This is a genomic window from Haliscomenobacter sp., from assembly GCF_041740695.1.
Lineage (GTDB): Bacteria > Bacteroidota > Bacteroidia > Chitinophagales > Saprospiraceae > Haliscomenobacter.
In genome coordinates this window covers 115343-230685 of record NZ_JBGSLK010000113.1, presented here as the reverse complement: position 1 = coordinate 230685, position 115343 = coordinate 115343, and the positions used below count along the sequence as shown (strand labels likewise).

The window sequence follows — 115343 nt, the reverse complement described above, 5'->3', positions numbered from 1 at the left end:
GCGTCGTCGTTGACGTTGAGGGCGTTTTCACTATCCGCTATCAGGGCGCGACAAAAATCGGATGAGACAATTTCGGTTGGTTGAAAATGTTGCCGGGCAAAGGTCGATTTGCCGGAGCTGCTCGCCCCGATGAGCACAACGAGGGCGAGTTCAGGTATGTCGAGTTGGCCGGGAATGGGCCTTGGTTTTTGTAGTTGATCGGGGTTTTTCATGATTTCATTTTATTTCATTTCCATTCCTAATCCACACTATTGGGCATTTTGCTCGGTGGAAACGTTCAAAACACTTCCAAAAGTTCCCTAAAAAACCGAACATCGTCAAAATTCTCCGCGTTCGGCGTGCAGGCTAAACGGACTACCACCAGATTTTTAGAAGGCACAATCAAAACCCGCTGCCCCTCAAATCCATCCGCGTAGTATAAGTCCTGCGGCATGCCCTCCTTGCGGTAACCAATCCAGAACTGGGCGGCGTAAAACCCGTCTGAATGAGGAGTTTCTTTTCCAGAATATGCTGCCCAGCCTTTGGGTAAAATCTGTTCGCCATTCCACTGCCCATCTTGCAGGTACAATTGCCCAAACTTGGCCCAGTCCCGCGCTGAAGCAAACATGTACGAAGAACCCACGTACAGGCCCGAAGGATCAGGTTCCATAGTGGCCGTACTCATGCCCAGTTTTTGGAATAAACGCTGATGTGGGAAAGCCAGGTAAGCAGGTAAGGTTTTGAACTGCCGCCGGATCAATTCCTGCAAAATATTAGTGGTGCCGCTGGAATAATACCATTCTGTACCCGGTTTGGCTTTGAGCGGCGATTGGATGGCATATTTTCCGGCATTCGGCATGCGGAAGAGCATGTTGGTGGCGTCGCTGACTTTGCCGTAGTTTTCTTCAAAATCCAGGCCGCTGCTCATGCGCAGGAGGTTGTCGAGGGTGATGGCGGCGCGTTCATCGTTTTTCCATTCTTTGATGGGGGCGGGAGCGTTGACTTTGAGTTTACCATCTTTTACCAGCAGGCCAATCATGGCATTGGTCACACTTTTGGTCATCGACCAGCCGATCAGCGGGGTATTGCGGTTGATGCCTTCAGCGTAGCGCTCGGCTACCACTTTGCCATTGTGCAGGACAACCACGGCACGGGATTGTATGGGGCGCGTGCTGTCAGGCTCGGCAAAAGCCCAGTCAAGGGTTTTTTCAATGCTTTTTTTAGTGGAATCAGCCAGGCTAGAATCCGGCAATTCCTGTGCAGCTATTTTGGGGAGTTTTAGCCGGGCTTGTTTGCGCAAGTCGCCCGGAGTGGTTTCATTCAAAAGGGTACAACCAAGGCCAGGGCGGTAAAAAGCCGTTTTGGACACCAGTCCAAAGATGCTGGAAGTCACTGTATGTGCCCTGCGGTCGATGGTTTGGGTGGTAAAGGGGATGGCGTACAAGTCCTCTTTTTCAATCGAACTCAGGCTACGCCCGGAAACAAACACACAAGAGCAGGTCATTTTGGCATTGTAGGCGGCACCCACCTGGGCGTACTTGTAGTAGTAGGGGCCGTTCCAGGCGATGGTGACGACGAGGAGGAGTAAAATGCCAAGGAGGATTTTTTTGCGCAGAGTCATTGGGCTGTGGTTTATATGGTTTGGTGATCTGATATATCGACAAACTTAAGAACGATCAACTTGAAAATACAATGGTTAACTTCCGGGTAATTGCCAGAATCAACCGACCAGCGGCATAGCCGCACAACGTCGATAGCATCTAGGCATCCCACGGCATTTAAGGTGCGTAGCACCGGAACAACGCTAGACAAGTTCCGGTGCTACGCACCTTAAAAACCCATCTCCGTTCCTTTGGCTATCGACGTTGCGCGGCTACGCCGCTGGTCGTTAGCGTGAAATCCTGCGATGCGGCACAAATTTTTGCCTGAATATGACCTTGCCGGATTGATCCCATCAACCCAACAAAATTAAACCTTTCCACCGGATCTATTTCTGCTCTTTTTTCAAAGTGCCATAATACCGCCGATTGGCAGTTTCCATGTAGCTTTCAATCGTTCCCAGCCCCATTTTTTCCCGGCGCGCATTGAGGTTTGCTGGGTCTACGACCGGTTTCGGGGTAAATGAACTACGCTCTGCATTCAAATCAAACTGGGTGCCATACACCTGAAGTTCTCTAGTATTGACTTTCACCCGATCCACCAGATAAGCGTAATCGACAGCCGAGACTTTGCCTTTTAGCCATTTTTGCTCCATCAACTGAAGCACCTCCTTTTGAAACTCGACCTGGGAATCCTGGTGTTGTACCAAAAGCCAGAATTTATTTGCACCAGATTTCCCGACGCAATCCCAAGCAGGAAAACCAAACGTGTTGATGATTTTCCGCAAGACAAAATAATTGGCGCTGTCTACCTTATTGTACATTTTAACTGCCCATTTTACCTGAATGGAGTCTGTTGGAGCCGTATTTTCCAGGCTGGTGACGCGGTTGCGCCATTTCTGATCTTCAGCCGCCATGCTGTCAATGAGTTGATACAGGTTTGGATTCCAGAGTGAATCAACGATACCGTGTAGTCTTCTGACCTGAGTAATCAATGGTTCCCATCGCGTATTGGTATGCAATGAAACCAAATTCGAATCAGCTAGTATGCGGAAATATTCATCAAATTTGCCTTTCCACACAATTTTTTCCAGTTGAAAAAAAGCACTATCTGCCAAACCTGTTCTTGCCCAGGCACAAGCCGCCTGATACCGATCAGACATAAATCCTTTTCCTTCAAAACTTTTAAAAGCCTGGCTATAATGCTGTGCAGCGAGGGGATAGTTCGGGATTTTAAAAAGGCTATCTGCACTTTTTATCCAAACATAATAAGCATCAGGAGCTTTGACTTGAGCCCAAAGCTGGACTGAAAAGGTAAGGGAGAAAAGAAGTAGAAAAGACCAGCGTAGACACATGACGGGGGATTTTCACCCCAAAATAAAACAAATACCAGATTCCCCAAAACCCCAGGTTGGGACAAACGCCTCTGCTTGTCCCTAACCCTCCTGGGCCAAATTGCAACGAGATTAGTATAAAAAAACAGTCAGCGAATTACTTACAAGGAGCAGCCAAGAGGACTGCATTATGTTTTAGATGCCGGGGCTTAAAAAATAGTTGGGTAGATGGACAAAAAATTAGCGCAGTAAATTGCAAATTCGGCGTGTAGCTCCACACATTTGCAACTTTAGAGCTTGTTTAAGTTTTTGTGCGGAAGCGAAAACGAGGCCATTTTTGCCTAAATGAGGCACGAAAAGCGGAGTTTAGCAGGGCTAAATGAGCATTTTCGGAACGAAATTTAGGCAAAAATGGGCCGTTTGTAGCCCGCCCAAAAAATTTAAACAAGCTCTAAGTCGAAGCATGCACCGTTTTTTGCACATTACTCGTATTTTGCAGCCTGGTCATGTGATACCAACTTATGCAAGTGGACCGTTTACACCTACAGCAACAATTACTGCATCGCCTGCGCACAGACGACAAAGGCGCGCTTCAGGAAATCTTTCAGGACAACTACCAGAAAGTATGTGGCGCTATTTTTCGCCTGATCAAAGATTCAGTGATCGTGGAAGACCTCGCCCAAGAAGTGTTTTTTCGTTTTTGGCAAAAACGCCACCAAATTGAAATCAACTCTTCCCTGGATGCTTACCTGCGGCGCATGGCGGTCAATGAAGGATTGGCCTATTTGCGCAGTCGCAAGTATTTTACCGAAGAAATTGAGCCCCATTCTGGAAAAATCAGCGATTTAAGTACAGCTGAAGACAGTTACTTGCATTCTGAATTGGAGCAAAACATCCGCAGCGCCATCGATGGCCTACCACCCAAATGCCGAATGGTGTTTCAATTGAGTCGCTACGAAGAAATGAGCTACCAGGAAATCGCGAACCAAATGGGCATTTCGATCAAAACAGTGGAGAATCAAATGGGCAAAGCCTTAAAAATACTACGGCAAGAACTGCATGGTTACTTGCATATTTTGCTGTTAATCTGGCTATTTGGAAGCTAGGGCAAAAAAAAATCATAAATTTTTCATAAAATTGCAGAGTGGAATAGGGGTGCTGCTGCGTTTTTTACATCCCTACCATTGACCATAATTCTGTTTACAATGGAGCATACTTTACAAGAGGATCTGATTGGCAAATACCTCTCGGGCGAATTGAGCGCCAGAGAAGAAGGCGAGCTTATGGCCTGGGTAGAAGCCAGTGCTCAAAACCGCGAGGTTTTTGAGGAGACGGTCCAACTGTGGAGTCTTACCGAAACCAGCACTCAATCAGAATTTCCAGTCAATTTGCCTAAAGCCTGGGCTGCCTTAGATAGTCGCATTGACTTGGGGGAGGATACCTTGGTGGCTGAGCCAGTGGTCAGTATCGCAAAACCAGCGCTGCAAGTTCTTTCCCAGCCCAGAGTGCGTAGCTTGAATTGGGCCTGGTCGGCAGCTGCCGCAGTTGCAGTATTGTTAGTGGCATCCTGGTGGGTCTTTATGCGGGACACAACGCCAGAGACCTTGGCTTTTAGCACTCCTGACAACGAAAGCCGCAGCATTACGCTACCTGACCATAGCCAAATTGAACTCAACGAAAATTCCAGCCTTTCCTATACTTTTGATGGCGATACCCGCAAGGTAACCTTGAGCGGTGAAGCCTTTTTTGATGTCGAAAAAGACCCTCAGCACCCTTTTGTGATTGAAACTGGCGAAGTACAAACCAAAGTATTGGGCACCAGCTTCAACATCCGTGCTTATCCTGATGAGAAAAAAGTGAAGGTGAGTGTCAAAACAGGACGGGTAGAAATGCGCAAAGTCGAAGAAACGCCGCAAAAAGCAACTCCAGCACTGGAGTTACGGCCTGGAAATACGGGAGTATATGCCAATGAAAGCGCTACTTTGGAAAAAGCGCAAGATGTGGCTATCGAAGATGTTGACTCCTGGCAGCAAGGTGCAATCGTGTTCCCAACTGGAACGACCTTAGCTGAGGTGATTCCCGCCGTGGAAAAATTCTACAATATTAAGATCAAAGCTGACGAGACCATTCTAAACGCCACTATTTCTGGTGCCCGTTTTTCCCGTGACATGAGTGTACAAGATGCACTGAACCTCATTAAAGATCCGATTGGAGGCAAATTGACTGCTGAAGGCGATGTCTTTGTAATCTCTAGAGGCGGTCAATAAGGAAGCCCTATTTTGCCCATTACACGAAGCTTACACATGAAACTGTTTTCCTTTACCCTAATCTTCTATTGTTGTGTAGCGTCATTGTACGGGCAAAATCTCGCGCGCAAGGTTAGTTTCTCCTATAATAGGTTGGCCTTAAAACTGGTTCTTGAGGATATTTCTGCCGATCACGATGTATATTTTGTTTATAGCCCGGATTACATTCCGACAACCCAACCGATTACCATTACCGTCAGCAATGTTGCGCTTTCAGAGGCACTGGATAAATTGTTCGATCCCTTGCCTGTTGCCTACAAACCGATCGGTGGGCAAATTGTATTGCGTCCCGTAGAAAAAAATCCACCACCTCGGATTACCAATAAAACCATCCCGAAAGAGGTAGATCAACAAAGCCCTCTTTATGCCGATCCACGGATGGAAGAAATCATTGCGGAGCGCAAAAAACGTTGGGCCGAAAGTTCTCCTACCATTTCTGGCCGTCCTACGCCTCAACAACTTCCCTCGAACTCGGAAAGCAAAAGAGTAGAAAACCTCACAGCGACTCGCTTCGATCCCTTGGTGATCGATTCCGCTTTGTTGGTGGAAGAGGAAGTGGCTTCGGCTCTTGTCCCAAATACAGATCCCAGTGCAGATAGTATCAGCCTTGTGATTAATCCAAAGAAAAACCTCCCACGTTTGGCGCAAATCTCCTTGCTGCCTTTCCTGGGGTCCAATTTTGTACAAAGTGCCCGCACGACCAACCGGGTCTCGGTGAATTTACTGTGGGGCCACAATGGTGGGGTAGAAGGCCTGGAAATCGGAGGCCTGATGAATTCAATCCGCAATGACGTGCAGGGCATTCAAATCGCGGGCCTAGGGAATACCGTGGGCGATGACGTTTTAGGGACCCAGGCGGCGGGTTTATTCAACATCGCCAGCGATATGGTAGGAGTGCAAGGGGCAGGTTTGTTCAATATCCTGGGGAGGGGCTCAGCCTTACAAGGTGCGGGTTTATTCAACATCGCTAGGCATGATTTTGCAGGAGTTCAGGTAGCGGGGCTATTTAACGTTGCAGGCAAAAATTCACGTGCGGTGCAATTGGGCGGTTTGTTCAACGTCAGTGGAGGGAGAACCCGTTTGCAGGTGAGCCCCTTATTTAACATTGCGAAGGATGTGAACAATGGCCAATTGAGCTCCATCATCAACGTGGCCCGCCAGGTAAAAGGGGTACAAATCGGACTGATCAACGTAGCGGATACCGTAAGTGGCGTCACCATTGGCCTACTCAACCTCGTGCGCAAAGGGTACAATCGGGTTGAACTTTCGACCAGCGAATCTTTTTCAGGAAATTTAGCTTTTAAAATAGGGGTAAAGCCATTTTACAACATCTTCTATCTGGGAGCGCGGATCAGCGAGGCGCAAAACCCGGGTAACAACGCCGAAGAAAGCATCAAAGAGTTGACCTGGGGTTTGGGCTACGGAATTGGCACCGCCTTCAGCCTGGGTAAACGAACCCTGAGCAATTTGGAACTGATCAGCATCAAAGTAAACGAGCGTGAAGGTTGGACCCGACCGCTGCACCAACTGCACCAATTCCGCCTGCTCTTTGACTGGCGCTTGGGCAAACGCATGAGTGTGTACGCGGGACCAACGGCCAACTTGCTGGTGTCCAGTCGCAAGGATCCTGAACTGGGCATTGGAGGCAGCGAACTCGTCCCCAAAACTACTTTGTACGACAAGATGGATGCGAACAAACGCAGCCAGGGCTGGATCGGTTTCAATGCAGGTATTCGCCTATAGGTGATTAACCTCGTTTCCTGAAATTTTCCTAAAATTTTATCATCAAATTGAATTGCTGCGTGGAGTTGTCTGTGCTGCAAAGAGGGCTTTTTTTGCCTCCGCAATTCAGTTTTTATTGTCTCATTCATTGACCTTAAAAGCTCAAACATTATGAAAAGCTTCATCATCACCACGTTTATGCTCCTTTTTTGTGGAGCCATTTTTGCCCAGGAACAAACCCTATTTGGTCGTAGCCATGTAACGGGTGGCTTTGGGAGTATGATTTTTGAATACGGTTTGAACGACAAAAAAATTGGCACCTCCATAGGCGGTGGTGGCGGAATCGTTTTTAAAAACTTTTTCCTGGGTGGTTATGGAGTAGGTAGCGTGGATTTTAACTACTTGCTCGACAACAACGACTTGGAGAAAATCGACATTGGCCATGGTGGCTTGTGGTTGGGCATCACTGTGCCTACCAATAAATTGATCCACTTGTACGCCAGTGGCCGTTTTGGCTGGGGAGCAGTTGACATTCCAGTAGATGATCCGAATTTCCAATTCCGCGATGCCGATCAAGTTTTTGTGATGACCCCCGAAGCGGGTGTGGAGTTGAACATTGCCCGCTGGTTTCGGGTAGCAGGCACGGTAGGGTATCGCTTCTTGCGTGGGGCCAACGAAAACCGTGGCTACACCAACGATGATTTTAGTGGCTCACACTGGGGCTTGACCCTGCGTTTTGGAGGATTTTAAATCCAAGAGCTTGTCTAATTTTTGGGATCGGGCTGCAAACGGCCCATTTTAGCCCAAATTTCGTTCCGAAAATGCTCATTTAGCGCTGCTAAACTCCGCTTTTCGTGCCTTATTTGGGCTAAAATGGCCTCGTTTTCGCCTTCGTCCCAAAATTTAGACAAGCTCTAAAACCCTTATTTTTTTCCGACTGACTCTTGTAAGAAATCAAACCCGTTTTTTTCTTTTATCAAACACCTGACTGTTATGAAAAGGATCTTGTTTTTAACCATCGGCCTGGCGCTGACTTTAATGCAGTTTTCCTGCGACTTTGATTTTGATGACGGCATTGGCCCCTGCGTTCGTGGCAACGGCAATAACGTATCGCGAGAGCTCAACTTGCCCAACTTCACGGGCGTCGACCTCGATATTTCGGCAGAAGTCATCATTACCCAAGGTGACAGCTTCAAAGTTACCGTAGAAGGAGAATCGAACATCATTGCTGAACTGGAAACAGACGTACGGAATGGAATTTGGGAAATCGACTTCGACCGCTGCGTGCGGGATCAGGATGAATTGACCATCTTCATCACCATGCCTAGAGTGCGCTCCTTGAGCATCAGTGGCTCGGGCATCATTACCAGCACCAACATCATGGAGGTCGACGACATCGATTTGAACATTTCAGGCTCCGGTAAAATCGACGTAGGCCTTGATGCCGATGATATCTCCAGCCGAATTAGTGGCTCGGGCAGAGTTGTACTGGAAGGTGAGGCCAACAGTGTGGAGCATACCGTGAGTGGTTCTGGCGATTTATTCGCCTTCTTGCTGCAAACCCGTGATGCGGATATACGGGTAAGTGGCAGTGGAAACTCCGAAGTAAAGGTAAGTGAGAACCTGAATGTAAGAATTTCTGGCTCTGGCGACGTATACTACCGCGGCAAACCTCAGGTTGAGGTGAGTATATCGGGGTCTGGGAAGTTGGTGAACGCGAATTGAACAAACACCGTAGGGGCATCCCTATGTGGATGCCCTCATTGTATATCCGGGGCATCCACATAGGGATGCCGGGGCATCCACATAGGGATGCCCCTACAGTTATATCGCATTCGCATTCGCCTCATCAATCACCTCCTGCGGAATACTGGTTGGGCAGGCGAAATCGGTTTTGGCAATGTTTGCTTCAGCTTCGATGGCTTTCCAGCCACCTTTGATGTCGATCAGATTTTCAAAACCACGAGCACGCAAGATGGATGCAAAAACCATCGAGCGATACCCGCCACCGCAATGCAGGTAATAAGTGTGCTGGGGATTCAGCTTGTGCATGTTGTTGTTGATGTAATCCAGCGGAATGTTTTCAGCAACCAGCGCGTGTTGGGAGATGAATTCCGTTGGTTTGCGTACATCCAACAAGTGTTCAACCTGATCCGCTTCCATCCGTTTGGCCAATTCAGCCGCATCGATGGATTCGATCGTATCCAATTCTTTACCCGCAGCTTTCCAGGCTTCGATGCCGCCTTTGAGGTAGCCTAAAGTATTGTCGTAACCTACCCGGGCCAAACGGGTAACCACTTCTTCTTCCCGGCCTTCGGGAGTGACCAGCACAATCGCCTGCTTCAAATCGGGAATCAGCGCGCCGACCCAAGGGGCAAAACTGCCGTCAATGCCGATAAATATGGAGTTGGGGATGAAGCCATCTTTGAATTCCTGCTCATTGCGTACATCCAGTACCAAGGCACCTTCAGCTTCGACCACCATTTCCAGTTCATCTGCACTGAATGGGGTAGCGCCACGTTCCAAAACCTCGTCGATGCTATCGTAGCCCGACTTGTTCATTTTGGCGTTTTTGGCAAAGTATTGTGGTGGAGGCGTCAAACCTGCGGTGACTTCGCGGATGAATTCGGCCTTGCTCATGTCTGTCCGCAAAGCGTAGTTGTTTTGCTTTTGGCGGCCCAGCGTGTCCCAGGTTTCTTTGCTCATGTTTTTGCCACAAGCCGAACCTGCCCCGTGTCCGGGATAAACGATCACCTCATCGGATAGGGTCATGATTTTTTCCCGCAAACTATCGTACAACCAACCAGCCAGGTCTTCCTGAGTGACTTCGCCAGATTTTTGCGCCAGGTCGGGACGGCCTACATCACCGATGAACAAGGTATCTCCCGTGAAGATGGCAAAATCTTCACCGTCCTCATCCTTCAACAGATAGGTGGTACTTTCAGGCGTGTGGCCGGGAGTATGCAATACTTTGAAACTTACGTTACCCAATAGCAGTACTTCAGCGTCTTTGGCCTGGTGAATGTCAAAAGTTGTCTTGGCAGTAGGGCCGTATACAATGGTAGCGCCGGTTTTTTCAGCCAGGTCAATGTGCCCCGAAACGAAGTCAGCATGGAAATGCGTTTCAAAGATGTACTTGAGCTTGCTGCCGTTTTCAGCTAGTTTTTCGAGGTAAGGTTGGGTTTCCCGCAGTGGATCGATGATGACCGCTTCGCCTTCACTTTCGATATAATACGCTGCCTCAGCTAGGCAACCTGTATAGATTTGCTCTACTTTCATAGTATAGTGACTTTAGAGATGATGCGAAAATATGAAAGTTCGGTCATGTATCCCTGAAACAACTCAAACTTTCTTTAGGTTGCATGAACAGAACGGGTACAAAAGTAGCGCCACTCGTTCTTCAGCACAGTGATCTACTTCACATTGCCTGGGTTTTTCTGATTTTCTTTAATTGTTCGGCAAACTACACTTTGCTCATCAAGGCAGCATCTTCAAACCAAATCCTCTCTATCTTGCGTTAGAGACTGCGAAATTGCTTAAGTTTCATGAGGGAGGGGAGCATTATTCTGAGCCTGCTGGTATTTGTTTTGCTGAGCGCATTGCCCGGTTATGCGCAGCAATCGCCCCAAAGCAACTGGCGTCGGATTCAGATTTTGCAGTGCAAAAACGATCGCCCACTCGATACCCTACTCATTTTGCCCCATAGTGTGCAAATTCGGGAAAAAAATACCCAGCGCCTGCTGGATACCTCCTGGTACCGGGTACAGTTCAACTTGTTGATTTGGCGGGTAGATACTGCACAGTTGAGCCCACCTTTTGAAGTGACTTACCGCGTTTTACCCGCTTCCCTTTCGCAAAGCTTTCGTTTGTTGGACACCAGCCAACTGCGCCAACCCAGCATCCTGGGTGGCACCCGCATCGCCATTCGCAACGAAGGCCCACTGGTTGATTTTCGCCAATTGAACTATAGCGGTAACTTTTCCAGAGGCGTTTCACTCGGCAACCGCCAGGATTTGGTGCTCAACTCCAATTTTAACTTGCAATTGGCCGGCGATCTGGGTGACGGGGTACAAATCCTCGCAGCCATTTCCGACGAAAGTATCCCCCTTCAACCCGAAGGCAATACCGTACAGCTCCAGGAACTCGACCGCGTATTTGTACAATTGCGCAAAAAAGACACCCAACTCACCGCAGGCGACTATGAAATCAATCGACCCGAGAGTTATTTTATGAATTATTATAAAAAACTACAAGGCGCGACTTTTGGGCAAAAACAAAAACTGGGTGAAAAAAGCAGCCTGCAAAATAGTGCCAGTATTGCCGTATCACGGGGCAAATTTGCCCGCAACATCATCACTTCCAGTGAAGGCAATCAAGGCCCTTACAAGTTGCGCGGCCCCAACAACGAGCGCTTCATCATCATCCTGTCTGGTACGGAAAAAGTTTGGCTCAACGGCCAACGCCTGCAACGCGGCCAAGACCAGGATTACATCGTAGACTACAATCGGGGAGAAATCACTTTCACTTCCCGCCACCTGATCAGCCGCGAAAGCCGGATCATTGCCGAGTTTGAATACGCCGATCAGAACTACCTGCGCACCCTGGTGGCAGCGGGTGTGCAGTACCAGGCTCCAACCCTGCGGGCTTATGTCAATTTGTACCAGGAACAGGACAGTCGCAGTTCTACTGGCGGGCTGTCCATCGGCGAGTCGGAGCGCATGGCCCTGCAACTGGCGGGCGACGATCCGGCCAAGGCAGTAGCTTCGGGATTGCGGGAACAGAATGAATTTGTGGCCAGTCGGGTTTTTTACGAGCTGCGAGATACCCTATTGGCTTGCGGGCAACGCGATTCCATTCTGGTGTTTAGCAACAATCCTCAAAAGGCCAAGTACACGGCCAGCTTCTCTTACCTCGGCCCCAGTCAAGGAAATTACCAACTGGCGCCCGCCCAAACGGCCAACGAGCGCGTATACGTCTGGGTGCCGCCCGATCCCATCACCTGTGCGCCCATGGGCGACTATGCCCCAGTGATTGCCCTGGGCACGCCGCAAAAACAACGGATGGTGACCATAGGCCAAAACTGGACGCCCAACCAAAACACCAGTTTACAAACCGAGGTGGCGCTCTCTCACTACGACCGCAATCGTTTTTCAACCCTGGATCAGCAGGACGACGCGGGTTGGGCGGCTTTTACGCAGTTTAGACAACGACTTTTGTTGGGAAAAAAACTGGCCGCCCCGGAGATGAACCTGCGGCTGAGTTACGAGGCGGTGCAACGCAATTTCCGCAGTTTGAACCCCTATCGCAACCCCGAATTTTTGCGCGATTGGAGTTTGGCGGACTTCCAAGGGCAGGGCACCGTGGCTGCCGCCAATGAACAAGTTGCTCGGGCTGAATGGAGCTTGAGTAAAACCGGAGTAGGGGCGCTAAACTATGGCTTTAGTACTTTTTTGCGAGAAAAACAGTACCAGGGTACCCGGCACGAACTGAGTGGCGAAAGTACCTGGAAAGGTTGGCAACTCAAGGGTTTTGCCAGTAGCCTGCAAGCCGATGCCAATGGTGAAGAACGCCGCTTTTTTCGTCCCCAACTGAGTCTGGATAAAACCTTTAAAAAACTAAAAAACTGGTCATTAGGCTGGGCCGCGGAGGGGGAACAAAACGATCGTTTTGCGCTCGCGCAGGATTCTCTCACAGGTAGCAGTTTCCGTTTTTTTAGCCAACGCTTTTACCTCAAAAGCCCCGAAAGCCGCAAGTGGGAAGGCGGGTTGGAATACGTCAATCGACAAGACACCCGCCCCATCGAGGGCATTTACCAGCCGCTCAGCAAGGCCAGCGAATGGCGCTGGAACAGCAAACTGCAACTGAAACAAGCCTTTGGCCTCATTGGCAACCTGACTTATCGGCAACTGGAAACTTTCCAAAGCCAATCGAATGCCAATACGGGCAATACCCTGCTGGGTCGGATTGATGTCAACGCGGCCTTGTGGAAGGGCCTGGCGCGGGCCAATACTACTTATGAATTGGGTTCGGGCCAGGAACCCCGCCTCGAATTCACTTACATTCGGGTATCGCCTGGTGAGGGTTTGTACATTTGGCAAGACTCACTTTACAATAGCGACGGCGTGATACAGCCGAACGAAATGGAAATTTCGCCCTTCCCGGATCAAGCGAACTACATCCGGGTGGCCACCATCACCGATCAGTACATCCGCAACAATTACGTGAATTGGAACCAAAGCATCAACATCGATCCCCGGGCGCGTTGGTTCAATGCCAAAACTGGCCTTAAAAGTTTTCTCAAAACCCTGGCCTTACAATCTTCCTGGCGCATCAGCCGCAAGGTACAAGACCGGGAGCAGGGCTTCAATTGGAATCCCCTGGCGCTCAACCTGAGTGATACCAATCTGGTGGCGGCGAGTGCCAATGGTCGTCACATCCTGTTCATCAACCGCGCCAGCCCCAAGTGGGAAATCCAAATCGGCAATACCGATACGCGCAGTAAACTGGTGCAAACTACGGGTTTTGAAAGCCGCGCCCTGCAAGAACATTTCATCCAGGGCCGCTGGAACCTCAACAAAGTGCTCAGTCTGAAGCTGAATGTGGCCCGCGGCCTGCGCAGCGCTGATTCGGAATCTTTCAACAACAAGGACTATCGCTTGCAATTCCAAAAGTATGAACCCCAATTGACCTGGCAACCTGCCTCCGATTTTCGCACGATCTTCCAATACCGCTACCAAAGGGATCAAAATACCTTGGAGCAAACGCCCACGGGTGCGCAGCAGCACGACCTGAGTGCGGATTTTACCTTTTCCAAGGCGAGCAAATCGGCCCTGCGCGGCAAGGTCTCCTGGGTGAACATCGATTTTCAAGGGGTAGCGAATTCACCAACGGGTTTTGCAATTTTGAATGGCTTGCAACCGGGCACGAATTGGTTGTGGAATGTGAGCCTGGATCGGCAGATTGCGAAGAATTTGCAATTGCGGTTTAGTTATGAAGGCCGAAAAACGGGAGAGAGTAGGGTCGTGAATGTGGGACGGGTGCAGGTTGGGGCGGTGTTTTGAGGGGTTAATAATCTGCTTTTTTTAATTCGACTATATTGCTGTCAACTTTTAGAATGCTTTTTTCAAATCGGCCATTGGTTAGAGTGATTTTGCCAACTGTTTTGGTATAGGTTATGGTGTCGATTGGACTTGTAAGAGCTCGGTAGCCGTGTTTTTTAATGAAAAAATAATTAAAAAAGTCTTGATGTTTTATTTCGACAAAAACAAAATCTCCTCCATCCCCATGGGTAGAACAATAGGACTCTATATCAATAATTTTATGGTTTTCGTCTACAGATACGAGCACAAGGCTCTTTCCCCAAGCTTCAATGTAGTCGAGAAAAATCAATACATCTGGTTGACCCGGCATTTTTTTTAAATTGCCCATTATAAATTGATACTCACCTAAATGAAAAGGAGTCGATTTGTCTTTCAATTGAATTTTGTTATTAGAAAATATAACAGTACATAAACTGTCTAAATAGTATTTTTTAACCCGTTTGCACAACATATCTAGCCGCTCTACATCTGGATATTTAAAAAATGGCTTCAAACTATCAATGTAAAGCAAGTTATTCGTGAGTCGAATGATGTGTGGATTATTCGTAAAGGGTGTTTCGTCTACATCAGTTTGATATTTTGGAGGTACAGTGGAATCCTTGGGTATTGATACCGCTTCGACAGACTTAGTATTTGTATGCTCCTGATTATTGGAACAGTGGAATGAAAAGAGGAAAGTTATTATTCCTAGAATTAGAGGAATAAAATGATTTTTTAACTGCATATGGTTTGTTTTCATTTTGAGTGGATAATCTCACACCATGCATTTAAGACCCGCAAACCGTAATTCCTGCAAAGTCTAAAGTGTTTCAGGTGATTTCGAGAGCATAATTTAATGTGAGTTCGGGGATTTAAGTGACTTTGTCATCGTCAATTAAAGCTAATAATGGGGCCGCTGGAAATAGTCAGAAGCTTATCGACTAATTCCGAAGGAATTTTATGTTTATAGGAAAATGTAAAAGGCTATTCCAAGTCCTGAAGGGACTTTATGTTGAAATCATCGACATACAATCCCTTCAGGATTGATCAATACCCCTCTTTTGACCTGCTATAAACATAAATTCCCTTCGGGAATCTCCAAATTCACGTTAATTTAACAGAAAAAAGGCAGAGCAACAATCTAAAACACCAATTTCCTCTCCTTCACCAGCCCCAATTTCTTCCCCTTCATCCGAAACCAATACACTCCTTTGGGCAGTCGATTGGTCTTATAAGAAAAAGTAAAGGTATAAATGCCGGAAGTGTACAGTTTATCCGTCATCAGGACATCCACCTGTTGGCCTTCGGCGTTAAAAACGGCCAGGGTCAGGGAGTCATTTTCGGGTAGGGTGAACTCCCAATCCGCTTCAATCATCATCATGGGGCGTTTGGCCATTTGGGGGCCGGGAGCAGCTTTGGCGTATTCGGAGCGGTACCAGGGCACGGGGCGGTTGGTCAATTGAGCTAGGAACTCAATGAGTTTTTTCGATTTTTCGGGCTGATTGCGGTCCCAAACTGCGGAGAGGTCGGCATTGTCGCTTACACTCCAAATGGCTTGTTGGGTCATGGGGTTTTTGTCCAAAAAATTGCGGTACAGGTAGGTGGCTACCTGGCTGAGTTTTTCATTGCTTTGGTTGACCAGTTGAAATACGGCGCCTGTACCGGGGCCGCTGCGGTGCATTTCGCAACAATAGCCGACCAATTTAAAACTGCGCTTTTGGTTGGCGGCCAGGACGTATTCTTCATTGTCAACGACCAATAAATCTTGCAAGGCGGTATCCTGGGATTGAAACACCATGCCCGGCCCCAGCACGATGCGCAGCGCACGTTTGCCGACATTGGTAACCGTGGCCTGCAAAGATTCACCATTGTACCCTCCCAAACCTTCGGCTTGCAAGGTGACCAAACCTTCTGAGAGGGCTTGAGACAAACTTTTACTTTGAGCGGTAAGGAATAAAGGACTGATTAAGAGGAGAAAAATGATGGGTTGGCGCAGCATGTCTTATTTTTTTCCTGAAACGTCCACCAAAATCGCTTTATTTTACCTCCAACAAATAAACCTAAAGACCATGCTTAAATCTGCTCTGCCTTTTGTGCCCGAGTACTTTGACCGCTACATCAATCAAACCGACGATGCCAGCTTGCTCGCCATGCTGGAGCGTGCTCAGGATGAATTACAAAACTTTGCCTGGGACAAACTGGAAGCCCTTGGGGATCGGGTATATGCGCCAGGAAAATGGACGGGTGCTGATGTATTGCAGCACATGATTGATACGGAGCGCATTTTGACTTACCGGGCGCTGTGTATTACTCGTGGTGAACTGGCCAATTTGCCCAGTTTTGAAGAAGACGATTACGCCGCGCATGCGCAGGGCAATCAACGCAGTTGGGAGGAACTGAAGGCTGAATTTTTGGCCTTGCGTACCTCTACACTGTACCTCTTCCGCAGTTTTAGTGATTCGATGCTGTTGCGGATCGGTACCACCAGTGGGAAATCCATGTCGACTTTGGCGCTGGGTTTTATTGTGGCGGGGCATCAGCGGCATCATTTCCGGATTTTGGAGGAGCGTTACTGGCCGATACTATAGGGCATCTCTATTTTTTACGTATTCCCAAAGCGGCATTTTTTATCACAAAGGACGCAAAGGCAACACAAAGAACACAAAGTTAGACGTTGACGACGCTTTGTGTCCTTTGTGCCGCTTTGTGTTTTCTTTGTGATAAAAATGCCGCTTTGGTTTTTTCTAAAGATTTGGGAGAATGTCTTTATCAGTCTCCACCTCTTTGGTAATAATTTTCACTTCGTGGGTTAGCAAACGGTGGACTGGGCATTTATCGGCGATCTCCAATAAGCGTTGGGTTTGTTCGGCATCCAGATTGCCATAAAATTGGATTTCGCGCTGAATATGAGTGATTTGGGTGCCGCTGAGTTTTTCAACTTGCAGGGACAAGTTCAAATCTATTTTTTCCAAATCCCAGGCTTTTCGATCTGCGTACATGCGCACTGTTGCTGCCGTGCAGGTCGCTAGCCCGGCCAGGATGAATTCGTAAGGGTCGGGCCCCAGGTTGGTGCCACCGGATGAGGGCGGCTCGTCACCGATCAGTTGATGGTCATCGGTTTGTAAGATGGTTTTGTAGGTGTCGCGGCCAATGGTGGCGTGGAGAATGGTGGGTTTTGACATAAATGCTGGATTTGGTAGCTTATTCCAATCAGAACATTTGCTGAAGAACAAAAGATGCCGAATAGCCCACTTGGATCTCATTTTGATTTGATCCTGAACAACAAAGATGCATCTAATTGAAAGCGTTGAAAATAGAAGGCCATGATCCTTTCTGGATAAATGCTCAAATTGGTATCGAGTGTATTGCTAAATAAGGCTCTTTGAGCCATGATCCGAATTGATTTGTTCTCGTCCAAACGCCATTCAGCACCGGCACCAAAGCTAAAGCCAAAGCCTAGTCCTGTAAATTTAGTGTCGAATGGGCGATAAGGTGACTGGGCATCTCCATCCAAGGAAATGCCATAAAAATCTCGGTGCAAGGGCAATAGAGTATGCACGCTACCCTGAACCAAAAGGTCAATTTTTTTATTTTTCAGAAGATAGAATTGAAGGATTAAAGGCAATTCCAGGTAGCTTAGTTTGACCTTTAAAGTTTGAAAGAGGGGATTGGTTTGCAGCCCAAAATTAAAAGTATCATTGGTGATGGTTCATGGCAACGCTCCTGGGCGGTATTTTGGGTACAGTGGGTAATGTAGCGCAAGGTCTCACCAAATCGTACTTCCTGGATGTCACTAAATTCCAGGTATTCAGACTTGGTAACTTCATCCGGTTTGAAGTAGACTCCTTTGGGTGCTTCGAGGTGGAACTGGCCCAGGACGTAGCCTGTTTTTTGGACTCCGTTTTTGAGTAAAATTTCGCCCGCTTGGAATTTGTTGCTTTGGGCAAAAGTTGAGGTCAGCAATAGCAAGTTAAAAAGGGTGTAGAAAACGTAGCGCATGTTGTTTTGTTCTAATAAACGCCTTATCTCATTTCATGTTTTTATGCTGCTATATTATATTTTTCAGCGCAACAATTTCACTTCCCCCTTAAACTGTTTCCTCGCTCCATCGGGAAATTCAATCTCTATTTCATACAAAAAAGTGCCTGCTGCACAACGTTGCCCACGAAAAGTGCCATCCCAGCCCTGGCTTGGATCATTGATGGGACTGTCTTTTTTTTCAAATATGAGATTGCCCCAACGGTCTTTGATGTGCCACTTTACGATTTGTCCGCCATCCCGCCCTTGTACATAAAATTGGTCGTTGAGCTGGTCGCCATTGGGGCTGAATGCATTCGGGATGTATACTTTGCGTACGGGGATCACTTCGATGTAGGCGCTGTCGAGGGCAGTACAGCCCTGGGCATTGCGCACTTGGAGGTAGACTGTTCCAGAGCTGAGGGCGCTTAGACCAGGGCTGGCGCAATCTTTACAGCTCAACTCAAGCCCGGCAGATGTTGACCAACTTTCTACAAATGGACCTTTGCCCGTAGCGTTGTAAGCCAGCATAATCTGATCGCCAGATTGGAGGCGGTCTGGCGATTGAATGGCTGCCTTCAAAGGGGCAGGACGCTCGCCAATGTCGATGGTATCTACGTAATCCAGGCAGGGTGTTTTGGCCAATAAGGAATAGCGGCCATTGCGGGTAGTGACCAGGGTTTTGCCGGTGCTGCCATCGCTCCATTGGTAATTGAGGGCCTCGAGTGGTGCTTCAACGTAGGCCGTATCCCCGTTGCAGGAAAAACGCAAATTGCTGCTCAGTTTTAAGGATTTGGGCTCGATCACGTTGAAAAAAGCGGAATCACGCGCCTGGATGCTCAACAAATTGTCCGATACGAGGGGGGCACCGTACAAAGCGGGCAAAAACTGCAAGGCGGCCTGGGCACTGTATTTGCCGGGGGGCAAGTCATCCACCCAGGCTTTCAGGCGGATGGTATTGTTTTCCAAAATCAGGTTCATGTTGATCAGCCGAAAAACACTACTACCTACCCCACCGATGATGGTGCTCAGGTTGGCTGAGTTTTTTTCAATGGCTTTGATGGTCACGCCAGCCGGGAATGAATCGCGGAAAACCAAATCCTGCCAATTGGCACCAGTGGCATTAAAAAAGGTGTACTCAATGGTGATTTCTGAGCAAGGTAGGACCTGGGTCGGGGTGATTTTCATCCCAAAATCGAGGGAATAAGGGCAAGAACAGCCGTCACTTTCCCGACCTTGATAACCTTTGCCCAAGGAACGCATTTTGCCAGTACGGCGATCGACATAAAAATGGGTTTGAGCGTCATCTTCAGCAATAGGGTTACCATAAGCGTACAGATTTCCAGCTTTGTCAAAGTACAGCGCGGATAAATATTCGCTGGTAACGGGGTAATTAAAGGTGCTGACCAAGCCTCCACCCACGTCAACCAAACGTTTTCCTTTGGCATCAAAACTATAGGTAACACCCAATGAAGGGTGGGTAGCCAAATCATTGAGCCGAACGGGCAAAGCACTGATCAAAGCCTGACTGGAAGCAAAATAAGGAGGGCCTTGGAGATTGATGTTGTAAATGATTTTATCAAACTGCGTAGCCGGATCTCGGCCAATGATGCTTAAACTACGGCCCAAGGGAGGTACGTGACCAGCGTGATATTTCAGCTTGGTATCCAAATTGGCCGGGACTCCTAGCACTTGAATTTGCCCTTTGCTGTCAATCCGCAGCAAGTCATAGGTATCGAAATCAAGGGCGTAGAGGTATTGATCGCTTACGCTGTAGCCCAGGCAGGTGATTTTTCGCCGGGGCTCACTGAGTGGAATGGTTGTTGCAATCAATTTTCCGGTGCTGGCATCAGGAATAAGGCGCTCCAACTGGCTGCCCCCACTGGTAAAGTTAACGAGGTAGAAGGATCCATCGCAGGGTAGGGTGTTTTGGCCTCCCACTAACCTTGGAAGATAAAGAATAATAATGGCCAGAAGCCTTGCCGCCAAAGTATGTATGTTTGTTTTCATGGCGGAACGGTTTGGTTATGGATTCCATTCAAACAATTGCAAAGGCTCATTGTTCCTGGCTACGAGTAGCACTTCTTTTCCTTTAACTTTAATGATTTGAAAATCGCGTACTTCTCCCTCCAAGCGGAAGCCTGATTGGCGGGTTGGGATGGGCGAAAAGCCACCCTTGCCATCACCCTTCAAAAAGAGTCCGTAGCTGGCATCAAATCTACCAATTTCTGGCTTTACCCCATAAAAGTTGCCACCAAGGATGATGTCTAGCTTCTGGTCGCCGTCAAAATCCTTAATCATTATGCCGAAGTTAGGCGAAAGTTGGGCTTCTACGGGCAATGGTTTTAAGCTGAATTTGCCCTTCCCCTCATTCATCAGCACGCAGGTATGCATTTCTTTTGCTTCATACTTCAAGGTGTTTTGCAGTTGCATGGGGGTGAAAATGTTCTCGACCTTTTGCTCTGCATAGTCCTTGTATTTGAGGTAGCGCTTTTTGAGTTGTGGGATTTGTCCAACCAGATCGTGGCGCAAAAGCATCGGGTAAGTATCCTTCCCACTGAATACACTCATAATTTGTTCCACGGTTCCATTTTGGTCAAAATCATTGACCTGCATGACCACCGGATGCTCGGCATTGCCCCGAAAACGGGAATTTAACCCATGATTGCCCAGGACATAATCCATATCTCCGTCGCCATCCAAATCTGCTGATTCGATACAATTCCACCAACCTTGAGTATTCGCCAAACCAGCTTGTTCACTAATGTCTGTAAAGGTACCTCGATCGTTGCGCAGGAGTTTTATCGGCATCCATTCCCCCACGATGATCAAATCGGGGTCTTGATCGCCGTCAAAATCCGTCCACTGCACGTCTTTGATCATCCCGATTTTTTGCAAAAAGGGTGCCACCTGTGGCGTGACGTCCCGAAAATTCCCTTTGCCATCATTGTTGAGGATATAGCCGTTCATGGGCACGCCGTAAACCATTGGGGCCAAACGGGCACCTACAAAAAGATCGAGATCCCCATCGCGGTCGTAATCCGCCGCGTCTACACAGGAAGTAGGGTCAAAGCGGAAGGTAGGTAAAATTTGGGGCGACTTGCTGAAGGTGCCACTGCCGTTGTTGAGGTACAAACGGTCAATCAAGGCCGTGGAACTGGAGGGAAATTCGTTGCCACCACTACACACGTACAAATCCTGATCACCATCGCGGTCGGCGTCAAAAAACAAAGCTTCCTGGTCTTCGCAGATGGCATCGACCTGGAACAAAGCTTCATTGGTTGAAACAAAAGAGCCATCGGGCTTTTGTACAAACAATTTACCCGCTTGATCTTTGGCTCCGCCTACATAAAAATCCTCGCGCCCATCGCCGTTGGCATCCCCTTTGGCGATTTTCGGCCCTTCGGTGGACAGCATCAGGTACAACAAACGATCGCGGTCGAAGTCGATAAAGTCGTTTTCGATGTGGCGGTAGTTCACCCCATTGAGCACATTAAGTTCGCGGAACAATTTGGGGCTGGGAACAGGCTTAGCGGGGGTGGAAAGTGTCGCTTCTGCTTGTTTGAGCTTCAACGTTTGGTCGGCTTTGACTTGGGTCAAGAGGGTCCGTTTGCCATTGGGCCAATCGACCAATACGGTGTCTACGGTTTTGATTTTCCCCAAACCAAAATTCGGGCGTGGATCCATCGTCGACTCAAAGCCCCGCATCGGCATTTGCTCTAGGTATTGTAGCTGACCAGCGTATCTCAGGGTGATTTTGGTACCCAGGGCATAGGTGTTTTTCCCTTGGCCACTCAATTCAAACTTGAGGTAATGGTGATCCCGGTGGATTTTTTCAGCGTTGTTGCGGTAAATGAAGGCGGTCATGTTGACATTGTTGGTCACCAAATCCAGGTCGCCATCGTTGTCCAAATCCCCATAGGCCGAGCCATTGGAGTGGCTGGGTTTAGCTAATCCCCAAGCTTCGGCCTGGTTTTCAAATTTTAGCCCTCCCTTATTTTGGAATGCATAACTGGGAATGGGCTCCACTGGAATAGAATCCACTAGCGCTTTAAAATTCACCCCACGCCGGGAAATGATGGACAGTTTGGTTTGTTCATCGGCAATAAAAGAAACGTAATCCTGATCGGTCAAATCCTGATAGATGCCATTGGCCACAAAAATGTCCTTTAAACCATCGTTGTCCATGTCCATAAACAAGGCACCCCAACTCCAGTCGGTTGCTTCTACGCCCGCCAAACGACCAACATCACTAAAGGTGCCGTCGCCGTTGTTGATTTGCAGCATGTTGCGGGTGAATTGGTGCCAATAGCCATTTTCAACATTGGAGCGGTAGTGATCCCAGTTGTCGAATGTTGTTTTGGTTTTGAGCCGCCGATCGGTGCCTGGGAGCATATCCGTCACAAAAATATCGGGTAGTGCATCGTTGTTGATGTCGGCCATATCCGCACCCATGGAAGCAGCACTGATGGAGCGCATGGATTGCTCCAATACTTCGCTAAAGCCACCCTGCTGGTTGTTGATGTACAGGTAATCGCGCTCAAAAAAATCGTTAGACACATAAATATCCTGCCAGCCATCTTGGTTCACATCGCCTACAGTTACGCCCAGGCCAAAACCAATGATGCTTCCATAAATGCCAGCCTTTTCGCTGATGTCGACAAATTTTTCCCCGTCGTTGCGGAAAAACTTGTGTCCACCCAAGGGGTCACGGGTGTTGCGCACCTGCTTGCGCAAGTTGAAACTGCCAATGGCTTGGAAGGAGTTGTTCAGCAAATACAGGTCGAGGTCGCCGTCTTTGTCGTAATCAAAAAAGGCAGCGTGGGTGGAATAACCAGGATCGGCGACGCCGTATGCCTTAGCCATTTCTTTAAAAGTGCCGTCCTTTTGGTTGATAAAGAGTTCGTTTTCCCGGTTGTCCCCTTTGATGTCGCCAGAATTGCACACGTAGATATCCAGCCAGCCATCCCCATCGATGTCGGCCATACTCACACCAGTCGACCAGGCCTTACGGCCATTCACACCTGCCTTTTGGGTAACATCCTCGAATTGCCAGTTGCCTTTGTTGAGGTAGAGGCGATCCTCTTCCATGTTGGCGGTAAAATAGATGTCAATCAAACCGTCGTTGTTGACGTCCCCCAGGGCTACCCCGCCGCCATTGTAATAATTGCGGTAGGTATAGATGTTGAAATCGTTGTCAAAATGCAGTTGATTGACAAAATCTATACCCGTTACGGTACTAGGCATTTCGGAGAACAGGGTATCGGTTTTGACTTCCGAAGCCTGTTGCAATTCTTTTTTACACGCGCTCATCCCCAACAATAGGATGCAGCCCAAAAGGATTATTTGTTTCATGTTATCGCGCAGTTTGCGAAGTCGTTTTTGGTCTGGCCGGAACGTTTTCAATTTCTTCAGCTTCAATTGGATTGGTCAGGTCGGTAAAGTTAGCTTTAACAAACTGATCGTCTTTGGCCCCAATCACAATTTGTCGATTTCCGTCAATTTTTACGTAGATGACCCCACGTTCTTCGTCTTCCATTTTGATAAAACCCTTGCCATACCAACGTTCCAAAATGGTGACCATTTTGGGGAGTAGCTTTTCTGCCCAAAGCTGTTTGTTCCAGGGCGACCAACTGGCATAATGAAAATCCACGGGCATTTCCCGGATTTGATTTTCTTTAAAATTGGGGTAAAAATTCATGATGATCTGCGGGTCTTCTCCCTTGATGAAGCACTGCACCCGACGGCCATCGCTATTGTTGGTCAAAATGCGCTGGCGATTCAAAGACAGACAGCGGGCAAAAAAATCCTCGCTGGGCATGCCCATGTAAATGCCAAAAAACAAACTATCCTGGCGCACTCCACTAGCCAGCTCTCGGCGGCGCATCTTGTCGTATTCGGATTGGCAGCTGCTCATGATCAACATCGATCCTGCTAACATCAAACTCCAAAGCATCAATCCACGCTTTTTCATAACTATTGATTTGTGTAGGTTTTCAACAAAAAACATTGGTTTATGATCAATATACAAAGGTTTCTACCCAATCATCGTTTTTAGCCACAACCAAAATTTTGCGTTGGCCCGATTTTACCAACTCCACATCCCGAACTGCGCCCTTGAGCAAAAGTCCGGATTGTTTGGAGTTCAAAGGAGCAAATTTCCCCTTACCCAATCCCTTCAATACCAAACCATAACTCCCAGCATTGATGCCTAGTTCTGGTTTGGCCTGAAAAAAATTGCCAGCCAGCAAAATATCTACTATTCCGTCCCGATCCAAATCATCGGCCATTAGGCCATAGGTAGAGGAAATTTGCGCTTCAGTAGGCAAGGGCAATAATGTGAATTTCCCTTTGCCGTCGTTAATGGCCACTGAAGTTTGAGTTGTGTACACTTCCCATTTTACAGCACTGGACAATGCCTCTGCGGGGAAAATATCCTGCATGGTTTGCCCTTGGTATTGGACGTGTTTCAGGTATTTTTTGCGCAGCGAAGGGATTTGTTTGACCACATCAGGCAACAAAGCAAAAGGATAAGCTTTTTCGCCTTCAAAAATGGTGATGAACTGCTCGACCGCACCATTGCCATCAAAGTCGTTGACGTACATGTTCAGGGGGTGTTTGGCGTCTGCTTTGAGTCGGGTATTGCTGCCGAGGTTACCCAACAACAAATCCAAATCGCCATCGCCATCTACGTCCGCAGGTTCAATGCAGGTCCAAAAACCATTACTTTGAGCCAAACCCAGTTCCTTGGTCATTTCTTTCAATTGGCCTCGGTTGTTCTGGAATACCCGCACGGGCATCCAGGTGCCAGAAACAACCAAGTCGGGATCCCGATCGCCATCAATGTCGACCCAGCGCCCATCGGTGTATAAGCCTGAATTGAGCAGTTGAGGAGCGATTTGCTGGGTGGCGTCGCTGAAATTTCCCTGGCCATCATTGCGCAACACGTAGCCATTCACGGGAGCTCCGTATTCAAAGGGGCGCAAACGTACACCCACAAACAAATCCAGATCACCATCTGCATCCACATCGGCCGCATCCACACAAGAAGTGCTTTCAAACTGGAAGGTGGGCAGAATTTGATTGGATTTGGTGAAATTGCCGCGCCCATCGTTGAAGTATAAACGATCGATTAATGAGGTAGAACTATTGGGAAATTCGTAGCCGCCGCTACACACGTATAAATCCAGGTCGCGATCGCCATCGGCATCAAAAAAGATGGCGTCCATGTCTTCAGAAACTTTATCGGCCTCCAGGGCGGGTTGGGTGCTGCGGCGGAATTTTCCACCCGTTTGTTGGACAAAAATCGCCCCAGCCTGATCCTTCGCTCCACCGATAAAGAGGTCTTCCAAACCATCGCCGTTGATGTCCCCTTTGGCCATACGTGGGCCTTCGTAAGACATCATTTGGTAAATGAGCCGATCGCGGTCGAAGTCGGAAAATTCATTTTCCTGATGCTTAAAACTTAAAGCATCCGCCACTTTGGAGATAAAAGGTTGGTAATGGGGTTCAGCGAGCGGGAACTGATCCAAAGTTGCATCCGCCTGCTTGAATTTGAGGCGTTGATTGGTTTTGACTTGAGTCTGCAAACTGTAGCGTCCATTGGGCCAGGAAATGACCAAGGTATCCACGCTAGTCCAGGCACCCAGGCCAAAATTGAGTCGATAATCCACCGAAGATTGGAAGCCACGCATGGGAAAAAGCTCCTGAAACAAGGTCTGACCTTGGTGGCGAATGCTCACCTGTGCGCCAATGGCAAAGCGGTTTTTACCTTCTCCCTCTAGTTCCAGATTGAGGAAATTGGCTTTTTGCTTGCGTTGCACTTCGGCATTGTTGCGGAAGATCGAAGCGGGTTGGTTGATGTTGTTCACAACGAGGTCCAAATCCCCATCGTTGTCCAGGTCGCCGTAAGCGGAGCCATTGGAAAAACTGGGCTCGCCCAGGCCCCATTCTGCGGCTTTGTTTTGAAAAATAAAATTGCCCTGGTTGGCAAAAGCGTAGTTCGGTACCGCTTCTGAAGGCATGGCATCCACCATTTTGGTGATGACCCCTTTCTTTTTTTGCATGAGCCCCTGCACATTGGAAGGGTCGGAATAAAAATTGATGTAATCCTGATCGGTCAAATCGCGCAAGAGGCCATTGGCTACGAAGATGTCTTTTTGGCCATCGTTGTCGAGGTCGGTCATTAGTGCGCCCCAGCTCCAGTCGGTGGCAAAAACCCCGCTCATACGTCCAATTTCGCTAAAGGTACCGTCGCCGTTGTTGCGCTGGAAAACATTGCGGGTGAATTGGCGGTGGTAACCATTGAGGACATTGCGCTGGTATTTGTTCCAGTCTTCAAAGTTGGTTTTGGTTTTCATACGTGCTTCCGTTTCGGGAAGCATGTCGGTCACAAAGATTTCGGGGTAGCCGTCGTTGTTGACGTCGGCCATGTCTGCTCCCATGGAACTAAAGCTCAATTCCTGGATGCAATTTTCCAGGTCTTCTTTAAAAGTGCCGTTTTTTTGGTTGAGGTAGAGGTAGTCGCGCTCAAAAAAATCGTTGGACACATAGATGTCTGGCCAGCCATCGCGGTTTACATCGCCAATGGTTACGCCCAGGCCAAACCCGATCCTGCTGCCGTAGATGCCTGCTTCGGCACTTACATCTACGAATTTGTTGTTGTCGTTGCGGTACAATTTATTGCCCCCTTTGTTGTCCCGCACATTGCGCTGGCCTTTGACCAGGTCGTATCCACCTACTGATTTCATGGAGTTGTTGAGCAGGTAACAGTCCAGGTCTCCGTCGCGGTCGTAGTCGAAAAAAGCAGCGTGGGAGGAAAGGCCCATATCGGCGAGGTTGTATTCAGCCGCTTTTTCCGTAAAAGTCAGGTCGCCATTGTTGATGAAGAGCTCGTTGTAGCGGCGGTTTCCACCGGGTTTGCCCGATTTACAAACATAGATGTCCAGCAAGCCATCACCATTCACATCGGCCATGGCTACGCCGGAAGACCAGACATTTTTGGTACTAAGCCCGGCTTTGCGGGTAATGTCTTCAAACTGGAAATTGCCCTTGTTCAGGTACAGGCGATTGCTTTCAAAATTGGCACAAAAGAATATGTCAACCAGACCATCATTGTTGATGTCGCCCAGGCCTACACCGCCGCCATTGAAAAAATTGCGAAAGGTATATGGGTTGTACTCTTCAGTATACTGGATTTGGTTGATAAAGTCGATGCCAGTGACACTGGCAGGCAAGGTCGAAAAAAGGGTTTTGGCCGGGATTGTACTCGAATCCTCGGCAGATTGATTACACCCACTGGCCAAGAGCAAAATTATGGCAGTTATTGTGACGGCTATCTGTTTCATACTGGGTGGCAAAGTTGGGAATTTTTTTTGGAAAAGGAGAGGAAATGGGGTTTGAGTTTGGGGGACGTTTGGACGGCCTGTTGGGGCAGCCCTATGTGGCTGCCCTTTCCCAGAGACTAAAAGGGGTTTTAAAAGTGGGAATTTGGGGTGGTCGAGAAGTGGAGAAAGTGACTTGATTGGGGTGGGGGAGGGTGGTAGTTTTGTAATAGAAATCGGAGAAGATGTAAATCGACTGATTTCCAAAAGACCAAGTTGCTTGGAGTTGAAAATTGTCGTTGCAGGACGAAGTGCGCAATTCGAGCTGGGACGTTGGCGGGGATCCCGAAACCGTCTGGAAAAGAAGTAGGGACGATTAATAAAATTATTGATTTAAAGCTATGAAAAAAATCGTGTTATTTACTGTGGCATCTTTGATCGCCTTCATTTTTGCCTGTGAAAAAGATTTGCAGCCACTGAAAAGTAAGCAGAAAGTTGATGTGACAAAGTTCAACTACATTGGCGAAATGCACAACGAGGCTTTAAAATTTGTTTTAGAGAACACTACTCAGTTACCAACGAATAAAGAAATACCAGAACATGTTCATCGTTTGGTGAAAGAATTTTTGCCTCGAGACTATAGCATCTTTGAGAACAATAGAAAACAAATGAGTGAAGAAGTTGAGCTAATGATTACAGCTCAAAAAAAAGTAAACGCATTTGAATACATTAAAACTTTAAAGATTAGTAAGGAGCTTAAACATCTACTGAACCAAATGATGAATACTATCAACCAAGGGATGCCACTAAATTCATTACAAGAAGAGCTAAGTAAGCTAGAAAACAGTGGTATACAAACCCTCAATGATGGTGAACTTACCATTCTGTTAAGTTCTACCTCGGTGGCTAAGTATTCCGCTAAATTCTGGTACCCAGCTTCTTTAGGTGGCGAGGGCGGTATTAAATACCTAAAAATTCAACCCAAACAATCGTTTGGTGACTATGACTATGGTGTTGAGACTGACCCAGAAGAAACGCTTGAAGAGAGAAGAATTCGACTGAACTGGGCCAAAATAATTGGAGTCGACGCCATCAGTGTGGTAGGTGCGGCAGCAATGTCAATCGTAGAATCAGGTGGAGCTTCAGCTATTCCAAATCCTTTGCTCGGCGGAATGCCTACAGCTGGAGCCATTGGTCTAATTGGAGGGGCTCTTGGTTCTGCCTCTGAAGTTATCAGCCAATGGTAGTGTGTGATTGATTAGAAATAATTACTTAGACTATGATTTTGCCGTTTTAGTCTGAAATGTTTTGTTACAATTCCTCAATCGGAAGTATTTACAAAATTCTTTTTGACTAAAATTGCAATTATGGTCTAAGTAATTTACTTAGTATTTTAGAGTAATTTTTTCACTAATCTGATTATCAGACCGTAAAAATCAAAACTATGAAAAATCTATTGTTTGTCTCTAAGGTTTTGGGCTACGCGATTCCTTTAACGTTTATCGTCGCTTATTTTAGTTTTGACATTCCTGTCAAGACTCTCCTAACTACCTTGATGTATAAGTTTTTATTTATGGCCCCTGCTTCAGTTTTAATGGTAGTTTTTCAAAAGTGGGCTTTAAAAAGCATAAAAAATAACCCTTAACCAGAGACAACTTATTTCGCCCAATCCCCGACCTCCCCTGTTACCGTTACTGGAAAAGTGAAGTCGCCGTCGCCATCGTTGACGTCTTTGATTGTTTGGACTCACCTCCAAACTTATTGGACTCTATGTCCTGTTTTGGCGCTTTTCTTGATCGTCTAGTTGCTGCTAATCATGTATTTACGGATTGTATGAAACAATACGAAATTGATTAACCCAAAAAGTATAAGGCTGTGAAAATCAAATTTATCCTTTTAGCCTTATTCTGTAACCAGATCTTTCCTCCCACTTATTTGCAGGAGATTGCCTGGATATTTTACACCTGTGAAGAATAAAAACAACCGACGCCAGCCAGTCCTCACATCTATCCCAACTGGCGTCGGCATATTTCTTTTACTTCTTATCCACTTCCACCACAACACCTACAACCGCACCACTATCCTTCACATCCGCCTCAAAAGCGATCGTATTCCCCGCTTTAAAGTTGGTGGTCCGCATCCGTTGATTGCCTAGGGCGGCTTTGAGTTGATCGGCATAGGTACTGCCTGAAGCCCCATTAATTGCTTTATTCAGCGCCTTGTAGTCCAGTTTGGTTTTGCTGATCACGATGGCGATGTAATCCCGTTGCCCTTTGGCATCTGGCACCATTGAGTGGTCTTTGGGGAATAGGCGGGTGCCCACGATGCCGCAGTAGGGATCATGTTTGTCCGTATACGGAAACAGCACATAGCTGGAGCCATCCGTTTCCTGGCCAAAGATGTACACGTAACAATCTACCGAATTGGCGATCAGGGCTTTGAATTTTTGGCCTTTGCTCAGGGTGCTATTGGTCCGAAATACAACGTCGCTCACTTGTTTAACGGGGATAACAGCTTGTTTGTCGTTGTCGTACAAACCAAATTCCACGGCCAGTTTACCAGGATTCACCTGCTTGTCCTGCGCTGAACCCATGGGGTACAAGCCATAAGCCTCCTTGGTGAAATACTCAAAATCTTCGTAGCTGATCCAGAAGATACCCCGGTCACCCCAATCTTCACCCCAGGAATTCATGATTTGTAAAGCGCCTCCTTCAAATGCGTCATCGTAGCCAATGACACACATGGCATGGCCACCAAAGCCGCCCATGTTGTAGTCGCGTTGGGTAGGTTGCCACACTTTGCGGCCCATCATGTTGCTCATGAAGGTTCCGCCCACCATCATACCAATGACGACAGGAGCCCCTTGAGCCAGGTTTTGTTTGATGGCCTCAATGTCGGGCGCTTGTTCTTCTGCGCTTACCGTGAGGCGGTTGTAACCTTTGATGCGGTACTGTTTGGCTTCGCGAATGTCGGTTTGGTCAGGGTAATTTTCACAAGTGGATTCGTCGTATCCAAAAGATTGGAAAGGCATGGCCCCGTTTTGTGACATCGACTTCATGGCTTCAATCATGTAGGCACCCTGGCAGCCATCCAGGTGAATCTGGTTGTAGAGGTAGGCCGGGCTAAAAGTCACCTGATTGGGGTTGCGCCCGGTCGCCCGAGCTTCCAGGATACTTCGCGCAGCATAAGCACTGGCCCAACCTACACAAGAACCTTGGCCGCCTTGGTGCATCCGGCGGGGTGCAAAGGGTAGCAAGCTAACTTTGCTGGGAATGCGATTCAACTGCCCGTTTTGTCCATAGGCCAGGGGTTCAAATACCTGTGCTTTGTCAAAACGTTCGGGACTCAGGGAAGCGCCCAATGAAAACTGCACTGGAGCATTTTCGTCCTCAATTTCTTCATACGCGCTGGGGTCGCTGCCGCCACCGCTGAGCATTTCCTGGCCACCCAGGAAAAAATACCAAACACCTCCCACCAGTAGAAGTGGAATCAGGAGTTTGGGGCGTTTGAACAAAAACAAAATGGCCAGAGGCAAGAGCTGAATCAACCAGCCCATTCCGCCTCCGCCGCCTCGATTGTTGTTGTTTGGATTCGGGTTTTGTCCTCCCCCGCCTTTGGGGTCATCTTCTTCCATTCTGATTGGCATGGTTCAATGGTTTTTTGGTTAAAAAAGCACAGCTAATTTAATGGCTGAAATTATAAAAAAAAACTCCCCTTCCTTGTAACCTTTTAGCTGTGGATTCGTAAAAGAGTGTTAACGTCTATTTTGACAATTGTCTTTGCGTAAGAAACACAGAAACACACCATGAACACTAGCATTAAAAACCGCTTTTTCGCCCAGGGTGAAAAAGTAAGTAAGGCCATTGGTATTTTGGAGCTACTATGTCAGCCAGAAACCTCCGCCATTTTGGACTGTTTACGTGAATGGCCCGAAGCGGCCTGGGTAGATTTGCTGATCCACACACAATTGGATGCAGATTTTCTTAACGATCACCTCAAGCTGATGCAAGAAGCAGGCTTGATTCAAAATCAAATGGATGGTTACAACTCTACATTTAGCGTCAGCCGGAATAAACTGAGAAAAGTTTCGGATTTGGTTCGATAAACCATAAATTATAGCCGCTATACCCAAAACCGTTTTGGAGATAGCGGCTATATTATTGCCTACTTGAAGGTCAGACTTCGAGGTAGGAAGTAATTTTTTTGCAGTTGTGGGACTAATGAGTATCGTTGTTTTCCAAATTGATGCCCCCGTAAAAATCCGTTTGTTTGTCCAGTCTCGCCTTGACGATGTAAGCCATTTGGCCCACGTGGTACGAAAAATGTTCCACGACGTGGATGAGGATACTCAGGCCCGTTTCATCAAAACTTTGCACCACAATGGGGCGCTCCAAATCATCTGGCGTCAACCGATCGAGCACGCCATCAATTTCAGTCATCACATCATGCACCTTCTGGATCAATTCAGCTCGAGAAATTGGACCGCGCTCATCAAACTCGGCTTGCCTGCTTCGCTGATCCATTGCGCCACCCAAACCCGCCAAAATCCACTGCCGGGCATTGCCACACAGGTGCAACACCAGATTGCCGACACTATTGGAGTTCTCATTGGGGCGCCACCAGATGTCGCTTTCGCTGAGTTCATACAAACAGCATTCTATCCGCACTTGAGATTCTTCAAAAAGGCGGCGTTTGATCTCGGAGGTGAATAATTGGAGGAAGGATTGGTCCAGCATAAGTTTTTATTAGTAACGAATTTTTCGAATGACGAATGACGAATACCCGGTCACAGCTAAGATTTTCCGGAAGCATAAGACTTGGATTCCATTTATGTCCACTTGCCAACAAATATTGAGTGCAATGCCCCAAATTCGTCATTCGTCACTCGAAAAATTCGTCCTTCCTATTTAGGTATGCAGTGCCCCACAAACCGAAATCGTCTGCCCCGACACGTAAGTAGACAAATCAGAGCCCAGGAACACACAAAGGTCCGCTACCTCGTTGGCTTTCCCGAAACGTTTGAGTGGAATGTTCGCCAAGTAAGCATCTCTGGTTTTGTCATCCAGTGCCTCGGTCATATCCGTTTCGATGAAACCAGGTGCTACCGTATTGCAACGAATGGCGCGAGAACCCATTTCTTTCGCCAGTGACTTGCTAAAACCGATGATCCCGGCTTTGGAAGCGGCGTAATTGGCCTGGCCTGCATTGCCCGTGATGCCCACGATGGAGCCCATATTGATGATGGAACCACCTCCCGCTTTCATCATGGGGCGGAGTGCGAATTTGGAAAGGTTGAACACCGATTTGAGGTTGGTTGTGATGACCTTATCCCATTGTTCTTCTGTCATGCGGAGCATGAGGGTATCCTGAGTAATCCCGGCATTGTTGACGAGAATGTCCAGTTTACCAAAATCGGCCACAACCGAGTTGATCAGGGCTTCGGCTTCCGCAAAATTGCCAGCGTCAGAGGCATATGCCTTGGCTTTTACGCCGAGCGCTTCCAATTCGGCGACGATGGCTTCGGCTTGAGCAGCCGAAGAACGATAGGTAAAGGCAACATGTGCACCCTGTTCCGCAAATCTTTTCACAATGGCCGCTCCAATTCCACGGGAACCCCCGGTTATCAGAGCGACTTTGTCCTGCAATAGTTTCATCAGGCCTTGGTTTTTTGTTTTGTGGGGACAAAGGTAAGGAACGAGGTGGAATTTTCTCCATATAAACAAATAGGGATGTACAACAACTGCACATCCCTACTTTAGGGTCGTTTTAAACCGGATCGATTATACCAGAACCAAAATATAGAGCAGTAACCCTACTGCAAATCCAATCCAGGCAGCTTTGATGGTACTTCTTTCGCCCTGAAAAGCCACATAAGTAATCAACACCCCAATGAGGCTCAACAACAGCCCAAGCAGAAAGCCGATGATGTTATTGGTGCTGGTAGCGGGTTTTTCTGGATGTCTTTCCGCTTTGGTGGCTTTACTCTTGAGCACTTTGATGGCCAACTTTTGCTTCCAGGTTAGGTCATGACCAATTTTTGCTTCAATTTCTTTTACCGAAAGGTTTCTTAAATCGTCGATGCCCAATTTGGCATCCTCGGTTACATTCGCTACTGCCGCGTCGTTTGCCGCAGGCAAATTTGAAATTCCGGCGTAGCTGCTGGTTGCCAATAGAAGACCCAGCCCTAGGAATAGGGAAGTGAAGAATTTTTTCATTGTAGAATGTATTTGGTTTTGAGAATCAGAAAATTAATCTATCAATGTAGGCATTAATTTTGAGGAAAACAAATCTTGTCACTTATTCAAAAATACGCTGCAATCTTAGTGTGGAAGTTTCTCGTGCAAATATTGCCCAGTGTACGATGCTTCAATTTGGGTCAAACCCTCCGGCACCCCCTGATAAACCAAACTCCCACCACCTTTGCCACCATCCGGGCCTAAATCGATGACCCAATCTGCGGATTTGATCACTTCCAGGTTGTGCTCCACTACAATTACGGTATGTCCTTTTTCTACCAGCGCATTGAGTGCATCCAACAACTTGCGGATGTCGTGAAAATGCAAGCCGGTGGTAGGCTCATCGAAGATGAATAAAACGTGTTGGTTGGAATGTTCTTGCGTCAAAAACGAGGCCAACTTCACCCTTTGGGCTTCACCGCCGGATAAGGTACTGGAGGATTGCCCCAGGTGTACATATCCCAGGCCTACATCTTGCAGGGGTTTGATTTTGGTAATGATGTCCTTGTGCCCGGCAAAAAACTCCATGGCCTCGTCGATGCTCATTTCCAGGATTTGGTGGATGTTTTTGCCTTTGTATTCTACCTCTAGCACTTCGGGCTTGAAACGTTTGCCGTTACATACGTCGCATTCCAGGCGCACATCGGCGAGGAATTGCATTTCGATGATTTGTTCACCCTCACCTTTACAAGCGTCGCAACGACCACCATCTACATTGAAAGAGAAATGTTTGGGTTTGAAGCCCCGGATTTTGGACAATTGCTGGTTGGTAAACAAGTCCCGGATGGCATCGTAAGCCTTGACATAGGTTACGGGGTTGGAACGGGAAGATTTGCCGATTGGACTTTGGTTTACCATTTCCACCGCCTTGATTTTTTGGAACGGCCCTTCGATGGCGGAATGTAAACCAGGGGCTTTAGGGGTAGCTTCGCCCAATTCTTTTTTGAGGGCCGGGAAAAGGATTTGTTTCACCAAAGTGGTTTTGCCCGAACCCGATACCCCACTCACCGCCGTCATGGCGTGGAGTGGAAAGGCCACATCAATGTTGCGCAGGTTGTTTTCTCGGGCGCCTTTTACCCAAATAAAATCACTGGATTTGCGGCGAAAGGCGGGCACCGGGATCTGCATGGTGCCATTCATGTATAAGGTAGTCAAGCTGGTGGCCGCATCCGTGTAAATGTCGGCATAAGGCCCGGCAAAAACCACCTCGCCTCCGTGGATACCCGCAGCAGGCCCAATGTCGATGAGGTAATCGGCATTTTTGATCAGGTCTTCTTCGTGTTCCACCACGATGACGGTATTGCCCAGGTCGCGCAAGGACTTGAGTACCTTGACCAAACGATCGGTATCGCGGGGGTGCAGGCCAACACTGGGCTCGTCCAGAATGTACATCGAGCTGGTGAGGTTGCTCCCCAAGAGACGGGTCAGGTTGATGCGTTGGGTTTCGCCTCCACTCAGGGTGGCTGAAACCCGATTTAGATTGAGGTAACCCAGCCCCAGGTCGCACATAAACTGCAAGCGCGAGGTGATTTCCTGAATCAAGCGGTTGGCTACTTTTTGATCAAACTCACTCAGGTCAACGCTTTGGAAGAAGGGCAACAGTTCATCTACTGGCTCATCGATTAATTCATGGATGCCCCGACCAGCAATTTTAATGTAGCGGGCTTCTTTGCGCAGGCGTGAACCCTCACAGGTGGGGCATTGGGTACGCCCGCGGTAACGCGCCAGCATGACCCGGTTTTGAACTTTGTAGGATTTTTCCTCCAATTCCTTAAAAAAGGCATGGATGCCCCCGAAACTAGCGGTGCCTTTCCAAAGCATATTGCGTTGCTCTTTGCTCAAATCCTGATAAGGCGTATGGACCGGGAAATCGTATTTGTGGGCATGTTCCAACACTTCTTCCAACCATAGCCCCAACTTTTCACCTTTCCAGCAGGCAATCGCACCCTCGTACACAGAAAGTCCCTTGTTGGGCACCACTTTGTTTTCATCAATGCCCATGACCATACTAAACCCTTCACAACTAGGGCAGGCACCAAAGGGATTGTTGAAATTGAACAATTGGGGGGTGGGTTCAACAAAGCTCAGTCCATCCAGCTCAAAACGATTGTTGAAGCCTTTCATGGCCTCGGTACCCACTACATCTACCCAACATTCGCCCTCACTCTCGTAAAAGGAGGTTTGAATGGAGTCGGCAATGCGACGGATGTTGTCTTCTTCACTGCTGACCGCAAAACGGTCAATGAGGATATACAGGGTGTCTTCTGGAACCTCTTCAATTTTTAACTTTAGGATGGCGTCTTTGCTGTCCAAAAAATCCTGGATGTCCATCAATTCGCCTTGATTGCGCAAACGGGTGTAGCCTTTTTGCAGTAGCAGGCTCAATTCTCGTTCCAATAAACGGTCTTTGTACTTATAAGGTAGGGGGATGAACAATTGCACCCGGGTACCTTCCGGAAAAGTGTGGATGTAGTCGTTGACATCTGCGACTTCGTGTTTTTTGACGACTTGGCCGGAAATAGGGGAGTAGGTTTTGCCCAGGCGAGCATAAAACAGACGCAGGTAATCATACAACTCGGTGAGGGTACCCACCGTGGAGCGGGCATTGCTGGTACTGACCTTTTGTTCGATGGCAATGGCAGGACAAATGCCTTTGATGTAATCTATTTCCGGTTTTTTCATCCGCCCCAAAAACTGCCGGGCGTAGGAAGACAAACTTTCGACGTAGCGACGCTGCCCTTCAGCGTACAAGGTATCCATGGTAATGGAGGACTTGCCCGAGCCCGAAACCCCGGTAACGACGACCAATTGGTTCTTAGGAATGTTTAAATCGATGTTTTTCAGGTTGTTTCCCCGGGCGCCTTTGATGTAGATCCAATTGTCGGCGTCGGGGGTAGGGAGGGTGGTTTCCGTGGTAGCCTGCTGTTTCATATGGTAATGGCAGTTAGAGCGCGCAAGATACAAAAAGTTGCACAACACACGAGCCTTTGTTAAATATACTCACAAAAAGTTTTACACAGTCCTGAATACCTTTTGTGTGCTAGGGGAAACCCTAAAAAACCGTTAATCTTTGGTTAATTTGAAAAAAAATCGCCTAAACTGTTTTTTCATTAAATTATTGCGTTTATCTTTGACTCATTACCAATTTTTCTTCCAGTACTTTATTACTTCACTAAAACGTAGGCGCATATAAGCTGAAACTTCTACACTAAAAGTTTTTAACGGATTTGATCCCATTGCCTTAAACTATTTAGTTATGCAAGTTACTCAGCTTAACGACCAGCAGCTCATCGCCTGCTACTTGGAAGGAAACGAAAGAGCGTTCGAAGAATTGCTCAATCGCCACCAACAAAAAATTTATACCTCTATTTACTTGTTTGTTAAGGAGCAAAGCCTTGCTGAAGACATCTTTCAAGAAGTGTTCATCAAGATCATTGACACCCTCCGCCGCGGCAAGTACAACCACGAGGGTAAGTTCCTTCAATGGGCCATGCGTATCTCGTATAACATGTGTGTGGATTATTTCCGCCGCACCAAACGCCGCCCCAAAGTTTCGCCAACCGATACTTTCGATATTTTCGACGTTCTACAAACGCCGGATTTCAATTCTGAACAAACCATGATTCGCAGCCAGACCCACGACAAAGTTCGTCACCTGGTCGACATGCTCCCACCTGAGCAACGCGAAGTGGTTATCCTGCGCCATTATGCCGATATGAGCTTCAAAGAAATTGCCAAGCTGACCCGGGTAAGCATCAATACTGCACTGGGCCGGATGCGCTACGCCTTGATCAACATTCGGAAGATGGTGGAAGAGAAAGAAGTGATTCTGCAGTGAAAGAAAGTTGAGGAGTTGAGGGTCGGCTACCATTGGAATTGATGGTAGCCGACCCTTTGTGTTTTTAACATATCTGTTTGTACGTGGCTTGTGCAAGCGGCAATCCTTGTCTGGCGAAGTATCAATAGTAAGGATTTGAATTTGTTTAGCAATAAAACATTCTGTATCTTTGGTGAACACAAAAGCGGAGAAAGCCATGGAAAAAATAGTCAGAATAGTCAAAATTGGTCACGACGACAGCAACCTGATCTATTGGCTTAGCCGCTCCTTTACTCAACGCCTGGAAGAACTTGAAAAGCTTCGTACCGAAGTAAACCAACGCATGTATGGTAATCAACAAGGATTTCAAAGAGTTTATCGAGTTGTTAAACGCGAACAGTGTTAAAAATTAGTGCTGGTCGCCCGCAAGACTTGGCAGATGCTACTCAACTATCCAAATTGAAGGATAAAAAATAGGCTTTCGATAGCGCTACTAGCTAGCTGAAGTCTTCCCCATTAACTTCCAAGGCACAACGCTGGTTCAATGTCTCACGACTTGAACCAATATCCGTGCGCCTTCAGACGCATGAGTATGCAGAATGTTTAACGAAAACAACAGGCTTCTTGTTGGAATGGGTTTATTCTTCATCGGGATATGAGGTGATGGTTACTTTTTCAATTTGTGGGATATCGTTTAGTGCCTCTAGTATTTGTTTGAGGAGCTTTTCGTGGGCGCTGCCAAAGTCAATATAGAATCGTAAATAATTATCTTCTAAAATTTGTGCACTACAATTGTGCACAATTCCCAGATTGCGATTTTTAGCCAAGCTATGATCATTCCATGTGTTGCAAGTTTCATTGAGAAGCTTAGCTGCGGATTCTACTATGCTTTGATCTTTATTTTTGAAAGAAACGAGGAGATAAAAATGCTCGTTGAAGTGGTCAACAAGCACTTTGTAATGGAGTGACTGTAAGGTAAAGCCAAGTCTAGGTGGAGCAGAATAAAGCTTCCATTCTCGTTTAGCTGCCTCAACATTTAAACAATCAAACCAAAATTCAATATTTTTTTCATCCACATGATCATTCGGACTAATGATAGAACCATCATTAGTTTTCCATTTAACTGCTTCTCCTATTTGCAAATAAAAGCATATAAGGTGGCCTTCTAACCTACCAATATTTTCGTCAATACTAAATCCTAAACTAGAAATAGTACCAGGGACGAAACCAATTTTTCCTTTGCTTTTGCTCATATCTATTCCTGTTTTTTCTAAAAAGTATTTACAAAGTTGACTAATCATCACTTCTGTAAATGAATGTGAAATTGAGTCATCGCCAAACTTTTGTTTAAAGTTCCAGATATAAGCCTCAAAGCTCTTAAAATAGATTTTTTTACTCATACTCATTGCGTTTAAGGTGCAGGGCCAATTTGATATACACCCTTTACGTTTTAAACCACCCTAAAAAATTAAGGGGCTGATTACCAATTCCTGGCAATCAACCCCTCAATTTTTTCAACTACTCAACTTAAATCTTGTAGTCTTTGATAAAAGCCGGCATACTCGTACGCTTACTGCGCGCATGCGTTTTAGGCTCTTTGTGTTCTTCTGGTAAGTGACCCTGTTTCATCAGGCGAGCGTAATGCTTGGTAAAGTAGGTGATGATCACATCCGAGCCAGCCCGGCGCAAACACAGGAGGGTTTCTTGAACCGCTTGATCCAAATCCAACCAACCCTTTTCGGCTGCGGCAATGAGCATGGCACATTCCCCACTCACGTGGTAGGAAGCAACCGGAGTTTCGGTATTGTTTTTCAACAAGCTGATCACATCCAAATAGTTCAAGGCAGGTTTCACCATAATGAAATCTGCACCTTCATCGATATCCAAAGCCGCCTCAATCAGTGCTTCTCTTTGGTTAGCGGGATCCATCTGGTAGGTTTTTTTGTCGCCTCCACGTGGAGCTGAATCTAAGGCATGGCGGAAAGGACCATAAAAGGCACTGGCATATTTGGCCGTATAAGCCATAATACCTGTATCCATATAGCCAGCCGCGTCAAGTGCTTCGCGCATGTAACCTACTCTTCCATCCATCATATCGGATGGACCAAGCAGGTCAAAACCAGCAGCAGCTTGTGCAACCGCCATTTTTGCGAGAATCGGTAAGGTTTCGTCGTTGATGATCTTGCCATCGCGTACCAGGCCATCGTGGCCATCAGTGCTGTACGGATCCATGGCAACATCACTAATCAGGCAGGTTTCAGGAAAACGGCGTTTGACTTCCGCAGCAATTTTGAGGTAAAAATTGTCCTCATCGTAGCCGTAGGTAGCAAACTTGTCTTTGTACTGGTCTGGCACCACCGGAAACAGGATGAAGTTGGTAATTCCCAGGTTCAAGGAATCTTCCACTTCTTTCAATGTCTCTTTAATGCCAAGTCGGTAGGTGTTAGGCAAAGCTTTCACGGGTTCACGCGAGTTTTCTTTGCTAACCAGAAACAGGGGCTGCACGAGGTGTTCCGTGGAAAGGTGTGTTTCCTGAATCATTCCTCGGATGGCAGCGTTTCTTCGATTACGTCTAGGTCTTTTAAGCATAAGTGTCCTATTAAAAACAAAACAATCAATGGTTTTGGGAGTCACATTTTTTTGGTACCGGATCAAATCCGAAACCACCCCAAGGATGACAGCGGCCGATGCGTTTAAGCCCCATCCATACTCCCCGAATGCCCCACTCCTCGATGGCATCTACCATGTAAGCGGAACAACTTGGGCCATATGCACAATGCGGCCTAAACAAGGGCCAGATGGCAACCTTGTAGAATCGAATAGGAAGAATAAGTAAAAATTTGACTAAGCGTTTCCAATTTTGGCTAAAAACCATGTTTTTGCACCAATTAAATGCAATATAACGTCATATCCCGAAGAAAACAAGTCATTCATCGAAAAATGACATTAATTTAGCAAAATTACTATGTAAATGGATTTCTCTCCAGCATCATAACAAGTGATAAACCAGCAGCAGCTCCAGAGACAAATAAATTGTACTCTCTTTGTTTGATGCGAAACACATTGAATGCCAGAAAAGAAGACAGTAGAATTACAGTGACGATGGCGAGTTGACCCAATTCAACTCCTACGTTAAAGGCTAGGAGTTGTAATAATAAATCATTTTCTCCACCTGACAAAGTCAAGGCCCGAAAAAAATTCGAAAAGCCCATTCCGTGAATCAATCCGAAGATCAGGGCAAAAGCGTAGTTGACATTTAAGTTACGCGTAAAAGTATCGCTGCGGATTTCCTTTTGATCAAATTTATGAAAAATTACATTGTAAATCGAGGTAACGAAAATGGTCAAAGGAATCAAAAATTCAATTAACTTGGTGTTTACGCCAATGATGTTCATCGCCGCCAAGCCCAGGGTAAGCGAATGCCCCAGGGTAAATGCGGTTACCAAAATGGCGACTTTTCGCCACTCTTCTAAACGGTAGATTGCACATAAGACAACGATAAAGAGAATGTGGTCGTATCCGGCCAGGTCGGCAATGTGGGCAAAACCCAGTTCAAGGTAAGTTTGAAAAACTGATTGCATAACATGAGAATTGAGGTGCAAAGATAGGCTTTGCTCCTCAATCTGTTCGCCAAGCGGGCGACGAATGCCAAAAATCATCTCGTCTCACTTCGATTTACATAGCTAACTGATTTTAGCGAAAGGGGTGAATGGTGGAAACTACAGGGTAAATGGTGGATTGATTTACTGATTTTAAAAAAGTGTGAACAAAAAACCTTTGTCAACCTGTTCTTTTTGGAGTAAAAGGCGATTGGGTGGGATAAAACCGCTACTTTTGCCCTCAAATTTCACAACCTTATGAAATACGATGTAACTGTGATCGGCTCTGGCCCCGGGGGGTATGTAGCCGCCATTCGTTGCGCCCAGTTGGGACTAAAAACTGCCATCATCGAGCGTTACAACGCCCTAGGGGGCACTTGCCTGAACGTGGGTTGTATCCCTTCCAAAGCATTGCTGGACTCTTCGGAGCACTATCACGCTGCTCATGAAAAATTCACTGAGCACGGCATTGAGCTGGAAAACCTGAAAGTGAACATGCCCCAAATGGTGAAGCGCAAAAACGACGTGGTGAGCCAGACGGTCAAAGGGGTGGAGTTTTTGATGAAAAAAAATAAAATCGACGTCTATTACGGTTTTGGTTCTTTTGTCAATGCCAACTTGATCAAAGTGACCAAAGAGGATGGTACTACCCAAGACCTTGAAACGGACAAAACCATCATCGCTACGGGCTCTAAGCCCATCGTGCCTGCGAGCTTCAATTACGATAAAAAACGGGTTATCACCTCCACCGAGGCACTAAATATTCAGGAAGTGCCAACCCGCATGGTCATCATTGGTGGCGGGGTGATTGGCCTGGAATTGGGTTCGGTGTACGCTCGCCTGGGTACAAAGGTGGACGTAGTCGAATACCTCGACCGCATCATCCCCGGCATGGATGGGGATTGCAGCAAGGAATTGCAACGCTCTTTGGGTAAAATTGGCATCAAATTCCACCTCAAGCACATGGTGACTGCGGTAACTCCCTCAGCTGACAAGGTGGTGGTGGAATACCAAAAACGCGATACTGAGGAAAAACTGAGCATCGAAGCGGATTACTGCCTCGTAGCCATTGGTCGTCGACCTTTTACGGACAAACTGGGGCTGGAAAACGCTGGCGTACAGTTGGATGAAAAAGGTCGGGTGATCGTGGATGACCACCTACAAACCAACATACCGGGCATCTACGCCATTGGCGACGTGATCAAAGGGGCCATGTTGGCGCATAAAGCGGAAGAAGAAGGGGTTTTTGTAGCCGAAACCATCGTCGGGCAAAAACCACACATCGATTACAACCTCATCCCTGGGGTAGTTTACACCTGGCCGGAAGTGGCTGGAGTGGGCCAAACCGAAGAACAACTCAAAGAAGCGGGCGTGCCTTACAAAGTGGGTAAATTCCCTTTCAAAGCCTTGGGCCGCGCCCGGGCGAGTATGGATACAGATGGAATGGTGAAAATTTTGGCTCACCAGGAAAGTGACGAAATTCTGGGCGTACACATGGTCGGCCCACGTACAGCGGATATGATTGCGGAAGCAGTGGCCTTGATGGAATTCCGGGCTTCGGCAGAGGATGCGGCGCGGATGAGCCACGCGCACCCGACGTATACGGAGGCGTTTAAGGAAGCGGCGTTGGCGGCGACGGGAAACCGGGCGCTGCATATGTAAATTGGTTCGCTGCTCTACCCACCCGAAGGTTTGGAACCTTCGGGTGCGGTTTCCAGATCTATAGGTAGTGCTTTAAAAGGGTTCAATTTTTTCTAAAAACTGTTTTGAATTCGACTAATACGAGGGCGATGATCACCAGCATTTCCAGCAAAAAATACAACAATCCCCACTTCGTCAGTTCTTGACGAAAGTAGACCACCAAGGCGGCAGTTAAACCACAGTACAACAGATTTACTATCGCAATTCCTTGCAGATAAGGTCGCCAATTCTCCTTGAATCGGACATGGTTCCAAAACGAGTAGATGGCAAATAAGCAGGCCAGCGCAGCCAGACCAAAGAGGACGTTGCGGGGCATTCCGAAGATGGGTTCGAAGCTGGTCAGGACTACGCCTAAAAGGATGGCGGAGAGGAGGGCGCCGAGGCAGTCGATGAGGAAGAGTTGTTTGGGATTTGAGGTCATGTTTTTTAGCATTTGTGGAGGTATTTAGTCAAGGTTTGTGTTTTACTTCCAATCTCAACTCCAAGCCCAATACTTCGATCAATTTGTTCAAGACGGCCAGCGAAGGATTGCTTTGCCCTCTTTCCAGTTTGTATAAGGTGTTGGTGCTGATTTGCGCCAGTTCGGCCAAGTGTGGTTGGGTAATGCCTAGTGCTTTGCGCCGATTTTTGAGGTACTCGCCGAGGTGCTGGATTGACATTATAATGTGATTTTAGGATGAAGATAGGTGAATTAAATGGAAAATACAATCAAAATCACAATTTGGTGTGATTTTTCTCTTCTTACAAAAGAACTTTTTTAGTCAATTATGATCAAGGTAGTCTGTTAAGAGATTCTGTCTAAAGGCAAAATTTGAATCCTAAAAAGACTTTCCAGTTTTGCTGTTCTGCGTCCATCAAGATAAGCCAAACCAAATTCTTGCCCGAAGTCAAATTCTCTGAAAAGTACAAATCGCTTTTTGGCACCTAGATGCTCCAACACGTTATTCAGGACTTTAAAAACTAAGGGTGTGTCAATGTAATCTGACTTGTTGTATAACTTGAATTCAAAAACTTCGTCTTTGACATGCCATAAAAAGTACAAACAATCGGTGTTTGAAACAGGCTCAAGCTTGTCGTATCGCAAATCATTTTGAGATAAAGTAATAAAGATGTTATCGATAAGACCACGATACAATTCGAAGTTAATCGTGAATCCCAGTTCTGCATCAAAAATAATGTACTCTTCCTTGTTTAGGAGTTTATTGTAGGGCAACAATTGTGATTTTGAAAGTTTTCGCTTGTGCGCTGGGAAGTCATCTTGGGGATTGGTGACTTGAACTTCTTTTAAAGTGGATTCAAAATCAAAGAATTCACTCAAACTTTGACCAATGTAAATGAATTCGTCTATCCTATTCAGGCAATGGCAGAAAATCCCTTTGTAGACACCTTCTTCATCATATACATAGCACAGCCCAGTGTCTTTTTCAACCGTTTTTTTTGACCAGGCCAATAGTTCAATGGCGCCAATGGACATTTTGTCTGACCAACAGTGTTTCATCGACTGTTCCATGTGAGTCTGAATTAGTTGGTAAGGGGAAACATGGACAATTTCTTTTTTGGCATAATCATAATGATGGAAACAGGTTTCGCTGAATAATCTTTCTACTGAGAAGCTTTCTCTTACAAAAAAATATTCATAATCGACCAGCCAATGCCTGTTGGTACGAGTCATGTCAAAGGTGAGTGTTTTATCAGAGGGCAAAAAACTCGTTATTTGTTCTAGAAGATTTATTTCTTCGCGCATGATGTGCTTGTTTTTTAAACACAAATTAATTTATCTTATCAAGAAATAAAATTTTAAAAACAAAAAATGCCACGCATTTTACTTACTCTCCTAAATTAAACTCCTTAATCTCAAAATAACAATCTTCACAAACCAGTTTTATCGCCGCAAATTCCATGGATTCATCATTCCAACCATCTGTACGTAGCCTTTCCAACTCACATTGATCACACCAGGCTTGTAAATCATCATCTTCTCCTAATTCCATGCCTTGGTAGCTTGGAAATGCTTCTTCGAACCCCGTTTGGGTTTCCGTGTTCAAATGTTGGCAGACGAAGGCCATCCGATTTGAACCGTGCCGTTCACAAGTGATGGTTTGTTCTTTTATTTTGGCGGCAACATCATTGTCGATCTGCTCCATCACCAACATGTATATTTCAAGGTGTTCAGACTTGACGTTATACCCACCAATTCCACCTAGAATTTGATGGGCAACGGCGATGAACTCCCAACCAGAGTACTCATCGCTTTTAAAATATCCTTCAATCAGCTTGTCATATCCTTTTTCAGCTCCAAATGCTTTGATGCGTAAAGTTTGATCTTTACTTTTTTCAATCGAGTTGGAATTGTGCCAGGTCCATAACCAAGTTTCAGTATTGGTTGAGTAGGTACCAATGGGAATGTATTTGAAATTAATCTCTGTGTTGTCAGTCGACAAGGTCAGTAACTCGGTGGCTTGATCGTAAAACCAATTGGTGTAATCGTCAAGTTGAAAATGCGAACGGAAACGATCCTGGGTATCATGAAACGCTTCGAATGCATTGCCTAAGAATTCAATGTAGTCTATTGATTGCATGTTTTATAGTTATTTGCACTACTCTTCGGCCTTAAAGTTTTTGGCAATTATTTGCTCAGTCTTCTTTTATTTTCAAAATAGGTATCCCATTGTTTTGAAGTCAATTCTACATAATCCACAAAACTCTCCACACCTTTAATGTTATGCATCGTGTATTCAGGTTGCCCTTGTATAAAATCGACGAATTTGAAAGCATGATCATGAGAGAATAATGTTATTTTTTTTGTTTTTCTATCGTAAAATGTTCTTGCGCCATTGGCTTCTTGTGTGAAGAATACAGAGTCTGACAAATCCATAGAAAGGAATCCTTCGCTTTTACATCTATCCTTGTAATAATCCTCCCAGTCCATTTTTGCATCACACATTGAACCTACATACATGAAATTCTGATTCAGTGTTAAGGCATAATTGTACGTTATTCCATTCACATCAATACCTTCCGGTCCATTAAATGATTCAATTATCCCTCCAATGTTGTCAATCAAGATTTTGTGCTCTTCAATTATTTCAATTCTCGGATTATCAAATTGACACATCCACCCACTTATTTCTTGCCCAATTTCCCAGGTGAAAAGTATTAATGATTTTTCATTGAATACTACTCCTGTTTTTGTGCTTTGATCGATCAGATTTGCTGTTACAGGAAATATCTCTTGAAATTTTTTGGTCAACTTGAATTGCTGGATTTCAGAAACTTCAACTGGATCCTTTTTAAAATTGAACCAACTTATTGCATCTTGGAACGCGTTGTAGTATTTATTCATATTTGTTAATTGAATAGTAATCGACACATCAAAAATACGTTGTTTTTGCTACAAAACTCATAATGATAGCGGAACTAAAATTGCTCAAAAGGCAAGAAACATTCCCCGCATCAACTCCCCCCAAACAACTCCCCCAACCCCAATTCCCGATCCACCACGCCCCGGCTATGCTCATTCTCCAGCACTCCATACGTGCTGATAAATGTCAAAAACACCTGCTTTTTCGTCTTCGAGTAGTGCTTAAACAGGGCCACTTTTTTCCGCAAATCCGCTGCGTAGGCCTTGCTAAGGATGTATTCCGAGTTCGCCCATTTGATCTCACACAAGTTGATCACCTTATCATCCCGGTCAATCAAGAGATCAATTTGACAGCCATCCATACCTTCGGAGCCTTTGCGGTAAAAAGCCGAAGCGGTAGCGAATACCCCGGAAATACCCAGGGCTTTTTTGATTTCAGGTACGTGTTTGAGACAAATGCTTTCAAAAGCGTAACCACTCCAGGCATAGAAAGCTGGGCTGGCGTGAAAACTCTGCCAAATACCCGCACCTTCTTTTTTTAAGGTTTCGATGAATTTGAGGTAGAAAAGGGAATATTCATCACTCAAGCGAAAAAGTGAATCCCTTTTGACCCGTCCAAAGGGCAGGAATTCCGCAATAAAGCCAGAATGTTGCAGTTCTTCCAAGGTTTTGCTCAAGCCGCCCCCATTGGAGATTCCACTAATTTGACCAATTTCCAACCTGCTCAAGCCCGAAGGTTTAGCTGCCAAAGCCCGAACGACCGCCATATGGCTTTCCGCATGTTCAAAAAGGGAAGGATAAAGTTGTTCAAATTCATCGTACAGCGTGCCGCCTTTGGCAAAACAGATTCGATCAATGTTTTGCGCCACACTTTCACCCTTTTGGATTTCCTTGAGATAGTGGGGAATCCCTCCCATTGCCATGTACAATTCGGTGATTTGGTAGCGGTTGAGGTTCAAGCCTTTTTTTTGCAGGTACAATTCGGTTTCCCGCAAAGAGAAGGGCTGGAGATGCAGGCGTTTGGTAATGCGGTTGTACAGCCCACCTTTATTGTGCACCACTTTTTGAATCATCCAGGAAGCAGCCGAGCCACAAATGACCACGACGATGTTTTTTTTCACCGCCCAACTGTTCCAAAAAAAGCCAAAAGCATTGAGAAAGCCCGAACGGTGGGTATCCAACCAGGGAAGTTCGTCAAAAAAGACCACCTTTTTTCCCCCTTCAATCACACTTTCCAGGTATAAAATCAACAAATGAAATGCTTCTAGCCAGGTTTTGGGTTTTTGCAGGGGCAGGGGGGATTTGCTTTGCAAACTCAGCGCAACGACAAAATTTTCCAGTTGCTCGCTGTTTTTAGCGTGCTGAATCCCGGTTATTTCAAACGCAATGCGCTCGCTGTATACAGACTGTACCAAAAAGGTTTTGCCTACCCGCCTACGGCCAATGACCGATACCAGTTCGGCTTCATCGGTAGTGAGTAAATTTTTGAGTACACTAACCTCTTTTTCCCTTCCAATCAACTCTTTTGACATAATTGCTCGCTTTAAGTCTTAAAAATACAGACTTAAAGCGAGCATTCCAACCCTATTGCTCGCTCAAAGTCCAAAAAAAATAGAGATAGAGCGAGCAATACCGTTTTATTGCTCGCTTAAAGTCCCTAAAAAAATGAGATTCCGCGAGCAATAATGACTTATTTCCTAATTCCCGCTCTTTTTATACCTTTAAAGATTACAATCACTTCAATCATCTGACATGAAAAGCCTTACACTCGTTGCTTTTTTGCTGCTCTCTTACATCAACGTATGGGCACAAAACAACCAAACCATGAACACCACCCTTCCCTACCGTGAAATCCCCGCCTATCCCGAAACGTACAGCGCCGAAAGTGTAGTAGCGCGGATGATCGACGGGCTCGGCTTCCGTTTTTACTGGGCAACCGAAGGTTTACGCCCCGAAGATCTGGCATTTCGCCCCACCCCTGAAGCACGCAGCAGTGAAGAGACCATCGATCACATCCTGGGCCTTTCAACCATTGTGCTCAATGCCTTGAAAAACCAGCCCAATGTGCGGAGTGGAGAGGAAACTTCACCGCTCACTTTTGAGGTAAAAAGGAAAAAGACCCTGGAGATTTTGCAAGAGGCCAGCGAACTGCTCAAAAAGGCCGACACCAAATTGGACAACCACAGTATGGTTTTTCAAAATGGGGCCAACAAAACCGAGTTCCCCTTTTGGAACCTGATCAACGGGCCCATCTCCGATGCTTTGTGGCATGTAGGGCAAGTGGTGACGTTTCGGCGCTCCTCGGGAAATCCATTTAATGGCAAGGCGAGTGTGTTGACTGGAAAAGTGCGGGAGTAGACACTCAAAGATTTCTGGCAGTATTGCGCAATACTGCCAGAAATTCAATACATTAGTAGCTATTCAATACTATAACACAAACAAAAATGAAGCTTAACATTTTTCAGTCCTTAATCCTGGGGATGCTGCTGAGCGCATGCGGTTCCCCCGAAAAACAACCTGAACAAGCAGAAGTCTTTAAAGCAAATCCCAAGCCCGTAGCCGAACAAACGGTTACAACCCTGGAAATCGGCGCTGCTGCGCCTGACTTCAAACTCCCAGGAGTAGATGGCAAATGGCATAGTCTCGACGATTTTAAAGCAGCCAAAGCCTTGGCCATCGTGTTTACCTGCAACCATTGCCCCACGGCCCAGGCTTACGAAGCTCGGCTAAAAGCGGTGGAGAAAGATTACCGCAGCAAAGGATTGAGTGTGGTCGCCATTTCACCCAATAGTCCATTGGGCTTGCAATACGAAGAACTGGGCTATACCGACCTCAACGACGATTTTGAAGAAATGAAAATCCGGGCAAAAAACCAGCAATTCGATTTTCCCTACCTGTATGATGGCGACAACGAAGCAGTTTCCCTGAAGTATGGCCCAGTAGCCACGCCGCACGTTTTCCTCTTTGACGCCCAACGTAAATTGGCCTATACGGGCCGCTTCGATGCCATCGAAAAACCTGGAGCAGCCAATTCTGAAGATCTCCGAGCCGCTATCGATGCAGTGCTGGCGGGCAAGCCAGTGGCTACCCCGGTAACCAAAACCTTTGGTTGTTCTACCAAATGGGGCTGGAAATTGGATTACAAGGACAAAGTCCAGAAGGAATGGGAAGCCAAACCAGTATCCGTTGCCAAATTGGATGAGGCAGGGGTGAAAAAATTGCTTAAAAACGATGGCTCCGAAAAACTCCGGCTCATCAATGTTTGGGCGACCTGGTGTGGGCCTTGCATCTTGGAATATCCAGATTTTATCGTTTTGCAGCGCATGTTCGGTGCCCGGGACTTTGAATTTGTCTCCTTGTCAGCCGACAAACCGGATCAGGAGGCCAAGGCGCTGAAGTTTTTGAAAGAAAAATTTTCGGCGGTTCCCAATTATTTGTTTTCAGAGGAGGATAAATACGCGCTGATCGAAGCGGTGGATCCGAACTGGAATGGGGCGCTGCCTTATACGATTTTGGTCGAGCCCGGAGGTAAGGTGGTTTGGAGTCACCAGGGGGAAGTGGATTTTTATGCGCTAAAACAGGCGATTGTAGAGCATCCGAAGATTGGGCGGTATTTTTGAATGGGTCGTTGCGTCTAAGGTGTTTCTATAGTGTCTTGGGTTTCTTAGGTGGTAAAACAATGCCTGCTGCGCAGGTTTTTCTTTTTCACCACCTAAGAAACTTAAGACACCTAAGGGGCACCTTAGAAAAACATTGCTTGTGCGGCCACGGTATGAGCAATCCAGGCTGCCCGAAGAGTTTCATGTTGACCACTCCAGGGCAGCTCTCGTTGTGAGGTGTTATCACCAGATTTTTAGCAAAGTCAATTCAAAATAAAAGGGTAGGGTGGGGTTGTCCCGGAAATTTTGGGCATAAACTTTACCCAGGCGCAGCGATGCAAGCTGTGTTCCAAAGGAATACCCTAAATGTCCGCCAAACTTGAAATTTCCACCCGTAGAGCCAATCCAGCCTTCGTAGATGCCGGGATAATTTTCCTTTAAAGAACCTTGTTTGAGTTTGCTGGCGAGGCTATGATCTACTCCAGCTTCGGCAGCAATAAACCATTTGGGGCGGTAATAACCCAAAGCAGTATTTAGGTCAATGCCAACATTCAAGACCTTGGCAATATTAGAGTCATACTTGCGCAGGATCAGCCCAGGTTTCAGGCTTAGGCCGAGCTTACCTCCCTGCCATACCCGGAGTTGGTAAGCCAAGCGTAGCTTCCAGTCATCGAGCAAATCGCGGCCAAAAGGGCTGGATAGTTCTGCACTGACAAAGCTGAGATTTTTTCCGGGTAAACGATACCCATAAGACAAACCTAAGACTGTGGCATAATCGGCACCAAACTTGGCGGCCACAAAGTGCTGCTGTTCTTTTTGTACCTGTGCCCAATTCAAATCCTGAGCAAAGGTCATACTGTGCATCCAGCACAAAGCGAATACAAGGACAAAAAGTCGAGATTTCATTTCAATGCATTTAAATAGCTTAAAGATTTTTCCATGATGCCAGGCCAGGCAAAATGGAACATTTCATGGCCGCAGCCTTTGATTTCTTCCAGTTGGGCTTGAGCGTAGGGAGAAGACACCTGCTGCGCCCAGGGTAATTGATAGGCTCGATTGAGCTCGCTGTAAAGGAACAACACCTTGGGCTTGAATTCTTTTAAATGGGTGGTGAAGTCGAGCCCCCGGCGCTCGGCATTGTCAATCAGGGCATTAAAAACTACCGCTCCATTGCGCCAAAAAGGGTAGGGACCGGCGTTGCCAATGGTATTGCCTGGTGCATTTTCAAAACTTGCAAAGAAAGAAGCCTTGTAATCCAGGATTTCGTGTTCGGCTCTGCCGGAAAAAATTTGCTCGGGGTACACAGCGTCATTCAAGGCTTCCGAAAACAGTTTGATTTTGTTGGAGCGACTCAGGTATTCGGTAGTCTGTGTCCAGGTAAAACCGCCAGGTTCGGCCAAAACGGCACCGCTGATCGCTTGCGGATTTTGGTTGAGGTAAGCCGTAGCCAACATGGCCCCCCAGGAATGGCCCATGAGAAAAACCTTCTGGCTAGGGCTCTTTTTGAAATGGCCAATGAGTTGATCCAAGTCATCGATCATGAGCTGGATGGCATCAGCTCCTTCAAACTGGCTGCGCGACACCCGTTGGGAAAGTCCGGTGCCCCGTTGATCGTAAAAAATCACAAAAAAACCTTCCGGTGCCATTGCTTTGGCTGGGATTAGGGAGCGGTAATCGCCACCGGGCCCGCCATGGATCAAAACCAACAATGGATCGCTGGGTTTGCCGTAAGTTTCTACGTGCAAAAGGGTGCCATTGATGGCTAAGGAGGGTAGGGTAGGATCCTGGTCTACGGTTCTGGGAACCAGCAGACCGGGTGTGCTGGGGTCTTCCAGATCGCAGGAAAAAGCCACCAGCGCAATTACAAAAAGCAACAGTAGCGGCATCCCTTGTGGATGCCCAAAAAACAGTGATCGTGTCATGTTGAAAGTAGTTTTGTGCAAAGAAAAACTACTTCCGATCCTGGAGCGTCGCTGTGGGTAAGGGCGTACCTGAATGGCGTTCGCGCTTACAAGGCCGAACTGTCAAGGATTTAAAAATCAAGACTTTATCAAAGAAAAATATTCAGATGGTGTTTCGCCCATTACCGTTTTGAAATACTTGTTAAAGGTCGACTTGGAGTTGAACCCGCATTCAAAAGCCATCGCTAGTAGGGAATAATGTTGCTTGTGGGGCATTGCGGCCACTTGCAAAAATGCTTCTACCCGTAGCTGGTTGATGTACTGGTAAAAATTTTTCTCCGTTTTTTCGTTGATCACTTGCGAGAGGTAATTGGAATGAACGCTCAATAGTTCAGCCAGTTCACCCAAACTGAGTTCAGGATTTTTGTACACTTCCTGCTTTTGCATCAATTGTGTCAACTGTTCAAAAATGGCATCGGATTGGCTGGCACTCAGGCCAGATTTGGCGTAGCGGGGCAGGCTACTTACAGGAGCAGGAGCCAATGGGTCGGACATAAAATTGCCTACAAAAACAGGTACCTGGTTGATGCCCAAAATGCCAATCAAACAGACCAGCGTAGTAACCCCGCCAAAAATGACCTGATCATCAAAAAAGAGCACCAAAACCCAAATCCCCGCCAGCCCCAATGACAGGTACTTCAGCCATAGCAAATGTTGAAATGTGACGGCATCTGGCTTTTGTGAAGGTTTTTTTTGACTAGTATGTATCAATCGGAAAGACCACAGCACATAAACAAAGCCGGAAACCACAATGAGGCAGAGCTGAGTTAGCATGAACCACTCGTATCCAGCCCCTTGATGGAGAAATACCTGGATTTTTTCAGCCGCAGGCAGTCGATAAAAAGGCATCGCCAATGCCGTTAACACAACAAAGGGTACGAAGTGCGGCAGCACATACCCCCAACTCAACTTCTTTTGCCCCAGCAAAGCCAGCACATAAAAATGCAGCATAAGCCCATGCAAAAGGGGAAGGGCAAAACCTATGCCTAACAAATGAGGATAAGTGTAGGAAATTTTGCTCACATCCAGATGATTACTGCCTTGGTGCAAAGCCATGATGAACATCCAAATGCATAAAATCCGGTCAGCGGTAGCTTTATCTTTTTTCAACAAAAGCAGCAGGGCAAGAAAACAGGAGAGGATGATTCCAGTGAGGTACAACATGGTTGTTGGTGTTTTTGAGCTTTCCCTTACTTGATGCTGCTCATTGGGTTTTACCCTCATGGCTAAACACCATTAATTGTGGCCTAGAATCAAAACTCAATACCCAAACTCTGTTTTAGTGCTTTTTGTCCTTTGGCAGTACACAGCAATGCTCTGGAGTTTTTAACTTTTCGCACCCAGTCTTTTTCTAACATGGTTTGTAAAATGGCCGCACCTAGTGCCCCTGCCAGATGAGGACGCCGCTCACTCCAGTCCAAACAAGGGTGGGCAAAGAGGCGTTTTTGGCAATGCAATGCAGCCACATCAATCTCCAAATCATTGAACCAGCCTAGGCCCAAAGTTGTGACTTCATATTGTTGATGTGCCAAGGTAAGGAAGCCCTTTTGGAGCATAGCTTCGGACATTTCAACCCCTAATTTTCCTGCTAAATGGTCATAACAAGTACGTGCCAACCTTAAACCTGGCTGCGGTAAGGTTCTTTTTACCTCTCTTTGTTCATTGCCCAATGACAATAAGCCCGCCATAGATTCTATTACGGCGGCGACTTCAGGATTGCTAAAAGAGTAATACCGATGCTTGCCTTGATTTTTTACCTGGAGGATATTGGCCTGAATCAATTTGGACAAATGATTGCTAGCCGATTGTGCAGAAACATCCGCACAAATGGCAAGTTCTGTGGCAGTATAAGCCCGGCCATCCAAAAGGTTCCAAAGCATGACTGCACGGGCTTTTTCACCGATTAAGCCCGCCAAAGTGCTAAACTCCCGTTCCAGGTTTTCCATCGTTAGAATTATTCAAGGTCTTTTTTCCAGTTTTCAGATACGATTCGTCCTTTTTCCAGATCATCGACTACCAGAATCAATTGGTTGTAATGATCACTGTACAACACTTCGATGTTGACACCAGCCAATTGCATTTGGCGGGTGATTTTGCCCAATTGCCCTGGCGTATCCTGTTTCAGCCGCTGGATCAGCACTTCATTTTCACGGAGCACTTCTATGCCATATGCTTCCAAGGCCATCCGGGCTTTGCTGCCATCTTCAAATAAAAAATGAGCAATTCCTTCACTGCTAGCTGTCCAGGCGCCACCGCCTTCAATACTGACTCCGGCACTGGCCAGCGCTTCTCCCATTGCCGCCAATGCTCCAGGTTGGTTCTTTAAACGGATCGCTAAGTCTTTCATAAAAATAGCATTTATTTGGTGATGATGTTGATTTTGGTCTTGAGGGAATTGGCAATGAAACAACGTTGATGCGCTTCCTCATGCATTTCATCAATTGTGCTTGCATTGGGTATCGCATTACCGCCCCAGCTGATGGCAGGCCGTAAAAAAATGTCCAGCATCGCTGTTTTCCCCATTTCATTTTTTCCCATTTTGCCCTCGGCCCGGTCTTCGTACCGATTGACGATGAGTTTTTTGCTTGCGGCAATGGACAAAAAAAACAACATATGGCAACTGGATACCGCAGCAACTAGGGCTTCTTCAGGATCGATTGCTGCTTCGTCGGACATCGGAACTGCAACTACCTGTGGCGAAGAAGAAGCTGGAATACTGAGCCCTCCATCAAAAGACCAGGTGTGAGAACGGCTATATTTTCCATCATGAAAGGGTGCGTCGTTCAGTTTTTTCCAAATCACGGTCGCTAAATATTGCATAGTGGATAATTTAAGGTGGAGCAAAGGTGCATTTGCTTTTTTAAAAACACTTCATCCTGAAATGAACCATGAAATTTGATAAAGGCTCTGCTTGGCTATGAATGGTATTCAAAGCAAAAAATCCACTCAGCTTGTCTATTTTTGTCACCATACATCTCAAAAAACCCATCCTGGCATGATCATTACCAGAACTGCAAACGTAGCCGATTTAGACACCTTGCTCCATTTTGAACAAGGCATTGTAGCTGCCGAACGGCCCTTCGACCCGACTTTAAAAGCCGGAGAAATTCACTATTATGACCTGAAAGCTTTAATTTTATCTCCTGAGGCGGAGGTAGTCGTTGCAGTGGCAGGTGACGAAATTGTAGCTTCGGGTTATGCCCAAATCAGGGAAGCCAAGGATTACCTGCAACACAGTCGCTATGCCTATTTGGGCTTCATGTACGTAAAACCTGCTTTTCGAGGGCAAAGTATCAATCAAAAAGTACTGGATGCTTTGACCGATTGGATCAGACAGCAAAGCATTGCGGAGATCAGACTGGAGGTATATGCAGAAAATGCAGTAGCCATAAGGGCTTATGAAAAAGCAGGATTTACCCCCAATATGCTGGAGATGCGGATGAATTTGGAGGAAATGGATCGCTAGAAGATCATCCTCCCAAAGGTTCATCCAAGCGATTGACCCAAGGACTGGTTTCTACCAAAAGTATTATTTTTGCCTAGTTTTTATCCTCAAACGATCCACGGTCTCGCCAATACGGGATGTGGGTAAAATCACTTAAACAAATGGCAAACCCGACAAAAGTAGGCAAAATTCAGGACGCAATGTTCCAGGAAATTCAAGATCGGCAGATCTTCAAAAGCGCCCAAACTTATGCCTTCCAATACCTAAACGAGGCCTTCGACCGGAATGTTTACCCCAGCCCCGAAGCGCTGAATAACCTGCAACACTTTGAAGAAAGTATGCCAGACAAGTCGGGCGATGTAAACAATATTCTCCAACAATTGCATCAATACGGCTCGCCCGCTACAGTGACTAGCCTTGGAGGCAGGTACTTTGGGTTTGTTACAGGCAGCTCTATTCCTGCGTCCTTGGCGGCCAAAAGCTTGAGTGATTTTTGGGATCAAAACACTGGAATGGAGGTATTGTCCCCCGTTTCTGCTAAACTGGAAACAGTGGTGGAAGGCTGGTTAAACGAACTTTTGGGTCTACCTCAATACACCGTAGCAGGTTTTGTCAGTGGTTCTTCGATGGCCATCTATTGTGGTTTGGCCGCAGCCCGCTGGCGACTCTTTCAAAAAAACGGCTGGGATGTCAATGAGCAAGGCATGAATGGCGCGCCTAAAGTGCGGGTAGTTACGGGCAAGCACACGCACTCCACGGTACTGAAAGCTATTCAGTTGCTCGGATTTGGCAAAGCCAATATCGAATGGGCCGAAGTGGACGAACAGGGTCGGATTATTTCCGAAACCATGCCCTCTCTGGATTCCAATACTCTAGTCATTTTGCAAGCAGGCAATGTCAACTCGGGTTCATTTGACCCCATTGAAAGCATTTGCCAAAAAGCGTATGAAGCAGGAGCTTGGGTACACATCGATGGCGCTTTTGGCTTATGGGCAGCAGCCGCCACACGGTTTAAACACTTGACAAAAGGGATGGAACTGGCCCAATCCTGGTCGGCAGATGGGCACAAAACCCTGAACACGCCTTACGATTGTGGAATCATTCTCTGTCAGGATCAGGAAGCGCTGGTTTCGGCCCTGCACATGAGCGGTGCCTACATTGTGGAAGGCAAGCGAGATGGCATGTACTACACACCCGAAATGAGTCGTCGGGCCAGGGTGATTGAGCTTTGGGCAACGCTGAAATACCTGGGAAAAAGTGGAGTGGATGAATTGGTCACAAATTTGCACGAGCGTGCTGTACAGTTTGCCCAGGACTTGGGCGATCAAGGTTTTGAAGTGCTCAACGAAGTAGTTTTTAATCAGGTTTTGATTGCCTGTGGCGAGGATGAAATGACGGAAAAGGTTTTGAAAAACCTGCAAGAACTTCGGGTGTGCTGGTGCGGAGGCTCCATGTGGCATGGCAGGAAAGTGATTCGTATCAGCGTTTGTTCCTGGGCGACTACGGTGGCGGACGTGGAATTCTGTGTGGCCAGCTTTGTAAAAGCAAGAGCGCTGGCCACCTCTCCGGAACTTATCGAGATGTAAACTAAATCCAATCCTGTTCGTATTTCGTCATTTCATGATCAATGTTGCCAGTATGTTTGGTCGCCTTGGGTTCAAATAAAAGCAACCAAACTTCTTCGTCACCTTCGGTGCGGGGGCAATGCTCCACTCCTTTGGGCACAATCAATACTTCCCCCGGCCCTACCTTGGCGGTATGGTCGCGAAACTCCATCACAAAGTTGCCTTTAAAAATCATAAACAACTCGTCTTCATCATCGTGGCTGTGCCAGATCATCTCACCTTTGGCTTTGACCAGTTTGACGTATTGCCCATTGAGTTCTCCGGCGATTTTAGGTGACCAGTACTCGGTGACTTTTTGGAATTTTTCTTGAATGTTGAACAGTTGAATCATTGGATTGGGCATTTGGACGGGGCTAAAATACAGTGAAATCCGGCAATAAATCTTGCAAAAACACGTATTTTTGACAACATTTACCTAAATACCGACATGAAAGCATTCTCACTTGCTATTTTAGGACTTGCCTTACTTTCTGGCTGTGCCACTCAAAAACTACCAGAATATAACCATAAAAGCCTAAAAATTAAGGCACTCACGCCCAAAACCCTGGTACATGTCACCTACCTCAATACCAATCAATGGGGTAAAGTACCTTGCAATGGCATGATTTATTGCAACAATGGTGAAGCGGTAGTTTTTGACACACCGCCCCACGACAGCGTTTCGGTGCAACTGATCAACTGGATTGAAACCAAGCTAAAAGCCAAAGTAAAAGCCATCGTGGTCAACCATTTTCACGGCGACTGCCTGGGCGGACTTAGTGCTTTTCACCAAAGAGGTATCCCCTCATATGCCAATCAACTGACCATTGAATTGGCCAAGGCCAATGGTTATGCGGTGCCCCAAAATGGCTTTAGTGGAGTGCTGAATTTGAAAATTGGTGGTGAAACTGTAGAAAACCGCTTCCTGGGTGAAGGCCATTCTAAAGACAACATCGTTTCATACGTACCCAGCGAGCAGGTGTTGTTTGGAGGCTGTATGCTCAAAGAATCCAACGCAGGAAAAGGGAATCTGGCCGATGCAAATGTTGGCGATTGGCCAAAAACGGTGGCCAAAGTGAAGGCACAATACCCGGATGTCAGGTTTGTGATTCCTGGGCATGGAAAATGGGGAGGCAAGGAGTTGTTGGATTATACGATGGAGTTGTTTAAGGCTCAACCCGAGTAATTTAACGTGCTTTTATAATCACCTTCAATTCATCATTAAAAAGTCCCGGTATGCTTTCCAATACCATTCACTTCCTCGCCGCCCTGCTGAGCGCATTACTGGCGGGTATTTTTTATGCTTATTCCTGTTCAGTGAATCCGGGTTTGCAGCGCTTACCCGATAGTTCCTATCTGGCGGCCATGCAACACATCAATCGAGTGATCCAAAATCCCGCTTTTTTCCTTTGTTTTTTTGGTCCAGTGCTTTTATTACCACTGAGTACTTTCCTCCATTATGGGAAATCAACTGCTGGATTCTGGTGCCTTTTATTGGCAGCTGTCTGTTATATCATTGGCGTATTTGGAGTGACCATAGCTGGCAATGTTCCGCTCAACAATCAATTGGATGTTTTTGACCTGTCCAAAGCTTCTACCGATGGCTTAGCGGGGATGCGCGCCAAATTTGAAGGGCCCTGGAACCGTTGGCATAACCTTCGCACTTTTTTGTCGGTACTTGCCGCAGGTTTGGCCATTGCCGGAATTTTTTTGAAAAAAGGATAGTTGGGTGTGATCCTCAAAAGCTTTGAAATACCGTCTAAAAACACAAAAACTAGCTTATTGAGACAAGGCTTTGGTATTCGTTTAAATAGATTTAAGGGGTCAAAAAAAATTCAACAATCGCAGACGGCCCACACATCTTTCGTACCTTGCGCCCAATATTCTTTCCATGCGCAAACTACTCGAAACCGAACAAAAGGCACTTGAAATCAACCTCGACCCACTCATTTACGGCACTTTTGCTGAAATTGGGGCCGGACAGGAGGTAGCCCGCTACTTTTTCCAGGTTGGAGCGGCAGCTGGCACCATCGCCAAAACCATGTCGGCTTATGACAAGGTGTACTCCGACCATATTTACGGCCCGGAGCCCAGTGGTCGTTATGTGTGCGAGTCACGCCTGTACAAAATGCTCGACCACGAGTACGAATTGATGAACACCCGCTTGCGGCAAGAGCGGCCGGAATGCGGCTTTTTTGTCTTCGCCGACACTATTGCTGCCATCAATTACAGCAAAACCATCCAGGGTGACGGCTGGTTGGGCATTCGTTTTCAGCTCACACCGGAAGGAGAACCCAACGACCTGGTTTTGCACGTGCGCATGCTCGACAACGACAACAAACTCCAACAACAAGCCATTGGCATCCTGGGCGTGAACCTGCTCTACGCCTGCTACCGCCACGATGACGATCCCGAAGAGTTGCTGGAATCCTTGATCGACAGCCTCCGCGGCCGGGTCAACATCGACATGGTGCGCCTCACTGGGCCCGATTTTGACCATGTGGACAATCGCTTGCTCAGCCTTTACCTCGTCAAACATGGCTTGTCGAATGTCGCCATGTTTGGCCCGGATGGACGCAACTTGCAGGCTTCTGAGTTTTTGTACAAAAAAGATGTTTTGGTAGTTCGGGGCAGTTTTCGCCCTCCCACCCTGGTCAATATGGACATGCTCAAAACGGGCTACCAGCAGTTCCGCAACGAGCCCGATGTAGACACCAAAAAGACCTACTTGCTCACCGAAATTACCCTTTCCAACCTGAGATCGGATGGCGAACTGGACGAAAAAGACTTCCTGGATCGGGCAGAACTGCTGAACGCCCTGGGGCAAACGGTGATCATTTCCAATTGTGAAGAGCACGCCCAATTGATCAATTACCTGGCTGACTACCGCATCAACAAAATTGGTTTGGTATTGGGGGTACAGTTTTTACTGGAATTGGTCAACCGCAAATACTATGAAAACATGGACGGGCGTTTGTTGGCTGCCTTTGGTGAGTTGTTCACCAAAAATGTCAAAATCTACGTGTATCCGGCCATGCAAGAAGGCAATGAAGAATTGATGACTGCCCAGAATACCCCGGTACCCGAAGGTGCCAAGTTTTTGTACCGCCACCTGATCGACAACCAGCAGATTGTCGACATTGAAGGGTACGATCACAACATCCTGCACATTTTTTCCAAAGAAGTACTCTCGCTGGTGCGCAATGGCAATGCTGGTTTTGAAATGATGGTGCCCAGCAAAGTGGCCGCGCTCATCAAGGAGAAGTTTCTCTTTGGATACCCTTACGAACAAAAAGAATTTGAATACTGATGATTAAAAACTTGATCCCCGTTTTGTTGTTTGGCCTCTGGAGTGCCAGTTGTAGCGATAATGGAAGCTCATCCACTAAATTGAGCGAACAAAAGCCCCAGCCAAAAGCACAGATGGCAGCGCAAAATGAGGCAGCCGAGCGTGCAGATTTTGACTTGGATTACCTGATGGGGCATTTCGACCCCGCGCAGCATCCCGATTTCGCCAAAATTAGCAGTCCTTTTTCGGATCGTACCGATATGTATTTGCGCAAAGACGCTTACGAAGCCTTTAAATCCATGCACGCCGCTGCCCTCAAAGATGGAATTTCTTTAAAAATTATCTCTGCTGCCCGCAATTTTGAGGTTCAAAAAGGCATTTGGGAGGCCAAATGGAACGGAAGTCGCATTTTATCCAATGGCGAAAATGCTGCCAAAGCCTACCCTGTTGCCAAAAACCGCGCCATCAAAATTATGGAATACAGTGCCATGCCTGGCGCATCCCGCCACCATTGGGGCACCGACATTGACCTGAATAACCTTTCCGACAAATGGTTTCTACAAGGGGATGGGCAAAAAATCTATACCTGGTTACTCAAAAATGCGGGTAGTTTTGGGTTTTGCCAGCCTTATTCCGTCAAAAATGACGAGCGCCCTCATGGCTACAACGAGGAGAAGTGGCACTGGTCTTATATGCCCATCTCACAAAAATTGACTACTTTCGCACGCAATCAAATGAAAGACAAGCTAATTACTGGCTTTTCCGGTGCCGAAACAGCAGTGGAAATTGGAGTGGTGGAAAAATATGTTTTAGGCATCAACCAGCAATGCCAGTAGTTCAATAGACATAGTGTCAATAGGGAAAACCAACACGTGAATCCAAAGGTATACGCATCCATCGAGCAGTCGCGCGCAGCGGGACGTAAGCAATTAGCGGTTCTCATCGACCCCGACCGACTGCGGACCCAATCGGTAGATGCCCTCATTGCCTTGGCTGAACGGGGGATCGACTTTTTTTTCATCGGTGGCAGTTTGCTGATGGATGAAAAAATGGAGGAATGCCTCCAGTTGCTGCGCCAAAACGTGCGCCAACCCCTGGTCATTTTCCCGGGTAGCCCCTTACAAATTTCTACCCGTGCTGATGCGATTCTTCTACTTTCGCTCATCTCGGGGCGCAATCCAGATTTGCTCATTGGCCAACACGTGATTGCAGCGCCTTACCTGAAAGCCTCGGGTTTGGAAATCATTCCTACTGGCTATATGCTGATCGATGGTGGCGTGAGTACGACGGCTGCATACATGAGCAATACCCAACCGATTCCACCTGAAAAAATTGAAATTGCCGTTTGTACCGCCATGGCGGGAACCATGCTAGGATTAAAGCTGTTGTACCTTGACGCTGGCAGTGGTGCACAACGCCCGGTAAGTGCAGAGATGATCCAGGCAGTACGAAGAGCTGTAGACGTTCCTCTCTTTACGGGCGGTGGAATCAGTACCCCTGAGCTGGCTTATACGAACCTGAAGGCAGGTGCAGATCTGCTGGTGGTTGGAAATGCGCTGGAAAAAGATCCAGGATTATTGATTGAAATTGCTGCGGCAGTACGCGCAGCTGGTAACGAATAACAAATGCAAGGAACAGTCATAAAGTCGACGGGGAGTTGGTACAATGTGCGGATGGAAGATGGACAAGTGTTGGAATGTCGCACAGTAGGTAAAATGCGTTTGAACGATTTGCCACTCACCAATCCCATCGCAGTAGGAGATGTAGTACTGGTTGAAATGGAAAATGAATCGGGGAATGGTCTGATCAAGGGGGTAATGCCCCGCCGCAATTACGTGGTGCGCCAATCTCCTCGCCGCAAACATGATCTGCACCTTTTGGCCAGTAACATCGATCAGGCCCTCTTGGTTACCACCATCACCCACCCAAAGCTCAAACAAGGGTTCATCGATCGTTTTTTGCTCATGGTAGAACCTTATGAAATCCCTACCATCATTGTGTTCAATAAAGCGGATTTATACACCGATGAAGACCTGGAAGTATACGCCTATTTGGAAGACCTTTACCAGGGCTTGGGCTATACCGTTATTTTGGCCTCGGCCATGACCGGCGACGGTGTTGCCGAACTGAAGGCCCAACTGAAAGACAAAGTCACCATGCTGAGTGGCCAGTCGGGCGTGGGTAAGTCGAGTTTGCTCAATCAAATCCAATCCAATTTGGAATTGCGCGTGGGTGACATCTCCGACTACTCTGGCAAAGGCCAGCACACCACTACTTTTGCTGAAATGCACCCGCTGGATATGGGTGGTCAAATCATCGATACGCCAGGCATCAAAACCCTGAGTTTTATCCATTTGGAACCCAATCAGGTGGCGCACAATTTCCGCGAAATTTTTGCCCTCTCCCCCCAATGCCGCTTTGGTGGCGCTTGTTTACACCGCAATGAACCAAAATGTGCGGTGAAAGCAGCCGTGGAAAGGGATGAAATCAGCTCCCTGCGGTATGAGAACTATTTGTACATTTTGCAGGAAATTGAGGATTTGAATCATTGGGAGCGGAAGAAGGAGATGTAAAATAAAAAATTAAACCTGCCGCCCACTGAGCCAATAAAACCGCCACGTGAACCACAGCGCCTGTGTACTCAAGGCGATTAAAAACCCGACCCATACGCCCTTTACCCCCCATCCCAATTGGAAGGTCAGCCAATACGCCACCGGCATACCCAGCATCCAATACGCCACAAAGGAGATAATTGAGGGCATCCGCGTGTCTTCCATGCCTCGCAAGAGCGAGATTCCTACGGATTGCATGGCATCCGATACCTGAAACAAACCCGCAATGACAATCAAAGCGGATGCAGTGTCCCAAACTTTGGGGTCATCAATGAAAGCTCTGGCGATGCTATCCGACCCCAACATAAAACACAAGGCTGGAATCAGCACCAAACCCACTGCTAAAAACATCGCTGAAAAACCCGACAAGCGAATTTGGCCATGATTTTTTTGTCCAAAAGCCTGACCAATTCGAATCGACCCAGCAGTCCCAATGGCCATCAAGACCACAAATGTTGTACTCGCCAAAGTCATGGCTACTTGATGACCCGCGAGTGGGTACTTTCCCAGGTTCCCTACCCAAATGGCCCCCAAGGAATAAGCTGAATACTCAATCAAAGCCTGACCACTAACGGGCAAGGCCAATCCGATGAATTCTTTGGTTTTGCGCCAGATTTCATCATTATGAATTACCGTATTGATCATCGTTTTGAACCGAGCACTGCGCCGCAAATAGATGATTATGCCGAGCAATTGAGCGACAATAGTGATGAAGAATGAACAGCCCAGGCCGACTACGCCCATTTGGGGAATGCCTCCAATGCCAAAAACAAAAATCCAGTTCAGTGTACCACCCAAAAGGGCTCCGGCTAGCGAAAAAACCAAACCAACTTTAGTCATTGAGAGGCCATCGATAAAGTAGATGAGGTTGAAATACAAAGACATCATGGGCAACTGGGCAATCAATATCCAGAGATAGGGCTGGGCCAACCTGGCCACATCCTGCTCATGTCCCAATAATTGAAAATTAAGTGCAATTGCAATCAACACAATCCCCTCCAACAGTGCAAACAACAATGAGGTAATTCCACTCGCGTATAAAATTCGTTTGACTTCGGCAGGATCATTTCTTTCGTCTGCTGCGGCCACCAGGGGCGAGGTCATCGACAGTCCTCCAATACCAATCAGTGCCACCAGCCAAAAGATGGGATTGGTCGCTCCCACTGCTGCGACATCGGTCACATTCACTTGTCCAACCATAAACGTGCCCAAAGTAGCAAGCAGCATGCTACTCAATTCGGCCAGGGCAATCGGCAAACCTAGATGGAAGAGAATGCGGAGTTCGGTACGGAAAGGCTGTAGGTTCATATACACAGGTTAGCGGAGGCCAGGGTTTGTCGAATGAAACTAAAGATTTGATCTCTTTAACAACCAAAGATCGATATAAAGTTGCATTGAGCTGATAAATCTTAGTTTCACTCGATAAATTCCGGAACCCCGAACCTTGGAACCCCGGAACCCTTTACCTGACCCTCGCCACCGCATGATCCGTAGCTGGCACCGTACGCAGAAAGGCATAAATGGCGCTGATCTCCTCATCGGTCATGACCGTAAACTTCGGCATGGCCGCACTCAGTGAGCCCCCGCCCCGGCGTTTGCCAAAACGTACTGCCTCTGCAAATTCTGACTCCGTCCATTTGCCAATGCCATGTTCGGGATGTGGAGTGAGGTTGGCCGAAGTTATTTCCCGTAGATCGGTAGGGTCAATCAAGATAGTGCCACCCGCCAGATAACCTTTGGATTTTTCAGGCTCGAAAGCGTTGTTCGTCGCAAAATCGGCCGAGTGACAGTTGTAACAATCCACCCCTCCATGTACCAGATAACGACCATAGGCTACTTTGTCGGTAACCGGTGGTGCCACGATGGGTTTCTCTGGATAGGGGAAGGGTTTGAATACGGTATTGGCCAAAAACTTGGTGAAAAAAGTAGGGCGACACGGTGGATTGGATTTGGCAACAGGATCCAACTGTGGCGAATCTGAACGCAGAAAAGCCACGATACTGTAAAGATCTTCGTCTGACAAACGGGGAAAACCGCCCATAACGAAGGAATAAGAACCATCTCGCTTAATGCCCGTGCGCAAAAAATGGATCAACTCTCCATCTGTATACCGGCCTGATCCGTGGTTTTTGTCACGGGTGATGTTGCCTGAATGCACGTAACCAAACATAGTTGGAACATCCACCATGTGTTTCCCGGTTAATTTATTGCCTTCGCCACGATGGCATTCAGCACAAATGAGCGTCACAAGATGTCCCCCTCGTGCCAGGCGAGTGGAGTCAGGTTTTACCGTTATTTTGACATCTTTAGGCTCGTAGGTAGGTATTCCTCTGAACTGAATAAACGCCGCTCCGGCAGCTACCAATAATACGATGGCAAGGACTAGAAATCCGAGTACTCGAAAAACCTTCTTCATGATTTTAGGTGTTTTAGGTGTAATACAGACATCTACGAAAAGGAAGAGGTCGCGGATTATGGTTCTATTTTTTTTATCTCACCTATTATCATTTCTGAAAGCGTAAAATTTTTGTCCCATCCCAGGCAACAATCCAATTGGGCAGTCCGGTAAAAAGCAGCAGGTCACTCGGTAATCCTTGTAATGCTTGAGCAGTACCAATCGTTTCACCCACATAATAGGCCCCCTGCTGGCGGAACAAAAGGTATTGATCAAAGGCTTGTAATTGTTCAATACCCACAGTTGGCAAAAACGCTTGAAACTGGGCAAAAAGATCAAAACTCAAAATGCCCTGTTCAGGATCAACCAGGTACACTCCTCTTTCGTTACAAACCAGTTGATTGGGGCTAAAGCGGCGTCCCAGAAGCAAGCTCAGATCCTGACTGGAGCTTTTGATGTTGCCTTGCCGATCCATCCGATTAAGCGTATTCAGGCCTGCATCGTAAATCCAGACTTGTCGATCCCGACTCAGCGCAACCAAAGTCGGCAGCGGAAATTGCTCGGCCTTCAGGCGTACATCCGCTGTCACATTGAGGGTGCGGTCCAAAAACAGGAGGGTTTGATAATCGGGGTAATAAAGCAGGATATCGAAGGGGTCCGTGGCATCTATTTTGCTCAGGTTGCCTAGATAACGGTTGCTGAACTCAAAGAGCACCTTGCCTTGTTCATTACATTTGTACAACACCTGCCGTGGAGAGACAAAGTAAATTTGTTTGAGTTTGTCACTACTGAGCAACTGTACCTGGGCTTCAAAACTGTCGATCAGCGGGATGCTGTCTACATTTTGTGCATTGGCCAGTTGGCCGAAAAGAATGAAGCGTACGCAAAATGCAGTAGTACTAGCGGCCAAACACCAGACCCTGGGGGTTTTCAAAAAACTGTATTTCCAAATTTTCGCCATCAAATACCGCATAAGAATTGTAATGCAACCATTCACCTAAATTGATATAACGACTCGTTCCGTTTTTTAGCACATGATCGATGGGCAAATGCCGGTGACCAAAGATGTAGAAATCAGCAGGTTTGTGTTCCAACTGAGCATTGATGTACACGAGAAGCCATTCATTTTCGGGTCCCAAAAACTGCGTTTGTGGTGGATGTACATCCCGGCTTCGACCCGACCAAAACTGTGCCACACCCATGCCGAAATTGGGGTGTACACGGGCAAAACACCATTGAAAAAAAGGATTAGCAAAAATGTGCTTGAGCATTTTGTAGCCATAATCCCCAGGACCCAAGCCATCGCCGTGGCCAATCAAAAAGGTTTTTCCGTTGATTTCACGCAAGAGGGGCTGCCGATGAATCGGAATGCCAAACTCATCTTCGAAATAACGAAACATCCACATGTCGTGATTCCCCGTAAAAAACTGAATGGGAATGCCAGCATCGCGCAGCTCAGCTAGTTTGCCCAAAAATCGGGTATACCCCTTGGGAATAACCCTTTTGTACTCAAACCAAAAGTCGAATAAATCTCCAACCAAAAAAATCTCCTGAGCATCCACACTGATTTGATCCAACCAGCGCAGCAATTGCCGCTCTCTTTCCGAGCTGCTGTATTTTCCCGGGACGCCGAGGTGGAAATCGGAGGCGAAATAAGTTTTCAGCATAAGTTTAGGAAGGTTTAGGAAGGTTGAGGGAAGTTGAGTTTTGTCGCTGCGGCAGCCTAAACCTTCTGAACCTTCCTCAACTTTCTCATCTAAATTCCGCATTTTTGCTGCCACAAAACAATCAAGCAATGGATTTGAATCTTCAGGGCAAAAACGCGCTCGTCAGTGGTAGCAGCAAAGGAATTGGTAAGGCCATCGCCATTGAGCTAGCCAAACTAGGGGCAAATGTAACACTTATGGCGCGCTCTGCGGAGTTATTGGCAGAAGTTGTACAAGAATTAGAGCAAAATCATCCCCACCAACAGCACGATTTTTTGGTCGTGGATTTTACCAAACGGGAAGCGTTGCACCAGCGGGTCCTCGGTTTGGTCACTTTAAAACCCATCCACATCCTTGTCAATAATACCGGAGGGCCCAGTGGTGGCGCCATTCTGGACGCCAAACCAGAACAGTTCCTCGAAGCATTTCAAAATCACATCTTGTGTAATCACCTCCTGGCTCAGTTGGTGATTCCCCAAATGAAAGTCGCAGGTTTTGGCCGCATCGTGAACATCGTTTCTACTTCGGTGCGGGTACCTCTCGACAATCTGGGGGTTTCCAATACTACTCGCGGGGCGGTAGCCTCCTGGGCAAAGACCCTCGCCAACGAAATTGCCGCCACTGGTATCACCGTAAACAACGTTTTACCCGGTTTTACGGAAACGGAACGCCTGGAAGAAGTCCTCGCCGGGGCAGCTCAACGCAAAGGCATAACACTCGAAGAAGAGATGGATCAGGCCCGAGAAACCATCCCCGCCAAACGTTTTGGCACCCCGGAAGAAATCGCCTCAGTTGCCGCTTTTTTGTGTACACCTGCCGCTGCCTATGTAACAGGTACCAGTATCTTGGTGGACGGGGGAAGGACGCGAATCATTTAAGGAATGAAAAGTGAAAAGTGAAAAATGAAAAACAAAATCCACTTTTCATTTTTCGTTTTTCACTTTTCATTTCCACCTACCCTGCACCCGGTATTTTATATTATTATCATTAAAAATGCTACGGGGAACAAGAAAGATTTTTTATATTTGCAGAGCTAATTACTCTCCTAGCTCTTGTTTTATAGTCTTGCACAGGATTCATGCTCATGAAAAAGCCAGTCAGACCTTTGTAAAGGTCTCCTATTTGATCTGGTTTCTATTTCGTCATTTTTTCACAATCATAATACCCATGATTCGGCTATTTATATCCGTGCTACTAACAGGTTGTTATCTCTTCGCGTCCGCTCAAACTGCGCGCATCATTAACCAGACTGAGTCTGCCTATTTGCTTTTCGAAGCAGAAGCGTTTGCTGATAATCAAGCAAGCGGACAAGGTCAAACGGCTAATTGGGAGATAAAACAAGATGGGAATACCAAAGGTGTCACCACTACTGCTGACCGCAATTTTCCCAATCTTGACTACAATGCATCAAAGCTCATTTACCACATTCAGGTAACCAACACAGGTAATTATACCTTGTACTTCAGCCGCAAACTTTCCGCACCAACGGCAAGTTTTGTACTGCCTCGAATCAACGAGGCTGCTGCCAACAACACCCGTCGCCGGGTAACTGCGACAGGCGGCCCTGATGCGAACTACGTTTGGCAAAATTCTCGCCGCACGTTTTTCTTCAATGCCAATACGGTTTACACTGTGGTTTTGTTGCCCGAAGCAACCCACAACATGACCATTGACAAATTGTTGTTTCACCGGGATGAAACCTTGGAGGATGCTTCTTTGTCAAAAGCAGTATTAAAAACTACGGCACCCACCAATGAGTCTATCAGAGGGCTTCTGGCCTATAACTTGCCAGAAATGGGGCAAGGTAAAAACTGGGCTTTAAACACTGCTGCATCGACTGGTGCAAAAGTGGTAGACAATCCAGCAACCGCCAAAGGTTATTTCCCTTATTCAGGTAAGTCTTTTATCGAACTCGAACGGGTCAATGGAAAAGCTCGTTTAGTGATGGAGCCATTGAATTATTCCACTTGCTTCATGTTCTTTGGCGATTTGGCCTTGAACTTGAAACTCATGTCGCCCAATGAATTTGTCAGCCCATTGGATACTGTCAAAGTATGGGCTGAATTGGAAGGCCTGTTTTCCCAAAGAGTCCAATTGGCTGAATTCACGGGGCTGAACATGACCTACCAAAACATTGAAGCCAAGGCACCAAACAGTGTAGCGTTTTACAATAAAATCACTTACATCGTTGAGTTTTCTGGCGAAGGAGACGAGAAACTTTGGTTGGACGACATGTCGGTTCAATTCCAAAGTACAGCCTTTAATTTCTTGATCCCACCAGCTGATTTGTCAATCGTGGAGGATACCCTGATTTTGGGTGCACCATTTTATACCTTCTCCATCCGTGGGAACCTGACCGATACCATGGTCAAAAACTCTACGTTCTTCTGGAGTTTCAAAGGTTTGAAAGATACAGTGGTGAACTCTAAGGACACCCTGCGTTATGTTTTTCCTAAAACTGGATTTTATGATCTGACCCTGACTTTGCGCACCCGGTCTTTCATCGATCCTAGTTGTGATAGTGTAACCACCATTGTCTCCAAGACGATCTTTGTACCAACATTTGATCCAAAAAAACTTGATCCTCCGAAACCTCCTACGGATACGGTAGTTACGCCGCCACAGGATACGATAGTTACGCCGCCACAAGACACAGTGGTGACTCCTCCTCAGGATACGATCACGAATCCTGGTGATACAACCGTAGTCATTGGTGGCCCTGGAGACACCATAGTAACCAATCCACCGGATACCATCGTCACCCCTCCACAGGATACGATTGTCACTCCACCACAAGACACGATTGTAACTCCTCCTCAGGATACCATCGTGACGCCTCCGCAGGATACCATCGTGACGCCTCCAATTGATACAATAGTTACCCCAGACATTCCACTGGATGTTGCTCCTGAAGGACTCAAGGTTTATCCAAACCCGACCTCGGACCTATTGATCATCCAGACTGATAATTATGTCAAACTCTTTTATGACTTGACCAACTCGCGAGGGCAATCCTTGTACAAAGGTCAATTCGTGCAACAAATTCTACTTTCGATTGGCTCCGAACCGACCGGTTTCTATTTCTTACGAATAACCGACGCTAAGGGAGTCCAGATCGGGACAGTCCAAAAAATTGTCAAACGATAATAATAGTGGGGCTACAATAATGAATGCCCATTAAAAAAGCCTCCTGCTCAGTTCGAGCAGGAGGCTTTTTCTTTATCTCAACCTAGGATGGTGGTACCTTCACAAAAGGAAAACACGATGAATTTGAGCTAAATGGTCTTTACGGCCATTCTTCCACAATGGGCGAATTAAAAGAATACAACAGTAGGTCGTGGGTCGTGACCAAACCAATCAATCGCTCAGCTTCAATAACGGGTATGGCATGAAATTGATTGGCTAAAAAAATATCCGCCGCCAGTCCAATGGTATCTTCTGGTTCCAGGGAAAGGGGATGTTCAGTCATCAGGTCCTTAGCACGAAGTACCTCATATTCTTTTTCTGACCAGGTTCGGCCTGTTGTTTGTAAGGACAGTACGTAGGCCACTTTATAAAAATCCTGTTTACTGATGATGCCAAGTAGTTTGTCATTTGACTCTACTACGGGTAGGTGGTGAAACTCGTTTTGGTCAAATATCGCTTTGATGTGATGAGCGCTGGCCGCTGGCCCAACGGTAATCAATTTGGATGTCATCACTTCGCTGATGGGTCGATTCGGATTCATAATACATGCGGATTGGGTGAAACAGATAAGGAACTGTACTTAAAAATTTGTTTAAGAGTCCCTCCAGATCTTCATTCGTCACAAATCAAAAGTACATACCCTATTCAGTCATTGTACTGAGTAGTGTCAAGCTCTAATGGTGATATTTATCAAGAAATGAGTTGATTGGGTGAAGTGTTTAAACCCCTTTTGGCGTTTCCCGATATTGCAGCAATTCGCTCAACACGGTACACAACTCTTCTACGGAAGGGACAATTTTTTGGAAGATTATTTTATCATCCAATAAAAGGGCAGGGATGCCTGAAATGCCATAACTGAGGATTTCATTGACGTTACTTATTTCCAATAACACTACCTCCAAGTCCAAGGCCTCCAAGGCAGCCAACAGATTGGCCTTTAGAGCGCGGTCTTTAGCCGAGCCTATCCCTAACAATTTGATTTGGGCCTTGCTTGATTTCTCCATCGCGTTTCGTTCAACTATTGTTCTTACCATAAGACTACTACTCTACCTGTGCAAGATCAGGCTTCTGGAATTTTCTGTGAATGACTTTTGTCATTTGGTTTGGTGACATATTAAGTCATTACCGAAAGAATACTTATCTTACCTTTACGACACAAAATTATCATTGGTTTGGACTGGATAATTGCACATCAACACGATTCTGAAGCAGCCTTACGTTTGAAGGCCATCATCAAAACGGCCACCGATGGCATCATCATCATCGATGAAGCAGGTATTATTGAACTAGTAAATGAGGCCGCAGCGCGTCTATTTGATTATCCAGAAGAAGAATTGGTGGGGCAAAACGTCAGCATGCTCATGCCGAATCCACATCGGGACATCCACGATAGTTACATCCAAAACTACATCCGCACCGGCGTGCGAAAAATTATCGGCATCGGTCGGGAAGTAAGGGGACTGCGCAAAGACCAAAGTACTTTCCCCCTTCGCCTCAGCATCAGTGAGGTTCAACTGCCCGAAAGAATGGTATTCACTGGTATTTTGCACGATTTAAGCGCCCAAAAAGCCGCCGAAGCCCGCATCGTAGAACTCAATCAACACCTGGAAGAAGAAGTAAGTACCCGCACTGAAGAACTCGCAGCCACAATCAATCAACTCCTGAATACCAACAATCAATTGGAGTTCGAAATTCAGGAACGCAAAGCTGCGGAAACTACCTTACGCAAAAACGAACTGGACCTGCGCAAAGCCATTGAAAAGGAACGGGAACTGAACACCCTTAAATCGAGGTTTGTGTCGATGGCTTCCCACGAGTTCCGTACACCTTTAAGCACTATTCTTTCTTCGGCAGATTTGTTGGAGATGTATTCCCAGGAAGGCCAACAAGACAAAAGGTTAAGGCATACCACCCGCATCAAATCTGCGGTCAACAACCTGATCAGTATCCTGAATGATTTTTTGTCTTTGAGCAAACTTGAGGAAGGAAAAATCACCATTACACCCGTAGAATTCAATTTCGAAGAATTTTGTGAGGAAGTGATGGACGATGTTCAAGCCATTTTGAAGCCCGGGCAGATTCTCCAACACCATGGGGTAAGCCCGAATACATTGATAACACTGGACAGAAAGATGTTGAAAAATGTATTCATCAACCTCTTTTCCAATGCCATCAAATATTCAGACCCGGGCAAAACCATTGATTGTTTTGTTTCTATTGAACACAATGAACTAAACATCAGCATCCAGGATCACGGCATTGGTATTCCGGAGGAAGAGCAGCAACATTTGTTCACCCGCTTTTTTCGAGCCCACAACGCCGAAAATATTCCAGGAACAGGCTTGGGATTAAATATTGTCAAACGTTATGTGGAATTGATGAACGGACGTATCCATTTTGAAAGTACACTGGGCGAGGGTACTACCTTCCACGTTCACATTCCCTTACCTTCATAAAACATCTTAACGATGAACAAGCATAAAATTCTGGTCATTGAAGACAACCAGGAAGTACGTGAAAACCTGGAGGAAATCCTGGAGCTCTCCGGGTATGAGGTGCATTTGGCTGAAGATGGCACCGTTGGTGTAGATGCTGCTCAACGAGTCAAACCTGACCTGATCCTTTGTGATGTGATGATGCCCAAACTAGATGGTTTTGGCGTGCTCAATATTTTAGGCAAACGCCCCGAAACTGCCGCAATTCCCTTTGTCTTTTTGACGGCCAAAACCGAAAGGGTTGATTTCCGCCGGGGCATGAACCTGGGCGCAGACGATTACATCACCAAGCCTTTTTTTAAGGATGAACTGCTGTCAGTGATCGAAACCCGGCTGAAAAAAAGTGAACACCTGCGCAAACAGTTCGACCGCACTGAGCAAGGCATCACCGCCTTCATCAATGCAGCCAAGGGCTATGAAGAGCTCAAAAAACTATCGGACGACCGCAAAGTTAAGCACTACAAAAAGCGTGACTTGGTATACGAAGAGGGTGATTATCCGCGCTACCTCTATTTTGTCAAAAGTGGCAAGGTGAAGGTTTTTAAAACCAACGAAAGTGGCAAGGAATACATCATCGACATTTTCACCGAGGGCGATTTCATTGGCTATGTCAATCTGATCAAAGACAGCACTTACGACGATTCAGCCGCAACGCTGGAAGACGCCGAAGTGAGCCTCATCCCTAAAGAAGACTTCACCGCGCTACTCCACGCCAACCGCGATGTTTCCTCCCAATTGATCAAAATGTTGGCCAACAATATTGCCGAAAAAGAGGAGCAACTCTTGCAATTGGCTTACAACTCCGTGCGCAAACGGGTGGCTGATGCAGTGCTGCTCCTCGCTGAAAAAGAAGGCCGAGACGAAATCAACGTCTTGCGCGACGACCTGGCCCGCATCGTCGGTACCGCCAAAGAGAGTGTGATTCGCATGCTCACCGAATTCAAGCAAGATGGCTACATCGACATCACCGATGGGATGATTACGATTCGGGACAAGAAGAAATTGATGAATATGCCCGCGTAAGTGAAAAGTGAAAAGTGAAAAGTGAAAAGTGAAAAGTGAAAAGTGAAAAGTGAAAAGTGAAAAAAATGCGCTTTCCCTTTAACTCCAAACTATAAGCTCAGAAAAATAAATTCAAACAGGTGAAATACAACTGGTGTACCAGCTTTTCATTTTTCACTTTTCATTTTTCACTTTAAAGGATTTTCCCCTCAATCACCTGCAACACATCCAATTTATCCCCGCCCAAATGAGCAAAAGCAATGATGCTGCATTGGCTGTCTACCCAATTTGCAGGCAATGTAAAGGTATAACTGCGTGAGCTTTTTTTGCTGCTCTTTAACTCTCCACCAATCAAATCCCCGTCAAAAGCAGTGAGCATGTCGCGCAAGTTGTGGCGGTGGCTGTAATCACTCTTTTTGCCGTCGGGGGTCAATTGGACGTCCACGATCTGGTCTTCGGCGAGCATCACACTGAGGCGGATATCCTCTTGGGGCAGGGTTCCTAGCACCTCGGTATCTATGGTGACTTGGAGCACCCGGGTGGTTGCATTGTAGGTTTTGCTCAGTTTCAGGTCTACTACTGGCGCAGCAGCCAGCTCTTGGGCAATAAATCCAGCCCATTGCGAGCGCCCCAATTGCAGGTCAAATTCACCATCGTACAATTTGCGGTTCACTACTGCCGAAGGATAACCCAGGGGTTTGCCCATGAGGTTGATGATGGCATCCCCCTCAGCGGTGCGGAAGTCGTACTTGCTATCGGGATAAGGCGGCGCAAAGGAGCCCGCATGCACACCTACGGAGATTACCTGATCTTGGTACAGTTCCCGCAAATTGAGCACTTCCACCGTACCTGCCGGGCAGTTGACGCAGCGCACGCCTGTAAATTCTTCAATCAGGATTCGCCTTTTGACGTTGACATTGGGGCCACCCGGCTCCAGGGGCGTAATCACCGGAGGAATTTCTTGACATGTAAAAAGGGAAAAGGCCAGGAAAAAGGAGAGAATGAGGCTGCGCATGGTTTTGGAATGATTTAAAAGCAAAATTGAGGGTTTTATAGCGGAAATGCTAGTAGGCAGCGAGGGCTTTTGGTGAAAATGTCTTGGAGTGGACGGAAAGTAAATTTTGAATACTACCTAAACTCATTGTTTCGACTCTATTCAAGTTTTTCAACCTGAATCCGACAAATCTGCCCGATTTCCTGCATTTCCTCTCCAAAATTTCCGAATATCCCTATCTTGAGCAGCGAGCACGCCATCCAGTGCTGCTTAATTATGCAAAAAATTTACTGACGAAACGACGGCTAAAGTATGAACAAGGGATTTTTTGGGCACCCTGCGGGTTTGTCCACGCTATTTTTTACCGAAATGTGGGAGCGCTTTTCCTATTACGGGATGCGGGCGATCTTGATTTTGTTTATGACCGCGAGTTTAGCGGAGAAAGGTTTGGGCATTGACCCCCAAAGTGCAGGTGCCATCTACGGTTTGTATACTGCCGGAGTGTATTTGTTGACCTTACCAGGTGGCTGGCTGGCTGATAATATTTTGGGGCAACGCAAAGCCATTTGGTACGGAGGAATTTTGATCATGATTGGTCACCTGATTCTGGCCATTCCGGGTAGTCCGGGAATATTTGTACTAGGCCTGGTATTTGTGGCTAGTGGTACGGGTTTGCTCAAACCAAATATCAGCACGGTTGTGGGCGATCTATACCCCGAAGGTGGAGCAAGGCGCGACCAGGGGTTTTCCATTTTTTACATGGGCATCAACCTGGGTTCCTTTTTTGGTCAAATCTTTGTCCCCTTTCTGGCCGCCTACAACTGGCACTGGGGTTTTGGGGCCGCAGCAATCGGGATGTTTTTCGGTTTGTTGCAATTCCGGCTCACCCAGGGCAGCCTCAATGATCTGGGTCTTAAACCCAAACTCAAGGAAGAAGTTGAAGAAGGTGTAGCCGTAGGAAAAGTCAATGGAGTCCTGGCCGGGGCGCTTGGCCTTGCATTAGTTGGATTTTTAGCGGTTCTGCAATGGATGGGCACCATCGATGTGACCACTGCAACTGGCATTGCCCAGGCAGTGGGGGTCATCATTGTAGTGATCACTCTTTTTTACTTCCTGTACATCATGGTGGCTGGAGGATTGAATCCTGATGAAAAGAAAAAAGTGTTGGTGATCTTTTTCCTCTTTGTTGGGGCAGCCTTATTCTGGTCAGGGTTTGAACAGGCGGGGTCTTCCTTAAACCTCTTCGCCCGTGACTTTACCAACCGCATGGTTGGGTCATGGGAAGTACCCGCTGGAATGTTACAGAGTGCCAATGCTTTGGTCATTATTCTCTTTGCCCCCATAGTAGGTTGGATATGGGTAAAACTCGCTGCACGCAACTTAAACCCCAATACGCCAATCAAATTTGGCATCGGGATCATCTTGATGGGATTGGGCTTTGTTGTCATGTATTTTGCGGCTCAAATTGCAGCTACTGGCACCAAAGTTGGTATGGGTTGGTTGTGGTTCACCTATTTTTTACATTCCATTGGTGAATTGACCTTGAGCCCGGTGGGGTTGAGTGCGACGACCAAATTATCGCCCAAGCGCTACGTTGGGCAAATGATGGGAATCTGGTTCGTGGGCGCATCTTTGGGTAATTTGATTGCTGGCTTATTTGCGGGAGGTGTGAACACTGAAAATGCTAGCCAAATGCCCGCCCTATTCTTATCGGTAGTCACCTTTTCCTTGATATCAGGTACTTTGTTCATCATTTTTAATCCCATTTTGAAAAAATGGATGGGAAATGTGAAATAGTAAGGGCAACCCTATGTGGTTGCCCTCTGGTAGGGGCAACCACATAGGGTTGCCCCTACGTTGTCCACCCGTAAAACAATCCCCCTGCTGTAATCGTTTATTCAGGCGAACGACTGTCAAACACACCCGCAATGAGATGCCTGACCATGTTACTTTGGTTGACCACCAGCCTGACTCTTCATCATTTGTCTGCTCAAAACAACCCCTGGAAGTTTCGCCACGACCACAATGGGGTACAAGTGTATACTCGCAAAGACAGTGCTACTGGAATTTTGGAATTGAAACTGCGTACTGAAGTAAAAGCCAGTTTAAGAGCGGTGGTAGCACTAGCCTCAGATATTCCCAACCTCAAAAACTGGGCATATCGACTAAAGGAGTCCTACGTGGTCAAAGAAATAAGTCAAACCGAAGGTTATTTGTACATGCGTACCGACTTCCCACTGCCTTTTTCCGATCGGGATATGGTGGTGCATTATGTGATGAAACAGGATGCCCATACCAAACAGGTAACATCTGTGAGCAAATCAGCGCACCACATGATGCCAGAAAAAGACGGCATTGTACGCATCAAAACATTGGAGACCAGGTGGACCTATACACCCCTGGCAAATGGCATGATTCGCCTCGAATACCAACTCAAATCTGATCCTGCTGGCAATATTCCTAAATGGTTGATCAACCTGGCTGCGGATGACGGCCCAGTTAAAAGTATCGTTGGCTTGAAACAGCAATTGGCGAAATATGAAAACGCTACGGTGAGTTTTTTGAAAGAATAACGTAGGGGCAACCCTATGTGGTTGCCCCTATGTGGGCAACCCTATGTGGTTGCCCCTATGTGGTTGCCCCTATGTGGTTGCCCCTATGTGGGCAACCCTATGTGGTTGCCCCTATCTGAATTGTTTGCCATTTCCGTGTTGCATGAAAAAGGCTCGCGCTGCCAATAGTAAGGGCAACCACGTAGGGTTGCCACTACTACCGGCGGCGTTTATTCCGATTTTTATTATTTCTCCGGTTGTTCCCTTGGCCGCCACCCTCTGGATTTCCACCACCATCATCATTGCTCGGGGGATTCGGGTTGTTGTTGCCTTGGTCACCACCACCTTGCTGGTCTTGTGGGCCACGCGGTGGCTGTGGTGGCCGTGGATTGGGGCGTCCGCCGGTATTGTTGCCTCCTGGGTTGTTACCACCAGAATTGTTGTTGTTTCCTCCGCCCCCGCCTCGATTGTTCGGGTTATTGGGGTTGTTTGGATTATTCGGGCGCGGTCCTTGGTTATTGCCCTTGGGCGGTTGAGGGTTGGCACCTTCTTCTCTAGGTGGTCGTGGATTGTTGTTCCCACGTTGTTGATCGGGCCGACGATTTTCGGGCCGGCCTTGTCGATCACCTTGACCTGGATTTTGACCACCACTTCCTTGTGGATTGGGGCGGTTTTCACCACGATTGTTTTGGGTGTTTCCCTCCCCGCTACGCTGTTGATCGGGACGTTTTTTCTTTTTCTTTTTGCGGCGTTTTTTGTCGTCGGGCAATTCAATTTCACCCGTTACATCCACAAAAACGTCCTCTTCAGGTACAAAAGCCGTCGTAGCCGCTACATCGAACTCGGCTGGTTTTTCACCGCGCGCGTTCATTTCCTGGATTTCTTTGACTTTGCTCAAATCCATTGGATAAATCGCACCTCTGCCCCGTTCGTGATCGTAAACGTAGTAGAGCAGTTTTTTAAAAATATCGGTTTTGATCAAAGTCGCTGCGCCCTTTTGGGTATGCAGTTTATCGGCACCGCTGGGGAAATCCGAAAGTGCATCCAGATAAGTATCCAATTCGTAGTTGAGGCAACATTTCAAACGGCCACATTGCCCGGAGAGTTTCACCTGATTGATGGCCAGGTTTTGGTAGCGGGCGGCGGCGGTCGACACCGATTTGAAGTCGGTCAACCAAGTAGAGCAGCACAATTCTCGTCCGCAGGAGCCAATCCCACCAATCAAGGCAGATTCCTGACGGGCACCAATTTGGCGCATTTCAATTTTTACCCGAAACTCCTTGGCGAAATGTCGGATGAGTTCGCGGAAGTCGACGCGGCCATCAGCGGTGTAATAAAAGGTCGCTTTGCGCTTATCCCCTTGGTATTCCACGTCGCCAATCTTCATATCAAGCCCCAAAGTACGCGAAATGGCCCGGGCGCGCACCATCGTCGGATGCTCCGCTTCGCGGGCTTCTTGCAGGCGCTCTAGGTCGCGCTCATTGGCGCGGCGCAAAACGAAATTGTTCACCGAGCGTTCATCCACCCGGCGGCGTTTCATTTGCAAGCGGACCAATTCACCAGACAGACTCACTTTGCCGACGTCGTAGCCGTTTCCGGTTTCGGCCACCACCATGTCGCCAGTAACGACACGGACCTGGTCGGCCATCCGAAAAAACTGTTTATGTACCCCATTTTTAAAGCTGATTTCGACAATATTCAGCGGGTCAATATCAATGATGTCCAAACTGGACAGCCAATCGTAGGTATTCAAGCGATTGCATCCGCCCGTTGCACAGCCTCCATTGCTGTTGCAACCTTTGGTGCTGCCGCCACTACTGGTTCCACAACTCGTACAACCTAAACATCCCATCGTTTCATCGTTTTATGTAGCTGGATGGATGCGTCCAAAAAAAGGATCTTTGGATTTGCATTCCGCTCCACATATTGATAACAATTGTTGAATAAACGTACTATTTGCTCCACTTGGTCTACATTGAGCACTTTTGCCAAATTTTGGGCACTGCTCAACTCTTCGGCCTGAAGCCGGGCATTAGTACTACCCGTGACCATCATGATCAGAAATTCACGCATAAAATGCAGGGCATACTGCAAGAAATGCTTTTGGTTTTCCCGCCCAAGGGTCGCAAAATTTTCACTCCACTTGACCATCTCTGGTCCGTATCCTTTGTAACATTTGCGCAGCCAATCGAGCAACAAAGCTGCATCGTTGCTTACTTTATTCGCTGCTAAGGTAATGGCTTCGTTGAAATTACCATCAGAAAGATGTGCAATCCCCCAGGTTTTGTCCTCCGGGCAGAGCTCACGATGCAGCAAACCATCTACTATATCCTGATCATTCAGCATGGGAATTTTCACCAATTGGCAGCGCGACAGGATGGTGTTGAGGATCAATTCTGCATTTTCAGCAATGAGGATAAAATGCGTGGCGGGAGGCGGCTCTTCGATGAGTTTCAGCAGGCGGTTGCCCTCGTTGCCCAGATATTCGGGCAGCCAAAGAATCAAGGTTTTAACTGGCGCTTCAAAGGTTTTAAGGCTAAGCTTACGGATGATGTTTTGGCACTCATCCTTATTGATGTTGCCCTGTTTGTTTTCTGCACCAATCAATTGTAACCACTGGTTGCTGTCCTGGTAGGGATTTTCCTGTAAGGCTTGCCGCCATTGAACCATGAATTTGTCACTGATCATACCCGCACCGACGACCGGAAAAGAAAAATGCACGTCGGGGTGGATCAGTTTGGATGTTTTGACACAAGACGGGCACTCTCCGCAGGAGTCGCCATCCCTTCTTTGGGTACACAACAAGTATTGGCTGAGTGCCAGTGCCAGTGTGCGTTTGCCGATACCTGGAGGCCCCAACAACAATAGCGCATGGGGTAGACGGTCTGCTTCAACCATGTACCGAAGTGTGCTAATTGTCTCAGTTTGTCCAATAATATCTTTAAAACGCATGATGATTTCAGGCTTTACAGCCTCAAAGGAAGGGTTGATCCTCGATTTTGCTCAAAATAAGCTCATCAAAAGGACTCACAGAAGAAAGGAAAGTATTGATCAATTGGCCGTTTTTGTCAAGCAAGTATTTCTGAAAATTCCATTCGACTTCCGAATCCATGACCCCATTTTCACTTTTGTGGGTCAACCAATGGTACAAAGGGTGAACTTCAGGGCCTTTGATGTGGACTTTGGTTGTCATGGGGAAACTTACCCCGTAACGCATTTTACAAAAATGGGCGATGCTAGTATTAGAGCCGGACTCTTGCCCGCCAAAATCATTGGAGGGCAGCCCCACGACGACTAATTTATGTTTAAAAGTTTCGTAGAGCTCCTGCAACTGTACATATTGTGGCGTGTAACCGCATTCCGATGCTACATTGACCACTAGAATTTTCTTGCCTTTGAAATCAGCGAAATCAATCTCTTCCCCCGCGATGCCTTCAACTTTGAAGCGATGAATTGAATCCACAGCTTATAAATTTTTCACTATCGGGTAAAATTAAACAAAAATGTTAAAGCAAAAGGAGAAGATTGGACTTTTTTGCAGTAGTCTGCATTGAATTAAGTGTCCTAAGGGTTGGATTCGATTTCTTCTGACTCGTCAACTGCACTTTTAGGATGATTTTTTTGCCACAATACCTCTGACTCTTCTTGCTCTTCCTTGAGCATGCGCATGGCAAAAAAGATGCTGATAAAGAGGGTGACAATGGCCAGGAGGATGAGCCAATCGTAAAATTCCTGGATGATGAAAAAATCGTATAAGCCATGGACCAAAACCGCCAAACCCAGGCCCATGGCCAAAAAGCGGATTTGGATTTTCCGTTCTGTTTTGAATTTGGCTTTGCCTACAAAATACCCCATCATGGTAGCAAAAACCGCATGCGCTGGTACCGCAGTAAGCCCACGTAAGGCAGTAGTAGAGATGCTGTACTCCATGGCGTACAATACATTTTCCAGCGTAGCAAAGCCCATGCTGATCATCACCGCATAAATGATGCCATCGAGGGGTTCATTAAAAAAGGGGCGGAAATAAGGGAAAAGCAACAAAGTCAAAAACTTGAACAACTCCTCGATAAAAGCAACCACCACAAAAGAAGTAACACAAACCCAAAACAAACTCGCTGGATCATCAATGCCCCGGTGGTAAAAGAACTCCTGCACCTTCATCACTGGAAAGGTAACCAACATACCCAACATAAAGCAAAGGGTAAGTGGAAACCACTTCTCCCGCTCGTGCCGATCGGAACGGTAGATGACCCAGGCAATGAGGATAGCCGGGAAGATAGCCAGTGCAAGTTGGAAAAACATTATCAAGGGCGCTTTGGATGTTAGGAAATAGTCAGTTACATGTCAGGAAGGGCGGATCAACGAGGTACAAAAATCACTAAACTTTGGTAAGATAATAACACCATTTCACAAAAATCGTTTATTTTTCCTTTCTCCGTCTTATCTTCACAGGGAAATTGTGGTAGAGACGCACGGCTGTGCTTCTTTAACCACAGAGACGCACGGCCGTGCGTCTCTACACCGGACCAAACAATCATTATGGCTGAGTTTTCTGAAATCCGCAACCGGCTGTCCAACGTTGAAAACTTGGAAAAAGAACTGCATTTGAAACAATTGCAGATCAATCGCCTGTTGAGTATCACTCAGGCCATCAACAACAATGTGTCTGGCGTAGAATTGTACGACATGTACAGTTCCTTTCTGAGTTGGGAAATGGGCATCAAAAAAATGGCGCTGTTCATTAAAGAAGAAGAGCTATGGTACTGTGCAACTTCTTTAGGAATTCCGGCACCCTTGCTCACTGAAGACATCACCCTTCACCTGCCCAAGTATACCCGCTTGCGCAATTTGGAGGAAACGGACTCTCCCCTCATGCGCCATTTTGATGTAGTGATACCCGTGCGCCACAAAGACACACCGATTGCCTACGTTTTTATCGGAGGTTTTGCCGAGGATGACGACATGTACAACAAAGTGCAAATCATTACCACCATTACCAACATCATTGCGGTGGCGATGGAAAACAAACGCCTCTTCAAACGCCAATTGGAGCAAGAGCGCCTGAAGCGGGAAATGGAACTGGCCGGAGATGTACAAAAGTTATTGATTCCTCAGCAGTTGCCTTCTTGCCGGAATTACGAGTTCGCCAGCATCTACAAGCCACATTTTGGGGTAGGTGGTGATTACTATGACTTCATTGAGTTTCCGAACGATAAAATTGTCTTCTGCATTGGTGATTTTACGGGCAAGGGTTTGTCCGCTGCTTTGCTGATGGCCAATTTTCAGGCCAACTTCCATACCCTCATCAACAAACAAGCGGACTTGGATGAATTCATCCGCGATTTGAATACCTCGGTCAACCTCATTACCCAGGGCGATCGATTTATTACCTTTTTCATCGCCGAGTACAACACTGGTACCCGTGTATTGCGCTACGTCAACGCGGGGCACAACCCGCCCATCCTCGTATCCCAAAACCGCCTCCTGGAACTTAACAAGGGTTGCATCATGCTGGGTTCGTACGCCAACATCCCCGGTATTGAAATTGGGGAATGTAAGGTGGATGAAGCCGAAGCCATCATCTTGGCCTATACCGATGGATTGACCGACATCCGCAATAGCGCGGGAGACTTCGTAAATGAGGACTTGTTGTATGATTATGTACAGGAAAACTTCCAACTTTCGGCGGAAACATTCAATCAGGGCTTATTGACCATGCTCGATGCATTTAGAGGTGAAGAGAACTATCCAGACGATTTTACTGTTTTAACTTGCAAAATTCACAACCGTTGAGGCTTTAGTCACGTCTTATGATAACTTAGGCTCAATTGTGGCGAAGTTGATCGACTTAATTTTGATCCGTACTAAATTAAGTCAGACATTGCCTCAAACTGTAGTTTTTGTTATTTTACATCGCAAAATAAGTCCGGATTGGACATCCATTTTCAACACTCATTCGTTTTAGGAACAGAAGGGAAATAGAAGTGCAGGTTTGAATCGGCTATTTTTTGATTTGGCAAGGAGCGAGGAAGGCGCATAGTGAACTACGCAACTGACGAGTAACGCAGGAAAATTAAAAAATAGCCCAAGCAAAATGTGCTTTTATTTCGTTTCTGTTCCTTCACATTGGTTCGAGTTTGGAGATCGGAATTTTCCGGCCTAATACATCATTATGAAAGACAAAACAACTGCTGGCCTGTTGGCAATATTTTTGGGCGGATTGGGTGTGCACCGTTTTTATCTTGGACAAACCGGATTGGGTTTTTTTCACCTGATTTTTTGTTGGTTTCCGGTTTCCTGGCTGGTAGGTTTTATCACTGGTTTGGTCATTTTGACAATGGATGAGGATAAGTTTAACCTCAAATACAATGCTGAACATTACCGCATCGTCAAAAGGGGGAACCGCCGGGAAGAAAGAGAAGTCCGTCGAGACGAGCGTCGTCGGCCACAAGAACCACAAAGACGCAATACCGCTCCAGTGCGCCAGCCAATGAATCAGGAAAAGCAACAACAGCTGAAAAAAAGTGGCATTGACAAATACAAGGATTACGATTATCAAGGGGCCATTGAAGAATTCAAAAAAGCACTGGAACTGGACCCCAATGACATTTCCATCCATTTTAATCTGGCTTGTACCTACTCCTTGAACGAAGAAGCAGACAAAGCACTGGACCATTTGGATCGGGCTGTAACCCTGGGTTTTACCGATTTTAAACGCATCAAGGAACACGATGCCCTGGCTTTTGTGCGCATTCAGGATGCTTTTGATGAGTTTGAAGCCAATGGTTTCCGACTCAAGCAGCCTACGCCACAAAAACAAGCGGCCTACACCCAGGCACAATCCACACAAGAACCCACCGAGGATCATTCGCCAATTTTGGAACAACTCCAGAAACTAAACGAACTGAAACTTAAAGGTTTATTGACCGAAGAAGAATTTGTTACCCAGAAGAATAAGCTAATGAACTAATCTAGGATGATTGCAGAAACGTTGATTTCGACGGCCATTATTCCCTTACAAACTTCCGACACTGGTGACGTAGCGTTGGAAATGATGAGCGAATTTTATGTGCGCCACTTACCCATCGTCAACAACCGCGAGTTGTTGGGTGTATTGTCGGAAGACGATGTGATGAACTTCGACGTCAACGAAGCCATTGGCTCTTATAGCCTTTCCTTGCAAAGGCCCTACGTGCACAACGATGATCACATTTACGAGGTCATGCGCATTGTTGCTGACCAAGATCTTTCGATCGTCCCAGTAGTGGATGCGGAAAACAACTACTTGGGTGTCATTACCCTGGAAGACCTGCTGCGTTACTTTGCCCGCACGGTTTCTTTTGCCGACTCGGGCAGCATCATTGTACTGGAATTGAGCCGCCGGGATTATTCCATGACGGAAATTGCCCGGATTGTAGAATCAGAAGGGGCAACCCTCCTCAGTTCTTTCATCACCTCCTACCCCGAATCGGAACGCATCGACGTCACCCTCAAGGTCAACCTACAACACATCCACAATATCTTGGCTACCTTCGAACGCTTCAAGTACGAAATCAAGGCTTCTTTCAACGAAGCGGAATATTTGGACAGTCTGAAGGAACGTTATCAGGGATTGATGAGTTATTTGAATGTTTAAAATGTGCTGATTTGGTAATGGGCAAATGTGCTGATTATCCGGCAGCATTAAAAGTCTATTTTCAAACCCTGCACAAGCTATGTTCCTATCCATCACCACTACCCAACACCCTGCCACGAACCTCGGCTACCTGCTCCACAAGCATCCCGATAAAGTCCAAACCTTCAGCACCGCTGGAGGCAAAGCCCATGTTTTTTTCCCCGAAGCTACTGACGAACGTTGTACCGCCGTACTTTTGCTGGACATCGACCCCGTTGAGCTCGTGCGCAACCTAAAAGTACCCGGTGAAAGCCGTATGTTGCAGCATTACGTCAATGATCGGCCTTATGTGGCCTCTTCCTTTACCAGTTCAGCCATTTCCAGTGTATATGCTTCGGCGCTCAATGGCCGCTGCGAAGACAAGCCCGAATGGCTCGGGATACCCCTGGCACTGGAAGCCAAGATTCCAGCCCTCAAAGTAAAAGGTGGGATGGGTTTGTTGGAGCGCATCTTTCAGCCCCTGGGTTACACCCTGCAAGCTGAACGACTGCCCTTGGATGAGCAGTTTCCGGAATGGGGTGAAAGCAGCTACTTCAGCATCATTTTGCAGCACAATATATCCTTGCAGCAACTCTTGCAACACCTCTACGTCTTGCTACCCGTGTTTGATTCCGAGCGACACTTCTACATTTCCAGCAACGATATTGAGGTTTTGTTGAAAAAAGGGGAAACTTGGCTCAAAGATCACCCCGAACGGGATTTCATCGTGCGCCGCTACCTGAACAATATTTCTTTGGCCAAAATGGCCCTGGCTCGCTTCATCGACGATGAGGGGAATGAAGCCACTGGAGTTGAAGCTGAGCCCATCAATCTTGAGGTTGAAGAAGAACGCCTCACTTTGCACCAGCAACGGCTGAATGCCGCCCTGGAAGTCCTCAAAACTTCGGGTGCCAAGTCGGTGCTCGACCTGGGCTGTGGCGAAGGCCGTTTGTTAAAAATGCTGTTGCGCGAAGGGCAGTTTACCCGCATTTTGGGGGCGGATGTATCCTTTCACATCCTGCAAGTCGCCACCCGCCGCCTCTACTTGAAGGACATGACGCCGAAGCAAAAAGAGCGGATTGAACTGATTCAAAGTGCCCTCACCTACCGCGACCGCCGCATGGTGGGTTTTGATGCCGCTGCCCTGATCGAAGTGATTGAACACTTGGATTTGGAGCGTTTGCCAGCGCTGGAGCGGGCTGTATTTGAGTTTGCGCGCCCGGCTACGGTGGTGGTCACCACGCCCAACCGCGAATACAATGCCCACTATGCCATGCCCGAGGACAAATTCCGGCACGGCGATCACCGCTTTGAATGGACCCGGCAGGAATTTGCCGAATGGGTACAAAAGCTCAGTGAGCAGTTTGGCTATACGGCTACCATTGAAGGCATTGGCGAAGAGGATCCCAATTTGGGGGCGGCTTCACAGATGGCTGTGTTTAAGCGGAGTGTGGAATAAATCATACCAATGGACATTTTTGTTTATTGGTAGGGTAGGGGCAGGTCTTTACTGCGTCAGCAGGTAGGTGCCCGTTCCAGGCTCAATGGTATAAGTCGGCAAGATTTTTTTTCGCTCAAAAAAATCATACGCCTCCGACAAATTATCCCAAAACGGCAACAACTCCGGGTGATGAGGAGCCAAGAGGTTTTTCCGGTTTTCCGGCGTCATCCGACAAGGAAAAATGTGCACTGGAATTTGTTGCTGCCCCGCATCTTTGGCATCCGAGGCCAATAAATACAACTCCCGAATTTTTTCATCAGTGATGGGTAAACAACCTACCGACACACAATTGCCGTGGATGTAGATTTCGCCACCCGGATTTTTAGGATCTGATAAAACCCGATCCGAAGCATTCGGATAGTTGATGCCCATCGAAAGGTGATAACTACTTTTGGGGTTGAACACCTCAATCCAATACAAACCCTCGGGCACTTGCAGGTCCCCCTCCTTGCGCTTAGGTCCAAGCAGGCCGGGCACTCTACAAATGGGATAGGTCCGAAAATGGCGGAATTCCGCTGAGTCCTGAATCCATACTTCCAATTGTTGTTCTGATTTAAAAGCACGAAGGAAGATGGGTGCGCCAGGCTTTAACCCCTTGGCCACCAAATCTTGCTTCAATTGCTCACCGACCAAATGCCGGGCTTGGGCAACCCGATCGCCATTGAAGGTACTGGCACTTGCCGTATCGGCTTGGCTGTTGCACTGTAAAGAACCCAACATCATGGAGAGGTATAAACAGGTTTGTAAGGCTTTGATCATGGCACAGCATTTACCGCGTTTGGGGAGATAGTGTTTAGTGAGTTGAAACCCAATATTTACACTAACGATTTCGGCTAAAAGTTGGTATTTTAAGGAAAAGAACCCAACTCCATTGTCTTATCACAAACCACGGCTGAAAAATATTTTGGCAAAAGCAATTCCTACCTCGGCAAAACCCTCGACAACACCCGTGGGGAAACCTGGAAAATAACCGGGGTAATGCAAGACATCCCTCAAAATTCCCATATCCACTTCGACGCCTTGATGGCCGACCATGAAATCCGTCAAATAGCCGCCGCTGATGGGGGGAACTGGGGGCAGTTTGCGGCCTACAATTACGTATTGCTGCACCCTAAAGTTGATCCACAAACTTTTGAGACCAAAATCCGGGGCATGTACGACAAATACATGGCTTCGATTTTTAAGCCGCTCAAAATCAACATCAACTACGTTGTGCAACCCATTACGTCCATTCGTTTGCACTCCGTCATGACGCAGGAGCCTGAACCGCTGGGTAGTTTGGCTTATGTACGCATTTTGGGCATTACCGCCATCTTTCTGGTGCTACTGGCTTGCATCAATTACATCAACCTCACTACGGCCCGTGCCACTCGCCGCGCCCGCGAGGTGGGGGTACGCAAGGCACTGGGGTCTACCCGTGGCAGCCTGGCTACCCAGTTTTTGGCAGAATCGGCTTTGCTGGTACTGATTTCCGGCGGAGTTGGCTTGGGTTTGGCTACTTCTTTATTGCCCATCTTTAATACCATGGCCGGGAAATTGCTCACGACCAGTGCCCTGTTCCAACCTACCATCATGATCGGCCTCGCCTCCATTTTGGTACTGGCAGGTTTGATTGCGGGGAGTTATCCTGCGCTGGTACTCTCGGGATTTCAAGCAGTAGACGTGTTGAAAGGAGATCAAATACGGAGTAGCGGCGGCTGGTTGCGGCGGGCCTTAGTGGTTACCCAATTTGCAGCTTCGTTGATGATGCTGATTGCGACGGGGGTGATTTACGACCAATTGCAGTTTTTGAAAAATAAGGATTTGGGTTTTCAAAAAAATCAGGTTCTCGTGTTGCGCCCTGACCCAGGCAGTACCCGCCGCTCCGAAGTGGCCGCTTTCCGGGATATGTTGAAACAAAACGCAGCCTTGAGCGCTGTGGCCACTTCCTCGGTTACGCCAGGAATTGACGTGACCTATAAAAATGTAGTGACCATCGAGGGCAACGAAGGGATGAAAGAGGTGGGCATTGACGTTGCTGGTGCGGATCAATTTTTCTTCCCCACCTTAGGGATTGAAGTGGTCAAAGGCAAAAATTTCAGTGGGCAATTGAGCGACACCCTCAACGCCGTGGTGATCAACGAAGCGCTGGTGAAAAAAATGGGTTGGGCCGATCCCATTGGCAAAAAGGTACGAACGTCTGGTGGAAATGATGCACCTTTTGCACAGGTGATTGGGGTGGTGAAAGACTATCACCAGAAATCGCTGTATAATCCGATTGAGCCATTGATTTTTGTGTACCGTCAAGCCAGTTTTGTGGTGCATTCCCGGGTCAAACCCGACAATTTACCCGCAACCCTCAAAAGTGTGGAAGCGAATTGGAAAGCAGCTTTCCCCGCCCAGGAATTTAAATACACCTTTCTTGATGATGAATTCAATCAGCAATTCATCGCCGATCAAAAGCGAGGCACCTTGTTTTCGGTGTTCTCGGGTTTGAGCATTTTTATTGCTTGTTTGGGTTTGCTGGGGCTGGTAGCTTATACCACGGAACAAAGACGCCGGGAAATTGGCATTCGTAAGGTACTCGGTGCTGGACAAGGACAGGTCGTCACTTTATTGGCCCGGCATTTTATCATTTTGGTGCTGGTTGCAGGGGTGATTGCGATGCCCTTAGCTGCCTGGTTCCTCACAGGTTGGCTCAAGGAATTTCCTTACCATACCACTTTGCAGCCGCTTACTTTTATCGCCGCGTTGTTGAGTTTATTGGCTTTGACGATGGTGACGGTGAGTTTTCATACGATCCGGGCAGCTTTGGCGAACCCGGTGAAGTCGTTGAGGAGCGAGTAAAGTGACACAAAGTTTTTTTTATAAAAAATACCAAAGCGGCATATTTTCACAAAGAAACCACAAAGGGACACAAAGGGCACAAAGTTAGACGTTGACGACGCTTCGCTTTGTGTCCTTTGTGCTCCTTTGTGGTTTCTTTGTGAAAAAAAAATGCTGCTTTGGGTCACTTTTGGATGTTCGATCCCACTCCCTTGACTTATTCCTTTTCCATCGTCGTTGCCCCAATTTTCCATCCTAACACCTTGGTGAACTTCCCAATCTTCTGCTGCTTTTGCCCAGCTTGCTCCACGATGACGGCATAGTCACCGGGAGCTACAGGATTCTCTGCTGCACGGCGTCTGCCACCCGCTCCTGCTGCCCGAAAATTCCAGACGATTTCATTCAGCCCCATTTTGGGCAACACCTTCCAAGTCCGCACCACATTGCCGTTGATGTCTTTGATGCTCACTTGTGTTGAATCAGTGGCATTGCGGGTGTAATAGCGGATGCAGAGCCCATTCGGTTCATTTGGCGTGCGAATGTGGCGATTCCCATACAAGTGGTAATTCGCTAACTGGGCACCTTCCAAACGTAGGGCTTTGGGTTCAAGGTCAAACAAATGGAAATTGGTTTTGTCCAGTTCCGGCTTCCATTCTTGCAGCGGACTGATGTCGGCCACAAAGACCCCGCGGCCATACGTGCCTACCACCAGGTCGTTTTCACGTGGGTGGATCAACAGGTCGTGTACGGGGACGCTCGGTGGCATGTTACTTTGAAAATGTTGCCAGTTTTCACCGCCATTCATGGAAACATAAACACCTTTATCATTGCCTACATAAAGCAAAGCCGGATTTTTAGGGTCTTCGTAAATGACGTTGACTGGTTTATCGGGCAAACCTTGGGTAATTCGGGTCCAGGTCACACCAAAATCGTTCGTTTTGAACACGTAAGGTTTAAAATCATCGACCCGAAAACCAGTTTTGGTCACATAGGCTGTACCGGGGCGATGGGCCGAAGCAAATACCCGGCTCACCCACAATTCTTTGGGGCCACCGAGGTCAATCAGAGCTGCCGTACTTTCTACCCAGGTTTTGCCGTGGTCTTTGGTCACCCAAACCCGCCCATCGTCGGTGCCTACCCAAATGACGCCTGCTTGCAGTGGCGATTCAGCAATGGTGGTGATGGTACAAAACTGGATATTGCCCTTGCCATTGATGCGGTGTGGATGGTTGGTGGTCAAGTCGGGACTGATTTCCTCCCAGCTGTCGCCCCGATCCAGGGAACGCAGCAATACTTCAGCTCCGGTATAAATGATTGATGGATTATGAGGGGAAAGTCGAATGGGCGGTGACCAGTTCCAGCGGTAAGGTTTTTGGCTGACCGGGCGGCGAGGAGCGATGTTTTTGCGGGCGCCCGTCCATTGATCGACCCGGATGTGGTTGCCAAACTGCTCTTCGTTGTACACCCAGCGATTGTTACTGGGGTCGATCTGGTTGTACATGCCATCGCCGCCACCAACGGGCACCCAGTTTTCGAGGGTAATTTCGCCCGACCAGGCATTGCTGGGGCCTTTCCAGGAGTCGTGGTCTTGCAGCCCGGCATAAATATTGTAAGGTTCTTCCATGTCCACGCCGATGGCATAAATTTCTCCGCCGGGGATGTTGTCGTAATAATCGCAGGTTTTGCCCCCATCGTAGCTGAGTTGCAGACCGCCGTCGCTGCCCAAGAGCATGCGTTGAGGATTAAAGGGATCGATGTACAGGGTACGGACATCGCCAAAAGCTTCGCGGAAAATTTTAGTGGTATCGGTCCATTCGATGCCTTTCCAGCTTTTGCCTCCATCGTAGCTGTGCTGGAGGTTCAAACCGGTCACGTAGACTTTTTGCGGATCTTGGGGGTCGACGCGAAGCGTATTGAAAGAATAGGCAGCTTTTCCACCTACATTGTCTTCGGCGCGATTGGTTTTGCGCCAGGTCGCCCCTGCATCATCGCTGCGGTACACTTCGCCACCGATTTCCCGTTTTTGAGGTTCACGTCCAGCGTCCTTGTCCGCTTTGATTTCAGCCGAGAAAGGATCGCGCAGGTTCACATTTTCAATCACCGCGTACACCACATTGGGTTTGTTGCGGCATACGTCCAGGCCAATGCGGCCCAAGTCCCCGGTGGGTAAACCCTGGCTGAGTTTTTTCCAACTTTTCCCGGCATCAACACTTTTGTAAATCCCACTTTCCTTGCCTCCGGTGATCAGGGTCCAGGGATAGCGGTACTTTTCGTAAGCGGCGGCATAAATGACGTTGGGATTGGTGACGTCCATAGCCATATCCACTACCCCGGTATTGTCGCTGATGAAGAGGGCCTTTTGCCAGGTTTTGCCTCCATCGCTGCTTTTAAAAACGCCACGCTCGGGGTTGGGACCAAACAAGTGCCCCATGGCGGCGACATAAACCGTATTGGGGTCTTTGGGATGTACCAAAATTTTGCCGATGTGCTGGCTTTCGGGCAAACCACAATGGATCCAGGTTTTGCCGCCGTCGATACTTTTATGCAGCCCATTGCCGCTGTAGGAACTGCGGGCGTAGTACGAATCGCCAGTGCCCAAGTAAATGACATTGGCATTGGAAGGTGCAACAGCTACTGCCCCGAGGGAATGTACGTCGGGATGGTTGAATACCGAGGTCCAGGTCGTGCCGTTGTTGGTAGATTTGTACAAGCCAGCATTGCGCGTGGCCAGATAAATGGTGTAAAGGTGTTCGTTTTGAGGCTGTTCAGGCACCGCAATATCCACGATCCAGCAGCCGGGCCGGAAGGGGCCGATGTTGCGGTATTGCAGTTTGGACAATAGCTCGGTGGATAATTGGTTTTGGCCAAAAAGGGAAATCAGGACCCCAAAGAAAAGAAAGGTGCAGGTAAATAGACGTTGCATAGGTACGGTTTTGCTCTTTGCCCCAAAATAAGGAATCTTGTAATAACCGCATCTGTGTATCGCCCAACTACCTAAAAATGCTAAAAGTTGCACGAAATGTCCTCCTTTGTGCAACTTTTAGCATTGTCAAGACGGATTTACTCCAAATTAGTTAGGCTTCCGGCGAACAGGTTTGTGTACTCTTCTTCCTGTTGCCTGACCACTTCCAGCCTCACGGGTATTGTTTTCAGGTGCTTTTACATCCTGAATTTCAAAATTACCCAGTTTGTCTTGCTTGGGCTGACCTCCAGTTTGGCCACTAGCCGCATCACGAGGGCTCTTGATGGTAGCATTGCCAACTGGTTTTTTGACCCACAACAAGGAGTCATCCCTCCAACCAGAAGGTTTTGCGGTTTTGGCTTTGGCTCTAGTACGCTCTTGAGCAAAAGTTACCGTTGCACACAAGGTGAACAATCCGAGCAAAAACAATACTTTTTTCATTGTAATAGGATTTTGAGATTCAATTAATTTGATTCAATCTTGAGCAACTGTTTGAGCATTTGATTGAATACCCCACAAAGTTGCAGGAGAAAAAAGGGACACGCCTCACCTGAATAGGTGATTTTTTCCTTCTACATTTACTCAGCCAAAAATTAAGGCAAAAATCACACTACTGGACATTTTTGTTTATTGGAAGCGGAGGACATGAATAGCCCCAGGCTGAAGCCTGGGGCTATTCATGTCCTCCGAGCAAAATGTCCAGTAGTGTGGGAAAAAATTCAGATTGTGTCGTTATGGATGTACAAACTACAGGCACGAACTCAAAGCACAACTCCTTCGATGTCATTGTGCTCGGAGTAGGTTCGATGGGATCAGCCACTTGTTTTCATTTGGCCAGGCGCGGCTTAAAAGTTTTGGGGTTGGAACAATTCAGCATTCCTCATGACCAAGGCTCGCACGCCGGGCAAAGTCGGATCATCCGCAAAGCCTATTTTGAGCACCCAGATTATGTGCCCCTATTGGAACGCGCTTATCAAAATTGGCAGGAGTTGGAGGTTTTGACAGATACAACTCTTTACCATGAAACGGGACTGCTGTATTATGGCCCTCCTGAAGACGACATGATGCAGGGAGTGAAATTGTCTGCAAAAACCTATAATGTGCCAATTGAGGTACTAAATCAAGAACATAACCAAAATAGATTTCCTCAGATTACAGTACCCAACCATTACGAAGGGCTACTGGAACCCGGTGCAGGCTTCCTACCGCCCGAACGGGCCATCTTATTGTACACCGATCAGGCCATCAAACATGGTGCCATCATCAACACCCAGGAAAAGGTCTTGAGCTGGAAAAAAAATCCGGGAGGCGGAGTCACGGTAATTAGTGATAAAGGAACTTATCATGCGGCCAAATTGGTCATTACGGCCGGGCCTTGGGCAGGCTATTTTATCCCTCAACTCAAGCCCAAATTGCAAGTCACCCGCCAGGTGTTGGCCTGGGTGATTCCTAAAAATCCACAACCATTTGAACTAGGCCAATTGCCTTGCTGGATGATCGTGGATGAAGTCAATCCGGGGATTTTATATGGTTTCCCAATCATGCCAGTTGGGCAATTCAATGGGCCAATTGGATTCAAAGCGGGTTACCACGTGCCTGGTCAGGTGAGCGATCCAGATCAGGTAGAACGTACGGTAAGCAAGGCGGAGGAACAGCTGATCATTGATGCGTTGATGCGTTTTTTTCCAGAAAGTTATCAATCTACCCATGTGCTCAAAACCTGCTTGTACACCTACACGCCGGATGAAAATTTTGTGATCGACTTTTTACCGGGCTTTGATCAGGATGTGGTGATCGCAACTGGCTTTAGCGGGCACGGCTTTAAATTTGCTTCGGTGGTGGGCGAAATTCTGGCGGATTTGAGTAGCAAAGGCACAACTGCACTGCCGATTGGCTTTTTAAATGCCAGTCGCTTTTTTTAATTTTTCAACTTACCAATCTACATACATGAAAAAGATCCTTCTCCTGCTGACTGCTGTCTTGTTTTTTTGCCAAAAAAACAATGCACAGAACTTGCTACGCTACGTCAATCCACTCGTCGGGACTGACTCTGACTTTAGTTTATCCACGGGCAATACCTATCCTGCGATTGCGCTGCCCTGGGGCATGAACTTCTGGACGCCCCAAACTGCGCCCAATGGCGACGGCTGGCAATACGCCTACGACGCCAATAAAATCAGGGGTTTCAAACAAACCCACCAGCCTTCGCCCTGGATCAACGATTACGGTGCATTTTCACTGCTGCCCATGACGGGTAAATCCCCGGAAGTCCGCGATAAAAAGCGCGGCTCCTGGTATTCCCACAAAACTGAAACCGCCATGGCCCACTACTATCAGGTCTATCTGGCGGATTACGATTGCTGGGCTGAAATCACACCCACCGAACGGGCGGCCCAAATGCGTTTCCGCTGGGGGCAGGATGGGCCAAAATGTGTGTTGCTCGATGCTTTTGACAAAGGCAGCATGGTCAAAATCATTCCGGCGGAGCGCAAAATCATCGGTTACGCCCAAAACCACCACGGAAAAGTGCCGGATAATTTCCGCAACTATCTCGTAGCCGTTTTTGACCAGGATTTTGAAGGTTTTAGCACTTTTAGTGATACCATTGTGCTGAAAGATGCAAGTGTGGAAGGCAAACACGTTGGGGCAGTGGTTCACTTCAAGCCCGGCGTTCGTCAGGTTGGGGTTAAACTTGCCTCCTCTTTCATCAGCCACGAACAAGCCGAATTGAACCTCCAACGGGAAATCGGCAGCGACGCCTTTGACGCTACCCGCGAAAAAGCCCGGCAAACCTGGGAAAGAATCTTCGCCCGGATCCAGGTACAAGGCGGCTTGGAAACGGATAAAATGAATTTTTACACCGCCCTATACCGGGTCATGTTGTTCCCCCGCAAGTTTTTTGAATACGATGCCAAAGGGCAAATGGTGCATTACAGCCCCTACAATGGGCAGGTTTTACCCGGGTACATGTTTACCGACAATGGTTTTTGGGATACCTTCCGGGCGGTTTTCCCACTGTTTTCAGTGCTTTTTCCCGAACTGGACCGCCAGATCATGGAGGGTTTGGTCAATACCTACAAAGAAAGTGGTTGGTTGCCGGAATGGGCCAGCCCGGGGCACCGCGATTGTATGATTGGTTCCAATTCCGCCTCCCTGATCACCGAAGCCTGGCTCAAAGGCATTCGCGGCTACGACATCAATCTCTTGTACGAGGCCATGGTCAAAAACAGCCAGGGAGTGGGGCCCTATTCTTCCGTAGGGCGAATGGGTGCCGAGTACTACAACCGCCTGGGTTACGTGCCCTACAATGTGGGTATCAACGAAAATGCAGCCCGCACCCTGGAATATGCCTACGCTGATTATTGCATTTGGCAGTTGGGGCAAAAACTGGGCAAACCGGAAGCAGCCACTTTCGCCAAACGGGCACAAAACTGGCGCAATGTTTTTGACAAATCCAGCAACTTCATGCGGGGCCGCAATGAGGATGGCTCCTGGCAAACACCCTTCCGGCCCGATAAATGGGGCGACGCCTTTACCGAAGGTTCTTCCTGGCACTACACTTGGTCGGTTTTTCACGACCCTTCAGGTTTGGCTGGAGCCATGGGCGGCAAGGCTCAAATGGCGGCAAAACTGGACTCGATTTTTAGTTCCGCACCCACTTTTGATTTTTCCTACTATGGTTTCCCTATCCACGAAATCACCGAAATGTTGATCATGGGCATGGGGCAATACGCGCATGGCAACCAACCGATCCAGCACGCAGTTTACCTCTACGATTGGGTAGGCCAACCCTGGAAAGCCCAAATGCGGGCCCGCGACATCATGAAAAAAATGTACCAACCCACCCCGGATGGCTTGTGTGGCGATGAAGACAATGGCCAAACTTCAGCCTGGTACGTGTTTTCTGCGCTCGGTTTTTATCCGGTTTGTCCGGCAGCAGGGCAATACGCGATGGGGAGCCCACTTTTCCAAAAAATCACCTTGAAACTGGAGAATGGCAAAACCTTCAACATCGACGCGGTGGGGAATTCGGAGCAAAACGTCTACATCCAAAGCGCGAAGCTGAACCAGCTGCCTTGGACGAAAAACTTTTTGACGCATCAACAAATCATGCAAGGTGGGACTTTGCAGTTGATGATGGGGGCGAAGCCGAATACGTTACGGGGCGTAGGTAAGGGGGATGTGCCTTATTCGATGAGTGAGTGAGTTTCAACCATGAACCATCTCGAATTTTCATAAAAACATAGAGCGACACAATTTTTAAACACAGAGGAAAAAATAGAGTACGCAAAGGACACAGAGACTAGATGTTGACGAGGCTTGGGTCAAAAACAAGCAAAGCTTTTCAACGTCGTGCCTTTGTGTCCTTTATTTTTTCTTTGTGCTTATTTTTTTCGTTCCTATTACAAAAAGGAACCAACAAATGGAGACTTGCATCAACCCAGACTGAACGGACCAGCGGCAGCGCCGCGCAACGTCAATAGGACCAAAGCACAAATGTTCAATAAAGGTGCAGCGCACCGCAACTTTTTTATTCGAGCATTATACCCCTCGCGTGTTTTTTTGTTTCGGTGCTACGCACCTTAAACATCCTACTCCATTCCTTTGCTAATGACGTTTCGCGGCTACGCCGCTGGTCCGCGCAGCCTGGTCAATTGCTGTAAGTAATTTTGTTACTTCAAATGAATGGCGATTTAGTTGGTTAGCGAACCCTGGAACCTAGGAACTTTGGAACCCTGGAACAATTTTTTTTTTCCACCCTCTTGACTTTTATCTCGATAGCATTTACCTTTGCCTAAAATTACCCATTTGGGTAAATTCAACCCATGAAAGAACTGAGTACCGAGGAAAAGATTGTACAAGCCGCCAAGGAAGTATTTACCCAAAGGGGTTATGCTGCCGCCCGCACCCAGGAAATTGCTGATCGGGCGGGGGTCAATAAAGGGCTTTTGCAATACTACTTCAAAGGCAACAGCAAGGAAAAATTGTTCAAAGCCATTTTTGAAGAAGCTTTCCTCAAAATGTCGGCCCGCATGAATGTCATCTTCGAAAGTGAAGATGCTTTTGAACACAAAATAGAATTGGCTTTGGATGCCTATTTCGACTTATTGCTGGAGAATCCGAATTTGCCCGGTTTTATCGTCAATGAGTTGCATACCAATACCCATGCCTTTGTGGAGGAAATCATGCAAAAACCCAACCGCCCCAATCCCATGCCCTTGCTTATGCAAATCATGGAGGAGGCGGACCAAGGGAAAATCCGGCCAGTTAATCCGGTGCATTTGATCTTGAATGTATTGTCGATGACGGTTTTCCCTTTTATTGCCCGGCCTTTGTTCCAACGCCTGGTCAATGTAGACGATGCCACCTTCATGGACATGATGCGCCAGCGGAAAGCTGAAATTTTGGATTTCGTGAAACACGCTATAAAACCCTGAACTATGTACAGGATACTCTTAATGGGCTTGAGTGCCCTTATTTTTTACCCTGCATTTACCCAAACAGGTAAATTATCCGTGGACAGTTGTTATGCCATGGCCAAGCGGAACTACCCGCTGCTGAAGCAATACGCCCTGATTGAAAAATCCAGGGAGTATTCGCTCGAAAATGCCGCCAAAGGAACCCTGCCACAGCTCAATCTGGCCGGACAAGGCACCTACCAGTCGGAGGTGACCAAGATTCCGATTTCCTTGCCCAATCTGGAGATTCCGACCTTGAGCAGAGACCAGTACAAATTGTACGCCGAGGTTGCGCAGCCCATCACCGACCTTTTTACGGTCAAATACCAAAAAGAGCTGATCAAATCGAATGCTGAAATTGAAGGTCAGAAAATTGAGGTAGAACTGTTCAAGATCAAGGAAAGGATCAATCAGCTTTTTTTTGGCATCATCCTGGTCGATGCGCAAATCCAGCAAACCGAGCTCCTCAAAAAAGACATCCAACTGGGGATCGACAAAACCAATGCCGCCATCGCCAACGGCACTGCCCTCAAAAGCAGCGCCAACGCCCTCAAAGCAGAACTTCTAAAGGCCAATCAGCGGATTATTGAGCTCAAAGCGGCCCGAAAAGGCTACCTGGACATGCTTTCCTTGTTCATCCATCAGCAATTGGCCGACAACGTAGAACTTGAAAAACCAGCGGTACTGACGGTTTCTTCTACCATCAATCGACCAGAGTTGCGATTGTACAGCGCGCAACAGCGCACGTTTGAGGTGCAGAATAAGCTCATCACCGCCAAAAACCTGCCTCGCGCCAGCTTGTTCCTGCAAGGTGGCTACGGCAAACCCGCCCTGAATGTACTCAACAATGCCTTCGATTTGTATTACATCGGAGGTCTGCGGCTGAATTGGAACCTTTCGGGCTATTACACCGCCAAAAATGAACGAAAAATCCTGTCGATCAACCAGGACATCATCGGTCTGCAGCGGGAAACCTTCTTGTTCAACACCAACCTCAACCTCAAACAACAAAATGCAGAGCTGAGCAAACTGCAGGAGCTGATTGCTTCCGACAGCGAGATCATCCAATTGCGTGAAAGCATCAAAAATACCGCCAAAAACCAACTGGATTTTGGTACCGTGACGAGCAACGATTACATCACGTATTTGAATGCCGAAGATCAGGCCAAACAGGGTTTGCTGCTGCATCAAATCCAGTTGCTGATGGCTCAGTACAACTACCAAACCACCTCAGGAAACTAATCTGCTAACTTTTAACCAAAAGACAATGAATAATTTATCAAAGATCGGCATGGTTGGCTGCCTTTTCATTTCCCTTTTTGCTTGCAACAAAGACCAAAACACCTTTGACGCATCCGGTGCTTTTGAAGCTGAAGAGGTGATTGTATCTGCTGAGCAAACCGGAAAAATTTTGAGCCTAAACATCGAAGAAGGCCAACAGTTGGAAAGCAATGTGGTCATCGGGCAAATCGATGTAGCCGCACTCAACGTGCAAAAAGAACAAACCCAGGCCTCCGTTAATGCCATTGGCCAAAAAGTAAACAATTCTGCGCCTCAGGTCAATATTCTGCAAAGCCAGATCAAAACCCAAAAAGCCCAGATCCAGGTACTGAATCAGCAATTGGAAGTGCTGAACAAGGAAGTGGCCAGAACCCAAAGCCTCGTCAAGGCCGATGCCGCCACGCCCAAGCAATTGGACGACCTGATGGGACAAAAATCGATTCTGGAAAAACAAATCGCTGCTGCGCAAGACCAAGTTGGCGTGCTCAATGAGCAAATTGCTGCCGCCAAGGAAAACGTCAGCATCCAAAACCGGGGCGTTCTCAGCGAAGTGACGCCGATGCAAAAACGGATCAGCATCCTGGACGAGCAAATTGGTCGCGGGCAGATCAAAAACATCGTTGCTGGAACGGTGCTGACCAAGTACGCCTCCGCCGGAGAATTTGCCAGCATGGGCAAGGCTTTGTACAAAATCGCCGACCTCTCCGTGCTCACCCTGCGCGCTTACATCACCGGCAATCAGCTGCCCTTGATCAAATTGAACCAAAAGGTGAAAGTCCTCACCGACGATGGCAAAGGCGGCTTCACAGAAACCACCGGCCAAATCACCTGGATCAACGACAAAGCAGAATTTACCCCCAAAACCATCCAGACCAAAGACGAACGCGCCAATATGGTGTACGCCATCAAAGTGAAAGTGACCAACGACGGCACCTACAAAATCGGAATGTATGGCGAAATCAAATTTCAATAACCATGGCCGACGTCGTATTGAACCACATCAGCAAAACCTACAACAAAGGCGAGGTCAAAGCAGTAACTGATGTCTCGTTTGAGGTTGAAAAAGGGGAGCTTTTTGGACTGATCGGACCCGATGGAGCGGGCAAAACCAGCATCTTCCGGGTGCTCACCACGCTGTTGTTGCCCGATGCAGGTTCGGCATCGGTCAATGGCCTGGATGTAGTGAAAGATTGGAAAGCGATCCGCCAGCGGGTGGGGTACATGCCGGGCAAGTTTTCCTTGTACCAGGACTTGACAGTGGAAGAAAACCTCAATTTTTTTGCCACCGTTTTTAATACCAGCGTAGCCGAAAACTACGACCTGATCAAGGACATTTACGTGCAGATCGAGCCTTTCAAAACCCGCCGCGCGGGCAAGCTTTCGGGGGGTATGAAGCAGAAACTGGCGCTTTGTTGTGCCCTGATTCACCGCCCAACCGTCTTGTTTTTGGACGAACCCACCACGGGGGTGGATACCGTTTCGCGCAAGGAATTTTGGGAAATGCTCAAGCGCCTCAAGGAACAAGGCATCACCATTTTGGTCTCTACACCCTACATGGACGAGGCCACTTTGTGCGAGCGCATTGCCCTGATTCAGGATGGTAAAATTTTGTCGATTGATACCCCCGCTCAGGTTGTGGCGCAATTCCCCAAAAATCTCTACGCCATCAAATCGGAGCGCATGAGTCAATTGTTGCGCGACATTCGCCACTTGGACTACATCGACAGTTGCAATTCCTTCGGCGAATACCACCACATCACTTTTCGGGACGATGATGATTACGAGATACAGAAAAAACTGATCGCGGATTTGAACAGCAAAAACCACGAGTACATCGAATTCAAGGCAACGCCTGCGACCATCGAAGATTGTTTCATCAAATTACTCGATCAGCATGGATAGGAAAATCGTCATTTCTACCGATAAACTCACCAAACGTTTTGGCGATTTTGTGGCTACTAACGAAATAACTTTTGACGTGTACGAAGGTGAGATTTTTGGGTTCCTGGGCGCCAATGGAGCGGGCAAAACAACCGCCATGCGGATGCTGTGCGGTTTGTCCACCCCATCATCTGGGAAAGCGACCATCGCGGGGTTTGATGTGTACAAGGAAACCGAAAAGATCAAGGCCAACATTGGCTACATGAGTCAAAAATTCTCCCTTTACGAAGACTTGACGGTGCAGGAAAACATCCGCTTTTTTGGCGGCATTTATGGCCTCTCCGATCAAAAAATCAAGTCCAAAAGCAATGAATTGATTCAACAGCTGGGCATGGAAAAAGAGCGGGGCAAACTGGTCGGTTCGCTACCCTTGGGCTGGAAGCAAAAACTGGCTTTTTCGGTCGCTATTTTTCACGAACCCAAAATTGTGTTCCTGGATGAACCCACTGGTGGCGTTGACCCCGTGACGCGGCGGCAGTTTTGGGACCTCATTTACGACGCATCCGACCGGGGCATTACCATTTTTGTCACCACCCACTACATGGACGAAGCCGAATACTGCAACCGCATCTCGATGATGGTCGATGGCTACATCAAAGCACTGGATACCCCAACGAAGCTCAAACAACAATTTTCTGCCGAAACAATGGATGCCGTATTTTTTGAACTGGCACGGGGTGCAAAAAGAAAAGCAGATTAACCATGAGACAATTCTTCGCCTTCGTTATCAAGGAATTATACCACGTTTTCCGCGACCCCAAGTCCATGCTCATGCTGTTTGGGATGCCCATCATGTTGATTTTGCTCTTTGGTTTTGCGTTGAGCAATGAGATCAAAAACTCAAAAATTGTCATTTGTGATTTTGCCCACGACCCGGCGTCCCAGCGCATCATCGACAAGATTGAAGCCAGCAAGAATTTTGAAATCAAAAAGTTCCTGCTCGACCCTCGTCAAATTGAGCAAGCGTTCAAGGAGGGCAATGTCAAACTGGTGGTCGTGATTCCCAACCACTTCAACGATGACTTGTTGCACCTCCACAAGGCACAAATTCAAGTCATCGCCGATGCTTCCGACCCCAATACCGCCAATACCCTGACGAATTACGTCACCAATATCGTCATGGATTACCAACAAGAAATCACGCCCTTCAATGAGCTGCCGCAAAAGATCAATACCGAAATTCGGATGATTTACAACCCAGAACTCAAAGGCACCACCAATTTTGTGCCAGGAGTAATGGCCCTGGTTTTGCTGTTGGTTTGTGTGCTGATGACTTCGGTCTCGATTGTAAAGGAAAAGGAAAAAGGGACGATGGAGGTGCTGCTGGTCTCTCCCATGCACCCGCTGATGGTGGTCATTTCCAAGGCAGTTCCCTACCTGTTTTTGTCGATTGTCAACCTTTCGGTGATTTTGCTACTGAGTGTTTTTTTGCTAAAAATGCCCATCAATGGCAGCATCGGGCTGCTGTTTTTTGAAAGCTCACTGCTCATTCTCACTGCACTTTCATTGGGCTTGCTCATTTCCAACGGTGCGCAATCACAGCAACAGGCCATGCTCATTTCTTTGATGGGCATGTTGATTCCGGTGCTGTTGTTTACCGGGTTTATGTTTCCCTTGGAGAATATGCCCCTACCCCTGCAAATCATTGCCAACGTAGTACCTTCAAAGTGGTACTACATCATTGTAAAATCGATCATGATCAAAGGTTTGGGCCTTAGTGCCATTTGGAAAGAGACCCTGATTTTGCTTGGTATGACGGTGTTTTTGCTCAGCGTCAGCATTAAAAAATTCAAAATTCGCCTCGGATGAGAACTTTAAGATTTTTGTTGCAAAAAGAGTTTCGTCAGATCTTCAGAAACCGGGCACTGTTGCCAGTGATCTTCATCACGCCGATGATTCAGTTGCTAATCATGCCGCTGGCCGCCGATTACGAGATCAAAAACATCAATATATCCATCGTAGACCACGATCATTCTGCGTATTCCCGGCAATTGGTGTCCAAAATCAGCGCTTCGGGCTATTTTGTAATCAGCGATTACGGCGCCTCATTCAATGCTGCTTTTCAGCAATTTGAGAAGGACAAGTCTGATTTGATTCTGGAGATTCCGCTCGGTTTTGAACGCAATCTGGTCAAAGAAAACGAGCAAAAACTCTTCATCGCCGTAAATGCCATCAACGGCACCAAGGCCATGGTGGGCAGTTCCTATCTCAGCAGGATCATTGCGAGTTACAATGCGGATATTCGACTGGAAATGACAGCCACGCCGCGCATGAATCCCGTCCCAAACATCGAAGTGACTTCCATCAATCGCTTTAACCCCTATCTGAATTATCCGTTCTTTATGGTGCCGGGCATTTTGTGTACCCTCGTGACCATGATCGGCGTATACATGTGTTCCTTGAACATTGTGAAGGAAAAAGAGGTCGGTACCATTGAGCAAATCAACGTAACGCCCATCAAAAAAATCCACTTCATTCTCGGCAAGTTGATTCCCTTTTGGGCAATTGGAGTGTTCCTTTTTTCGATGGGTTTGTTCGTCATCGCTGGTTTGGTGTATGGCATCAGGCCGGTTGGCAGTATCCCGTTGCTGTACTCCTTTTTGTTTCTTTTTCTGATCGCAGTACTTGGCATCGGACTCCTGATCTCTACCTACTCCGAAACCCAGCAACAAGCGATGTCCATTGCCTTTTTCTTCATGATGATTTTTATGCTGATGAGCGGCCTGTTCACCCCCGTCGACAGCATGCCCAACTGGGCCATCGTAATTGCCAAACTGAATCCGGTGACGCACTTCATCGAGGTGGTGCGCATGGTGGTGTTGAAGGGGAGCGGATTCAACGACATAAAGTACCATTTTCTGGCGATGACGGGGTTTGCGCTGTTTTTTAATAGCTGGGCGGTGTGGAATTATCGGAAGACGGCGTGAGGGGTCGGGATTGCTTGATTGGGAAAAAATGTGGATATTTGTTTTTGCATTTTTGCAAGTTATAGAACTAAGCAGATATGGTTGCACTAGAATTTTCAGGCACAATTGAGCAAGGGGTAATTCATTTGCCAAGGGAGTACTCGGAATATGACAATGCTCAAGTAAGGATCATTGTTTTGGTTGAGAAAACTGTAGAAAAGTTATCTCAAAAGGAAAAGCTATTGGCGTTGTTTGATCAAATGAAGCAGTTGCCGATGTTCAGTAAAATTGATGATCCAACGGCTTGGCAAAAACAAATGCGGGATGAGTGGGAGTAGAGCCGTTTTGGATAGTAATGTGATCATCTTTGCTTCTAAGCATTTCAAATCGATCAGATCACTCTGCCAATAACCCCTACCCCTCCTTACAAGCCCGATACAAATCCTGCCAACCCTCTCTACCCTTTACCACCGTTTCCAAATACTCCTGCCATACCTCCGTATCCAGGGCCGTATCCTTGACGATGGCACCAGTCAAACTGGAAGCCAGGTCCCGCGCCCGCAATTGGCCATCCCCAAAATGCAGGCAAAGCGCCTGCCCACTGTTGACCACCGAAATCACCTCGGCAGTGCTGAGCGTGGCAGTAGGCGACTTGAGTTTCAATTTGCCATCTTCCGTACGCCCGGAGCGCAATTCGCGGAAGATGGTCACCAAGCGGCGGATTTCTTCACTGGGCACTTTAGCTTCGGCCAAATCCAGCGCCTTACCCAACTGGCTCACCCGCGTTTGTACAATTTCCACTTCTTCTTCCATGCTGCTGGGCAAAGGCAGCACTACCGTATTGAAACGACGTTGCAAGGCGCTCGACAATTCATTCACGCCCCTATCCCGGTCATTGGCAGTAGCGATGATGTTGAAACCCCGCATGGCCTGTACCTCGGTATTCAGCTCGGGGATGGGTAAGGTTTTTTCGGATAAAATCGTGATCAGGGCATCCTGCACATCCGAAGGTACCCGGGTCAACTCTTCAATGCGTACAATGGCCCCGTGTTGCATGCCGTGCATCACCGGGCTGGGGACTATGGCTTTTTCAGAAGGCCCTTCCGAGAGCAGCCGGGCATAATTCCAGCCGTAGCGCAGTGCATCTTCGCTCATGCCCGCGGTGCCTTGTACCAGCAAGGTAGAGTCGCCACTGATGGCCGCAGCCAGGTGCTCGGATACCCAGGTTTTGGCGGTGCCGGGTACACCCATAAGCAGGAGTGCGCGGTCGGTGGCGAGGGTAGCTACAGCGACTTCAATCAGACGGCGCTGGCCGAAGTACTTGGGCGTGATTTCTTCGCCACTTTCCAGTTTGCCGCCCATTAGGTAGGTCACTACGGCCCAAGGGGATAGTTTCCAGTTGCGGGGACGGGTGTGTTGGTCGGCTGCGGCGAGGGCAGTTAGTTCGGCAGCGTAGATGTTTTCGGCATGTGGGCGAAGAATGTCCATGTTCAGTTTCCAATTTAAAAAGCTAAAAGTACACCTTAGAAGTTGCACAAAAAATGTATTCCATCAAGGCTTGGGCCGCTTGTACCGGATCGGCGCAGCAGGCTCCGGCTTCAATACCACTCCTTTCGTTTTCATCAAGTTCATGGCCTCCTGCACGGCGCGTTCCAATTGAGGATCACCACCTTTGAGCACCGCGGAAGGGGTCTGCTCCACCTCGATATCCGGCGCAATACCTTCCCCCTCAATGGCCCATTTGCCATCCACGTCATAAAATCCACCACGCGGAGCCACCATACGGCCACCATCAATGAATCCAGGCGTATCCGCAGTATGCACCAAGCCACCCCAGGTACGCGTACCGACGAGTGGCCCAATGTTCATGCGTTTGAACAAGTACGGCAACAAGTCACCGCCAGAGCCCGCCCGTTCGTTGATGATCATCACCTTGGGGCCCCAGATTCCGGTTTGAGGCTGGGTAAAGGGGCGATTGCCCTCCACCCGGCTATTGAAATACCCGTGCAATTGCCGAGCCATGATGTCGACCATGTAATCCGCTGCCGAGCCGCCACCGTTGTTGCGCTCATCAATGACCGCACCTTTTTTGTCTTGCTGCGCAAAATAGTAGCGGTTGAAATAAGTGTAGCCGGGGCCCCCAGTATTCGGTACGTACACATAAGCCAGTTGGCCTTTGGAGAGGGAGTCAACCTTACGGCGGTTGCCTTCCACCCAATCGCGTGAGCGCAATTGGCCTTCATTGGCCAGTGGGACTACGGTCACCAAACGGCTGCCTTCCAGATTCGGATTTTGGTTGAGCCGCAATTTAATTTGTTTGTCGGCGCTGCCTTCAAAAAAGCTGTAGAAATTTTGTGGCGCTTTTACGGTTTTGCCATTTACCTCCAGGATGTAGTCACCCACTTTGGCATCGATGCCTGGGGTAGCCAGGGGTGCCCGCAAATCGGGATTCCAACTTTCGCCGGTATAGATTTTTTTGATGCGGTAAAATCCGTTGACCTCCTCAATGTCCGCGCCCAGCAAGCCTATTGGAACATTTTTGATGTCCGGGAAATCGCCTCCACTGGTGTAAGAGTGCCCTACGGCAATCTCACCACCCAGGATGTCCACCACGTAGTTCAAGTCCGTACGGTGTTTGACATGATCTACCCAGGGGCGGTACCATTTGTAGACATCGTCCCAAGGTGCGCCGTGGGTATTGTCGACATACAAAAAGTCGCGCTGAAAACGCCAACCCTCGCGGAAGATCTGCGCCCATTCCTGGGTTGGGTCTACTTTGAATTGCAAATTCAGGTTCAATTTGCCATCGCCGGGTTTGGGCAGGGCGTCGGTTTTGACAATGCCCCAGGCACCTGCACCATTGTACAACAGTTGTTTGCGGTCAGCAGAAGTGATGGCGGAATTGACAGCGCTCAAATAAACCTCGGTTTTGCGGTCTTTAAAATTGTAGCGGTGCAAGGTTTGTGCTGGCTGGTTTTGTGCCGTTTCGAGGTAAAAAACGTAGTCCTTGGGGCCTGCGACCAGACTGGTGTAATTGCGAAGGGGAACATTGACGGGCAGGATGCGTTGTTGGATGCCATCCAGGTCGACGGTCACGGTCACTCCGGCATCTTTATTGGCGGGAGTGTCTGGCTTGGTCTCGGGTTTTGCTTCCTCTTCATCACTTTTGGGCAAAAATGGCGAGGCGTCTTTTTTGGACAAAACCACCACGTACAAGCCCCGATTGACCTGATTGCTGTAGGAACTCATATCGAGCCAGGAACTACTCAATCCGTAATCGGTACTGGCCAAAAAGTAGAGGTATTTGCCGCCGGCATCCCACACTGGCGTGATGGCATCCGCCAGTCCGTCGGTGATTTGCTGGCTTTGCCCGGTTTCCACATTGTACAGGAAAATGGCCTTGTACAAGTTGTTCAACAAACGGGAATAGGCGATCCATTTGCTGTCTGGCGACCAAACCGGGTTCATCGTGCGCACGACGTGGGTGTATGGCTCGGTGTCCACTTTTTTGCTGCGCCCGCTAGCTACTTCAATGTACCACAAGCGCAGGTGGGTATCGGTATAAGCGATGTATTTGCCATCCGGCGACCAGGCGGGACGGAAAAAGAAGGTTGGTTTTTCGATGGCAATAGCGCGTGGTTTTTCCAAACCTGCCTGATCTCCAATCATCAATTGATACTCGCCACTGGCGTCTGAAAACCAAGCAATTTTTTGCCCATCGGGTGACCAGGCTGGATACCGATCGGCTGCGCCGCTGGACTGGGTGATGTTGCGCCAATCGCCATTTTCTTTGGGGACGGTGAAAATTTCGCCCCGGTGTTCAAACAAGGCGCGTTGCCCAGTGGGCGACAAAGAGGCATTGAGCAAACCACCCGCAGGTACATCTTCCCAACGTGGCCGCGCGTAATTGAGGTCGGCATTGACCTGGATGTTCAGCTGTTTGGCTTTGCCGGATTGGGGATCGAGCAGGTGCAGGTAGCCTCCTTGTTCGTACACCAGGCGGTCGTCGCAGGCGTCGATACTTTTTACATCAAAATCTTTGTGGAAAGTGATTTGTTTCAACTCCTTGCTGCGCGGGTCGAAGCGCCAAACGTTGTTGGCGTAGTCGCGTTCGGAGAGGAAATAGATCTGACCTTTGTACCAGACGGGATCGGTGTGGCGTTCACGGTCGGTTTGTGGTGTTTGGACGAGGGAGTTGTCTTTTAAGTTTAGAATCCAGATGGGTTGGGCTTGACCGCCTCGGTAATTGCGCCATTCGGGATCCCAAAAAGTGATGGGTTGGTAGGCGACAAACAGGCCATTTTCAGAGACTTCGCCAAAGGATGCCTGCGGGATGGGCAGCATTTTTTCCACCCCGCCTTCAACGGGAACGCTGTAAAACTGGTTGATGCGGGTAGGAACCCCAGCACGACCAGAGCGGAAGAGGACGGATTTGCCATCGGGCATCCAACCTTGTACCACATCGTCGCCGGGGTGCCAGGTCAAGCGCTGGGGAGCACCTCCTTCGGCGGGCATCACGAACACATCGGTATTGCCATCGTATTGCCCGGTGAAGGCAATCATTTTGCCATCGGGGGAAAAATGGGGGAAACTTTCGGTGCCTTCGTGGGTGGTCAGGCGCTGGGCATCACCTCCCTCGCGGTCGACCAGCCAGAGGTCGTCAGCGTGTACAAAAACGATGTGTTTATTGCTGACACTGGGCTGGCGGAGTAGGCGGGTGCCTTGGGCAAATGAGCTGATAGTCGTAGCCAAAGTCAGGCAGAGCAAAAAGAAATGAATGTGGTATTTCATTGGTTAGGTGATTTGAATGGGGAAGATAGGGAAAAGTTGAAAAAGGAGTTCCAATCCTAATCATCCTCTTCGTCCTCATCATCTTCCCCTTCGTATTGAGCCGGAGCTTTCCCTTTTGTTTCGATCAAACGATAGCCATTGTTGGTTTTGGAGGTAGTAGCTTCCATTGCTTCCACGGTAATGTGAAATTGCCAATTGTCGCCAAAATCGAAGACGTACAAAAATGCTTTTTGAAGATATAGTCCCAGTTCTCCTAACTTGAACAAGTAGGCAGGTTTTTGATCATCCATTTCTCCTCTAGCGTCATAATACGCATCACCCGATTGAGACCAGGCGACATTGTCCATAAAAAAAGCGTACAAATGGTCGTTATCAAATTTATAAATGGATTGGATGGCATCATGTAAGTCTTCCAAAGTCGACTGAGCGTCCATAGCAATGATGCGGTACAGGTTTTTGTCTAAAGCCACCTTGAAGGTGTAAGTACCCTCTTGGAACGGGCGTTCAATCGGGAATAAACGTTCCTTAATTTCAGCCAAAGGGAAATAGTGTTGAAAACGCTGCAGCATTTTTTTGCCCGTTAAATAATCGACCTCTTCTTTAACTTCTTCAGGGGCAGCATCTTCAAAGTCCCATGTACGATGCACTATGTTTTCAGACATATAGGGATCCTTTTTGCCATAAAAATACCTGATTTCATTTGGGTCTCTATACCAAAGCATAGTGAGCATTGTTTTGCCCAAATCGGTCATGGTTATTGCTTGATAAGGGCAAAGCCATTCCTTGGCTCTGGTTTCCAAGTTTTGATCCCATTCCAATTGAAAACAACCGAATGTTTCCATGACCTCCAATAATGCAACATCATAAGCAGGTTTGAGCTGCCCGGATCTTTTTAGTAGTTGATCGGCAATGGTTAGTCTTTTTCCCGAAGGGTGCTTCAATAAGGAGGTGTAAAAATCATCTGACAAAAAAAATGTAGAACCATAGACTTCTCGGTGGTCTAAATATTGCCAAAAAACTTCCAGCAAGAAAAAATATTGCTCGTCTGGGTTGAGTGAATTGTAATGCGTAATCCTAGACTCGTTGAGTTGCAGTGTGGTGTTATTCGAGGACTTGCGAGAATCGATCACTATTTTGAGCAATGCTGCACTATTGGCAATGTGGAAGAAAGTATTCAGCAAACTAAAAGCAGTTTGTTGACTCTTGGCATTCACAAGCCGGGCGGGTACACTCATTTTACTGTTGAGTTCCAATAAATCAGCAGTACGCAGACAGCGTTTTGTATTGGTCAAAATCAAAGGCTGTTTGTGCTGTACATAGTGTAGGAATAGCTCAAAGTCTCTCAAAATGGGCTGCTCAGAAAAATGCATGGCAAGATCGTATTTTGATGAATAGACGACTGAATACCAGTTCATACTAATGACATTTTGCTCGGAGGACTTGAATAGCCCCTGGCTTTAGCCTGGGGTAATGGAAACGCTCGCTTGATGGGCTTTAGCCCAAGCCCTAATTTCAAACAAGGGCTAAAGCCCAATCAAGAAGATATTACGCCGCCCCCAGGCTAAAGCCAGGGGCTATTCATGTCCTCCGTGTCTGAAAAACAAAAATGTCCAGTAGTATGATACCAGTTACACAAAGCTAAGCGTCAGTTGAAATAATTTCTGGAATATTTTCCGACAGCTTTAAATTTTAGAAATCAGACTGACCAGCAAATGTTTATTTTTGCCGCTTAATTTCACCTTCAACAATAGCTCTTTTTCTATGCGTTTACCTGACCTTTGTGCCCAAACTCTTGCCCTCGTGCAAGAAGTAGCTGTATTCATTTCCAACGAACTAGGCAAAGTAGAAACAATCGAAGTCAAAGCCGAGCAGTTCAACAACCTGGTTAGCTACGTAGATAAAACCTCGGAGCAAAAACTGATTGCTGGCTTGAGCGAAATTTTGCCTGGCTCGGTCTTTTTGGCCGAAGAACAAACTACCGAACAAGCCCAAGGAGAATGGCGCTGGATCGTCGATCCGCTGGATGGCACCACCAATTTTTTGCACCAATTGCCTTGTTTTGCCATCAGTGTGGGTTTAGAACACAATGGCGAAATGGTGTTGGGGGTCGTACACGAGATCAGCCGCAATGAATCTTTTTATGGCTGGAAAAATGGGGGTGCTTATCTCAACGGCAAACGCATCCAGGTGAGCCAACGCAAGGGCTTGAAGGAAGCCTTGATTTCCACAGGATTTCCTTACCACGATTTTAGCCGGATTGAGGCTTATCAAAAGGTCAGCGAATACCTCATGCGCAATACCCGGGGCATTCGGCGCTGGGGTGCGGCAGCGGTAGATTTGGCTTATGTGGCCTGTGGTCGTTACGACCTGTTTTTTGAATACCACCTTCAACCTTGGGATGTTGCAGCAGGTGGCTTGTTGATCTTGGAAGCGGGTGGCCAGGTCAGTGATTTTCAAGGTGGAAAAGAGAAATGTTGGACAGGAGAGGAAATGCTGGCGGGGGCGCCGCAGGTGATGGCGGAAATTAAAGGGGTGTTTGAAGAGCATTTTGGGTAACGTAGGGGCAACCCTATGTGGTTGCCCAATCTTTGGAGAGGGCAACCACATAGGGTTGCCCCTACAACATTTTGGCCCTCTGAAATGTATTACCATCTACCAAAATAACCTGCAAATGACCATTGACATCTGGTCGGACGTTGCTTGTCCGTACTGCTATATTGGCAAACGCCACCTGGAAGCTGCCTTGGCTCTTTTCCCACACATGGAAGAAGTGGAGCTCAACTGGCGCAGTTTTGAACTCGATCCGCAAGCTCCGGCAAAATCGCCAGGCGACTTGTACGATGTGCTCTCCCGCAAATACGGCATGCCACGCCAGCAAGCCCAGGAAATGACCCGTGGGGTCGAAAACATGGGCCGTGGAGTGGGCATCCATTTTGATTTTGCGCAAGCAGTGCCCGTCAATACCCTCAATGCCCACCGTTTGATCCATCTGGCAGCCGAGCATGGCTTGCAAGATCAAGCCAAAGAGGCGTTACTCAAAGCGTATTTTACCGAAGGAAAGGACTTATCAGATTTGGCGGTTTTGACTCAAATTGGCTCCCAACTGGGTTTAGATGCTCAAGTGGTAACTGAAACGCTCAACACTAACGCTTTTACCGAAGCGGTGCGGGCAGATGAGGAGTTTGCTTATGAAATTGGGGTGCAGGGTGTACCATTCTTTGTGTTTGATCAAAAATATGCCTTGCGGGGTGCGCAGCCGGTAGAGGCTTTTGTGCAGACACTGGAGGCGGTTTGGGAGAAAACGCAGGTGGCTGTGGCTGAAAGTGGAGAGGCTTGTGATGTAGATGGGTGTGATTGATCTAGAAAAATCGTTTACCATGCAAAATCTACAAGATGCCCAACGCGATATGCAAGAGGGCTATGCCTACGGCTCGCCCGGAATTGTGGCATCCGGGCTAATCTGGTTGCTGTCGAGTTTGGTTGTCCAATACTATGCCCCTCAACAAGCTGTATGGACCTTGATCATTGGGGGAATGTTCATTTATCCGCTTGGAACGCTGTTCGAAAAGCTATTGGGCTATCGTGGAGGCCATTCTAAGGGCAATCCCCTCGGAAATCTGGCCATGGAAGGAACCATTTGGATGATCATGTGTATCCCTCTGGCCTATGGTCTAGCCCAAATGAAAGTTGAATGGTTTTTTCAAGGAATGCTAATGATTATTGGCGGAAGGTACTTGACTTTTGCCACTATTTACGGAACGCGGCTTTACTGGGTATTGGGGGCTTTATTGGGCTTGGCGGCTTATGGGTTGTTTAGCTTTAAGTTGGGCGCTTTCGCTTCTGCATTGAGTGGTGCAGTGATTGAAATTGGTTTTGGATCGGTGATGTATGTGCTGGTTAGGAAAAAGATTGGGAAGTGAAGGATGTTGTTGTTTAAGGTGGATCCAAAGATTTTATCGGGGAATGTACCAGCGATTCTTTTTCAAATCCACGCCCCCACCCATCTCTTCCTGCACGGCCCGATCAACGATGTAGACTCCAATTTTGGCCATGTTTTCAAAGGTGTCAATCCCGTTGTTCGGGAACCCGACCCGGGTGCGATGGATGTTGAACTGATTGGCGAACTTGCGGCCAAAAGCTTTTTCCACCCCTTCTTTGCCCAACATAAAGCCCAATAATCCACCCCAGGTGGCCGTGGGGTTATCCGAATCCCAGCCGGCCAAAGCACCAATTTTGATGGTCTCCTTGATGTCACCTTCACCGTACAACAAACTCACGATGCTGGAGGCAAAATTGATGCCTGCCGCAAAACAGGCATTGCAATCACGGTTTTGGGATGTCATGGTGTAACCATCGGCTTGTTCTACCTGATAGCGTTGATAGACCTCGTCGCGGGCTTGCTCCCAGGGTACACCCGCACGATAACGGCTTTTAACAAAGTCGTACATTTTGGCAGAGTAAGAGTTTTGCGGCAGTTGTTTACGCGCCTCATCGGCCATCCATTGCAGGTTTTCTTTGCTGGACTTTTTGGGGTCAGCTGCGGAAGCCAGGGAATACATGATGACATAAAATTCGGATATCCATTGAGCGTTTTCCCGAGCGGTGGTTTGAATGGGCAATTGCGCCATTTTGAGCGCAATGTCCGGGCGGGCGGGCGCAAAAAAACCAAATATTTCGGTGGTGAGTTGGGCGTCGATCATGTCATACTCTGGGTTGTTGGCGGGGTCGCTGGTGGCGGGCGGTACCAGGCCTGTTTTCATCAAGTCAAAAGCTTTTTGATTGGATACCCAAAGGAAGTTTTCTTCTTCGACTTTGATGTGTTTGAGCCAACCTTCGCGGATTTGGGGGCCGCTCAATACGGAGGTTTTGTTGCCGTAAAGTAGTGCCTGGTAGATGTATTCAATGTCGGTATCGTCGTCGGGGCCCCCAAGGCCGCCGTCGTTTTCCAACACAAAATCCAGGGTGGGCGACCACTTGCTGACGGTGGTTTTGTCCCAAATGTTTGGTTGATCGGCTTTGCCCCAATCGGCACGGGTGTAAAATGGCCCGGTTTTGATTTCTCCGATATTGCCAATTTTGTCCATTTCGGTGACCAGCCCGGTCCAGTTGGCGATGCATTGGCCAAGCCAGAAGCCGTAAAGCTTTTGGTGGTAGGTGGTGCGGGAGAGGATGCGGTCGGTTGGTTTTGGGCGATAGGTTTGGTAGGTTAGTTGGGGGTCGCGGAGGGGCTCGTTTGTTTTGGCTTTTTGGGCATTTAGGCCATTGCTACAAAGCATAAGCAGGAAGCAAAAGCTAAAAGAAAATGCGCTTTTCATGAAGAAGAGTTGAAGTTAAAAAAGGTACTTTAAAATAGTGCCTTCAAGATAGGCGAAGGAGTTGAAAAGCGGGAAAAGATTGGGGCATTTTTTAAAATGCCACTAAATAAAAAAAGTGGCCACCCAGCTTCCATGCCGAGCAGCCACTTTCCTTTATTTTATACCAATTAAGCCTTTTCTTCCACTGGCTTTTCTACTTCTTTTTCATCATCATCCCCATCATCATCCACCGGCTCCGGCGGCAAACTAATTGCCCCTTCATACGGCGTTTTGCCAAAGGTCAGCCCCTTCTTATCCGTGTGGATGTAGATGGTATCCCCAAGACTAGCCTCGCCACTCAGCACCAGTTTCGACAATTCGTTGATCACGTCTTTTTGCAGCACGCGCTTCATCGGTCGGGCACCAAACTGCGGATCGTAGCCCATATCGGCCAGCAAGGTTTTCGCCTCATCGCTCACTTTGAGGATGATGCCCTGTTTGGCCAGCATTTTTTGGGTCTTTTTCAGCAAGAGTTCCAAAATCTGCTTGATCTCGTCCTTGTTCAGTGGCAGGAAGAGGATTTGTTCGTCGATGCGGTTGAGGAATTCCGGGCGCAGGTTTTCCTTCAGCAGGTTGAACACTTCTTCCTTGGTGGTCGCGATGATTTCGGTGCGGTGTTTTTCACCCATTTCCTCCAGGTCTTCAAAGTTTTCCATGATCAGGTTGGCCCCCATGTTGGAAGTCATGATGATGATGGTGTTTTTGAAGTTGGCGACGCGGCCTTTGTTGTCGGTTAGGCGGCCATCATCCAGCACTTGTAGCAGGATGTTGAAGGTATCCGGGTGAGCCTTTTCGATCTCGTCGAGCAGGATGATGCTGTACGGGCGGCGGCGTACCGCTTCGGTCAACTGCCCACCTTCGTCGTAGCCCACGTATCCCGGAGGTGCACCGACCAAGCGGGACACGGTGTGTTTCTCCTGGTATTCACTCATGTCGATGCGGGTCATGGCCTTTTCATCGTCAAAAAGCACTTCGGCGATGGTTTTGGCCAATTCGGTTTTACCCACCCCGGTTGGTCCCAGGAAGATGAAAGAACCAATGGGCCGCTCAGCATCCTGCAAACCTGCGCGGCTGCGGCGGATGGCATCAGAAACCGCTTTCACCGCTTCGTCTTGCCCGATCAGGCGTTGGCCAATTTCGGCTTCCAGACTGAGCAGTTTATCCTTTTCACTCTGGGTCATTTTATCCACCGGGATGCCTGTCCAACGGCTGACGATGTAGGCGATGTCGTTGGCGGTTACCTTGTCGTTGGTAAAACGATCGTCTTCGGGCAGGGCGGCCAATTTTTCCTCGGCGACTTTCAGCATTTGCTTCTGGTCTTCCAATTCACCGTAGCGGATTTTGGCTACTTTTTCGTAGTCGCTGGCGCGTTCGGCGCGTTCGGCCTGCATTTCCAGTTCTTCCATCTGTTTCTTGATGGCCTGAATGGTGTCGACTATCTCCTTTTCATTTTTCCAACGGGCCATCAAGGAATCGCGCTTTTGCTTGGCATTGGCGATGCTTTCTTCGATGATGTCCTGTTGTTTTTTGTTCTTTTCTCGTTTGATGGCCTCGCGTTCGATTTCGAGCTGACGCACCTTGCGGTCCCACTCGTCGATTTCTTCGGGCAGGGAGTCCAGTTCCAGACGCAGGCGTGCAGCAGCCTCGTCGATGAGGTCGATTGCCTTGTCGGGCAGCTGGCGGTCGGAGATGTAACGTTGACTCAACTCGGCGGCAGCCACCAGCGCCTCGTCCATGATCTCGATCTTGTGGTACACCTCGTAGCGCTCTTGCAACC

At 47.5% G+C, this 115343-nt stretch carries 101 protein-coding genes (2 of these 101 running past the window's edge); 47 read left to right on the top strand and 54 right to left on the bottom strand.

Annotated features, from left to right (window positions below; all coding sequences use genetic code 11):
* The 3 genes from ACEW9O_RS23365 to ACEW9O_RS23355 all read right to left on the bottom strand — a co-directional run.
* Positions 1-212, bottom strand: partial view of a polynucleotide kinase-phosphatase gene (locus tag ACEW9O_RS23365; protein ID WP_373552631.1) — the 5' portion only. The gene continues 2398 nt to the left of window position 1, outside the view; 212 of the gene's 2610 nt are visible here — the first part of the coding sequence; its start codon is at positions 210-212; its stop codon lies off the left edge, out of view.
* Positions 213-277: 65 nt separating this feature from the next.
* Positions 278-1600, bottom strand: coding sequence for a serine hydrolase domain-containing protein (locus ACEW9O_RS23360; protein WP_373552630.1), 1323 nt, complete (start codon positions 1598-1600; stop codon positions 278-280).
* A 366-nt stretch (positions 1601-1966) separates the two neighbouring features.
* Positions 1967-2932: a DUF6624 domain-containing protein gene (locus ACEW9O_RS23355; RefSeq protein WP_373552629.1), complete on the bottom strand. Its 966-nt coding sequence runs from the start codon at positions 2930-2932 to the stop codon at positions 1967-1969.
* A 500-nt stretch (positions 2933-3432) separates the two neighbouring features.
* On the opposite strand from ACEW9O_RS23355, the gene ACEW9O_RS23350 reads away from it, so the two are divergent.
* From ACEW9O_RS23350 to ACEW9O_RS23330, 5 genes are all read left to right on the top strand, one after another.
* On the top strand, positions 3433-4017 hold the full coding sequence (locus tag ACEW9O_RS23350) for an RNA polymerase sigma factor (RefSeq protein WP_373552628.1): 585 nt from the start codon (positions 3433-3435) through the stop codon (positions 4015-4017).
* Between the two features lie 99 nt (positions 4018-4116).
* The gene (locus ACEW9O_RS23345; protein WP_373552627.1) at positions 4117-5178 is read left to right on the top strand and encodes a FecR family protein; all 1062 of its coding nucleotides are present in this window, start codon (positions 4117-4119) and stop codon (positions 5176-5178) included.
* Between the two features lie 36 nt (positions 5179-5214).
* Entirely contained in the window at positions 5215-6960 is a 1746-nt protein-coding gene (locus ACEW9O_RS23340; protein WP_373552626.1) for an STN domain-containing protein, read from the top strand.
* Between the two features lie 150 nt (positions 6961-7110).
* Entirely contained in the window at positions 7111-7689 is a 579-nt protein-coding gene (locus tag ACEW9O_RS23335; RefSeq protein WP_373552625.1) for an outer membrane beta-barrel protein, read from the top strand.
* A gap of 243 nt (positions 7690-7932) precedes the next feature.
* On the top strand, positions 7933-8664 hold the full coding sequence (locus tag ACEW9O_RS23330) for a head GIN domain-containing protein (protein WP_373552624.1): 732 nt from the start codon (positions 7933-7935) through the stop codon (positions 8662-8664).
* Between the two features lie 99 nt (positions 8665-8763).
* Here ACEW9O_RS23330 and ACEW9O_RS23325 read toward each other — a convergent pair whose 3' ends face one another.
* A complete protein-coding gene (locus tag ACEW9O_RS23325) occupies positions 8764-10218 on the bottom strand; it encodes a rhodanese-like domain-containing protein (protein ID WP_373552623.1) in 1455 nt (484 codons plus the stop codon).
* A gap of 266 nt (positions 10219-10484) precedes the next feature.
* Here ACEW9O_RS23325 and ACEW9O_RS23320 point away from each other — a divergent pair, with 266 nt between their 5' ends.
* Positions 10485-14000 carry a hypothetical protein gene (locus ACEW9O_RS23320; protein WP_373552622.1) on the top strand — a complete coding sequence of 1172 codons (3516 nt, stop codon included), beginning with the start codon at positions 10485-10487 and terminating at the stop codon, positions 13998-14000.
* 4 nt (positions 14001-14004) lie between these two features.
* Here ACEW9O_RS23320 and ACEW9O_RS23315 read toward each other — a convergent pair whose 3' ends face one another.
* Positions 14005-14763, bottom strand: a complete 759-nt coding sequence (locus ACEW9O_RS23315) for a hypothetical protein (protein WP_373552621.1) — start codon at positions 14761-14763, stop codon at positions 14005-14007.
* A 396-nt stretch (positions 14764-15159) separates the two neighbouring features.
* Positions 15160-16017, bottom strand: a complete 858-nt coding sequence (locus ACEW9O_RS23310) for a Cys-Gln thioester bond-forming surface protein (RefSeq protein ID WP_373552620.1) — start codon at positions 16015-16017, stop codon at positions 15160-15162.
* A gap of 70 nt (positions 16018-16087) precedes the next feature.
* Between ACEW9O_RS23310 and ACEW9O_RS23305 the strand changes: the two genes are divergently transcribed.
* On the top strand, positions 16088-16606 hold the full coding sequence (locus ACEW9O_RS23305; RefSeq protein ID WP_373552619.1) for a DinB family protein: 519 nt from the start codon (positions 16088-16090) through the stop codon (positions 16604-16606).
* A gap of 156 nt (positions 16607-16762) precedes the next feature.
* On the opposite strand, the gene ACEW9O_RS23300 is transcribed toward ACEW9O_RS23305, so the two are convergent.
* From ACEW9O_RS23300 to ACEW9O_RS23270, 7 genes are all read right to left on the bottom strand, one after another.
* Positions 16763-17200: an OsmC family protein gene (locus ACEW9O_RS23300; RefSeq protein WP_373552618.1), complete on the bottom strand. Its 438-nt coding sequence runs from the start codon at positions 17198-17200 to the stop codon at positions 16763-16765.
* Between the two features lie 77 nt (positions 17201-17277).
* Positions 17278-17592 (bottom strand): hypothetical protein, encoded by a 315-nt coding sequence (locus ACEW9O_RS23295; RefSeq protein ID WP_373552617.1) that lies wholly within the window; start codon positions 17590-17592, stop codon positions 17278-17280.
* Positions 17593-17666: 74 nt separating this feature from the next.
* Positions 17667-18017: a hypothetical protein gene (locus tag ACEW9O_RS23290; RefSeq protein WP_373552616.1), complete on the bottom strand. Its 351-nt coding sequence runs from the start codon at positions 18015-18017 to the stop codon at positions 17667-17669.
* A 63-nt stretch (positions 18018-18080) separates the two neighbouring features.
* Entirely contained in the window at positions 18081-20045 is a 1965-nt protein-coding gene (locus tag ACEW9O_RS23285) for a gliding motility-associated C-terminal domain-containing protein (protein ID WP_373552615.1), read from the bottom strand.
* Between the two features lie 15 nt (positions 20046-20060).
* The gene (locus tag ACEW9O_RS23280) at positions 20061-23390 is read right to left on the bottom strand and encodes a VCBS repeat-containing protein (protein WP_373552614.1); all 3330 of its coding nucleotides are present in this window, start codon (positions 23388-23390) and stop codon (positions 20061-20063) included.
* Between the two features lies 1 nt (position 23391).
* Positions 23392-24009: a hypothetical protein gene (locus tag ACEW9O_RS23275; RefSeq protein WP_373552613.1), complete on the bottom strand. Its 618-nt coding sequence runs from the start codon at positions 24007-24009 to the stop codon at positions 23392-23394.
* A 46-nt stretch (positions 24010-24055) separates the two neighbouring features.
* Positions 24056-27382, bottom strand: coding sequence for a VCBS repeat-containing protein (locus ACEW9O_RS23270; RefSeq protein WP_373552612.1), 3327 nt, complete (start codon positions 27380-27382; stop codon positions 24056-24058).
* A gap of 377 nt (positions 27383-27759) precedes the next feature.
* Here ACEW9O_RS23270 and ACEW9O_RS23265 point away from each other — a divergent pair, with 377 nt between their 5' ends.
* Together ACEW9O_RS23265 and ACEW9O_RS23260 are read left to right on the top strand one after the other, a co-directional pair.
* On the top strand, positions 27760-28605 hold the full coding sequence (locus ACEW9O_RS23265; RefSeq protein WP_373552611.1) for a hypothetical protein: 846 nt from the start codon (positions 27760-27762) through the stop codon (positions 28603-28605).
* Positions 28606-28802: 197 nt separating this feature from the next.
* A complete protein-coding gene (locus tag ACEW9O_RS23260) occupies positions 28803-29003 on the top strand; it encodes a hypothetical protein (RefSeq protein WP_373552610.1) in 201 nt (66 codons plus the stop codon).
* 390 nt (positions 29004-29393) lie between these two features.
* On the opposite strand, the gene ACEW9O_RS23255 is transcribed toward ACEW9O_RS23260, so the two are convergent.
* Positions 29394-31004: a C1 family peptidase gene (locus ACEW9O_RS23255; protein ID WP_373552609.1), complete on the bottom strand. Its 1611-nt coding sequence runs from the start codon at positions 31002-31004 to the stop codon at positions 29394-29396.
* 159 nt (positions 31005-31163) lie between these two features.
* On the opposite strand from ACEW9O_RS23255, the gene ACEW9O_RS23250 reads away from it, so the two are divergent.
* Complete coding sequence (locus ACEW9O_RS23250; protein WP_373552608.1) at positions 31164-31463, top strand: hypothetical protein; 300 nt, start codon at positions 31164-31166, stop codon at positions 31461-31463.
* 112 nt (positions 31464-31575) lie between these two features.
* Here the strand turns inward: ACEW9O_RS23250 and ACEW9O_RS23245 are convergent, their stop codons facing one another.
* From ACEW9O_RS23245 to uvrA, 4 genes are all read right to left on the bottom strand, one after another.
* Complete coding sequence (locus tag ACEW9O_RS23245) at positions 31576-32094, bottom strand: DinB family protein (RefSeq protein ID WP_373552607.1); 519 nt, start codon at positions 32092-32094, stop codon at positions 31576-31578.
* A 171-nt stretch (positions 32095-32265) separates the two neighbouring features.
* Positions 32266-33012 carry a 3-oxoacyl-[acyl-carrier-protein] reductase gene (gene fabG, locus ACEW9O_RS23240; protein ID WP_373552606.1) on the bottom strand — a complete coding sequence of 249 codons (747 nt, stop codon included), beginning with the start codon at positions 33010-33012 and terminating at the stop codon, positions 32266-32268.
* A 126-nt stretch (positions 33013-33138) separates the two neighbouring features.
* Positions 33139-33573 (bottom strand): hypothetical protein, encoded by a 435-nt coding sequence (locus ACEW9O_RS23235; RefSeq protein WP_373552605.1) that lies wholly within the window; start codon positions 33571-33573, stop codon positions 33139-33141.
* Positions 33574-33678: 105 nt separating this feature from the next.
* Positions 33679-36525 carry an excinuclease ABC subunit UvrA gene (gene uvrA / locus ACEW9O_RS23230; protein WP_373552604.1) on the bottom strand — a complete coding sequence of 949 codons (2847 nt, stop codon included), beginning with the start codon at positions 36523-36525 and terminating at the stop codon, positions 33679-33681.
* A gap of 325 nt (positions 36526-36850) precedes the next feature.
* On the opposite strand from uvrA, the gene ACEW9O_RS23225 reads away from it, so the two are divergent.
* Both ACEW9O_RS23225 and ACEW9O_RS23220 read left to right on the top strand, forming a co-directional pair.
* The gene (locus ACEW9O_RS23225; protein ID WP_373552603.1) at positions 36851-37432 is read left to right on the top strand and encodes an RNA polymerase sigma factor; all 582 of its coding nucleotides are present in this window, start codon (positions 36851-36853) and stop codon (positions 37430-37432) included.
* A gap of 196 nt (positions 37433-37628) precedes the next feature.
* Positions 37629-37817, top strand: coding sequence for a toxin secretion, membrane fusion protein (locus ACEW9O_RS23220; protein WP_373552602.1), 189 nt, complete (start codon positions 37629-37631; stop codon positions 37815-37817).
* 232 nt (positions 37818-38049) lie between these two features.
* Here ACEW9O_RS23220 and ACEW9O_RS23215 read toward each other — a convergent pair whose 3' ends face one another.
* From ACEW9O_RS23215 to ACEW9O_RS23200, 4 genes are all read right to left on the bottom strand, one after another.
* Positions 38050-38811, bottom strand: a complete 762-nt coding sequence (locus ACEW9O_RS23215) for a hypothetical protein (protein ID WP_373552601.1) — start codon at positions 38809-38811, stop codon at positions 38050-38052.
* Positions 38812-38938: 127 nt separating this feature from the next.
* Positions 38939-40000 carry a porphobilinogen synthase gene (gene hemB / locus ACEW9O_RS23210; RefSeq protein WP_373552600.1) on the bottom strand — a complete coding sequence of 354 codons (1062 nt, stop codon included), beginning with the start codon at positions 39998-40000 and terminating at the stop codon, positions 38939-38941.
* A gap of 25 nt (positions 40001-40025) precedes the next feature.
* Positions 40026-40286, bottom strand: coding sequence for a membrane protein insertion efficiency factor YidD (gene yidD / locus ACEW9O_RS23205; protein ID WP_373552599.1), 261 nt, complete (start codon positions 40284-40286; stop codon positions 40026-40028).
* Positions 40287-40374: 88 nt separating this feature from the next.
* Positions 40375-40992 carry a HupE/UreJ family protein gene (locus ACEW9O_RS23200; RefSeq protein WP_373552598.1) on the bottom strand — a complete coding sequence of 206 codons (618 nt, stop codon included), beginning with the start codon at positions 40990-40992 and terminating at the stop codon, positions 40375-40377.
* A 276-nt stretch (positions 40993-41268) separates the two neighbouring features.
* On the opposite strand from ACEW9O_RS23200, the gene lpdA reads away from it, so the two are divergent.
* Positions 41269-42672 carry a dihydrolipoyl dehydrogenase gene (gene lpdA / locus ACEW9O_RS23195; protein WP_373552597.1) on the top strand — a complete coding sequence of 468 codons (1404 nt, stop codon included), beginning with the start codon at positions 41269-41271 and terminating at the stop codon, positions 42670-42672.
* A gap of 82 nt (positions 42673-42754) precedes the next feature.
* Here the strand turns inward: lpdA and ACEW9O_RS23190 are convergent, their stop codons facing one another.
* From ACEW9O_RS23190 to ACEW9O_RS23165, 6 genes are all read right to left on the bottom strand, one after another.
* On the bottom strand, positions 42755-43132 hold the full coding sequence (locus ACEW9O_RS23190) for a hypothetical protein (protein WP_373552596.1): 378 nt from the start codon (positions 43130-43132) through the stop codon (positions 42755-42757).
* Positions 43133-43160: 28 nt separating this feature from the next.
* Complete coding sequence (locus tag ACEW9O_RS23185; protein ID WP_373552595.1) at positions 43161-43370, bottom strand: helix-turn-helix domain-containing protein; 210 nt, start codon at positions 43368-43370, stop codon at positions 43161-43163.
* Between the two features lie 125 nt (positions 43371-43495).
* On the bottom strand, positions 43496-44455 hold the full coding sequence (locus ACEW9O_RS23180; RefSeq protein WP_373552594.1) for a hypothetical protein: 960 nt from the start codon (positions 44453-44455) through the stop codon (positions 43496-43498).
* 82 nt (positions 44456-44537) lie between these two features.
* Positions 44538-45290 (bottom strand): DUF6882 domain-containing protein, encoded by a 753-nt coding sequence (locus tag ACEW9O_RS23175; protein ID WP_373552593.1) that lies wholly within the window; start codon positions 45288-45290, stop codon positions 44538-44540.
* Between the two features lie 47 nt (positions 45291-45337).
* Complete coding sequence (locus tag ACEW9O_RS23170; RefSeq protein WP_373552592.1) at positions 45338-46054, bottom strand: hypothetical protein; 717 nt, start codon at positions 46052-46054, stop codon at positions 45338-45340.
* A 110-nt stretch (positions 46055-46164) separates the two neighbouring features.
* On the bottom strand, positions 46165-47604 hold the full coding sequence (locus ACEW9O_RS23165; protein ID WP_373552591.1) for an ATP-binding protein: 1440 nt from the start codon (positions 47602-47604) through the stop codon (positions 46165-46167).
* Between the two features lie 220 nt (positions 47605-47824).
* On the opposite strand from ACEW9O_RS23165, the gene ACEW9O_RS23160 reads away from it, so the two are divergent.
* Both ACEW9O_RS23160 and ACEW9O_RS23155 read left to right on the top strand, forming a co-directional pair.
* Entirely contained in the window at positions 47825-48430 is a 606-nt protein-coding gene (locus ACEW9O_RS23160; RefSeq protein ID WP_373552590.1) for a hypothetical protein, read from the top strand.
* Between the two features lie 86 nt (positions 48431-48516).
* Positions 48517-49692: a redoxin domain-containing protein gene (locus ACEW9O_RS23155; RefSeq protein WP_373552589.1), complete on the top strand. Its 1176-nt coding sequence runs from the start codon at positions 48517-48519 to the stop codon at positions 49690-49692.
* Between the two features lie 222 nt (positions 49693-49914).
* On the opposite strand, the gene ACEW9O_RS23150 is transcribed toward ACEW9O_RS23155, so the two are convergent.
* The 6 genes from ACEW9O_RS23150 to ACEW9O_RS23125 all read right to left on the bottom strand — a co-directional run bounded on the left by ACEW9O_RS23150 (position 49915) and on the right by ACEW9O_RS23125 (position 54452).
* Entirely contained in the window at positions 49915-50577 is a 663-nt protein-coding gene (locus tag ACEW9O_RS23150; protein ID WP_373552588.1) for a hypothetical protein, read from the bottom strand.
* The gene (locus tag ACEW9O_RS23145; protein WP_373552587.1) at positions 50574-51593 is read right to left on the bottom strand and encodes an alpha/beta fold hydrolase; all 1020 of its coding nucleotides are present in this window, start codon (positions 51591-51593) and stop codon (positions 50574-50576) included. Before ACEW9O_RS23145 ends, ACEW9O_RS23150 begins: the two co-directional genes overlap by 4 nt.
* Positions 51594-51710: 117 nt before the next feature.
* The gene (locus ACEW9O_RS23140) at positions 51711-52796 is read right to left on the bottom strand and encodes a helix-turn-helix domain-containing protein (RefSeq protein WP_373552586.1); all 1086 of its coding nucleotides are present in this window, start codon (positions 52794-52796) and stop codon (positions 51711-51713) included.
* Positions 52797-52885: 89 nt separating this feature from the next.
* A complete protein-coding gene (locus ACEW9O_RS23135) occupies positions 52886-53578 on the bottom strand; it encodes an ArsR/SmtB family transcription factor (protein WP_373552585.1) in 693 nt (230 codons plus the stop codon).
* Between the two features lie 8 nt (positions 53579-53586).
* Positions 53587-53979, bottom strand: coding sequence for an amino acid-binding ACT domain-containing protein (locus ACEW9O_RS23130; RefSeq protein ID WP_373552584.1), 393 nt, complete (start codon positions 53977-53979; stop codon positions 53587-53589).
* A gap of 11 nt (positions 53980-53990) precedes the next feature.
* On the bottom strand, positions 53991-54452 hold the full coding sequence (locus ACEW9O_RS23125) for an OsmC family protein (protein WP_373552583.1): 462 nt from the start codon (positions 54450-54452) through the stop codon (positions 53991-53993).
* A 175-nt stretch (positions 54453-54627) separates the two neighbouring features.
* Between ACEW9O_RS23125 and ACEW9O_RS23120 the strand changes: the two genes are divergently transcribed.
* Both ACEW9O_RS23120 and ACEW9O_RS23115 read left to right on the top strand, forming a co-directional pair.
* Entirely contained in the window at positions 54628-55098 is a 471-nt protein-coding gene (locus ACEW9O_RS23120; protein WP_373552582.1) for a GNAT family N-acetyltransferase, read from the top strand.
* Between the two features lie 140 nt (positions 55099-55238).
* A complete protein-coding gene (locus ACEW9O_RS23115) occupies positions 55239-56663 on the top strand; it encodes an aspartate aminotransferase family protein (RefSeq protein WP_373552581.1) in 1425 nt (474 codons plus the stop codon).
* Between the two features lies 1 nt (position 56664).
* On the opposite strand, the gene ACEW9O_RS23110 is transcribed toward ACEW9O_RS23115, so the two are convergent.
* On the bottom strand, positions 56665-57033 hold the full coding sequence (locus ACEW9O_RS23110) for a cupin domain-containing protein (protein WP_373552580.1): 369 nt from the start codon (positions 57031-57033) through the stop codon (positions 56665-56667).
* Positions 57034-57129: 96 nt separating this feature from the next.
* Here ACEW9O_RS23110 and bla point away from each other — a divergent pair, with 96 nt between their 5' ends.
* From bla to rsgA, 6 genes are all read left to right on the top strand, one after another.
* A complete protein-coding gene (bla, locus tag ACEW9O_RS23105; RefSeq protein WP_373552579.1) occupies positions 57130-57867 on the top strand; it encodes a subclass B1 metallo-beta-lactamase in 738 nt (245 codons plus the stop codon).
* 50 nt (positions 57868-57917) lie between these two features.
* Complete coding sequence (locus tag ACEW9O_RS23100) at positions 57918-58406, top strand: DUF1772 domain-containing protein (protein WP_373552578.1); 489 nt, start codon at positions 57918-57920, stop codon at positions 58404-58406.
* A gap of 166 nt (positions 58407-58572) precedes the next feature.
* Positions 58573-59991, top strand: coding sequence for a TonB-dependent receptor (locus ACEW9O_RS23095; RefSeq protein WP_373552577.1), 1419 nt, complete (start codon positions 58573-58575; stop codon positions 59989-59991).
* On the top strand, positions 59991-60806 hold the full coding sequence (locus ACEW9O_RS23090; RefSeq protein ID WP_373552576.1) for a M15 family metallopeptidase: 816 nt from the start codon (positions 59991-59993) through the stop codon (positions 60804-60806). Before ACEW9O_RS23095 ends, ACEW9O_RS23090 begins: the two co-directional genes overlap by 1 nt.
* Before the next feature lie 36 nt (positions 60807-60842).
* Entirely contained in the window at positions 60843-61592 is a 750-nt protein-coding gene (locus ACEW9O_RS23085; protein WP_373552575.1) for a geranylgeranylglyceryl/heptaprenylglyceryl phosphate synthase, read from the top strand.
* Positions 61593-61595: 3 nt separating this feature from the next.
* Entirely contained in the window at positions 61596-62543 is a 948-nt protein-coding gene (gene rsgA / locus ACEW9O_RS23080) for a ribosome small subunit-dependent GTPase A (protein ID WP_373552574.1), read from the top strand.
* A gap of 9 nt (positions 62544-62552) precedes the next feature.
* Here the strand turns inward: rsgA and ACEW9O_RS23075 are convergent, their stop codons facing one another.
* From ACEW9O_RS23075 to ACEW9O_RS23060, 4 genes are all read right to left on the bottom strand, one after another.
* Entirely contained in the window at positions 62553-63890 is a 1338-nt protein-coding gene (locus ACEW9O_RS23075; protein ID WP_373552573.1) for an MATE family efflux transporter, read from the bottom strand.
* A 154-nt stretch (positions 63891-64044) separates the two neighbouring features.
* A complete protein-coding gene (locus ACEW9O_RS23070) occupies positions 64045-64998 on the bottom strand; it encodes a c-type cytochrome (protein ID WP_373552572.1) in 954 nt (317 codons plus the stop codon).
* A gap of 88 nt (positions 64999-65086) precedes the next feature.
* A complete protein-coding gene (locus ACEW9O_RS23065) occupies positions 65087-65911 on the bottom strand; it encodes a hypothetical protein (RefSeq protein ID WP_373552571.1) in 825 nt (274 codons plus the stop codon).
* Positions 65877-66644, bottom strand: coding sequence for a UDP-2,3-diacylglucosamine diphosphatase (locus ACEW9O_RS23060; protein WP_373552570.1), 768 nt, complete (start codon positions 66642-66644; stop codon positions 65877-65879). Before ACEW9O_RS23060 ends, ACEW9O_RS23065 begins: the two co-directional genes overlap by 35 nt.
* A gap of 128 nt (positions 66645-66772) precedes the next feature.
* Here ACEW9O_RS23060 and ACEW9O_RS23055 point away from each other — a divergent pair, with 128 nt between their 5' ends.
* Together ACEW9O_RS23055 and ACEW9O_RS23050 are read left to right on the top strand one after the other, a co-directional pair.
* Positions 66773-67561, top strand: a complete 789-nt coding sequence (locus ACEW9O_RS23055) for an SDR family oxidoreductase (protein ID WP_373552569.1) — start codon at positions 66773-66775, stop codon at positions 67559-67561.
* A 289-nt stretch (positions 67562-67850) separates the two neighbouring features.
* Positions 67851-69830, top strand: coding sequence for a T9SS type A sorting domain-containing protein (locus tag ACEW9O_RS23050; protein ID WP_373552568.1), 1980 nt, complete (start codon positions 67851-67853; stop codon positions 69828-69830).
* 139 nt (positions 69831-69969) lie between these two features.
* Here ACEW9O_RS23050 and ACEW9O_RS23045 read toward each other — a convergent pair whose 3' ends face one another.
* Positions 69970-70410: an HPP family protein gene (locus tag ACEW9O_RS23045; RefSeq protein WP_373552567.1), complete on the bottom strand. Its 441-nt coding sequence runs from the start codon at positions 70408-70410 to the stop codon at positions 69970-69972.
* 178 nt (positions 70411-70588) lie between these two features.
* Positions 70589-70873 carry a thioredoxin family protein gene (locus tag ACEW9O_RS23040; RefSeq protein WP_373552566.1) on the bottom strand — a complete coding sequence of 95 codons (285 nt, stop codon included), beginning with the start codon at positions 70871-70873 and terminating at the stop codon, positions 70589-70591.
* A 168-nt stretch (positions 70874-71041) separates the two neighbouring features.
* Here ACEW9O_RS23040 and ACEW9O_RS23035 point away from each other — a divergent pair, with 168 nt between their 5' ends.
* Positions 71042-72325 (top strand): ATP-binding protein, encoded by a 1284-nt coding sequence (locus ACEW9O_RS23035; protein WP_373552565.1) that lies wholly within the window; start codon positions 71042-71044, stop codon positions 72323-72325.
* Between the two features lie 12 nt (positions 72326-72337).
* A complete protein-coding gene (locus ACEW9O_RS23030; protein ID WP_373552564.1) occupies positions 72338-73387 on the top strand; it encodes a response regulator in 1050 nt (349 codons plus the stop codon).
* 172 nt (positions 73388-73559) lie between these two features.
* Here the strand turns inward: ACEW9O_RS23030 and ACEW9O_RS23025 are convergent, their stop codons facing one another.
* A complete protein-coding gene (locus ACEW9O_RS23025; RefSeq protein WP_373552563.1) occupies positions 73560-74381 on the bottom strand; it encodes an Omp28-related outer membrane protein in 822 nt (273 codons plus the stop codon).
* A 291-nt stretch (positions 74382-74672) separates the two neighbouring features.
* Here ACEW9O_RS23025 and ACEW9O_RS23020 point away from each other — a divergent pair, with 291 nt between their 5' ends.
* Entirely contained in the window at positions 74673-76157 is a 1485-nt protein-coding gene (locus ACEW9O_RS23020; RefSeq protein ID WP_373552562.1) for a peptide MFS transporter, read from the top strand.
* A 131-nt stretch (positions 76158-76288) separates the two neighbouring features.
* Positions 76289-76933, top strand: a complete 645-nt coding sequence (locus ACEW9O_RS23015) for an START domain-containing protein (RefSeq protein WP_373552561.1) — start codon at positions 76289-76291, stop codon at positions 76931-76933.
* A gap of 196 nt (positions 76934-77129) precedes the next feature.
* Here ACEW9O_RS23015 and ricT read toward each other — a convergent pair whose 3' ends face one another.
* From ricT to ACEW9O_RS22995, 4 genes are all read right to left on the bottom strand, one after another.
* Positions 77130-78764, bottom strand: coding sequence for a regulatory iron-sulfur-containing complex subunit RicT (gene ricT / locus ACEW9O_RS23010; RefSeq protein ID WP_373552560.1), 1635 nt, complete (start codon positions 78762-78764; stop codon positions 77130-77132).
* Positions 78752-79864, bottom strand: a complete 1113-nt coding sequence (locus tag ACEW9O_RS23005; RefSeq protein ID WP_373552559.1) for an ATP-binding protein — start codon at positions 79862-79864, stop codon at positions 78752-78754. The genes ricT and ACEW9O_RS23005 overlap by 13 nt, the downstream gene beginning before the upstream one ends.
* 22 nt (positions 79865-79886) lie before the next feature.
* Entirely contained in the window at positions 79887-80375 is a 489-nt protein-coding gene (locus ACEW9O_RS23000) for a glutathione peroxidase (protein WP_373552558.1), read from the bottom strand.
* A 101-nt stretch (positions 80376-80476) separates the two neighbouring features.
* Positions 80477-81214 carry a PrsW family intramembrane metalloprotease gene (locus ACEW9O_RS22995; protein WP_373552557.1) on the bottom strand — a complete coding sequence of 246 codons (738 nt, stop codon included), beginning with the start codon at positions 81212-81214 and terminating at the stop codon, positions 80477-80479.
* A gap of 237 nt (positions 81215-81451) precedes the next feature.
* On the opposite strand from ACEW9O_RS22995, the gene ACEW9O_RS22990 reads away from it, so the two are divergent.
* The 4 genes from ACEW9O_RS22990 to ACEW9O_RS22975 all read left to right on the top strand — a co-directional run bounded on the left by ACEW9O_RS22990 (position 81452) and on the right by ACEW9O_RS22975 (position 86025).
* Positions 81452-82705, top strand: a complete 1254-nt coding sequence (locus ACEW9O_RS22990; RefSeq protein ID WP_373552556.1) for a PP2C family protein-serine/threonine phosphatase — start codon at positions 81452-81454, stop codon at positions 82703-82705.
* A 379-nt stretch (positions 82706-83084) separates the two neighbouring features.
* Entirely contained in the window at positions 83085-83882 is a 798-nt protein-coding gene (locus tag ACEW9O_RS22985; protein WP_373552555.1) for an NINE protein, read from the top strand.
* A 6-nt stretch (positions 83883-83888) separates the two neighbouring features.
* The gene (locus tag ACEW9O_RS22980; protein ID WP_373552554.1) at positions 83889-84548 is read left to right on the top strand and encodes a CBS domain-containing protein; all 660 of its coding nucleotides are present in this window, start codon (positions 83889-83891) and stop codon (positions 84546-84548) included.
* 79 nt (positions 84549-84627) lie between these two features.
* Positions 84628-86025: a 3' terminal RNA ribose 2'-O-methyltransferase Hen1 gene (locus ACEW9O_RS22975; RefSeq protein ID WP_373552553.1), complete on the top strand. Its 1398-nt coding sequence runs from the start codon at positions 84628-84630 to the stop codon at positions 86023-86025.
* 48 nt (positions 86026-86073) lie between these two features.
* Here the strand turns inward: ACEW9O_RS22975 and ACEW9O_RS22970 are convergent, their stop codons facing one another.
* Positions 86074-86826 (bottom strand): murein L,D-transpeptidase family protein, encoded by a 753-nt coding sequence (locus ACEW9O_RS22970; RefSeq protein ID WP_373552552.1) that lies wholly within the window; start codon positions 86824-86826, stop codon positions 86074-86076.
* Positions 86827-86937: 111 nt separating this feature from the next.
* Between ACEW9O_RS22970 and ACEW9O_RS22965 the strand changes: the two genes are divergently transcribed.
* On the top strand, positions 86938-88893 hold the full coding sequence (locus tag ACEW9O_RS22965) for an FtsX-like permease family protein (RefSeq protein WP_373552688.1): 1956 nt from the start codon (positions 86938-86940) through the stop codon (positions 88891-88893).
* 196 nt (positions 88894-89089) lie between these two features.
* On the opposite strand, the gene ACEW9O_RS22960 is transcribed toward ACEW9O_RS22965, so the two are convergent.
* The gene (locus ACEW9O_RS22960) at positions 89090-91795 is read right to left on the bottom strand and encodes a WD40/YVTN/BNR-like repeat-containing protein (RefSeq protein ID WP_373552551.1); all 2706 of its coding nucleotides are present in this window, start codon (positions 91793-91795) and stop codon (positions 89090-89092) included.
* A 147-nt stretch (positions 91796-91942) separates the two neighbouring features.
* Complete coding sequence (locus tag ACEW9O_RS22955; RefSeq protein ID WP_373552550.1) at positions 91943-92275, bottom strand: hypothetical protein; 333 nt, start codon at positions 92273-92275, stop codon at positions 91943-91945.
* 266 nt (positions 92276-92541) lie between these two features.
* Here ACEW9O_RS22955 and solA point away from each other — a divergent pair, with 266 nt between their 5' ends.
* The 10 genes from solA to ACEW9O_RS22905 all read left to right on the top strand — a co-directional run bounded on the left by solA (position 92542) and on the right by ACEW9O_RS22905 (position 103759).
* Positions 92542-93756, top strand: coding sequence for an N-methyl-L-tryptophan oxidase (gene solA, locus ACEW9O_RS22950; protein ID WP_373552549.1), 1215 nt, complete (start codon positions 92542-92544; stop codon positions 93754-93756).
* Positions 93757-93781: 25 nt separating this feature from the next.
* The gene (locus ACEW9O_RS22945) at positions 93782-96040 is read left to right on the top strand and encodes a GH92 family glycosyl hydrolase (RefSeq protein WP_373552548.1); all 2259 of its coding nucleotides are present in this window, start codon (positions 93782-93784) and stop codon (positions 96038-96040) included.
* 620 nt (positions 96041-96660) lie between these two features.
* Complete coding sequence (locus tag ACEW9O_RS22940; RefSeq protein ID WP_373552547.1) at positions 96661-97272, top strand: TetR/AcrR family transcriptional regulator; 612 nt, start codon at positions 96661-96663, stop codon at positions 97270-97272.
* 3 nt (positions 97273-97275) lie between these two features.
* Entirely contained in the window at positions 97276-98535 is a 1260-nt protein-coding gene (locus tag ACEW9O_RS22935) for a TolC family protein (RefSeq protein ID WP_373552546.1), read from the top strand.
* Positions 98536-98560: 25 nt separating this feature from the next.
* A complete protein-coding gene (locus ACEW9O_RS22930) occupies positions 98561-99547 on the top strand; it encodes an HlyD family secretion protein (RefSeq protein ID WP_373552545.1) in 987 nt (328 codons plus the stop codon).
* A gap of 2 nt (positions 99548-99549) precedes the next feature.
* Positions 99550-100476, top strand: a complete 927-nt coding sequence (locus tag ACEW9O_RS22925) for an ABC transporter ATP-binding protein (RefSeq protein WP_373552544.1) — start codon at positions 99550-99552, stop codon at positions 100474-100476.
* A complete protein-coding gene (locus tag ACEW9O_RS22920) occupies positions 100469-101215 on the top strand; it encodes an ABC transporter ATP-binding protein (RefSeq protein WP_373552543.1) in 747 nt (248 codons plus the stop codon). The genes ACEW9O_RS22925 and ACEW9O_RS22920 overlap by 8 nt, the downstream gene beginning before the upstream one ends.
* A 2-nt stretch (positions 101216-101217) precedes the next feature.
* Positions 101218-102324, top strand: a complete 1107-nt coding sequence (locus ACEW9O_RS22915; RefSeq protein WP_373552542.1) for an ABC transporter permease — start codon at positions 101218-101220, stop codon at positions 102322-102324.
* Positions 102321-103442 (top strand): ABC transporter permease, encoded by a 1122-nt coding sequence (locus ACEW9O_RS22910; RefSeq protein WP_373552541.1) that lies wholly within the window; start codon positions 102321-102323, stop codon positions 103440-103442. The genes ACEW9O_RS22915 and ACEW9O_RS22910 overlap by 4 nt, the downstream gene beginning before the upstream one ends.
* A gap of 77 nt (positions 103443-103519) precedes the next feature.
* Positions 103520-103759: a hypothetical protein gene (locus ACEW9O_RS22905; RefSeq protein WP_320029822.1), complete on the top strand. Its 240-nt coding sequence runs from the start codon at positions 103520-103522 to the stop codon at positions 103757-103759.
* 76 nt (positions 103760-103835) lie between these two features.
* Here ACEW9O_RS22905 and ACEW9O_RS22900 read toward each other — a convergent pair whose 3' ends face one another.
* From ACEW9O_RS22900 to ACEW9O_RS22890, 3 genes are all read right to left on the bottom strand, one after another.
* Positions 103836-104909 carry an AAA family ATPase gene (locus ACEW9O_RS22900; RefSeq protein WP_373552540.1) on the bottom strand — a complete coding sequence of 358 codons (1074 nt, stop codon included), beginning with the start codon at positions 104907-104909 and terminating at the stop codon, positions 103836-103838.
* A gap of 63 nt (positions 104910-104972) precedes the next feature.
* Positions 104973-108212, bottom strand: coding sequence for a PDZ domain-containing protein (locus ACEW9O_RS22895; RefSeq protein WP_373552539.1), 3240 nt, complete (start codon positions 108210-108212; stop codon positions 104973-104975).
* Between the two features lie 56 nt (positions 108213-108268).
* On the bottom strand, positions 108269-109627 hold the full coding sequence (locus ACEW9O_RS22890) for a hypothetical protein (RefSeq protein WP_373552538.1): 1359 nt from the start codon (positions 109625-109627) through the stop codon (positions 108269-108271).
* 385 nt (positions 109628-110012) lie between these two features.
* Between ACEW9O_RS22890 and ACEW9O_RS22885 the strand changes: the two genes are divergently transcribed.
* The 3 genes from ACEW9O_RS22885 (at position 110013) to ACEW9O_RS22875 (ending at position 112132) form a co-directional block, all read left to right on the top strand.
* Positions 110013-110768, top strand: a complete 756-nt coding sequence (locus ACEW9O_RS22885) for an inositol monophosphatase family protein (protein ID WP_373552537.1) — start codon at positions 110013-110015, stop codon at positions 110766-110768.
* Positions 110769-110883: 115 nt separating this feature from the next.
* Positions 110884-111570 carry a DsbA family oxidoreductase gene (locus ACEW9O_RS22880; RefSeq protein ID WP_373552536.1) on the top strand — a complete coding sequence of 229 codons (687 nt, stop codon included), beginning with the start codon at positions 110884-110886 and terminating at the stop codon, positions 111568-111570.
* A gap of 19 nt (positions 111571-111589) precedes the next feature.
* Entirely contained in the window at positions 111590-112132 is a 543-nt protein-coding gene (locus tag ACEW9O_RS22875; protein WP_373552535.1) for a hypothetical protein, read from the top strand.
* Positions 112133-112165: 33 nt separating this feature from the next.
* Here the strand turns inward: ACEW9O_RS22875 and ACEW9O_RS22870 are convergent, their stop codons facing one another.
* Both ACEW9O_RS22870 and ACEW9O_RS22865 read right to left on the bottom strand, forming a co-directional pair.
* Complete coding sequence (locus tag ACEW9O_RS22870; RefSeq protein WP_373552534.1) at positions 112166-113527, bottom strand: ADP-ribosylglycohydrolase family protein; 1362 nt, start codon at positions 113525-113527, stop codon at positions 112166-112168.
* Positions 113528-113694: 167 nt separating this feature from the next.
* On the bottom strand, positions 113695-115343 hold the 3' portion of the coding sequence (locus ACEW9O_RS22865; protein WP_373552533.1) for an ATP-dependent Clp protease ATP-binding subunit. 1051 nt of this gene lie beyond the right edge of the window; the window shows 1649 of its 2700 coding nt (coding positions 1052-2700); the start codon falls outside the window, past its right edge; its stop codon occupies positions 113695-113697.

Excerpts from the sequence above, each read along its gene's own strand:
- ACEW9O_RS23360 (WP_373552630.1), bottom strand. The coding sequence starts at position 1,600 with ATGACTCTGCGCAAAAAAATCCTCCTTGGCATTTTACTCCTCCTCGTC.
- ACEW9O_RS23355 (WP_373552629.1), bottom strand. The coding sequence starts at position 2,932 with ATGTGTCTACGCTGGTCTTTTCTACTTCTTTTCTCCCTTACCTTTTCA.
- ACEW9O_RS23350 (WP_373552628.1), top strand. The coding sequence starts at position 3,433 with ATGCAAGTGGACCGTTTACACCTACAGCAACAATTACTGCATCGCCTG.
- ACEW9O_RS23345 (WP_373552627.1), top strand. The coding sequence starts at position 4,117 with ATGGAGCATACTTTACAAGAGGATCTGATTGGCAAATACCTCTCGGGC.
- ACEW9O_RS23340 (WP_373552626.1), top strand. The coding sequence starts at position 5,215 with ATGAAACTGTTTTCCTTTACCCTAATCTTCTATTGTTGTGTAGCGTCA.
- ACEW9O_RS23335 (WP_373552625.1), top strand. The coding sequence starts at position 7,111 with ATGAAAAGCTTCATCATCACCACGTTTATGCTCCTTTTTTGTGGAGCC.
- ACEW9O_RS23330 (WP_373552624.1), top strand. The coding sequence starts at position 7,933 with ATGAAAAGGATCTTGTTTTTAACCATCGGCCTGGCGCTGACTTTAATG.
- ACEW9O_RS23325 (WP_373552623.1), bottom strand. The coding sequence starts at position 10,218 with ATGAAAGTAGAGCAAATCTATACAGGTTGCCTAGCTGAGGCAGCGTAT.
- ACEW9O_RS23320 (WP_373552622.1), top strand. The coding sequence starts at position 10,485 with ATGAGGGAGGGGAGCATTATTCTGAGCCTGCTGGTATTTGTTTTGCTG.
- ACEW9O_RS23315 (WP_373552621.1), bottom strand. The coding sequence starts at position 14,763 with ATGCAGTTAAAAAATCATTTTATTCCTCTAATTCTAGGAATAATAACT.
- ACEW9O_RS23310 (WP_373552620.1), bottom strand. The coding sequence starts at position 16,017 with ATGCTGCGCCAACCCATCATTTTTCTCCTCTTAATCAGTCCTTTATTC.
- ACEW9O_RS23305 (WP_373552619.1), top strand. The coding sequence starts at position 16,088 with ATGCTTAAATCTGCTCTGCCTTTTGTGCCCGAGTACTTTGACCGCTAC.
- ACEW9O_RS23300 (WP_373552618.1), bottom strand. The coding sequence starts at position 17,200 with ATGTCAAAACCCACCATTCTCCACGCCACCATTGGCCGCGACACCTAC.
- ACEW9O_RS23290 (WP_373552616.1), bottom strand. The coding sequence starts at position 18,017 with ATGCGCTACGTTTTCTACACCCTTTTTAACTTGCTATTGCTGACCTCA.
- ACEW9O_RS23285 (WP_373552615.1), bottom strand. The coding sequence starts at position 20,045 with ATGAAAACAAACATACATACTTTGGCGGCAAGGCTTCTGGCCATTATT.
- ACEW9O_RS23280 (WP_373552614.1), bottom strand. The coding sequence starts at position 23,390 with ATGAAACAAATAATCCTTTTGGGCTGCATCCTATTGTTGGGGATGAGC.
- ACEW9O_RS23275 (WP_373552613.1), bottom strand. The coding sequence starts at position 24,009 with ATGAAAAAGCGTGGATTGATGCTTTGGAGTTTGATGTTAGCAGGATCG.
- ACEW9O_RS23270 (WP_373552612.1), bottom strand. The coding sequence starts at position 27,382 with ATGAAACAGATAGCCGTCACAATAACTGCCATAATTTTGCTCTTGGCC.
- ACEW9O_RS23265 (WP_373552611.1), top strand. The coding sequence starts at position 27,760 with ATGAAAAAAATCGTGTTATTTACTGTGGCATCTTTGATCGCCTTCATT.
- ACEW9O_RS23260 (WP_373552610.1), top strand. The coding sequence starts at position 28,803 with ATGAAAAATCTATTGTTTGTCTCTAAGGTTTTGGGCTACGCGATTCCT.
- ACEW9O_RS23255 (WP_373552609.1), bottom strand. The coding sequence starts at position 31,004 with ATGCCAATCAGAATGGAAGAAGATGACCCCAAAGGCGGGGGAGGACAA.
- ACEW9O_RS23250 (WP_373552608.1), top strand. The coding sequence starts at position 31,164 with ATGAACACTAGCATTAAAAACCGCTTTTTCGCCCAGGGTGAAAAAGTA.
- ACEW9O_RS23245 (WP_373552607.1), bottom strand. The coding sequence starts at position 32,094 with ATGCTGGACCAATCCTTCCTCCAATTATTCACCTCCGAGATCAAACGC.
- fabG (WP_373552606.1), bottom strand. The coding sequence starts at position 33,012 with ATGAAACTATTGCAGGACAAAGTCGCTCTGATAACCGGGGGTTCCCGT.
- ACEW9O_RS23235 (WP_373552605.1), bottom strand. The coding sequence starts at position 33,573 with ATGAAAAAATTCTTCACTTCCCTATTCCTAGGGCTGGGTCTTCTATTG.
- uvrA (WP_373552604.1), bottom strand. The coding sequence starts at position 36,525 with ATGAAACAGCAGGCTACCACGGAAACCACCCTCCCTACCCCCGACGCC.
- ACEW9O_RS23225 (WP_373552603.1), top strand. The coding sequence starts at position 36,851 with ATGCAAGTTACTCAGCTTAACGACCAGCAGCTCATCGCCTGCTACTTG.
- ACEW9O_RS23220 (WP_373552602.1), top strand. The coding sequence starts at position 37,629 with ATGGAAAAAATAGTCAGAATAGTCAAAATTGGTCACGACGACAGCAAC.
- ACEW9O_RS23215 (WP_373552601.1), bottom strand. The coding sequence starts at position 38,811 with ATGAGTAAAAAAATCTATTTTAAGAGCTTTGAGGCTTATATCTGGAAC.
- hemB (WP_373552600.1), bottom strand. The coding sequence starts at position 40,000 with ATGCTTAAAAGACCTAGACGTAATCGAAGAAACGCTGCCATCCGAGGA.
- yidD (WP_373552599.1), bottom strand. The coding sequence starts at position 40,286 with ATGGTTTTTAGCCAAAATTGGAAACGCTTAGTCAAATTTTTACTTATT.
- ACEW9O_RS23200 (WP_373552598.1), bottom strand. The coding sequence starts at position 40,992 with ATGCAATCAGTTTTTCAAACTTACCTTGAACTGGGTTTTGCCCACATT.
- lpdA (WP_373552597.1), top strand. The coding sequence starts at position 41,269 with ATGAAATACGATGTAACTGTGATCGGCTCTGGCCCCGGGGGGTATGTA.
- ACEW9O_RS23190 (WP_373552596.1), bottom strand. The coding sequence starts at position 43,132 with ATGACCTCAAATCCCAAACAACTCTTCCTCATCGACTGCCTCGGCGCC.
- ACEW9O_RS23185 (WP_373552595.1), bottom strand. The coding sequence starts at position 43,370 with ATGTCAATCCAGCACCTCGGCGAGTACCTCAAAAATCGGCGCAAAGCA.
- ACEW9O_RS23180 (WP_373552594.1), bottom strand. The coding sequence starts at position 44,455 with ATGCGCGAAGAAATAAATCTTCTAGAACAAATAACGAGTTTTTTGCCC.
- ACEW9O_RS23175 (WP_373552593.1), bottom strand. The coding sequence starts at position 45,290 with ATGCAATCAATAGACTACATTGAATTCTTAGGCAATGCATTCGAAGCG.
- ACEW9O_RS23170 (WP_373552592.1), bottom strand. The coding sequence starts at position 46,054 with ATGAATAAATACTACAACGCGTTCCAAGATGCAATAAGTTGGTTCAAT.
- ACEW9O_RS23165 (WP_373552591.1), bottom strand. The coding sequence starts at position 47,604 with ATGTCAAAAGAGTTGATTGGAAGGGAAAAAGAGGTTAGTGTACTCAAA.
- ACEW9O_RS23160 (WP_373552590.1), top strand. The coding sequence starts at position 47,825 with ATGAAAAGCCTTACACTCGTTGCTTTTTTGCTGCTCTCTTACATCAAC.
- ACEW9O_RS23155 (WP_373552589.1), top strand. The coding sequence starts at position 48,517 with ATGAAGCTTAACATTTTTCAGTCCTTAATCCTGGGGATGCTGCTGAGC.
- ACEW9O_RS23150 (WP_373552588.1), bottom strand. The coding sequence starts at position 50,577 with ATGAAATCTCGACTTTTTGTCCTTGTATTCGCTTTGTGCTGGATGCAC.
- ACEW9O_RS23145 (WP_373552587.1), bottom strand. The coding sequence starts at position 51,593 with ATGACACGATCACTGTTTTTTGGGCATCCACAAGGGATGCCGCTACTG.
- ACEW9O_RS23140 (WP_373552586.1), bottom strand. The coding sequence starts at position 52,796 with ATGTTGTACCTCACTGGAATCATCCTCTCCTGTTTTCTTGCCCTGCTG.
- ACEW9O_RS23135 (WP_373552585.1), bottom strand. The coding sequence starts at position 53,578 with ATGGAAAACCTGGAACGGGAGTTTAGCACTTTGGCGGGCTTAATCGGT.
- ACEW9O_RS23130 (WP_373552584.1), bottom strand. The coding sequence starts at position 53,979 with ATGAAAGACTTAGCGATCCGTTTAAAGAACCAACCTGGAGCATTGGCG.
- ACEW9O_RS23125 (WP_373552583.1), bottom strand. The coding sequence starts at position 54,452 with ATGCAATATTTAGCGACCGTGATTTGGAAAAAACTGAACGACGCACCC.
- ACEW9O_RS23120 (WP_373552582.1), top strand. The coding sequence starts at position 54,628 with ATGATCATTACCAGAACTGCAAACGTAGCCGATTTAGACACCTTGCTC.
- ACEW9O_RS23115 (WP_373552581.1), top strand. The coding sequence starts at position 55,239 with ATGGCAAACCCGACAAAAGTAGGCAAAATTCAGGACGCAATGTTCCAG.
- ACEW9O_RS23110 (WP_373552580.1), bottom strand. The coding sequence starts at position 57,033 with ATGATTCAACTGTTCAACATTCAAGAAAAATTCCAAAAAGTCACCGAG.
- bla (WP_373552579.1), top strand. The coding sequence starts at position 57,130 with ATGAAAGCATTCTCACTTGCTATTTTAGGACTTGCCTTACTTTCTGGC.
- ACEW9O_RS23100 (WP_373552578.1), top strand. The coding sequence starts at position 57,918 with ATGCTTTCCAATACCATTCACTTCCTCGCCGCCCTGCTGAGCGCATTA.
- ACEW9O_RS23095 (WP_373552577.1), top strand. The coding sequence starts at position 58,573 with ATGCGCAAACTACTCGAAACCGAACAAAAGGCACTTGAAATCAACCTC.
- ACEW9O_RS23090 (WP_373552576.1), top strand. The coding sequence starts at position 59,991 with ATGATTAAAAACTTGATCCCCGTTTTGTTGTTTGGCCTCTGGAGTGCC.
- rsgA (WP_373552574.1), top strand. The coding sequence starts at position 61,596 with ATGCAAGGAACAGTCATAAAGTCGACGGGGAGTTGGTACAATGTGCGG.
- ACEW9O_RS23075 (WP_373552573.1), bottom strand. The coding sequence starts at position 63,890 with ATGAACCTACAGCCTTTCCGTACCGAACTCCGCATTCTCTTCCATCTA.
- ACEW9O_RS23070 (WP_373552572.1), bottom strand. The coding sequence starts at position 64,998 with ATGAAGAAGGTTTTTCGAGTACTCGGATTTCTAGTCCTTGCCATCGTA.
- ACEW9O_RS23060 (WP_373552570.1), bottom strand. The coding sequence starts at position 66,644 with ATGCTGAAAACTTATTTCGCCTCCGATTTCCACCTCGGCGTCCCGGGA.
- ACEW9O_RS23055 (WP_373552569.1), top strand. The coding sequence starts at position 66,773 with ATGGATTTGAATCTTCAGGGCAAAAACGCGCTCGTCAGTGGTAGCAGC.
- ACEW9O_RS23050 (WP_373552568.1), top strand. The coding sequence starts at position 67,851 with ATGATTCGGCTATTTATATCCGTGCTACTAACAGGTTGTTATCTCTTC.
- ACEW9O_RS23045 (WP_373552567.1), bottom strand. The coding sequence starts at position 70,410 with ATGAATCCGAATCGACCCATCAGCGAAGTGATGACATCCAAATTGATT.
- ACEW9O_RS23040 (WP_373552566.1), bottom strand. The coding sequence starts at position 70,873 with ATGGAGAAATCAAGCAAGGCCCAAATCAAATTGTTAGGGATAGGCTCG.
- ACEW9O_RS23030 (WP_373552564.1), top strand. The coding sequence starts at position 72,338 with ATGAACAAGCATAAAATTCTGGTCATTGAAGACAACCAGGAAGTACGT.
- ACEW9O_RS23025 (WP_373552563.1), bottom strand. The coding sequence starts at position 74,381 with ATGCGCAGCCTCATTCTCTCCTTTTTCCTGGCCTTTTCCCTTTTTACA.
- ACEW9O_RS23020 (WP_373552562.1), top strand. The coding sequence starts at position 74,673 with ATGAACAAGGGATTTTTTGGGCACCCTGCGGGTTTGTCCACGCTATTT.
- ACEW9O_RS23015 (WP_373552561.1), top strand. The coding sequence starts at position 76,289 with ATGAGATGCCTGACCATGTTACTTTGGTTGACCACCAGCCTGACTCTT.
- ricT (WP_373552560.1), bottom strand. The coding sequence starts at position 78,764 with ATGGGATGTTTAGGTTGTACGAGTTGTGGAACCAGTAGTGGCGGCAGC.
- ACEW9O_RS23005 (WP_373552559.1), bottom strand. The coding sequence starts at position 79,864 with ATGCGTTTTAAAGATATTATTGGACAAACTGAGACAATTAGCACACTT.
- ACEW9O_RS22995 (WP_373552557.1), bottom strand. The coding sequence starts at position 81,214 with ATGTTTTTCCAACTTGCACTGGCTATCTTCCCGGCTATCCTCATTGCC.
- ACEW9O_RS22990 (WP_373552556.1), top strand. The coding sequence starts at position 81,452 with ATGGCTGAGTTTTCTGAAATCCGCAACCGGCTGTCCAACGTTGAAAAC.
- ACEW9O_RS22985 (WP_373552555.1), top strand. The coding sequence starts at position 83,085 with ATGAAAGACAAAACAACTGCTGGCCTGTTGGCAATATTTTTGGGCGGA.
- ACEW9O_RS22980 (WP_373552554.1), top strand. The coding sequence starts at position 83,889 with ATGATTGCAGAAACGTTGATTTCGACGGCCATTATTCCCTTACAAACT.
- ACEW9O_RS22975 (WP_373552553.1), top strand. The coding sequence starts at position 84,628 with ATGTTCCTATCCATCACCACTACCCAACACCCTGCCACGAACCTCGGC.
- ACEW9O_RS22970 (WP_373552552.1), bottom strand. The coding sequence starts at position 86,826 with ATGATCAAAGCCTTACAAACCTGTTTATACCTCTCCATGATGTTGGGT.
- ACEW9O_RS22960 (WP_373552551.1), bottom strand. The coding sequence starts at position 91,795 with ATGCAACGTCTATTTACCTGCACCTTTCTTTTCTTTGGGGTCCTGATT.
- ACEW9O_RS22955 (WP_373552550.1), bottom strand. The coding sequence starts at position 92,275 with ATGAAAAAAGTATTGTTTTTGCTCGGATTGTTCACCTTGTGTGCAACG.
- ACEW9O_RS22945 (WP_373552548.1), top strand. The coding sequence starts at position 93,782 with ATGAAAAAGATCCTTCTCCTGCTGACTGCTGTCTTGTTTTTTTGCCAA.
- ACEW9O_RS22940 (WP_373552547.1), top strand. The coding sequence starts at position 96,661 with ATGAAAGAACTGAGTACCGAGGAAAAGATTGTACAAGCCGCCAAGGAA.
- ACEW9O_RS22935 (WP_373552546.1), top strand. The coding sequence starts at position 97,276 with ATGTACAGGATACTCTTAATGGGCTTGAGTGCCCTTATTTTTTACCCT.
- ACEW9O_RS22930 (WP_373552545.1), top strand. The coding sequence starts at position 98,561 with ATGAATAATTTATCAAAGATCGGCATGGTTGGCTGCCTTTTCATTTCC.
- ACEW9O_RS22925 (WP_373552544.1), top strand. The coding sequence starts at position 99,550 with ATGGCCGACGTCGTATTGAACCACATCAGCAAAACCTACAACAAAGGC.
- ACEW9O_RS22920 (WP_373552543.1), top strand. The coding sequence starts at position 100,469 with ATGGATAGGAAAATCGTCATTTCTACCGATAAACTCACCAAACGTTTT.
- ACEW9O_RS22915 (WP_373552542.1), top strand. The coding sequence starts at position 101,218 with ATGAGACAATTCTTCGCCTTCGTTATCAAGGAATTATACCACGTTTTC.
- ACEW9O_RS22910 (WP_373552541.1), top strand. The coding sequence starts at position 102,321 with ATGAGAACTTTAAGATTTTTGTTGCAAAAAGAGTTTCGTCAGATCTTC.
- ACEW9O_RS22905 (WP_320029822.1), top strand. The coding sequence starts at position 103,520 with ATGGTTGCACTAGAATTTTCAGGCACAATTGAGCAAGGGGTAATTCAT.
- ACEW9O_RS22900 (WP_373552540.1), bottom strand. The coding sequence starts at position 104,909 with ATGGACATTCTTCGCCCACATGCCGAAAACATCTACGCTGCCGAACTA.
- ACEW9O_RS22895 (WP_373552539.1), bottom strand. The coding sequence starts at position 108,212 with ATGAAATACCACATTCATTTCTTTTTGCTCTGCCTGACTTTGGCTACG.
- ACEW9O_RS22890 (WP_373552538.1), bottom strand. The coding sequence starts at position 109,627 with ATGAACTGGTATTCAGTCGTCTATTCATCAAAATACGATCTTGCCATG.
- ACEW9O_RS22880 (WP_373552536.1), top strand. The coding sequence starts at position 110,884 with ATGACCATTGACATCTGGTCGGACGTTGCTTGTCCGTACTGCTATATT.
- ACEW9O_RS22875 (WP_373552535.1), top strand. The coding sequence starts at position 111,590 with ATGCAAAATCTACAAGATGCCCAACGCGATATGCAAGAGGGCTATGCC.
- ACEW9O_RS22870 (WP_373552534.1), bottom strand. The coding sequence starts at position 113,527 with ATGAAAAGCGCATTTTCTTTTAGCTTTTGCTTCCTGCTTATGCTTTGT.